The following is a 115,343-nucleotide window of genomic DNA, read 5'->3' on the forward strand; positions in this document are numbered from 1 at the left end:
CGCACTATCCGACCAGTCCCGAACCGCCTTGGCGTAGAACCGTGACATATCATAGTTCGCCATAAGCGCCTCGCTGGTCGCGACGATATCTCCGCCGTAGCCGAGCTTCTCACGGTGCGGACAGTCCGACTGAACGCTGAAGATGTTCGACAAAAACGTCCGTCGGCACATCGCCTGAACCTCATTCAGCATCGAATTTGAGCACTGAAACTCGCCGACACCTTCGACATCCGAGTTGAGCCTCATCGCGGTGACTGCACTTAACGGCAACGCACTGGGCAGTCCCGTAATCTCGACATAGCGGAAACCATGGAAGGTGAACTTTGGAGTGTACGTTTCCTTTCCGCCCTTGGCGATAAACGTATCCGCTTGCACCGCCACCTCTGGAGCACCGGGTCCACCGACGCTTTCCCCGGTTTCCTTGCGCTTGTACTTGATCTGCCCCGCGACGCTTGTCATGGGGTTCAGCATTCCGTCTTTGTAAAGCAGTTCTCCGTAGCGAAGAGTGACTCTCGTTCCCGCGTCAATCTCGGTTTTCAGCCGCACCCAGCCCGCAAAGTTGACACCCATGTCGTAAACATAGACTCCGGGTTTTGGATTGCTTACCTTAACTGCAGTCCAAGTCGAGGTGACCCGAATTGGAGGTTGAGATTGTGAGACTAACCGGCCGATTGGGTCAGCCGCAGGGCTGGCTGCACGCCAGTTGGCGTCATCAAAGTCCGCTTTGTTCCAGCCTGCTTGCTCTCTACGTGCATCATAAACTTCGCCAAGATAGACGTTGTTTCGAAGAATCGGCCCTTCTCCTACTCGCCAGCTTTCGTCGGTAGTCACGACTTGGCTGGAGCCATCTTTGAAATCAACGTTAAGCTGGGCTATCACCCTTGGTCGCCCAATCGTCAAGCTTTCTCGTAGGTTGAACCTGCCAAACAGTCGCAACGGAAGTGGGTTGTACCAGCCATCGCCAAGCATCACGCCGAGGCAGTTCTGACCCTTCACAAGTTGCTTTGTGACGTCGAAAACACTGTAAAGAACTCGATCCTCAACCCGCGTCCAGCCTGGGTCGAGCACGTGATCTCCGACCTTCTCGCCGTTCAACGATGCCTCGTAGTAGCCAAGCCCAGAAACCAGCAATCTTGCTCTCGCAACTTCTTTGGACAACCCAAACTCTTTCCTCAACAGCGGCGCGGGGCTATCCGCGTAGAAGTCAGCTTCTGTCGTCGGAGCAAGTTTCCCGTCGGAGATCCACTTGGCTTGCCACTCGTGCAGAGACATCATCCCCATTTCCCACCTCGATGGCTTGCTTGAGGCTATGGCTCCATCGGAACCCCAGATTTGCACTCTCCAAAAGCACTCTTGGCCCGTCCGAAGAGTCTTGCCCCGATAAGGGACATTGTTCTGCTGACTGCTCTCAACTCGCCGGCTATCCCAAAGGTCACCCTGACCGCGTTGCAACAGTTTTGGTGAGCTTGCTACCAGGATTTGGTAGGCGACTTGGTTGGCATTTCGGACCCCCGGTTTTGACTGCAAAACCCAACTTAGGCGAGGGGCCGAGCTGTCGATTCCAAGAGGATTGACTCGACCTTCACAACGCAACTCTACCGGCTCGATCGTCAGCACTTTTCTCATCGTCGTCCCCACTGCCGTTAAAGCGCATATCGAAGCCAACATTGCGCGAGTCTATCTGAACTTCGCTTTGCGGGGGCGTAGCTTTCCAAAACTTGCTTTGGTATAATATAAGTCCTGTCGAATCGCAGTGCTTTGCACAGCGAACAGTCGTGGGGGATTAGCTCAATGGGAGAGCACCTGCTTTGCAAGCAGGGGGTTAGGGGTTCGAGTCCCCTATCCTCCACCAAAACATGAGACCTTTCGCACGGTCTACATCCGCGTCTGATATCCGAAGATCAGGTTATTTGCGTCTAATTCTTAAGTGGCATCGAGGATCGTCTCAAACTGCACAACGAAGGTGTATCCAGGTCAACCTAGTGTGGCATCCCTTGGTTGCTTGTCCACACTGAATCCTTTGAATCCCGATCCGAGGCCAAGGGAAAAGAGAAACAAATCAAAAGCCGGAAATCCGCAGCAGCTATCCAAACCCTCATTGGAGAGGATCATGGCTGCGTCACCGCCGAGATTCCTCCCTTTTGGGCTTCACATGGCTCGGAATGTTTTCCGGATCGACCTCTTCCCACTCGACGTCAAACACCCCAACAAAGCCGAATAGAGTTCCCCAGTATCGGCTCTTCACCTCGACCTCGATCCGGTACCGACCGATCTCATCGTCGAACCAGACGTAAACAAACGCCTTTCCGGAAAAGAACATTGGGAACTTGAAGGCAATCGCGCCCTCGTAAAACCGCTGCTCATCTGACTCAATTCGGAGTCCGCCGTTTTCGGCAACGGTGAGTTTCAGATCAACCGCCAGGTGCTGGTGAGTTCCCATTCGGTCCACAACCGAATTCCGATCCGGATCGCGCACCATGTAAGCATCAAATCGCCGTCTGCGCCCAAGGTCGAACGTGCGTAGCTCCGTCACCGTTTCACGGCCCAACGAATCCACATAGGCCCAGTTCTCAATGGTGAACGGCACGTTTTCGCCCTGTTCCGGAAACATGATGTTGCGCCAGGTACCCACCATTAAGAACGGGATCGTGTAGAACCTGCCGTGCCAAACCCGGTCCATGACCCCACGTCCGATCGCCCGCTTTCGATCCGTGCTATCAAAGCCAAACCGCTCCTGAATCTTAGGATGTAGCTTTTCGAACTCATCACCCATGACGGTGGCGTAGATCGACTTTCCCATCAGACGGCTCCCTTTGGCAGCAACGAGGTTCTGCCTTCCCACTCGCCGTATTCGGCGATGGGGCGGAAGCGAAGGGTCGTAAACTCGTGATGAAAATCTCGTCGCTCGCGCTCTTTCATCGCGTCGATGTGCCTCGCCGGACTTTCGACTCCGCTATGTCCGCGAACCATATCCACCATTGCCTGTTGTGTGTTCCAGATCGAGAACGTCGAAATCGTATGGGGATGCCTGATGGCGGCTAGAGTCAAGGTCGTTTCCGGGTGATCCCGAACCAAAGTTTCCACCGGCCGTCCCCACTTCACAAAACGTGGAATCTCGGGCAAGCGCATCCGAGCCAGCGTAAACGCGGCTACTGGAGCCTCCGGATCAGATTCGCCAACGGAGTAGGGAAGAGAATCAAACTCTTTCACAGATCCCCACTTCCTTAAAAACTCCATTCGAACATGCCAGCCCGAGGCAATACTCTGCCCCAGCCTAGTTGAACCCAAAAATTCATCAATCGCATTCTCACTTTCCCACGCCGCAAACATCACAACTCTACGGAGCTGAATTCGCTCTAGAGACAATATCGGCGATCCGAGTAGCATCGGTGTCAAACACTCAGCATGAACAAGCCCCGGAGTCCGTGTCCGAGAAGGCGGTCCGTAGAGCGAAGCAAGAGTGAGCGGAGCCGCCATCTGTGCCAAGCCGAGTGTGAAGACCTTCATTCCAACTTTCAGAATACATTGAAATCTCCTGTCGTTGCGTGCTTGATTGATCTTTCCTGACCTGAAACTCTTTTAGGATGAAGCCATTCCAAAGTTGGATCTTACAAGCGCTGGGTTCTCGCCAGCACAGATGAGCGCAGCTTGTGCGACAACTATAGCCACGCCGTTTTTCCATGGGTAACATCAGCCAAATGCTCATCCTGGCCAGCCTTCTCGGCGCGTTCCTGATTCCTCAGAACACGGACCTGTCTGCAAACTTCAAAAATCCACCGGCCTCCGCACGGCCGCACACCTGGTGGCACTGGATGGGCGGAAACGTGACCAAAGAAGGCATCACTGCAGACCTAGAAGCTATGAAGCAAGCCGGAATCGGCGGAGCGCACATTTTCGATGCAGGGCAAGGTATTCCGAATGGCCCGATCAAATACAACTCCCCGGAATGGCGCGAACTGATGGCATTCGCGTTCCAAGAAGGCAAGCGGCTGGGGCTCGATATGACAATGCATAACAGCTCGGGCTGGTCTTCCAGCGGAGGTCCCTGGGTCACGAAGGAGGATGCGATGAAGAAAATCGTCATCTCGAAGGCAATTGTACAGGGTGGCAAGAAGGTCAAAATGCCGGCCCCGGTCATCAACCAAGGCTACTACCGCGACTTGCAAATCGTCGCCGTTCCGACGCCTGATGTTCCTAACCAATATCGCATGAACGAGCTTGCTGGGTTGGGAGCTAACCCCGGTCCTCGTCCTCACATCGCCTGGCCCAGAGTCGAGGTTTCCGACTGCGTCCAGATCCCGTTGACAGCCACCGAATACGAACTCCCTGAAGGAGATTGGACTATTCTCAGATTCGGCGTCACGCTGACGGGAGCACTCAACGTCGCAAGCCGTCCAACCGGCGAAGGGCTAGAAGTGGACAAGCTCAGTGCGGATTCTCTCGACCGTTTCTTTGCCGGGGGGCTAAATCCGCTATTCAAGACGGTGGGCAAAGACAGCTCCCTCCACACCGTGCTGATCGACAGCTACGAAACCGGTTACAACAATTGGACTCCAAAGCTCTTCGAAGAGTTCAAAAAGCGAAGAGGTTACGACCCTATGCCTTATCTCCCATGCCTTGCTGGATACTCCATCACCGGATCGGACACTACCTTTGGCTTCCTCTTCGACTGGCGCAAAACGCTCTCCGAACTCTGGGCGGAAAACTACAGCGGCCACTTTGCAAACAAGCTCAAGCAGCAAGGGCTTCAGCTCGCCATCGAACCCTACGGCAACGGAAACTTCGATCCGTTCACCTACGGGAAACCCGGCGGACTCATCATGGGCGAGTACTGGGTCGGCGAAGGACAAATTAACGCCGCCGTCAAAGTCGCCGCCTCGGTCGCCCACGTCTACGGCAAGAACGTTGTCGGTGCCGAAGCCCTCACCGCCAGCCCCGAGCAAGCCGGATGGCGCAACCAGCCCCGCCAATGGAAGGCCTTCGCTGACCGAGGCATGACCACAGGCGTCAACCGAATCATCTACCACCGCTTCGCCCACCAACCCTGGGTCAGCGGCGTCAATCCCGGAATGACTATGGGTCCCTGGGGCTCCCACGTGGACCGAACCAACACAATCTGGCCCTACATGGCAACCTGGGATCAGTACGTTTCCCGCTGCCAATACATGCTTCAAAGCGGCACTTTCGCCGCCGACATCCTCCTGTTCAGCGGTGAAGACACTCCCCAAAACTACGCCGGAGAAGGCCAAAACCTCCCCGAAATCCCCGCCGGCTACGATCACGACTACATCGGCCTCGATCCTCTGATGTCGCTGACCGTCAAGAACAAGAAACTAGTTCTTCCCAACGGAGCAAGCTACGCTGTTCTTGCGCTCCCTAGCTCAGACTTCATGACCGTTAAACTCGCCCGAAAGATCAAGCAATTGGTCCAAGACGGTGCAACCATAGTCGGCCCCCGCCCCATCCAAACCCCGAGTCTCCAGGAAGTCTTCAACAAAGGTCAGGTCGAACTTGGCGAGATTGCCGACGAATTGTGGGGAATATTTGGAGTCTCACCGTCAGTTGGCAAAAGCACCGGAAAAGGGCAAGTCATCTGGGGGAAAACTCTCGGCGAAGTGCTTGGTTTTTCAAACCTCCGTCAAGATTTCGTATCAGATGCCAAAGACATCAGCTTCATCCATCGCAAGATAGGCACTACTGACACCTACTTTGTCGCCTCACCGCAGCCTTACCCGCGAACCGTCACTTGCAACTTCCGAATCAGCTCCGCAAATACTAAAGTCCAACTTTGGCACCCGGAAACTGGCCGAATTGAAGACGCCCCCGTTTGGCAAAAAACCGCCCACGGAGTTTCCGTCCCCGTCAACCTAGATGCCGACGGCTCCGTCTTCGTCGTCTTCTCTCCGGCAACCGCACCGGCCAAACACATCACCGAAACCCGCGAAATCGTCGCCCCAGAAACCACCAAACCCGCCCCGACCCTAACAATTCTCAAAGCCATCTATGGCGACGCACCAACCGGACGAGTTAAAGACGTCACCAGCATCCTCGCCAGGGCCGTTACCGCCAACACTATCCGAATCGTCGCTTCCAACTCCGACCTCGGCGGCGACCCCGTGCCCCAAGTCGTCAAAACCCTCACCATCACCTACAAACTTGGCGAAGAAACAAAAAGCGTCACTCTCCCCGAAAACGCCATGTTCACCATCGGCGACTTCCCCAACGCCGGAACGCCGCCCATTTCCGAACTCCAAGGCAACACATTGAAAGTCTGGAAAAACGGCACCTTCTCCCAGACGTGGTCAACCGGCCAAAAAACTCAACACCAAGTCAAAGACCTTCCCCAACCAATCGAACTCACAGGCCCATGGCAAATCAAGTTCACCTCCACCTATGACCCGGAAAAAACAGTCACCTACGACAAGCTCAAATCCTGGACCGACGACGAGAACTTCGACAACAAATACTTCTCCGGCACAGGAACGTATTCCAAATCGATCCAAGTGAACAAGAGCCTCCTAGGAAAAGGCAAGCGCCTGTTCCTCGACCTCGGGGACGTCCGCGAACTCTGCCGGGTTCGCCTCAACGGCAAGCCCGTCGCCACTCTCTGGAAGTCTCCGTTCCGCGTCGACATCACCGACTTCGCCAAACCCGGCGCAAACACCCTCGAAGTTGACGTCACTAACCTCTGGACCAACCGCCTGATCGGCGACGAACAATTTCCAGACGACATGGGCTGGGACGGCGCGGTTCTCAAAGACTGGCCACAGTGGTTCCTCAACCATCAACCCCGCCCCGAGCCACGCCGAAAAACCTTCACCACCTGGCGACACAACTTCAAAGACACTCAGCTACTACCATCCGGGCTTCTCGGTCCGGTCATGCTCAGACCCGTAAAAGAGATTTCCCTCCCGCGGTAAACGCGAAGGAGGGAAATGCCAGCACCAGACCTTATTGACCCTGTCCGAGCGAGTATCCGGCGACACCGTCAAAAGTGCAAAGGTTTTCGTGCTTGATGACCTCAAACCCGGCCTCAACAACCCTTCCGAGAAGGGAAATAATCTCGGTTCCGGTTAATGTTTGTCCCGCCCGAGCCATGAACCGGCACCGGAAGTGATCAACCAGCGTCGTCTCGGCAAAGCCCTGAGGCCACACCTTGACGCCCCGGCAAGTGATCATCGCGAGCTCCAAGTCGCCCCCACAAGGCATCAATTTCTCGCCTAGCTCATCCGGAGTTCCGTTCCACTGGACGAACACGTCCGTCCCAACCGTCTCCTTCACCGAAGGAGTAACCGGGCGCACACCGAGCTTCATTGGCTTAGCATCGCCATACCGAACCACCTCAAGCTTAGTAGGCAACTGCCCGAGCCGAGCAACAACTGCCTCGCCGAACTCTTTAGTTCCGACCAACTGTGCGCTGATACCCTTCTGGTAGATGTCGCTCGTGTGGATTCCGTCCTCAATCGTCTTCAGCCAAGCGTTGTGAATGCGCTCGGCAACTTCCGGCTGACCGATGTGAACCAGCATCATTACCGCCGCCAACAGCAGACCCGAGGGGTTCGCCGCATTCAACCCGGACAGCAGAGGTGCGCTACCGTGGATCGCTTCGAACATGGCGCAATGCTGACCGATGTTAGCCGAACCAGCGAGGCCAACCGAGCCAGCGACCTCTGCCGCGATGTCACTGATGATGTCGCCGTAAAGGTTTAAGGTCACGATCACATCAAAGTTTTCCGGTTGAGTCGCGAGCCGAGCCATTCCGATGTCGATGATCCAGTGCTCCTTCTCCATCTCCGGGTACTCCGCTCCGATTTCATCAAAGATCCGGTGGAACAAGCCATCGGTCAGTTTCATGATGTTGTCCTTGCTCATGCAAGTGACTTTCTTGCGACCGTTAGCCCTGGCGTACTCGAACGCGTATCGAACAATTCGCTCGCAGCCCGACCGACTCACGAGCTTCAAGCACTGATAAACCTCCTCAGTTTGCCGATGCTCGATACCTGCGTACAGATCCTCTTCGTTCTCGCGGATGATCACGATGTTCATCCCAGGCCCCGACTTGCCCGCAAACGGAGCGTAGGTAACACAGGGTCGAACGTTTGAATACAAACCAAGCGTCTTACGAATGGTCACGTTCAGGCTCTTGTAGCCGCCGCCCTGCGGAGTCGTGATGGGTGCCTTCAAGAAAACCTTCGTGCTTCGCAATGAATCCCAAGCTTCGGGCTTGATGCCCGAAGTGAAGCCCGACTTATAAACGGCTTCACCAATCTCGATCACTTCCGGCTCAATCGCAGCACCAGCTTGCTCCAACACGTTGAGCGTCGCCGCCATGATTTCCGGCCCGATTCCGTCGCCGTAAGCGACTGTGATCGCGGTCTTCACTGAACCAGAAGAGGATGTCTGAGAAGTCATGGTAGAATCCTTAACGATTTGCATTACACGAATATAATTACACGAAAATGATGTCGCATAATCTTGATTCATTGAAATCCACGAATGGTTGGACATTTTTAACCAATCACACTCACGTCCTGGTGTGCCTCCTTCGCGACCCGGAGACGAGGCTGCGCGACGTGGCGACCCAAGTCGGCATCACTGAACGTGCCGTCCAACGCATCATCGCCGAGCTCGAAGAATCCAATGTGATCTCCCGCGAGAAAGACGGAAGGCGGAACCGCTACACCATCAACACCCAAACTCCGCTAAGGCATCCGCTGGAACAAGGAGTCACGTTGGCAGAAGTGCTCTCAAAAATCGTATAGCTTCCGCCACTGGGCTCGCAGAGGACACATCCTGACTCCGTCGGGGCGTACCGCCCTGTGTGGCGTTCCAAACCAAGTAATCTGCCACCAGATCTATGCTCTCCCTCATCGCAGCCTTAGCCATGAACCCAACCGTAACCCAGCTCATCGAACAGTACCAAGCCGACCTCGGCAGCCTCGAGCGATTCTACAAAGTCGAAATATCCGACGAACGCACCAGCCGCTTCAAAAAGTTCTACCAAGAAGCAGAGGCGAAGCTAGAACAACAAGACTTCGACAAGCTCGAGCAAGGCGGAAAGGTCGACTACATCCTGTTCAAGAACCACCTCGACCGCAACCTCGCCAAGCTCGACGCCTTCCAAAAGCAAATCGAAGAGACCAAGCCATTCCTTCCGTTTGCAACCGACCTGATCAAACTCGGCCAAGACCAGCGGCGAAGCAACCCCATCCAGCCTCAGCAAGCCGCCGCAACCCTCGCCAAAATCGAAACCGATCTGCCGAAGCTTCGCCAAAAACTAGAAAGCGCCAAGAATCTGGACAAGTTCGCCGCCTTCCGCAGCGCCCGCTTCAACGACCAGCTCCTCCGAAACCTCGCCGAGTGGTACCGGTTCTACAACACCTACGACCCCCAATTCGGCTGGTGGGTCACCGAGCCATACAACCGCACCACCAAAGCCCTCCAAGAGTTCAGCGCCTTCCTTAAAGAGCGAATCTGCGGCCTAAAACCCGGCGACAACAGCCCCATCGTCGGCGACCCAATCGGCCGCCAAGCCCTCCTCAACGAGCTCAAATACGAGATGATCCCCTACTCCCCCGAGGAGCTGATTGAGATCGCGAACAAGCAGTACGCCTGGTGCGAAACCGAGATGAAAAAAGCTGCCAAAGAGATGGGCTACGACGACTGGCACCAAGCCCTCGAAAAGGTCAAACAAGACTACGTCCAACCCGGCGACCAGCCCCAAATGATCCGCGACCTCGCCGAAGAAGCCATCAAATACGTCGAAGACAACGACCTCGTCACCGTCCCCCAACTCGCCAAAGAAACCTGGCGAATGACCATGATGCCCCGCGAACAGCAAAAGGTCAGCCCCTTCTTCCTCGGCGGCGAACAGATCATGGTCAGCTTCCCCACCGCCGAAATGGAGCACCAAGAAAAGCTCATGAGCCTGCGCGCCAACAACGTCCACTTCGCCCGCGCAACCGTTCACCACGAGCTCATCCCCGGCCACCACCTCCAGCAGTTTTACGAAGCCCGCTTCAACCCCCAGCGCCAGCTCTTCTACACCCCCTTCTGGGCCGAAGGCAACGCCCTCTACTACGAATTCCTCTTCTGGGAAATGGGCTTCCCCAAGACTCCTCAAAACAAAGTCGGAATGCTCTTCTGGCGCATGCACCGCTGCGCCCGAATCATCTTCTCCCTCAGCTTCCACCTCAAGAAGATGACCTCGGAAGAGTGCGTCAACATGCTGGTCGAAAAAGTCGGCCACGAACGCGCCTCCGCCGAAGGCGAAGTCCGCCGCTCATTCGGCGGCGCCTACTCGCCCCTCTACCAAATCAGCTACATGATCGGCGCCCTCCAACTCTGGTCCCTCCGGCAGGAGCTGGTCGATAGCGGAAAGATGAAGCAGAAGGAGTTCCACGACGCCGTCTTCCGAGAGAACAGCATCCCCATCGAAATGACCCGGGCGCTGCTGACGGATCAGCCGTTAACGAAGGACTTCAAGTCAAACTGGAGGTTCGCGCACTAAAAAGTCCCCTCTCCATCCATGGGGAGGAGGGTCCAAGTTGGGACACTGGTAAGCAGATTCTCAGAATCCCCAAGCGGTTCCCGAGCGGTCTTTCCAGCGCAGGGTACCGAGCTCTCGGGGTGCCTGTTTATCTCGCCCACGGCAGTTGCTAGCCGTTGCCATCAACCACCTGCCGTGAAGCGCCACCAACCCAGGCAAACCTTCGACCAAACAGCAAAATGAGTAAACCCTACAGGTCTAGCGTGTGCCGAAAATCGGTACTAATCACTACTGCGGGAGACACGCGACTGGTGGGAATCCTTCGCAATCCCTCTTAATCTGGGTTTGATGATTCGTTCGCTGCTAGAATTTGATCGAATCCCAGATCGCCAAAACTTCCGTAGTTTTGGCTGATGACCGGCCAAGAATGTAGGGATGAAGAGTTGCATATCTCACGAATGATGCCACATCTCGGCTTGCGACAATACAAGGCCCAAAATACTTCGAGATACACAACTTAGCATACTTTTTGAACTCAATATCAAAATCAGGACCCATGTACACTCCGCTCCGCCATTTTTCATCAGCATGACAATTTAATGAATAATTGGCTACCGGGATGTCAACCTTGGCTTCTAACTCCCTTCCAAGTAATTCCCATAGCGTAGGACTCTTAATGTCGAGACTAAGATTCCACAGGCTTTCTTGGGGATGCTTCTGCAAGAGAAACTCCAGGGTCAGATCTTTGCGCTCCGTCTTTACCGAGAACCCCTCTTCGGCCAGCACTTCTCTAAGTGCTACACTAGGTTTCATAATCGTGGCACCACGATGGTCATTCCTCCCCGCTTGGTGACTGGCTTCATAAGCTTCACAAGGGTGGGTATTCCCAGAACATCTTCAATCCATGTGTCCTTGCGGCGAGCCACTTGCGTGGGCGGCGAGCCACTTGCGTGGGCGGGGTAAGCAGAAGGGGATGGGGTGGCACTGTCAAGCGACCAAACGCCGAGGACTTTCAACCGCCCGCAAACAAGCTTGTCAGTGAACAGCCTTCCGCCCATGCTACCAACTCCTATCCACCTCAATCTCTCCTGCTTCATCGAGAAGAATCGACCTAGCAGATGACCACCGATACTCCATGATATCAGAGCAAAGCCCTTTCCGAACGGGATTGAAATGAATGTAGTTGATAGCATTCGCCCGAGCCTCCTCGGTAAAGATGTTTCGATCATGGCCGCCGCCCGGTTCCCATAGAACGTCTTGGATCAATCCAGCAATCAGCGCCCTGCGAGATACGCCCTGCTTGATGGACTTAAGAATGTCCGCGATCTTGTAAGTCTCGCGAGAGGGCCGAATCAGCAAATGGACATGGTCGGGCATAAACACATAAGCAAGCACAGTAAAGCCCTGCGTAGTCCCCGCCTTCGAAATCGCCCCTGCGAGCCACAGACAGATCTGTTCGTTCAACAGATGCGGACTCCTCTTCCGAGTGCTGAACGTCAGCATATGAGAATGCCCCGGGATGTCCCTCGCCTCCCGACGCTTATACTTTTTCTCCGGCTGCATGAGGCATTGGCGAGTTGACTAAGTCCTCGGTGATTCCAGCTTCGGACACTGGTAAGCAGATTCTCAGAATCTCGAAGTAGTCACTCAGCGGGCTTACCAGTGCCACCCCTGCCTACTTCTGCTTACCCCGCCCACGCTAGTGGCTCGCCGATACAGACTTTCTGGCTCTCATCACAAGTACCTTCCGCCAAGTATAACAAGCAAACCTACTTTTCGGAAGTGCCTACGCGCAAATTAACACAATTTTTTGCGCCAGCCAGAACTGCTGATAACAGAGCATGACAAAGCTAAGACCTTTTGGTACCCTTCACTCCTCGGCCGCCGCGCCGAAATCCGCTCCGAGCCAAACTCTCACCCCAAACAGCAAAAGCCGAAATCCGATAAGCGAAATTTCATGGTTGACAAAACTGCGTTTTCATCGCCTAGTAAGTGATGAAACAAATTCTGTGGCGTACGAGGTGCCAGTCGCGCTTTCGCTTCCGCATAGAATCAACTTCAAACCTAGCCAACCATCTGACCGCCGATCTATCCGCCCGCAAAGCATTGACGGCTAAAGGGGCCAAAACGGGATCCAAACTTGTCCCCACCCTTCCCCACTTACCGGCCAAATCGGAACACTCGTTGAACCTAAATTCCCCACTTCCCCACGTCACTTCTCTCTCCCCCAATTGGTACAGCATTCTCGAAAAGTGATCCGCGATCGTCCAGAAGCGCACCCCTACTCAACCGAGAACAGGAGGCTGAACTCGGGTGAGGCCGGAAAAGTTTCTGGATACAACTCCAAATACGGTCCAGAACCCTTCGCGAACCCACTCGCCGGCAGCCACTCTCCGTGGAACCAATCAATGGTCGACCGAATCGCTTCGAGATTTGGCACCTCGACCCGCGCATACTGGCCGCTCGGAACGTCCCATGCTTCCATTCCTTCGGGAGGATTCATAGAAGACTCGAAAGCAGCAATGTACGCAAAGTACCCTTCGGATAACCCCGGATAATCCCACCGAGCGACGCCAAAGCACTCCCCTTCAACATTGACTTCCGACATTCGGGGCACGAACATATCCCAGGCACTTGGACACAGATTGGGGTCCATACTAGAGATGACGACGCACCCGACGACTCGTTTGGCAGGCAATTCGACGATGACCGGAGCACTCATGATTGCGCGAGCATATCACAAGGGAATCAGATGAATCTCCTCGCCCACGCCGTCCTCTCGCCAAACGAGCCACTGATTCGTCTCGGAAACTTCGCCGCCGACTTCCTCTCTCGCCCCGAGGAGCAAGCCATGGTGGGCCCCCTGGCGGCGGGTGTTCGGCTACACCGGCATATCGACTCGTTCACCGACAAGCATCCCGTCGTCCAAAGAGCGATGCTACGCCTCACCGGATTCCAGCGATTCGCAAATCCGATTGTTGACGTGTATTTCGATCACTTTTTGGTCAACAATTGGCCCCTAGACGAGTCCGTGGAATCCTACGTCTGGACTCTTCACGCGGAAATCTTGGAACACATCCATGAGTTGCCCCCACAATCCCAATTAATCCTGCGCCGGATGATCCAAGACGAATGGCTCCTCAGCTACTTCGACTTCGCGGGTCTACGAACAACTTTTCGGCGAATGGAAAAACGAATCCTCCACAATTCCCAGCGCGCCGTTGACATGGTCGGAGCAGTTGCGTTACTCGAATCCCACTATTCCCAGTTCGAGCAAGATTTTCAAGAGTTCTGGCCCGAGCTTTGGCAATCCGCTCAGGAACAAATAGCCACTGGCTGATGAATTGGAATGGCGGACAGGGTGGGATTCGAACCCACGGTAAGTTGCCCTACTCCGCATTTCGAGTGCGGTGCACTAGACCACTATGCGACCTGTCCAACGGATATTATGACCCAAGAGGCCTGCTCTGCGCGAGGGGCTAGGGTCGCGCCAGATTCAATTTGGCTTGCTGGAGTGAAAGCGGGCCCTCGCGGCGGCCGGGTCGCACGATGTAGATTCCTCGATTGTCATCGATGGGAACAGTGAATTCAAGAGGAAACTCAGCGGGTACTACCTTCATGCTCCGTGGGAATTCCACTTTGCGATTTCGAGCTTGCGAAATAGTTTCGCAAACCACCCCTGAGGCCAAGACCGGAGACGCTTCCGCGACTGAGGGAATCATCGATGCAATCTGACTCGCCCGGGACCTGAGTTCACCGGCCAGTGTTTGATCTTGCAAGACGGACCCGAACTGGTGCATCACCCTCATCCCCATCGCAGTCGTTGACTCGTAACCTGGATCAAACAGTTCGGGCATGGAGCCGCTCACGCCGGGGATCGGGCTTTTGCCATCCAAGGTCAGCGTTAGCCAGTCGGAATGGCTCGTTCCGAAGAGCTTCAGAGTCGTGCGAAGCAGCGGCTGCGCCTCAGACAGAGCCGACCGGTCGCCGAGCACAAGGTACTTCTGAAGCAAGGCATCTGATACCGCCAGATAGCTGCCGAGCCAACCGTTCCCGGAAGTTGGGATTCCAGAAATCCTCTGGACACCCTCGCCCAGGTAGCACCTGTTGAGAGTTGGTTCGAGCCGTCTGAAAAGATCGAGTGCCTTCTGATCTCTAGTGAGATGATAAATCCTGAGCAAACGAGCGCACGCAAATCCCAAGACATAACTGCGATTTGCTTTGGTATGCTGCGCAGCCTGTGAAGAAGCTGGAACGAGCTTCCGCCGGATCTTGGCAAGCATCGGATCGGCGAGAAGCTCGATCTTGTTGAGTCGTCCGATGTAATCTTTCTGAACCGGCGTTGACAGCAAGTTAATCCTAACCCATTCCGCCTCAAATGGCGTCAGTCTGGAGTCGATTCGTGAGCCTGTGAGGCTAAAGAATGTGCTCAGACCAGACTCTTCGACGTCCGAGACTTTCCCTTCAAACAAGTTCGCGTCGGTCATAAATCCGTTTTCAACTGATTCTAGGATGTCATCCAAGATCAGCATCAGATTGGAGCGTCGTGTCAACGCGAACGTCTTTGCAACAGTCTCCGCAAAGGCAATGTTGGTGAGAACCGACTTCGAGGCAATCGTCCGATGCGGCTTCCCTAGCTCAATGCCATCAAAGATGCCGCCTCCGACAACATCGTAGCCGGCAGATCGGCAAAACAACTCAATGGATTGGGTGACGAGGTCCGCCCGACCGAGTTCGAGGAGTAGATCCAAGGTGGAGGGTCTCAACTCGCAATAGCCGTTTGAGTTGAATCCGCCGTACTTGATCACCTGGCTCCGTTGAATTCTTTCGACTAAATCCTGCGCACTACCGAAGGAACCCGGAACAAGCTCTGATAGCTTCTGACTCTCGGCGTTTGCAAACGCATCTAGTTCCAACACGGTCTCCGGACTTAGCTGCTGTTTATCGAGCAACTTTTTGATTCCCAAGAGCTGAAGTAACACGGCTGGAGTCGACAGCCGATCGTCCGCGCCTCGGGGTCGGATCATCCCAATCAGGCGACCGGCGGTCGTGGAAACCAAGACCGTCGCTCCAGGCCGAAGATAAGTCTGAAGTCGACCAAGTGGAAAGATCAGGCGCTCAGCTTCTGGATAATTTTCTGCATTCAGCTTAACAGGAACGAAGTAGCGGTTGATGAGGCGGACGACTTCTGGATCGCGCATCGCCTCCGTTTCCAAATCTCGTGCGTTCGTATCTCGGGGGTCGATGATGACCCACAGTAGTGCTTTCCGGAGTTTAGTAGCTTCTTCGACCGCTCTTGAAGGAATAGTCTGCCAACGAAGCTCAACCGCTGCGGCCGGTAGTGCCTTTCGACTGTCGACAGTCACGAGCTTTTCTGTCTCCGAGGGTGGCAAGTAGGGGTAGAGCAGAACCTTGCCGACGCAGATGATGGTCAGCACTGTCGCCGTAAATGCGGTCACGCCAAACTTAGGGTTCTGCATTGCCTGGCTTCATTATGAGCCTGTGCTAAAATCAATCTCTATGGCGATTTCGCTTGATGAAGTAAGGCATGTAGCAAAACTCGCTCGTTTGGATCTCGACGAGCCTGAAATGATGTCGCTTCAAACCGAGCTGAACGCGCTGATCGGACACTTTTCTGATATTCAAGCGGTTGATTTTGGCGGGATTAACCCTAAACTTCATGCTTCTAACCTCACTAATGTCTGGGCCGAAGATGTCCCGCGCACATCCTTCAAACGCGAACTCGCCCTCAAAAACGCCCCAATGAGCAAGGCAGGCCTGTTCCTCGTCCCCATGATCATTGAGGATTGATGTCGATAACATCGCTTACCGCCGTTGAGATCGCCGCAAAGTTGCGTTCAAAAGAAGTTTCTGCAGTGGACGTCGCCACTGCATTCTTAGATCGCATTGCTGCGGAGGATTCGAAATACGGAGCTTTCTTGGCGGTCGATCGAGATCGTGCGTTGGGCGAAGCCGCCGCTGCCCAAGGACGGATTGATTCGGGAGACGCTTCCCTACTTACCGGGATTCCGGTCGCCGTGAAGGACAACATGTCCTCCGAAGGAATTGAAACGACATGTGCGTCGAAGATTCTCAAGGGCTACGTTCCTCCCTTTGACGCTACTGTTATTGAAAAGCTGAAAGCCCAAGGTGCGGTGATTCTTGGCAAGACGAACTTGGATGAGTTCGCGATGGGTTCTTCCACCGAAACCTCTGCATACAAATTTGCCCACAATCCGTGGGATATCACTCGAACTCCGGGGGGGTCTTCTGGCGGTTCGGCGGCGGCAGTTGCCGCAGATTTGGCGCCTCTATCTTTAGGTTCGGATACGGGAGGTTCGATTCGGCTCCCAGCATCATTCACCGGAACGGTTGGCTACAAGCCAACCTACGGCAGATGTTCTCGGTACGGACTGGTCGCATTTGCATCTTCGCTCGACCAAATTGGGCCGATCACTAAGACGGTGGAAGACGCCGCGATCCTGGCTGAAGCCACCACTGGGCACGACGAGCGAGATGCAACTTCCAACCCCGCCCCGCCAGTTTCTGCGCGAGACCTCAAAAACGGTTCTCTAAAGGGTCTCAAACTGGCTTTCCCTCGGGAAATGTACGGCGAAGGCACCGATCCAGAGGTTCAGAAGGCGGTCGAGGCGTCACTGGAGGCACTGAGGCGAGAGGGGGCATCCGTCGACGAGATTTCGATACCTTCGATCCCTCTCGGGGTCACCACGTACTACATCATCGCTCCTGCGGAGGCTTCCTCAAACCTTGCTCGGTTCGACGGAGTCCGGTACGGTCCTCGATCGGAGGGTCAGGGGCACATTGACGTTGTCGCCAAAACTCGCGCTGAAGGCTTTGGGCACGAAGTCAAAGCCCGAATCATGATCGGCACTTACGCCTTGAGTGCTGGGTATTACGACGCCTTCTACCTGCGCGCTCAGCAGGTCCGGGCGATGATGACGCAGCAGTTCTTGGAGGCCTTCCAAAGCTACGACTTTATCGTCTCACCAACTGCGCCGGTCGTTGCCTTCAAGCTCGGCGACCTTAGCCAGGATCCGATGCAGATGAAGATGCTTGACTACTGCACCATCCCTGCCAACATGGGCGGCATGCCCGGAATCTCCATTCCGTGCGGCTTCGCCCACGGGCTTCCTGTCGGATTACAACTGATGGGTGCACCGATGGAAGATGAGCGGATGCTTCAGGCGGCCTATTGCGCCGAGCAACTGTTCGCAGTGAGCCCGAAGCGACCACCAGCTCTCTAAACAGTCCAAAATCGCGTACAATACTTTAGCTAACAAAGCCAAGGATGGGCGCGGTGGCAATGAGACAGGAAGTCATAAACGCAGATTTGCAGATTTATCGCGACGAGGCGAGAAACATTGGGTTCTCGCTCGTACGGCGGCTTTACCTCAAGAAGGCGCACCGAATCGCCTCACAGAATCCCCTCGAACCCCTTACTCCGGTTCTCATCGGACGCGAGCCCGACTTCGAAGACGCCTACCAAGCTGAGATGGAGCGACGGTTTATTGACCCATTTTTTGGTGGGTTGTGGTACGCCTGCCGTGAGCGATTCTGGGCGTTTGAGGAAGGCATTGCGAAGCTAAAATCGTCCGAAATCGCCGAGTTCAAAGAGCTTCCGCATACGGTTAGGGAGGTTGCGCTAGGCTTGTACGAAGCCCTCCGCTGGGCCGACATCATGCATGCGGATATTGCCGAAAGCGAGGCCAAGCCATGGCTTTCGCACGGCCTACCCGCCTTCCATCCCGGCGACCGCCAGGCTTCGGCCCTCTACGCCGTCGCCGAGAAGAACGTCCAAGAGTATGAGCGGAACTATCAGGAGCTGACGGGCGGCATCGAGCGAACAAAGGCACAGGCCAGCGTTTTCATAACGACTCTCGACGCGCTACGGCTGAAAATGCTCTCTTATCGCCACGTCGGCCGCGACCCATCGCTAGGCTCGCAGGACTTCTTGTCCGCTCTCGCCGAAGCTCGGGCCCAGTTGTCGGCAATCGATCGAGCCCTGGATGAGGTTGATCTGAGTCATTATCCGACGACGGTGGCCTACTTGGAATACAGTGGCGAGAAAGCTGTGGTCGAGTCGGCTTAGGTTAGGTCAGAGCGCGTCAAGGTCGATCGGTTTGGCGGCTGCGCCGAAAACTTCCTTGCGTTTCTCGTAGTTCTGTCTCTCATACCAAAGCATCGCTTCGAGGCTCGTTCTGAAGTCATATTCATCTCCCAGACCCATTTCTCGGTTCAGCACAAGGGCTTGTCGGAAAAAGTCATTGAACCTCTCTTGATTCAATGTTAACTCACCCTCAAGCTGCGCCAAAGATGCCTTCAAGAACCGTTGCCGGAACCCAGGGTGCTCCCGAAACTCTTGGTGAACCAATCGTTCCAATATTGCAAAGTCAGCTGCTGGTCTCGACTTGAGGGAGAGTTCCGTGACGAATAGGTTGAGCCTAGCCAAGCGGAGAAAACGGTCGTTGTAACCGCGACTCTCCAACTGTTTGTGCATTCGCCGGAGTCTGGCTAGATTCTCCTTGCCCGACCACGGACTAAATGTCGTTGTCAAAAGTAGGAGTCTCGCTTGATGTGGGCTGAGCGGATTCCTCGCTTCCATCAGCATTGCTTTATGGAACATCCACCGATTGAGAGAAGTCGCGGCCCGGTCAAACGTCCTTGGTTCGTCTCCTCGCACTCCATCGATGCACAAATACGACGCTCCGGCAAGCCATCGATCCTTCGGCATAAAGTTAAACGACTCACGTTGGAAGGCCGGTGGAAAGGGGCCCCTGTTTTCCTCGAATCGAGGCTCAGTCGCAATTGCCATGAGCGCTTGGATATCATGGCGGTGGCCTCGAAAAATGCTTTCAGCCTTTGTCCAAACTTCGCTTGCCGCAGTGTTCTCCCAATCAATTCTATAGTCCAGCCAATCGAGTTCATGCCCCTCGAGCGCTTTTGCAGCCGCAGATTCGTACGTGAGGCTAGTCTCAACGCTGACGTACTGATCCGACAATCGAAATCCCGATTGAGAGAACAACAGGAGGATGACTGCCCCCCAAGTACTGCGGTACATATCCAGAATTATAACACTGGCTTGAATCAGATAAGAATCTGGCTCCTGAGCACAGAATGTGGCATTGAATTTCGTCAAGCTGCTTTTCTTTCCCGGCCCGCCGGGTTAAACTCGGCGGGTCATGGCAGAAGTGCGATTTGGACTGATCGGGGTTGGTGGGTTTGCAAGGTATCGCGTGGCGAACCTGCTGAAGGTGAAGGGCGCAAGCGTGGTCGCGATGGCGGATACTTCGGCGGATAACATTGCAGCGATGAAAGCGGCGCATCCGCAGAGCGCGGGGGCGGCGGAATACTCGGACTATCAGGATTTGCTGAAAGATTCGAACGTGGATGCGGTCATGATCATGACTCCGCACACGCTCCATGCTCAACAGATCGTGGATTCATTGGAAGCTGGAAAGCATGCTTGCGTGGAGAAACCGATGGTTTGCACCGTCGCCGACGCGCATCGCGTCATCGCCGCACAAAGGGCGAGCGGCAAAGTCGGTATGGTTTCCTACCAACGGCACTTTGATTCGATCTATCGCAAGATCAAGGGCATGATCGACAGCGGCGAAGCTGGCGAAATTCAGTTCATTGCGGGCCTGAGCTGCCAAGAGTGGAAGGTTGCTTGCGCGGGGACTTGGCGACATGACCCGGCACTGAGCGGTGGCGGACAACTGAACGACACTGGTTCGCACTTTGTTGATATCATGCTTTGGGTCACCGGGTTACAGGCCGAGACGGTTTCGGCGGTTGGAGATAATCGTGGGCTTCAGGTCGACATTGATTCGGCACTTGCGATTAAGTTTAAGAACGGCGCGGTGGGCAACATCTCGATCATTGGTGATTCAACGAACTGGCACGAGGATATGACGATCATGGGTACCAAGCTTGGCTTCTTCGTACGCGGTGGAAAACTGACCGTGCGAAATCTCGCCAAGGATCGGATCGTTTACGAAGAGACCTACGGCGGCTCGACCCCGGACCAGCACTTCTTCGACTGCATCACCCAGGGAATCCCTTGTGAAAGTGGTTTCGAGTGTGGTCTCGAGGTCATTCGCCTCACCGAAGCTGCCTGGAAGTCGATGGAAGCGGGTGGGGCGATGGTCAAAGTCGCCGATTTGGGATAAGCGATGAACCACGTTGGTCCGTTAGTAAAGGAGTGGGCGACATTCTACTCGGTGTTGGCCGGGGCAACTGCCACTCTTCTCGGGCTGCTGTTCGTCGCGGTTTCGCTTCACGGCCGAGTTCTGCACGAAAAGCAGAACTCGGCCTTTTTTCGGCTCGCCAGGCTTACGCTGAGCAACTACTTGATGTTGCTTTCTTACTCCTTGCAGATGATCGTTCCCGTCGAACGGGAGATACAGTTCCGAATCATGTGGACTGTCGTCGGGCTCGTGGGTCTCTTCTGGACAATCAGGCTCTTCTTTGAGACAAAGAGATTAGGTGTCAAACCCGATCCATTCATCATGCGCTCCTACCGAGTTTCGGCAATGACGTATTGCTTCTGCGTCCTACTGGGACAGTTCTACTTCACCAACTTCAAAGAGACCCTCTTGTTCGCGATGATGCCAGCACTATCGCTGACATTCGGTTCAATCCGCAACTCTTGGGGATTGCTTACGATGGTGCAGTCAGATCAAGTCAGTTCATGACTGCGGTGTTGACTAATCTTTCGAAAGCCTTGTTGAGTTCAGCCTCACTCTTCACTTGGCTGATCCGTACGCTGAGGGCAAGGATGTCTTCCTTGGAGTTCTTCAGTATCACGTATTTTGAGGTCGGCTTTCCGTCTTTGCCGATCATTTCGAAGCTCATCGTCTCGTAGCCCTTCTTGTTCTTGCTGAGTTTGTAGGGAGTTGGTGTGGCTTTCTCGCGGCGCTGAATGAAGTACAAACTAGTGTTGTAAAGTCGATCCCAGTTCGAACCCTTGGCACTGCCTGTCATCGTGCCAATTTCGCCCTTCTCGGAGTGGAACTCTCGCTGACCAAAACTGGTTTCCTCGCCAACTTCCCATCCTTTGGGGACTTCGACGGTGTACTTTTTGGTCGCAACCTTTACAAAGCCATCCTTTAGGTCAGTAATCGTCGGCTCGATCATTGCGACCATGGCGGCGAGGTAGGACAAGTTCTGGAGTGTCATATCAGCTACTACGCGATGATGTATTTAAATGTCTTGCCAGTTGTGCAGGTTTTTTTGTGTCCCAAATATTCATTGCCGTTCAGCTAGACCGGCGATTCCAACCCAACCCAAGGCGTAGACTCTCGGGAAGATGGATCAGCACACGACACTTGAAGATGTAAATTCGACCTCTGCACATTGCCCGTTCCATGGCGGAACAGTGAGTCGGGGGGCAGGAGCCGGGCCAGGGAATCGGGACTGGTGGCCGAACCAACTTCGGCTGAACATCCTTCGCCAGAATTCCTCCCTCTCGAACCCCATGGAGGGTGATTTTGACTACGGATCTGCTTTCTCGGGTCTCGATCTAGCTGCAGTTAAGGCCGACATCTTTGCCCTGATGACCACCTCACAGGAGTGGTGGCCCGCGGACTACGGACACTACGGACCATTCTTCATCCGAATGGCGTGGCATAGTGCCGGAACGTATCGAATTCAGGATGGCCGTGGCGGAGCCGGATCAGGAACCCAGCGGTTTGCCCCGCTGAATAGCTGGCCGGATAACGCCAATCTCGATAAGGCTCGATTGCTTCTTTGGCCGATAAAGAAGAAGTACGGCAACTCGCTATCTTGGGCTGACTTGATGATCCTCGCCGGCAACTGCGCTCTCGAGTCGATGGGGTTCAAGACTTTCGGTTTCGGCGGCGGACGTGAGGACGTCTGGGAACCGGAAGAAGACATTTATTGGGGTGGCGAAGCAACCTGGCTGGGTGACGAGCGCTACTCGGGCGACCGAGACCTCGAGAATCCACTTGCAGCAGTCCAGATGGGTCTGATTTATGTGAACCCGGAGGGTCCCAACGGAAACCCAGATCCACTTCAGTCGGCGAGAGACATCCGTGAGACGTTTGGTCGAATGGCGATGAACGACGAAGAGACCGTTGCTCTCATTGCTGGAGGTCACACCTTTGGAAAGACGCACGGTGCGGCAGACCCTTCAGTTTACGTTGGCTTCGAACCAGCCGGGGCAGGGATTGAGCAGCAGTCGATGGGCTGGAAGAACAGCTTTGGTTCGGGTGCCGGGGAGCATACGATCACCAGCGGACTTGAGGGTGCCTGGACGACGACTCCGGCGCAGTGGAGCTACAACTATTTCGAGAATCTGTTTGGCTTCGAGTGGGAGCTGACCAAGAGTCCGGCGGGGGCACACCAGTGGACTCCGAAAGACGGCGGCGGAGCCGGGACGGTTCCCGATGCGCACAATGCATCCAAGAGCCATTCGCCGATGATGCTGACGACCGATCTGGCGCTTCGGGTTGACCCGGCTTATGAGAAGATTTCGCGGAGGTTCCACGAGAACCCGGAGGAGTTCGCCGATGCATTTGCGCGAGCTTGGTACAAGCTGACCCACCGAGACATGGGGCCGATTTCGCGATACCTCGGTCCAGAGGTTCCATCGGAAGTTCTGATCTGGCAAGATCCGGTTCCGGCGGTGGATCATGCGTTGGTCGGTGACGCTGAGATTGCTTCGCTGAAGTCGAAGATTTTGGCTTCAGGGTTATCAGTCTCGTCGCTAGTCCGAACGGCTTGGGCGTCGGCTTCGACATTCCGAGGTTCGGATAAGCGCGGCGGGGCGAACGGGGCTCGAATTCGATTAGCGCCTCAGAAGGATTGGGCGGTGAACAATCCAGCGGAACTTTCTTCCGTGCTTACGGTTCTTGAAGGAATCAAGGCTGAGTTTTCGGGACAGGTTTCCTTGGCGGATCTGATCGTGCTGGCAGGTTGCGCTGCGGTCGAGAAAGCTTCTGGTCTCTCGGTTCCGTTCACTCCGGGACGAACTGACGCGACTGCGGAGCAGACGGATGTTGATTCCTTCGGTGCGCTTGAGCCGTTGGCGGACGGTTTCCGAAATTACCGAAGCGGGCGAGTTTCGGCTTTGACCGAGGACTTGCTGGTTGATAAGGCTCAGCTTCTAACCCTGACCGCGCCGGAGATGACGGTTTTGGTTGGTGGGTTGAGGGTGCTGGGCACGAACTATGATGGTTCGTCTCACGGCGTTTTCACCTCATCTCCGGGGACTTTGAGCAATGACTTCTTTGTGAATCTGCTCGATTTCGGAGTCACTTGGTCGGCGACTTCGGATGCTCAGGAAGTGTTTGAGGCGAAGGATCGGAAGACTGGTCAGGTTCGCTGGACTGGAACTCGGGCTGACCTGATCTTTGGGTCGAACAGCGAGCTTCGGGCGATTGCTGAGGTTTATGCTCAGGACGATTCGGCGGCGAAGTTCAAGCGCGACTTTGTTACGGCTTGGAACAAGGTGATGAACCTTGATCGCTTCGACCTGAAGTAATCCGCTCCTTGGGGGTAATGTTTCGACATGCTAGCAGCGTCAATCATTGCCCCTTCTTTGTACGTCTCGGCCTGGATCGTCGGTTGGAACCCTGCCAGCATCAGCACGTTTGAGAAGCAGTCGGCGAAGCTGAGCGAAGTCATGCCAGAGCGGTATGAGATCACGCCTAGCGGTACGATTGCTCTGAAGTCGAGTTGGAAAGACGCAGATTGGAAGCGTGTTCAGGCAGCGGCGCGAAAGAACAAGGTCAAAGTGCTCGGCATGGTCCATAACTTCGTTCTGCCTGATGGCTTTAATGCAAAGGCGATGAGCCTGATGCTGAACGACCCGAAGAAGGTCAAGGCGGCGGTAGCTACCTTGGTCGGCTTCGTTAAGAAGGATTCTCTGGACGGGATTGATCTCGATTTTGAGTCTTTGGCAGTGACGGATCGGAAGGCGTATTCAGCGTTCGTCGCGGATTTGGCCAAAGCGCTCCATGCTCAGAAGAAGCTTTTGTCTGTCACGGTACATCCTAAGGAGTCGGAGCCGGGGAACTGGGATGGGCCGAAGGCGCAGGATTGGAAGGCGATTGGGGCGGTGGCGGATCGGGTGAAGATCATGTGTTATGACGTTCACTGGTCGACCTCGGAGCCGGGACCGATTGCTCCGACAGACTGGGTTGTTCGGGTGGCGAAGTTCGCTATCACCCAAATGCCTCTGTCGAAGGTAGATATCGGGGTTGCGTGGTACGGATATGACTGGCGGCAAAAGCCGGCTTTGTCTCTGACGTATGCGGACCTCTCTCGGCTGCCGTTTCGGATGGATGCCTCCAGCGGGGAGCTGACCCAGGGTCCTTCGGTTTTCTTTTCCGGTCGGGCGGCGTTTGAGCAGAAGGTTGCAGCAATTCGGTCCTTGGGGTTGAACAAGGTGAGCGCCTGGTATTGCGGCTCGGAAGAGCCGGACGTTTGGCGCTTGATTCCGGGTCGGTGAGCGTTCTTCAGTTTCGGAGAGAACTGCGACGCATTCTGGTGGGGACATTGGGTTCAAATAGGTGCTCGTTTTTCAATTTGGGTGGGGACAAGTGGGGACAGGCTTCTGAGGTGAGAGTTGGGAGGCTTGTACACCGCTTTGCACGGGCTTCGGCGGGGGCAGGTGAGATGCGTCTATTTCTTGGGGACGTACCGCCCTGACGCAGCCGGGATCTTCGACGCGCGAGTGTAAAGAATTTTTGATCATCACCTTGTAGGCGAAGTTTCGGGGGGTTTGTCAACCTTCTCGTTGGGAGTTGGGGTTGTTGAACTTCTATCCAAAGCTCTGACTGCTCCAAGTTGGTTCACTGGTAACCTGGCTCGGTGAGGGCGTCGAGTTGTTCTGGGCGCGGTTACCAGTGCCACCCCAGTTACTTTTGCTTACTCAGCCCACGCAAGTGTCTCGCCGGTGGTGACCCCGGACTGAGTGACTTCGACGGGCGGAAGTTGATGCTCCAGCATCGGCAAGGCGAGAAGCGCGGTCATCGTGTTTCCATCATACAGCAAGAGTGCTCAGCGCGGTGTTTGCGTGTGAGGTTATCGGAGTGTAGTACGTTTTTGTTATACTTGCTTTGTGCGAGAGTGGATCGGGGGGCTCAGCAAGCGTCAGCAACTAGCGTTGTTTGGGCTTTGTTACGCCGGTCTCCTTGGATGCTTGATGACACTCTACGGTCTGGCGGCGGGGAAATATCCTGGAGGAATGCTTCCTGGATTGGTAGCCGTTCCTTTCGGCTTTTATCTTCTTGGGAAACTCAACGAGAAGCGGGGACAGGCACCGCAACCAATCGAGATCCCCGAATTGGCAGAACTCCTCATCGAGTGCGGTGCGAGAAAGCCTCACCTTTCGATTTTGCGCGGGAAAGACAACCGGGAGTATCCGCGTCCGTTCATTTATGGCGAGGCAATCTCGATCTCGGAAGTTGCGCTTGAGAGTCTGAGTCGTCCAGCCCTGAACTGGTTTCTGCGAACCGAGTATCGGTCACAGAAGCGGGTTTTCGGCTTCTTCGGCAGGACGTTTCCAGGGCTAGCGTTGGTCACACTGCCATTGATGGGCCTGATAGAGAGATTTAAGGTTTCTGATTGGTGGATGCTCGGCATCCTGGCTATGTTGGTGATCTACTTTGCTTTGGGATTCAAAGTTGAGGCTTTGGAGCAATTACGTGCGGATCGCGAGACAACAATCTCTGACGAAGACTTTCTTGCGGCGAAAGAAGCGCTGAGTTACCCGTTCTTCGCACAAATTCACCGAAGACGCGGAAAGCGGTTCATGTTCAATCCTAAAGAATTGGAGAGACGAGCGAAAAATCTTGGGATTGAGTTAGAAGAGGGGTATCGGGTTCCGGGAGCAATGCCAATTCGTTTAGGAGAATCAGAGGTTGGGGTTGCGAGTCAGGCCTAAGGGTTGGTTGTTTTAGCCTAGGCAATGCGATTGCCTAGGCATCGATTTTGCTTTAATCCATGAACCACAAGATGAAAGGAGAGAGCTGGGTGCCCAGACTCGCGCACAGCAGCATGATTGCTTGGCGCTCGAACTTTTCATAAATTCTGCTACATATGCAACCCGCTGCCGAAAGGGCGATCAGGGCGAGCGATAGATTGTGATACACAGTTAAGTGTCGCACAACCAATATCAGAATGAATCCTCCTGGAACGCCGGCGAAAAGGCTCATGAGTGCGACACCGCAACCGATCCTATTCTTTGGCTTCAGTTCTCCGTCTTGCCGATTCGCGTCGACAGGGACTTTCATCTTGCTCATTGTACGCGCTCTATCTTGAAAGTAGTGCTGGGCTTATTCCGGAGGCGGAATCTGGTCGGTGTTCGGCCTCACCCCCTAAATCCCCCTCTCCATGAATGGAGAGGGGGACTTTCGGAGGATGTCTGTCACAATGGAGGGGTGTCTGAAACTCCGATTCGACCTGCGATTTTGAAGATGAGCCCTTATTCTCCGGGGAAACCGATTGGGGAGGTTCAGCGGGAGTTGGGGTTGGATCGGGTGATAAAGCTGGCTTCGAATGAGAACCCTTTGGGGCCGTCGCCTCGGGCGGTTGAGGCGGTGAAGGCGGCGGCGGAGACGCTGCATCTTTATCCGGATGCTTCGTGCTTCTCGCTGCGTGAGGCTTTGGCGGCGAAGTACGGCTTGCCAATGAACCAGATTGTCGTGGGGAACGGGAGCGATGAGATTATTCATCTGCTCGGGCAGATTTTCTTGGAGGACGAAGGGGATGAGATCATTGTTGGCGATCCTTCTTTCGTGCGGTATGACGCGGCGGCGGGGCTGGCGAACTGCGTTCTGACCAAGGTTCCTTTGACGACGGATATGCGGCTGGATATTCCGGCGATGGCGGCTCGGGCTTCGGATCGCACGCGGTTGATCTTTATTGCTAACCCGAATAACCCGACAGGCACGATTGTTTCTCAGGTGGAGATTGAGGGGCTCTTGCAGTCGGTTCCTTCTTCGGCGGTAGTTGTGCTGGACGAGGCTTACTTTGAGTTCGCGCAGGGCGCGCCGGGGATGCCGAATTCGCTGGATTTCTTGTCGCGGTTCCCGAACGTGGTGGGGATGCGGACGATGAGCAAGGCTTATGGGTTGGCCGGGCTGCGGGTTGGTTACGCGTTTGTTTCGCCGGAGATTTCGGATGCGATTGACCGGGCTCGGGAGCCGTTTAACGTGAATATCTTGGCTCAGGCGGCGGCGATTGGGGCTTTGTCGGACGACGAGTATGTGGCCAGGACAGTTGCGATGAACCAGGCGGGGCTTGATCGGCTGACGGCGTTGTTTAAGGAGACGGGCGGGACGCCCTATGAGAGTCACGCGAACTTTATCCTCGCGGATATTGGTCAGCCAGCGGAGCCAGTTTTCCAGGCGTTATTGCGGAAGGGCGTGATTACGCGGTCCGGCCACGTCTTGGGATTGCCAAATTGCTTACGCGTTAGTGTGGGAACTCCTGAAGAACTTGACGTTTTTGTTGAGAGTTATCGTGAGGTCTTGGCAGCAAAAAGCCCTGCTCACGTTTAAGCGTTAAGCAGGGCTTATTAAGTGATTGTTAAGCTGCGATGTTGGTGGTGATCCGGTTGAACGGGATGACGCCGCGTATGATGGTGTCGCGGACCTCCAGATCGGTTCCGAGATTGTCGGATACCGTTTGGATAGCTTGGCTGACGTGATCCATTTCGGCATCACGAAGTAGGTAAACGGCGATGTTTGCCTGCTCTTCGGTAACGTTTACACGTACGCCGAGAACTCCTTGTTCCCAGAGACCATCGAACGACTGCTCGATGACCGACTCAACCTCCTTTTTCGTGATTACACTCTTGGTGTTTTGCGATTGCATGGTTTCCTTATCCTCTACTTTTAAATGAACGTCTTTGATCGCGAAAGGTTCAGTAGTTCCCTCTCTAAATCGTCGGTAAACCGACCTCAGTTTCTCCATAGGTTCGCACAGAAATACATGTAGGAGTCCTAAAAAGGTTCCACTGTCATTCGTTATGAGGGCATTTCTGCCCAGTGAGTCGCGTTGCAACGTCGCAAGCGTATGAAGGGTAGATTCTAAAGGCACATGGATTCAAAGCGCGAGATTGAGACGCTGATTCGGTCGAAGTACCCGATCCTCTACGTAGTTTCCTACGAAGAACGACGGGTGGAGTTAGCACTTCAGGCGATCGCATCCACGCTTTCGCGGACTTTGCATACGTGGTCGTTGACGCAAGGCATGAAGCCGGTTTTGGGTTCCGGGGCGAAGAGTACATTGTCTCCGGAGCTAGAGGCGCTGGCGCAGGTTTATGAGGCTCCGGACGGCACGATAGTGATGCTGCGGGATTTCCATCACTACATGCGCGATCCTCGGGTTTTGCGCTTGCTGCGCGATATTGCGGGGCGTCTGCGAGAGAAGAAGACTTCATTGATCCTGACGGGATCGCCGATGGAGCTCCACCCGGATATCGAGAAGGATGTGTCGTTGTTGAATTTTCCCTTACCGGATGGGGATGAGATTGGGCGGCTTTTGGACACTGCCCACGCATCCTTGCCCGAAGAGATTCGGTCTCAGATCGCGCTGGAGCCAGTTGAGCGCGAGCGGATTGTGAAGAGTGCGCAAGGGCTGACGATCAACGAAGTTGAGGCGGTTTTGGCTCGGTCGATTGTTGAGTCGAAGAAGTTTGATCCGGCGGTAATCCAGAAGGAGAAGGAGCAGGTTGTTCGGAAATCGGGGGTTTTACAGTATTTCCAGCCGGACGCCTCGCTGGCGGATGTCGGCGGAATGAGCACATTGAAAGACTGGTTGAACCAGCGCACGGAGAACTTTACGGATGCGGCTCGGGAGTTCGGGATCCCGGCGCCGAAGGGGATTTTGATGCTCGGCGTTCAGGGGTGCGGAAAATCTCTGACGGCGAAGGCGATTGCTTCCTTGTGGAACTTGCCAATGCTTAGGTTGGACGTTGGCTCAATTTTTGGCCAGTACGTTGGGCAGAGCGAGATGCAGATGCGGAAGGCTCTTGCAACGGCGGAGGCGATTTCGCCTTGCATTTTGTGGGTCGATGAGCTAGAGAAGGCTTTTGCGGGAACCCGTAACTCGGGGGATAGTGGGGCTTCCTCGCGAGTTTTTGCGACGTTCTTGACTTGGATGCAGGAGAAGAAGTCGCCGGTGTTTATTGTTGCTACCGGGAACGATGTTTCAGCTTTGCCACCAGAGCTTTTGCGCAAGGGACGGTTTGATGAAATCTTCTTTATCGACCTTCCGGAGCAGAAGGAGCGGGAGGATATTTTCCGGATTCATATTGGAAAGCGCAAGCGTGATCCCAAGAAGTTCAAGCTCAAGGTTCTGGCGGAGGCGAGCGAGGGTTTTAACGGAGCGGAGATTGAGACTTGCGTTGTTGCGGCGTTGCAACGGGCTTTCTTTCAGAAGCGCGAGCTGACACAGGCGGATTTGGCGGCAGAGGTCGAGGCCTGTGTTCCGCTGAGCGTGATGATGGCAGAGGACATCTCGGCATTGCGAGATTGGGCTTCGATGCGGGCTCGGTCGGCGGGTTAGGCCGCCTTTTCGGATTGAGCATCTTGGAGACCGCCTTCAACGAGCTTCAGCTTTGGCTTCGGCTCGAGTTTGAGGTTCGGCTGGTAAGGCTTTTCCGCCTTGCGTGCACGGAGCCACTTGACGAGCTTGGGTTCTTCGTAGGCTGAATGATCCTCGTCGTAGACAAAGGCCATCGGGGCAAAGGATTCGTTTGAGCCGAGCTGATTGAACACGATGAGGTTGGTTCCGTGTTCGGTGTATTCTGAGCCTGGTAGGTTGGACAGGCTATCTGCTCTTTCCAGCTTTGTGGTGATTCATGGGATTTGTGCTGAGTGCGTTTGCGGATGAGATTGATGCGGATCTAGGAGTTCAGTTTGAGCACCTTTTAGCGGAGGGCATCACGTTGATCGATCTCCGGTCGGCGTTTGGGAAGAACGTCATGCAGCTTTCGGACGCCGAAGTTCTTGAAGTTCGGCGTCTGGCAGAAGATTCGGGGTTGGGTTTCAACTGCGTGGCTTCGCCGATTAACAAAGTTGCGGTGGCGGAAGGGTCTGCCGATGACGAGCTTGCGAAACTGGTACGAGCCTCAGAGATTGCGGGATTGTTAGGGATCAATCGAATTCGCATCTTCTCGCCGGATGGTGATGATTGGGCGGTCATTGAGCCTTGGATGGCGATGCAGGTCGGCTTTGCGGCGGAGAACGATCTTGTGCTGATGCATGAGAATGACGGCAAGTACTACGGGTCGATTCCGGGGAATGCTCAGCGGTTGTTTGAGACGTTTGGTTCTCCGAGTTTCATGGCGGCGTTTGACTTTGCCAACTCTGTGCAGCACGGATTTTTCGCCATGAAGGACTGGTTTCCTTGGCTGTTGCCGCATTTGGAGACGGTTCACATCAAGGATGCGCGAGAAGACGGAAAGGTGGTTCCGGCGGGTGAAGGGGTTGGGCAAGTTCGGGAGACTCTCGTCTGGTTAAAGCAACAGAGTTGGGAGGGGGTGCTCTCGATTGAGCCGCATTTGCAGTTCGCGGGAGATCGGGGTGGATTCTCAGGGACTGAATCGTTTGGGATCGCCTCGCGGGCGATAAAGGGCATACTGGAGGAGCTATGAGTGTGGTTCGGTTTGGGGTTTTGGGGTGCGGGAATATCTCGAAATCACACTGCGACGCGGTTGTCGCGGCGACAGGTGCCGAGCTCGTTGGAGTGTGCGACGAAGTTTCAGCGAAGCTCGCGGCTCGGGCAGCAGAATATTCGGTCCCTGGGTTTACCGACTTTGATGAGTTGCTGAAAGAGGTCGATGCGGTTTTGGTGTGTCTGCCCAGCGGGATGCACAGTGAATACACCGTTCGAGCGGCCCAAGCTGGCACGCATGTTTTGACTGAGAAGCCTTTAGATATCACGTTGGTCAATGGCCTGAGGATGGTCGAAGCCGCCGAGTCAGCCGGGGTCAGGTTGGGGTGCATCAGCCAGCACCGTTTTGCGCGGGATATTCGTCGGCTCCACGATGCGGCGCAGAGTGGCGAGCTAGGAACTTTGCTCCAAGGCGATTCGATCACGAAGTGGTACCGCAGCCAGTCGTACTACGACAGTGCCGGCTGGCGCGGAACTTGGGCGATGGACGGCGGCGGGGCTTTGATGAACCAAAGCGTTCATTACATCGACATGATCCAGTGGATTATGGGGGGAGTAAAAGCCGTTCAGGCCCGGACTCGGACGGGAATGCACAATATCGAGGTTGAAGACTCGGCGATGGCGATGGTGGAATACAACAGCGGAGCGATGGGGGTCATTCAGGGCTCGACTTCGTTCTATCCTGGATTGTCTGAGCGACTGGAGGTTCATGGCACCAAGGGCACAGTCGTTATTGAGGGAGACCGAGCAAAGGTTTGGGTGACCAAGGAAACAGCCGAGCATGAGCCATTTGGACCCGCTGTCCTCCTGGGCAAGGACCATCAGTTAGATGAGGACCCGACGGCACCATTCCATGTTCAGCACGGCTTGCAGATTCAAGACTTTACCAACGCGATCTTGGAGGATCGAGCTCCCTTTGTGACGGGTCGGGCGGCGTTGGAACCGCTGAAAGTCATATTGGCTATTTATGAGAGTTCCCGCCGGGGCGGGGAGCGAGTCGAACTCGCGGAGCTAGAGGGATAAAATGGGCAGCATGAGATGGGCAGCACAGTTCTATACATTACGTGAACACGTTAAGACCGCTTCGGGTCTCCGCACCGCACTTCAGAGAGTGCATGAGATGGGCTATGAGGGCGTTCAGATTTCGGCAGTGGAGGCTTTCGAGAAAGAAGTCTCGCCCGAGCAGCTTCGTGATTGGCTACAGGAGTACAACCTGGTCTGTTGCGCTACTCACCGACCCTGGGAAAACTTGCTCAACAAAACAGACGCAGAGATCAAGCTCCACAAGACGATTGGCTGTACACATATCGGTATTGGAATGGGCCCTAAGAAGTGCTTTGACGGCGGCGCCCCCGCATGGAGAGAGTGGCTGAAGGATGCCCAGCGGGTGATCGACGCATTTGGAGCTGAGGGCCTCAACTTCTGCTATCACAATCATGCGGTCGAGTTTGAGGATAAGGGTGGAAAGAAGGCCTACGATATCATGCTCACTGAGGCTGATGCGCGGCTCCAGTTCATTCTTGATACCTATTGGATCGTCCATGCGGGTGTGGACTGCGCGGATCAGATCAGCAAGATGAGGGGACGCGTGAACGTCGTGCACCTCAAAGACAAGGCGGTTGTAAAGGGCGAGATCCGGATGGCTCCAGTTGGGCGCGGAAACCTGGCTTGGCACAAGATTCTTCCCGCTCTGGATGCCGCAGGGACTCAGTGGGGGATCGTTGAGCAGGACGACTGCTATGGCGAAGATCCTTTCGACTGTCTGCGACAATCTCTGAACTACTTGCAACAAACAGAAAAGGTCTGATCCCACAGGGGCGTCAGACCTTACTTGGTTAACTCAGCCGTTTTTAGAGTCGGAACCCGAAAAGGTTGCTGAGCGAGTTAAAGATGAACAGCGTGTTGACAATCGCGTTGACCTGCTGGAAGTCAGGCGTGTTGGTTGCAGGAATGTATACGAGGTCTCCGGGAAGCAGCTTGACGTTCTGGACCGAATCTCCCTTCACAAGGAAGCTGACCAGGTCGGCGTTGATGCGAACGTACTCGCCCGGTCGTCCAGGGAGTTCTCGCATGACATACGCTTTTGAAGTTCTGGCTCGGTAAGGAACTTCGCCACCAGAGATCGTCAGTGCGTCCATGAGGCGCATCGTTTCGCGGTAGGGGAACAGCCCAGGGTTTCTGACTTGGCCGAGAACCATGATTCGGTTGCGCTGCTCTTCAGGAATATCAAGAATGTCGCCATCCTGAAGTTCGTAGTTCTGCGAGTTGTCTCCGAATACGGTGAGAGCATACAAGTCGATGGGAATCAGTTCTCGCGAACCTTTTCGGCGCAATGTGGAGCGTCGTGCGTCCGACCTGTCTGAAACGTACCCACCACCTGCCGAAAGCAGGTTCATGATGGTGTCGCCCGGACGGAAGATCACTTCTCCAGGGCGGTTTACCTGACCGTTAATACTGGCCTTCAGCCTCCGGTACTGAGTGATGGTGACCGAAACGATCGGATCGCGAAGGAGCAGTTTCTTCTTGTAGAGATCGAAGAGTGCCTTTTCAACTTCAGCGATCGTTTTGCCTTCGACGTAAAGGACTCCGACGAAGGGAGCAGCGATATTGCCATCTTCACCAACAGGAACGTCGGCGGCAATCTGTTGCTGGTTGAAAACTTGGATCCGAATAACATCTTCTGGCTTAAGAGTGTATGGCTTTGCCGAGGTTGAATTTTGGGCAAAGCATGCCGTGGTTAGAGCCAAAAAGACTCCCATGAACACCACCAATCTTCGCACCATTAAATTCATTGTATATCCAGAGTTCTCACTCGTCTTCAAGTTTAGCATGTTCAGCCTCCTGCTGAGTTCGGCGATGACCTTCGATTACAATGGTTATCTCGCCTTTGCCCGGCACTTCACCCTCAGAAGGAATAGTCGGAAGAGTGCTTCGGAATACTTGCTGATTTAGCTTAGAAATCTCCCTGCAGACCGCATATCGGCGAAAACCTAGTACTTCTGCGGATGCCTCCAAGAGTGTTCGGAAACGGTGAGGCGACTCAAACAGAACCAGAGTGTAGGGTGATTCCACAAACTGCGCCAGTTCCTTTCGCATGGCACCCTTTGTTCTGCCGAGGAAGCCGAGGAAGGCGAATCGCTGAGCGTAAAACCCTGATAGCATGATTGCCGTTATGGGAGCCGATGGCCCAGGGATAGCATCGACTTCGATTCCTCTGTTGTGAGCGAGGTCTGCCAGCCGCGATCCAGGGTCGCTGACGCCGGGGGCTCCACCATCGGTGAGAAGAGCGGCCGTTCGACCCTCTTCGATCTCATTCATAATCTGATTGAGTTTGTAGTCGTCGGTGTGGTCGTTTGCCACCCGCATGGACTTCTTCACTTCCAAGACATGCCCAAGCTTGGAACTGATCCGTGTATCTTCGACGATCCAGAAATCTGCCTCTGTCAACGCCGTACGGGTTCTGGGAGAGATATCTCCCAGATTCCCGATCGGCGTTGCGACGAGGGTGAGCTTTGGCTTTATTTTTTCGGAGCCGAGCTCGATGGAGGAGTTGTGGGCGCCTTGGGTTGTGCGGCCTTCTGCTTTGCTTCCTCTTCCTTCTGTTGCTTGGCTAGTTCGGCTTCGGTCTTGTCGTAGTCGGCCTTTGCTTTTTGCCATTCTTCTTGTCGTCCTCGGAATTCCTTTTCTTGCTCAGCCTTAACCAGCGTAGCTGCCTGGAGCTCCTTGAAGCTCGCGGCGACATCACTGTAGATTCGCTGACCGTTCGCGTCGTACTTGTTATTCTTGTCGAGAGCAATCAGCAGCTGGTTGTAAGCATCATCTCCCTTCTTCTGGTCTTTGAGGTCGGTGATGACCTCCTTTCGCAGATCCCAGTTATCCTTGAACTCAAGGAACTTGGTGAGAGAAGCGATTCGCTCTGCCTTCAGCTTCGCCTTATCGGCTCCCGGAGCGTCATAGATCTTTTGGAAGGCAGCGAGAGCGACGGTTGCAGCGAGTTCAGCGCCTGGCTCGTCTTTCGAGACGCCCTTAGCGAGATCATACGCCTTTTGAATCTCCGGGCTGATCTTGTCGGCAGCCTCCATCATGCCCTTTCCGAGGGCATAGGCGGCTTCATAAGCTTTGAGTTCGAACTTAGGGAGCGTTGACTTCTTGAGCTCGTCGATTTTCTTTTGGAACTGACCTTGAGCTTCCGAGGATGCCCATTGGGTCATGTATCGCGCCTTTTCCTTGTCGAAGTCGGGAGGAACGTTGGCCTTGATGGCGATGACTTTGAAGATCGAAAGTCCGTCCGGAGTCTTGACGGGTTCGGTGTATCCGTTTGGAGTCAACGAACCGATTGGCTTGAGGTCTTCGCTGCGCTGGATTGCGGTCATAGGAACCGGCATGATGCGATCGCTCTTCTTCTTTCCAGCTTCGGCGACTTCATCCGAATACTGATCCATCGCGGATTCAAAGGTCTTGCCAGCCTTGATCTCATCGTAAATCTTCTTCGCCTTAGCTTGGTCCGCACCTTTGATGAGGATTCGCTTGACGTCGAATTGCTTAAAGCTTTCCTTCACCGCGGCTTCATCTGGCTTGAGTGAGTTCTTAATCTGCTCGACTGCGGCAGCAGGGCCGAATTGAGCTTGAAGGAGCGGCTTCTCTGCCGGATCAGCGAGCTTCTTGGTGAACTCGTCCATCTGTTTCTTGTACAGATCAGCTACGGTTTGTCCTTGAGCGAGCTCCTTGACCTTAGTGTCAAGCTCGGCGTCGGTTGCGTTTGGCTTGAGCTGGGTTCCCAGCTGATCTCGGATCGACTTCTTGAACTTGTCGAGCGTGATCTCCTTCTTAATCGACTCTTCGTCGATCTTGATTCCGGATTGAAGCGCGGCTTCTAACATGTAGCCCTGCTCGATCACTTGGGTGACGGCCTGGGTTTGGAGGCTGACCGCGAATGTCGGGGGCAACTGATCCAATAGCTGAGCGTTTCCGCCGAGCTGTTGCTGAATGAGCTGCTCCTGAGCTTTATCAACCCATGCGACGGGGAGTTCGACTCCACCGACTGTAGCAAACGTTGCTAGCTTCTGACCTTTCGCATCAGTTGCGGCGAACTTGGCTGAGCGCCCACACGCGCTGTAGCCCATTGTGACGACCATTGCAATGGCGCTGAAAAGCAATACTGACTTTCCGCATCCACCTTCAAAAAACTTCTCTCTTACAGTGCTGATTGACAAGGGAAAACACCTACTCCTAATTGGGGAAGAACTGAATTATGACAGAAAATTGTTCCCGCCGCCTTGACAAGTAGACAAACAGGACGTATAATCCGTCTACCTAATAGGTAGAAGGCGCGCATGGCGAAAGGACTCACAAAGCGGCAACAAGAAATTCTGGACTTCGTTCTGGAGTACGTAGAAGGCGAAGGCTATCCTCCGTCGATTCGCGAAATTGGCACTCGATTCGAGATCGGCTCCTTGCGAGGCGTGACCGTTCACCTAGACGCTCTAGAGCGGAAGGGCTACATCTCCCGGTCGAACACTCCGCGCTCCATTAAACTGACGCATCCCAAATACACACCTGGGAATTCGAAGGTGGCGATGTTGCCATTGGTAGGTTCGATTGCCGCTGGTTCCCCCGTTTTGGCTGAGGAAGATAAGGAAGCGATGATCCCGGTTCCTTCGGAGATGGTACGCAACGTCGATGGCGCATTTTTGCTTCGAGTCAAAGGCGATTCGATGGTTGGAGACGGCATCATGCCGCGCGACCTGGTCGTGATCCGTCCTCAGAAGACGTTCCATCAATCCGACGTCATGGCAGTTCGAGTTGGCGAGGAAGCGACGATCAAGAGGATCAACAAGGCCGGAAGCAAAGTGACTCTGGTTTCATCGAACCCCGCTTACGAGCCGTTTGAGGTCGATCCCCGCGAAACTGAGGTCATCGGCAAGGTCGTCGGTTTGTTCCGCGACTACGAAGGCATGTCCTTCTGATTCGTTTGTTAGCAGGCACCCCATTCGGGCATCGGTAAACTGATTTTCCGATGCCCGAACTGCTTCACTCTGCCGTGTTTGGCCTCCCCGCTCCGCGAACCGGGAAGGTGCGGGATGTGTATGACCTTGGCGATTCGGTGCTAATTGTTGCGACGGACCGAATTTCGGCTTTCGATGCCGTGATGGCGAACGGCATTCCTGATAAAGGGTGCATTCTCACGCAGATGAGTTCGTTCTGGTTTTCGCTCCTTGCGGATGTATGCCCCAACCACGTTTTGTCAGCCGAATTTGATGTAATTCAATCCAAGTGCGAGAAGCCTCAACCGGAGCTGCGCGGTCGGTCGATGCTTTGCAAGAAAGCTCGAACAATTCCGGTGGAGTGTGTTGCTCGTGGGTACATCACTGGTTCACTGCTTAAGGAGTACAACCGCGAAGGCGGGGCCGTTCATGGTCTCGGCTTGCCGACTGGCTTGGTAGATTCAAGTGCTCTCCCCGAACCCATCTTCACTCCGGCAACAAAAGCGGAAGAAGGACATGATGAGAACATCTCGTTTGCAGAGGTCGTGAACCGAATCGGCCGGGAGACCGCAGAACTACTTCGAACTTGGACGCTTGAGCTCTACTCGCGGGCGTCTGCCCATGCGGCGAGTCGCGGAATCATTCTCGCAGATACGAAGTTTGAGTTCGGAGAGACCGAGGATGGGATCATCTTGATTGACGAGGTCCTCACACCAGACAGTTCGCGCTATTGGGATGCCCAACTATATGCGCCAGGCAAGAGCCAGGCAAGCTTCGACAAGCAGTTTGTGCGTGACTTCCTGGAGACCAGTGGATGGGATAAGAACCCGCCGGGGCCAGTCTTGCCCGCCGACATTGTCGAAAATACCCGCGCAAAATACATCGACGCATATTGTCGAATCGTCGGTCAAGAGCCTGACCTATGATGTACCTGATCTACAACTTCATCCTGGTCGGCCTGGCGCCGCTCTGGGTGCCGTGGATGTGGTTGCGCACTAAGAAGCGAGGCGAGCAGCCGAACTGGGCGGAACGGCAGGGGAACTACGAAAAATCGCTCCCGATCAAAAAGAAGGGCGACAAGCGGATCTGGGTTCACGCGGTCTCGGTAGGTGAGGTGATCGCGGCGAAACCGTTCTTGGAGGAGCTTCGCAAGGAGTGTCCGAAGACAGAGATTGTGCTGAGCGTGACGACCAGCAGCGGGCATCAGACAGCTCGTGAAAAGTTGGTTGGGCTGTTCGATTTCTTGGTCTATTTCCCAATTGATATTGCCCGATTCCAGCTTCGAGGGGTCCAGCGGATTCGCCCGGATGTTATCGCGGTCATGGAGACCGAGCTTTGGTACAACTTCCTCTGGGCGGCCGATGTTTTCGAGGTTCCGGCGTTTCTGGTGAATGCTCGGAGTAGTGACCGGGCTTTTCGGCGGTCGATGAAGTTTCGTTGGTTCTTTGCCGAGACCTTGGCATTAGTAAAGGAAGTTCTCGCTCAGAGCGAGCAGGATGCCGAAAGGTTCAGGGCTTTGGGCGCGCCAAAGGTTCGAGTTTTGGGGAATACGAAGTTTGATGAAGCGGCGGGGGCCTCGGCTTCCGATGCCTCGGTTTGGCGGGCTGAGCTCGGGTTAGATGAGCGTCCTGTCGTCGTTGTCGGTTCGACTCGGAGTGAGTTTGAAGTCAAGCTCGTCGTTGATGCGCTTGCGCCGTTTGCGGGTCAGATTCAGGTGATCCACGCCCCTCGGCACTTGGAGACGGCAAGCGATGTCCTCACTCTTGCTCGGAGCACTCCGTTTTCGGTTGGCCTACGTTCCTTGCGAGAGAAGGCGGATTACCTCGTGCTTGACACCTACGGCGAGCTCGGAGCGGTGTATTCAGTGGCAGATATCGTGGTCGTAGGCGGCGCGTTCGATACGCTCGGCGGGCAGAACATTATTCAGCCGTTGGCACTTGGAAAGCCGGTGTTGCACGGGCCGAACATGTTCAACTTCCGCGAGGTCGCAGCTCAAAGTTTGGAAGCGAGGTCTAGTCGGGTTTGCACGACCGCTGAGGAGCTTGAGGCTGCGGTACGGGAGTTGCTTAGTTCTGGCGATCTGAGGTCGGAGATGGGCTTCGCAGCGAGTTCGCTCGTTCAGCGAAATCTTGGGGCCAGTGCTCGATATGCTGCGGTAGTTGCTGATGCGCTTGTGCAATAGTGGTCAGCTGGTCGACTATGACAACAGCTCCCGGTTCGCTCCGCTTACCGACCCCCGGACGAGCGGGGGTTTTTAGTTCATAGCAAGCTAAACTAGAACCAATGAAAGTCGGCGTGATCATGGGGAGTAGTAGCGACTGGGAGACGATGCGGGCGGCTGTCTCTGTTCTGGAGGAGCTTGGAATCGAGTGCGAGCACGAAGTAGTCAGTGCACACAGGACTCCGGAGCGGATGTACGAGTATGCCAAGTCAGCCCGTGACCGTGGTCTGGCCGTAATTATTGCCGGAGCCGGGGGGGCGGCGCACCTGCCCGGAATGGTGGCGAGCCTGACCACACTTCCGGTCATCGGGGTTCCGGTACAGACCAAAGCACTTGGCGGAGTCGACTCCCTCTACTCGATTGTCCAGATGCCAGCCGGAATTCCGGTTGCGACGGTCGCAATCGGAAACGCCGCCAATGCGGGACTTCTGGCAGCGAGAATCCTTGGCGCGACCGATTCTGTTGTTGCTGCGAAACTCGAAGCCTATGCCGAGAGTCTTAAGGATAAGGTGGTTCAGATGAACCTGGAGATCAAATCGTGATAACTGGACTCGTATTCGCAGCGATGACCGCGCAGCGACCGCCGATTGCTCCGACCAAGTGGGAGACGGTTGGCCGCTTCCAGAAATCGACCCAGGGAGTGAGCTGCGAGTGGCCAGGTTCTGCAATTCGGGCGAGTATCGCGGCAACTACATTGAAGGTCGAGTTCACGACTTCGACGGCGAATGACCGTTGGCAGATCGAAATCGATGGTCGTCCGACCCAGGTCCTGAAGCTGATCAAAGGGAATGGGCGTTACGAAATCAATCTTCCGAACGCTCGTATGCACCAGATCTTGCTCGTCCGGCGTAGCGAGGCGTTCCAGGGAGCAACCGAGTTTCGAGGATTTTCTGGAACGGGTGTTCGCTACCAAAACCCATCCGACGACGAATCGATGTTCCGCAAAGACCGGCGCATAGAGATCATTGGCGACTCAATCAGTGCTGGGTTCGGTGTAGATGGGAAGACGAAGGAAGAGCCCTACAGTCCTGAAACGGCAAATGCATACATGACCTACGGTTGGGTGGCGGCTCGTCAGGTGAAGGCGCTCCCGACCATCGTCGCTTGGTCAGGGAAAAAAATGTGGCCTGACAATACGATCCCCGAAATCTACGACTACATTTTTCCGAGTTCGAAGACAGGCGCCTGGTCGCCAGATTCCGGGCCGAAGCCGCAAGCGGTTGTGATCAACCTCGCCACAAACGACTTTGGTAGAGGGATTCCCGACGAGAAGGGATGGAAAGGTGGATACACCTCGTTCCTCAAAAAGGTTCGTAAAAACTATCCGTCGGCGTACATCTACTTGGTAACCGGGTCGATGATGTCGGACTCGTGGCCTGTTGGTGCTAAGCACCTCTCGACCCTCAAATCTTGGCTAGACTCGATACAATCGGAAATGGGAGACCCTAAGATAAAGCGTCTTGACTTCCCAGTGCAGCAAGAGTCGGACGGAATCGGGTCCTCGTGGCACCCGAATGCGGTCACGCAGGCGAAGATGGGCAGGCTACTCGCAGTCGCACTGAAGGGCGATCTAGGCTGGAAATAGCTTAGGCACTCGCGCCGGGATGGAGGGTTCGCAGGAGGTCTTTGACCTCGTTGTGCAGGTCCTTATCGTAGTGCATTTGCTCGTTGATCTTCTGGTAGCCGTGCATGATCGACGTGTGATCTCGGTTTCCAAACTGCGATCCAATGTGCTTCCAAGAGTCGCCGGTGATTCTTCTTGTCAAGAAGATTGCAACGTGACGCGCGTGGACGATTGGCCCTTTCCGAGACTGCCCCTTCATTTCGTCGACAGAAATCTTGTACTGACGGGCAACTAGTTCGAGGATCTGGGCAGAGCCGGGTCGGCTAAAAACTCCTTGGTAGTACTTCTCAACCATTTCGCGAGCGAAATCAACAGTGATCTCGGCCTGTTCGATGCTAGCAAGGGTCGCGAGCTTTGTGATCGCGCCTTCTAAAGTCCGTACGTTGCCGGGCACGGTTTCAGCGAGGAACATCGCGGCGTCCTTCGAAAGTTCAATGTGCATCGCCTGTGCCTTGCTATTGATGATGGCGCATCGAGTTTCTGTGTCAGGAAGCTGGACGTCGGCCACGAGGCCACTTTCGAAGCGCGATCGGAGCCGCTCGTCCATCAAGAAGAGATCTTTGGGCGGGCGATCCGAGGTCAGGACGATCTGCTTTCCGAGCGAATAGAGGTAGTTAAACGTGTGGAAGATTTCTTCCTGCGTCTTGTCCTTATTGGCGATGAACTGAATGTCGTCTACTAGCCATACATGTACGTGGCGGTGCATTCGACGGAACTGCTCAACTCGGTTTGCTTGGAGAGCATTGATGAAATCTTCGGCGAACTGCTGTGCCGTGACGTAGGCAATGTTGACTTTTGAGTCGTTAGCTAGCAATTGCCCAGCAATTGCGTGCAGTAAATGAGTTTTGCCGAGTCCGCTGTTCCCGTAGATGAAAAGCGGGTTGAATTTGACCCCCGGCTCTCCTGCGACGGCAATCGAGCCGGCAAGAGCAAGACGGTTGGATTGTCCTTTGATGAACGTTTCGAACGTGTACTTCTCGTTCGGAGCAAAACGTTGCACTGGCGTCGTCAACGCAGGCTGGGAGATGGCTACGGAAGACTCCACGACTTCCTTCTTTTCACGCGGCGAGGCGATGATCTGGAGCTCAACGGATTGACCGAGTTCGTCGCTCAGGCAGCTTTGGAGCAGTCCGGAAAAGCGGTCTCGTACCCACTGCTGGATGAACTGACCTGGGGCTGCGAGGCGAACAACGTTTCCTTCGATGGAAACCGGCTCGAGGGGCCGAATAAAACGAACCATGATTGGCTCCTTGACTTCACCGGACATCCGTTGTAATACTCCCTGCCACGCTGCACTCAGTACGATGGCTGATTCGGAATCTTCAAAGGAGAACTGTCGTTTCATTGTCGGGCGGGCGAAGGTTTTGCTGGGGTGCCGTTCTTCGATCTAGGCGTCGGAGTATACAAGGGATTTACAAAGGAGTTGCAAAAGAAAGGAAAGTTTTTTGACACTTTCCGACATCCTGAAACGTCTTTGGCGACCTGAAGTCTTTTCTCTGACATATCATCGTATAGAAGGGCAATTTACTCGAGATATCGACTGTTATCGTGTTTTGATTGCACAGAGTTCTACTGATAAATTTTCCAGGTTGAATCTGCGTGTGTAGACTAATATATTCCGATGAGTATGCGTGTTTTGGTGGTACTCGGTGGAGACCAATTGGTTGCCGACCGAATGTCTCCGTGGGTTGATTCGGCCACGCATGTCATCGCAGTTGACGGAGGATTTCATCACCTCGAATCGGTTGGGAGGCTACCGCAGTGGGTTGCCGGAGATTTCGATTCCGCCGACCTGGGTGCCGTCCCAGACAGCGTGATTCGAGTCCACTTTCCCGATCAAGATCAAACGGACTTTGAGAAGGTTCTTCGCTGGTGCTTCGAGCAGGGATTTGATTCTGTCCACGTTGCATGTTCCGAAGGAGACCTTCCTGATCATCAGCTCCAAAACTTCTATACGGCGGCGGCAGCTCTCGTTGATGTTTGGTTCGTTTTCCGTCGAGGGATGGGCCGGATTGTGCGATCCGAAAACGGCGAGTTCAAGGTTCCGACCCCCGTTGGGGCCAGAGCGTCGTTGATTCCCCTCACTGCGTGCGATTCGGTGACCCTCCAAGGCGTTCAATGGCCCCTCGACCGAGCAACTCTGGTTCCGTTGGGTCTCTCAAGTATTTCCAACCGTGCTGTTGATTCTGTGATCTCCGTTGGTTTGGAGAGGGGACAAGCCCTGATTTTTTGGGAAACAAATGAGGTCATTTGGGAAGAATCCTGATAAACCCTAGTAGATTTCCGGGGTTTTAGCCCAATAATAGGAAGCAACTCTCATGAACGAAGAAGCCACTCTCGTCGAAGAAGCCACCGATGCTAGTCAAGCAGTCGTCGCTGAAACCACTGGTCAGCCTGTTGAGGAACTGTCGACCCCTGCCCTGACCGCCACGTTGGTGGTTAAGCGCAATGGAGCCGAGACTGATGAAGTTTTTCCGGTCAGTAGCCCTTGCGTCATCGGCCGATTCGACCCGGCAGTTGGACCAATCGACATCGATCTGGCTTCGCTACCAGAAGGTGTTTACGTTAGCCGCAAGCACGCAAAATTCGTCCAAGAGGACGGAGTTTGGAAGGTTGTCGACCTTGGCTCTTCCAACGGCACATTTGTGCTCGCAGACGACTTTGAAAAGGTCGACGAGAAAGAGCTCTCAGACGGAACCGAGATCGCCCTTGGCAATGCCCGGTTTGTCTTTCATCTAAGCTAACTGTACGTCAGTTGAACCGGCGAGAACTTCCCCGATCACGGCAGCGTTCTCGCCGTTGTCACGCATGTGGGTTAGGATCTGGTCGACATAAAACCGGTCGACGACCAGCACCATCCCGATCCCCATGTTGAACGTCCGGTACATCTCGGTCTCTCCGATATTGCCCATTTGCTGAATCAAATCAAAAACCGGCAAAGGTGTCCAGGATCGCTTCTCGATCATGACTCTAGTGTTTGGGCCGAGGACCCTTGGGATGTTATCGAAGAATCCGCCGCCGGTGAGGTGGGCCATCGCGTGCAGTGGACTGTTTTCGACCAGCCAAGGCTTGAGTGCGTTGTAGTAACAGCGGTGCGGAGCTAGGAGCGCGTCTGCAATGGTTTGCTCGGTCCCAGGAACCAGGTCTCGCACACTCAGACCCCCGACTTCGAAGAGCGCTCGCCGGGCAAGGCTGAAGCCGTTAGTGTGTAGCCCGTTGCTCGCCAAGCCGATGATCGCGTCTCCGGCAGAAACTTGGCGTGGGAACTTGAGAACGTCGTCTACAACTCCAACGATGGTGCCGACAATATCGACTTCCTCGTCATGATAGACACCGGGCATTTCGGCCGTTTCACCGCCGATCAAGGCACATCCGATGTCGCTGCAGCTTGCTGCCATTCCGTTGACAACGGCTTCAAACGTCTCTGCTGAGAGTTGGCTACAGCCGTAGTAATCCAGGAAGAATAGTGGATGAGCACCCTGACAAAGGATATCGTTAACGCAGTGATTAACTATGTCTCGGCCCAAGTTTGAGTAGTCGCCAGCCATCGCAGCAACTTTGGTTTTTGTACCGACGCCATCGATGGAGCTCACCAACAGGGGGCTGGACATTTCTGGGAAGAGTCCCTTGAACAGCGCTCCAAATCCACCAATCCCACCGACTACTCGCTCGCCCTGGGTAGCACGGATGTTACCAACGACCCCTCGTAAAGCGCGCTGAGCTTCGTCGATGTTGACGCCGGCGGATGCGTATGTCAGTTCCTCTGCCATCTAGCTAAGGCTACCCGTTGGGCGGGTATCATATTTCTTCGCCCGAATCTCTTGGGGGTCTGTAGCTCAGCGGTAGAGCAGTGGCCTTTTAAGCCATTGGTCGAGGGTTCGAATCCCTCCGGACCCACCACTTCTTGCTTGTGCAATCGGGAAATATCCAATCGGCCGCACCCTAGGGGGGTATTCGCATTTCGCAATTATTGAGCGAAAGGTATAAGATGTTTCAGTAACGCCCCGGTAATTCTCGGAGGACACAGGAATGAATCGAACTACACTAGCCATTTTCGGCGGAGTCGCCCTTGTTGCAGCGGGTGCAGCTTGGCAGATCAAAGTCGTCAACCTCAACAAACTCGCCATCAAGCGATTGGTTGATGAGTCAAACCCAGTCCCCATCCAAAGCCGGCTCAACACCCGGATTCTCGCGAACCAGAAATTCATTGCCGCGATGGATGGTGCCTTTATCGCTACGCCAGAGTTCAACAAGCCGATCGATATTGGCGACTTCGTGTTCGAGAGCACCGCGGCGGTCGTGATGCGTACAGAGCGGGTCAGGACAGGGAGTCAAGCAGGTGGGCTCAAAATCAACGCGGCACTCAAGACGCCCTATGCGGTTGTGAGTACGGGTCAACGCACCCAAGATCCGTGGGATCATAGCATGGAGTTCCGCGTGTTTCCCCTGAATGCCGACGCGAAACATGTAGGCGTCCCCATCCCTTTACCTGAGAACCCGGATAAGTTTCCAAAATTCCTTGCGGAAACTGGGACCGACAACCAGATCGTGCGAGCAAAGGACGGTTCATTGTTGGCCTTCCGAAACACAACTTACTGGGGACCACCCCCCGGGGTCAAACCTGATTGGTGGGATAAACACAATATCCAGGGACGTCCCAACGGAGCAAGGGTGGGAACCATGGTTTGGAAATCAACCGATGGAGCGAACTGGAAGCAGATTTCATTTATCGACCCAATGAGCGTGTCGAGCGGACGCTATGCGATCCCCCGTCCGGCGCCGCAAGAGTCGGGATGCCCCGACGGTTGCTTCGGCGGATTCGACCGAATGGAAGCGTACGCTTGCCCATTCACCGGAGCGATTTACGCCACGATGAATTCAACGGGCGGTTGGCGCTATGACTACAGCAAGAAGCCACCGACCTCTGCTGATTCAAAACCAGCCGCAACCCATTATCTTTTCAAGTCGATCGATGGCGGTTTGAGTTGGAAAATGGTTGCCGAATTCGGGGCCTGGACGCCCATCGTGATCACGTCAACGCCATCGGGACGAGTCTACATCTACTCCAACATTGACAAAGCACCCATGATGGCGTATTCCACAACCAACTCGACTTCAAGTTTCGCGCTCTCCGGTTGGTACAACGTCGGGATCAAAGACTTGCCTGTCGGGGCCGACGAGCTGTACGGCGACCGCGTGTACAAGGCCTGCAACACAATCACCCGGATTTCCGGCGACTCAAATTCCAATATGGTGCGGATTAGCTACCCAATCACAGACTCAAAAGGGCGTAGCGCGGTCGCAATTGCAAACGTTTCGACTCCACCGGGCGATGCCCAACCAACCGTCACTGCCCATGGAATCATCCAGGGTGGGGCTGATCGATCTGTCCTTTGTTCTGCCTTTGTGGATGGCGATCCCGTCGTCGGACCAGCCAATCAAGTCGCAGCATTCTTCTGGATTGAAGGTACCGGAACCAAGGGCAAGGCCGATGGAGAGGCCGTCGTCAAGTGCCGGGTTTACCGGGGAGAGAAGGAAGTATCAAACGATTTGACTTTGAGTGGCAAACACTCACCAAACATTTCGGTCGGTCACTATATGGGTGGCGGAGCATTTTCGGAGGCGGGCAAAGCTAAGTTCTTGGTTCAATGGCCCGAGCTCGAATCGCAGAAAGCCCAAGTCGTATCAGTTCCGATTAAATGAAATCCAAACAGATCGCGGTTCTTTAAGCCCGTATAATCGGCTTAAGTTGCGGATTTTAGTGATTGAAGATGACGAGGTCATTGGCGAGCGCTTGCGGAAGACGCTCGCGAAGGAAGGATACGTCGTCGATCTGGCTTCGGATGGCGAGGCTGGACTGCAGCAAGCCCAGCGCGAGTCGTACTCCCTCATCATCTGCGACGTCATGATGCCCAAATGTGATGGTTGGTCCGTCGTTAAGAGGCTCCGTGAGGATCGTTCCCGAACTCCGGTGTTGATGCTCACCGCCCGGGATGCAGTTGAGGATCGAGTGAAAGGGCTTGATCTTGGCGCGGATGACTATTTGGTGAAGCCGTTTGATTTCAACGAGTTGCTTGCTCGTGTTCGAGCACTGCTTCGGCGCGATAAGCCGACCAAGTCTTCGAAGATGACCTTTGATGATCTGGAAATCGACGCCGCGGGCAAGACCGTTCGGCGCGGAGGCGAAGTTATCAAACTGACTCCCCGCGAGTACTCGCTCCTGGAAGCATTGGTGCGCAACCGGGGCCGTGTTCTTTCTCGGGAGGTGATCATTGACCGCATTTGGAACGACGATGAGTCGATGTCGAACACCGTAAATTTCCACGTGACTTCCCTTCGCAAGAAGATTGACGCTGGTCGAGAGAAGAGCCTGATCGAAACCGTACATGGCTTTGGATACCGAATTGGAGACTGATGTCATTTCGCCTTCGACTGATACTGATCAACTCGCTTGCCGCTTTCCTTCTGCTCGGAGTCGGAATGGGATTCTTGGTGATCCGGACTCAACGGGTGTTCTTAGAATCGATAGACAGGGACTTAACAAACCGGGCGATGAAGATGGGACGAGGCGGCGGTCCCGGGCCAAACGGTCCTGGTCCGAACGGTTCGGGAGGCGGAGGTGGGCCGATGAGAAGCCCTCCAGGGGCAATGAATGACGTTGAACGGCCCGTCATGTTAGCTCCGGATGGCACGCCTCGAATGCAGAATGCGCGGGTATTGGACCCGCTTGGTGTGCAGCGAGCGAAGGGAGATCGGCCTTACGTCGGAGACGTTCGAGCTGATGGAGAACTCGTCCGAGTCCTGACCATGCAGTTTCGTCGCCCACCAGGGGCAGACGAGAACATCCCCGAAGTGAGCTACATTCAGATCGGCCACTCTTTGCGGGATTTCGATCGAATGAAGGAGACCCAGGCCGGAGTGGTTTTGATTCTGCTTCCGATCGGAGTTCTTTTGTCCGCGTTCATCGGCGCTTTTTTGGCTGAGCGGGCATTAGTGCCTCTGCGCCGGCTCAGTGGAGCAGCGGCCAAGATTTCCGGGGAGCAGATGGACGTCCGCCTGGATGTGACCTCATCGGACGAACTTGGTCAACTTTCCCGAACCTTCAACGCGATGCTCGACCGATTGCAGGGTTCGTTCCGTGAACGTGACGAGGCGAACAAACGGCTTGAAGCAAATCTGGAAGCACAGAAGCAGTTCGTTGCGGATGCATCACATGAGCTTCGGACGCCACTTGCGCGACTAAGGCTCACCACAAGCGGTGCGCTGCAACAGGATTCCGACGTCGGGGAGCTTAAAGAAGCATTGGAGATCGCGGACCGAGCGGGGGTTTCGATGACGCGCCTGGTGGAACAACTCCTCGCTTTAGCCAGGTTGGATCAAAAGGCCGAACTGAGCGAACAGAGTTGCTTTGTCAAAGAGTTTCTGGCGGAAGCGGAGGGCGTTCTCGCACCGTTGACACCAGGTCTGAGGGTCAACGCCACATCTAATGCAAGAGTTCGGGGTTCTTCTTCTGATTTGGCAAGAGCGGTGATCAATTTGGTCGATAACGCACGACGGCATTCCCCGCCAGAATCACCCATTGAGGTCATCACTTCTTTGGCTCAGGGTTCGATTGTCGTGTCGATTAAGGATCAAGGCGAGGGGATTGCTTTGGAGCACCTCGCACGACTAGGAGAACGGTTTTATCGCGCCGACGAACATCGGAATCGCAAGGACGGAGGTGCTGGGCTCGGGCTATCAATTGCAAAAGCAATCGTCGAACGCTCCGGGGGTGAACTCCGTATCTCGAGCGAGCTTGGAAGAGGCACAACTGTGCAGCTAGTGCTCCCGATTTTTTCAGAACTTGACCAATCAAATAAATCCCAAACATCTGTTTCGTAAAGTAACCAATGTAAAGGAAAACCTTTGGAGGAAACTCAAATGGAACGAACTCAACGAACAATCACTCGACTCTTCGCGATCACTGCACTGGTGGCAGCTTTCGCCACATCGTTCGCACAGGGCGGCTTCGGTGGTCCTCCACAGGGAGGCCCTCCTCAGGGTGGGCAGCAAGGCGGTCGTCAAGGTGGACCAGGACAACAGTTCCGCATCCCCAGAGGTCCCCAGCTCTTGCGGCATCCAGATGTTCAGAAGGAGCTCAAGCTAAGCGATGGTCAGATGAAAGCAATTGACCAGGCATTTCCTCAGCTCGGTGGGGGGCAAGGTGGTCGCCAAGGCGGACCTGGTGGACCCGGCGGAGAAGGTGGCCAGCGCGGTGGCGGACAGGGTGGCGGGGGCCAGCGTGGTGGCGGCCAAGGTGGACCCGGCGGTCAGGGCGGGCCTGGTGGCCCAGGTGGACAAGGAGGACAAGGAGGACCGAACCCCAAGAACGACGCAAAAATCAAGGAAATCCTGACTCCACAGCAGTACAGTCGCTTCAAGCAAATTGAGATTCAGGTGGTCGGACCCCAAGCGTTCATGATGCCGGAGGTCGCAGAGCGGCTCCAGATTAGCGAAGAACAGCACGAAGCAATTCGAGATGTCATGGAATCTGTGCGACCCCCTCAGGGCCAGCAAGGTGGACAGCGTCCGGATCCCGCAAAGTTCATGAAGGAAGTGATGGCTAAGGTGCTAGCGGTACTTTCTGATAAGCAGCGAACCGAGTACCGCGCAATGGTCGGGAAGGAGTTCTACTTGACCACGCCTCCAATGGGCGGACAGGGTGGACCGGGTAATCGCCAAGGCGGGCAAGGTGGTCCCGGAGGACCTCCTCCTCCAGATGGTAATTAAGAATTCGGTCAACTCTCTCTGACCGGTATCGAGCGGGTCGGGTCTTCGGACTCGGCCCGTCTTGATTTGGAATATCGAATAAACTAACATCGAATGAATCCCCGATTGGAATTTGCCCTCGAAGCTGTCCGCAAGGCGGGGGATTCGACGCTCGTCCACTTTCGCAACCGGGTGGGTTGGGAGCTTAAGGGTGATTCTTCGCCAGTGACCATCGCCGATCAAGAGGCGGAACAGATTTTGCGAGATGCGTTGGGCTTGTTGTTTCCCGGCGAGGCAATTTTAGGTGAAGAGCAGGGGTTAACCGGATCAGGAACTACCCGCTGGATCATCGATCCGATCGATGGAACAAAGTCATTTGTCTCCGGGGTTCCACTGTATGCAACCCTCCTCGCGTACGAAGTTGACGGCGTTCCTGAACTAGGCGTCTGCTACTTCCCGGCTCTTGGAGAGATCATCTACGCTGCTCGGGGCGAAGGTGCGTTTTTTAACGATTCACCCTGCCGAGTCTCGACTCGCACTTCAATTTCTGGGTCGATTCTGGCCTGTGGCGGCCCCCTTTCGATGATCAAACACGGTAAATGGGATGGGTTTGCCATGCTTTCGGAGTCTTCTCTGACCTCCCGAACTTGGAGCGATGCTTACGGCCACGCTCTGGTAGCAACCGGTCGTGTTGACGCTATGATTGATCCTGTGGTCAGCCGATGGGACCTCTCGGCGATTCGTGTGATTGTTGAAGAGGCGGGAGGAACTTTCTCGGACTTCAATGGAGGAGATCCTTTTGACCGGGGAGATTTCGGCCTCGAAGCGATTAGCTCGAACGGTTTGGTCCACCAGGCAGTTCTGGAGGCCTTCGCGTCTTGAGAGCACTCGGGGTGGATTTCGGTGGTAAACGAATTGGGATTGCCGTTGCCGAAGTTGAAGCGCGGGTTGCCTCACCAAGGTCGGCCATTGAGGCAAGCGGTGCATTGCGGCGGGATGCTGCAGCGATCAGCGAGCTCTGCAAGAAGGAGCAAGCGTCTCTGATTGTGGTTGGAGAGCCGCTAGGAGCTGACGGTGAGCCTACCAAAATGTCTAAGATTTGTCGCCGATTAGGGGATGAGATCTCCCTTCTGGGACATGAAGTGCGGTTTGTGGATGAATCCATGACCAGTGTTGCCGCGACCGCAGATTTGCGCAAGCAAGACTGGACAGCGGCTCAAAGACGGCGACACATCGATAGCGAAGCGGCGTGCCGGATTCTTGAGAGGTTCTTTGATGCTTAAGAAGGCAAAGCGCCGGGTCGCCCAATTCGTGGTCCTCGGGGGACTCGTCTTGAGTGGATTTACCTTTGCGACACTGATTGCTCCAATGCCGCTAGGACCTAAGCAACGATTCGTTATGGTGAAGTCTCGCAAGCTCAGCGAGCAGCTTGCCATTATGGCCGATAAGGGCGTGATTCGAAGCGCTTTCGCCACAAACTTGTACGGAATGGTAGTTGGTTTCCGGGGTAACCGGCTGATTGCTCCGGGAGTTTACGAAGTTCATCCTGGCCAATCGGTTGGCGAAGTCTTGAAGTCACTGGTCACGCCTCTGCGCCAACTCGTTCGGCTACGCGAGGGTCGCTGGGCGGCTAGAACGGCGGAAGCTCTGGAAGTAAAAGAGGTGTGCACCGCGAAGGAATACGTCGATCTGGTCAAGAAGCCAGAACTGTTCGAGACGCCGGGAGTGCCGCTGGTGGGAGATACGCTCGAAGGTTACTTGTATCCAGACACTTACAACTTCCCGCCTGCGCTCGGAGCGGAACTGGTCATCCGGCGTCAACTGTTGAACTTCGCGAAGAAAACCAAAGGGCTGGGTCTGACTCAGGCAAACGTTCATCGAGTTTTGACAATAGCTTCGATGCTAGAGCTGGAGTCAGCAGAGCTCGAGGAAAAGAAAATGATCGCCGGCGTCATTGAAAACCGCCTTCGGAAAAGCATGCGGCTTCAAATTGATGCGACAGTGAACTATGGGATGCAACTCTGGAGACCACTTTTTTACAAGGACTACACGTCCGTGAAGTCACCCTATAATACATATCTTACAAAGGGACTTCCGCCCGGTCCAATCTGTTCGCCGACGATTGACAGTATCAAGGCCGCCCTATCTCCCGCAAAACACGATGATCTGTTCTACATTTCCCTTCCCGATGGACGGACACTGTTCACGCCGACCTACGAGGCTCATTTGAAGAACATTGCCTTGCGCGACAAGATGAAGTCAGGAGCCAAAAAGTGAGCTTTCGAGCCGGAATGTTCGACCAAAATGCAGCAGGGGGACTGCGACGATTCTGCCCATCACAGGCAGTGCACCGCTTACAGGATGTTTCCCTCGAGGAGCTTTGGGAGGCCGGTAAGCGGCTGATCCTTCTCGATGTCGACCACACGATTGTAAAATGGGGCGAAGAGGAGTTTTCGCCAGAAGTAGTCGCCTGGATTGGCGAAGCTAAGGCAAAAGGCTTCCAGTTGCGTATCCTGAGCAACACACGACACCCTCAGCGCCTGGCAAGGCTTTCCGCAAAAATTGATATCCCAACCAAGAATGGTAAGTTCAAGCCCTCTCCCGAAATGTACATGGAGGCGCTTCAAGAGACGGGCATAGGTGCGGATCACGCGGTGATGATTGGAGACCAGATCATGACGGATATCCTAGGAGCCAATCGAAGCGGAATAGACAGCATCTGGCTTGAGAAAATGGAAGGGCCAGAGTTCTTTGGCACGAAATTCAATCGCGTCATAGAGCGAGTCATTATGTTATTCTTGTACCGAAGATCATTGGATCGGGGAACTGGAGCCAACTCATCATGAAAGCGATCCTAGAGAAACCCATTGCCCGGCAGTTCGCCAAGTTTTTGGTGGTTGGAGCAATCTCTTTCCTGATCGACACAACGATCCGCGTCATTTTGATGCGATTCGTGCATATCGACGGGAAACTGGCATCGGATGTCTGGGGAAGAGAGTTGATGGACTCCTATCCGACTCTGTTCAGATTTTCCAAAAAGGCTGACGAGGCATTTTTCCCCTTAGCCTGCGTCCTGGGCTCGTTTGTTGCAACGTTCAATTCCTATTTGATGAACCGCGCGCTGACGTTCAAGATAAAGGACAAAACTGATGCAGGCAAGCAGCTTTTTCGAGTCTTTATTGTCAACTACACAGGGCTAGCAATCAACGCGCTGATCTCGAGCATCTTTTATCGGATCATCCCGGGGCATCCAACCCAGTCGACTATCGTCGCCAGCATGGCTGGGGCGGCAGTTGCAGCAATTTGGAACTTTGCGGGTCAAAGATACTTTGCATTCAAGGTCCACGAGAGACCATGAGTGTGTTCGCTTGGCGGGACGCCCCGGCTGCCGACTACGCCGTAATCGGGTTCCCGGTCAGGCACTCCTTGTCTCCGATGATGCACATGGCGGCCTACAAGTCCCTAAGCATCGATGCTTCCTATGTCGCTGTCGAATTGAGCCCAGCAGAGCTTGAAGCCGGTCTGGAGCATCTTGTGCATCTCGGCTACAAAGGGGTCAATGTCACCATTCCACACAAGGAATCGGCTTTTCGTTGGGCGGCAACAACTTGCACAACGTCGGAAAAGCTACAAGTTTCGAACACCATCAGGTTTTCTGACCGGACTGCCGTGAATACGGATGTGCCGGGATTCCTAAGTTCCCTGCCAGGTCACGCACAGACGGCCCTTCTGTTAGGCGCTGGCGGCTCGGCGCGAGCAGTGGCTTATGCACTAGCCAGACAAGGAACCGAGGTTTCGATTTGGAACCGGACCCAAAGCCGCGCGGAGGAACTTGTTGAGCAAATCGGGATCGACTGCCGAGTCGTATCGACCCTAGAGGTAAAGGGCTACGGACTGATCGTCAACACCACCTCGACCGGGCTCTCTGGCGAAAGCCTGCCAATTGACTGGTCCGGAGCAGAACCGGACACTCAGCTTGCGTACGATCTGGCATACTCTGATTCCCTCACACCATTCCTTGCCGAGGCAAAAGCTTACGGAATCGCAGGAATGGATGGGCGAAGAATGCTGATGGAACAGGGTGCGTACGCTTTTGAATACTGGTTCGACCGCCCAGCCCCGCGTGAGGCGATGTGGGAGGCAATCCAGTGAGGCCCCTACGTCCGGTTGAGCCCAACTTGCGACGAGCCGCAAATGCGCTGCTCGCTGGCGACCTGGTGGTTCTTCCCACTGAGACAGTCTACGGTCTTGCCGCAGATGCCGCCAATCCGGAAGCTGTCGCAAAAATCTTTGAAGCGAAAGGGCGTCCGCCGGAAAACCCGCTCATCGTCCACGTCTCGCACATGGATGCAGTCGAACTCTGGTCAGATCATCTTCCCAAGGGAATGTTGAAGCTTGCTCGTGCGTTCTGGCCCGGGCCATTGACGGTTGTCTTGCCGAAGAATCCCCGCGTACCGGATATTGTGACCGCTGGACTCGATACCGTCGCGATTCGAATACCCTCCCATTCACTAGCGCTGGCCGTCCTCGAGATGACCGGGATGGGACTCGCTATGCCGAGTGCGAACCCATTTATGGGACTTTCACCGACCAGAGCAGATCGGATCGATCCGACCGTTGCGGCTCATGTCACGTGCATTATTGATGGCGGGCCGTGCCGAGTGGGGATTGAGTCAACCGTGTTGGATTTGAGCGATGGAACGCCGAAGATTTTGCGTCCGGGGATGATTACGGCGGAGGAAATCGAAGCGGTCATCGGGTCACTCGAGGTCCTCGGGGATTCGGATCGGAAGTCGCCGGGGATGTATCGTCGCCACTACTCTCCTCGGGTTCCGACGGTGCTTGTTCATAAAGCCGCAGAACAGGACGCTGGATTAGTCCTGGGCTATACGAACTCTCCTGACCAAATTCAGATGCCAAGCGACCCAGTGAACTATGCGAAGAAGCTTTACGTTGCGTTGTCGGATTTGGAAGCTCGGCAAGTCAACAGAATTGTGATTGAGGAGCCGCCGAAGGGTTCCGAGTGGGCGGGTGTTTGGGATCGAGTGAGCAAGGCGACGGCCTCGGAGTGAGCCTGCCACCTCTCCCATCAAAAAGTTAGGAGAAGGGTGAAAGTTCTCAGTCGACCAAGTAGGTCTCGATCAGTTCGCCGGTCTCCTCGCTCACGAGGTTCCAGACTTCAGGGTGGTCCGTCATTCCGAGTGCCTCACGAGGGGTGTAGCAGCAGAGATTTGCGGCGACTTCGACACCGAAGTCCTGGGTGAGGTTCGCAAACACATTGCGGAGGGTGACAGCCGACCCCGCGAGAGAGCCGCCCTCGGCGAGTCTGACCTCGCCGTCACCGACGACACAGTCCAGGTTCCACATCTTGAGCTTGGTGCCTGGTTCGAGTCCGGACGCCATTGTTGAATCGCTGACCGCGATGACATCGCCATCGACCAGCCGCGTTTGGATCAACACGAGAGCCGCCTCTGGTGAAACGTGAACTCGGTCGTAAATCAACTCTGCTCTGAACGGAGTGAGAGTCATAGCTGCTCCTACGGCGCCCGGTTCACGGTGATGGAACGGCCGCATGGCGTTGAACGTGTGTGTACTGTGCAAGAGGCCTGCATCATGTCCTGCCAAAGCCTCGGCGTAAGTCGCGTTGGTATGTCCCATTGAGCAGATAACCTTACGCTTGCTCAGCCTCTTGATGAGCTCAACTGCACCCGGTAGTTCGGGGGCAAGGGTGATCACCTTGAGGCGTTTGTCGTTGAAGATTTCATCCCACTCCGAGTCGCCCTCCGGTGGGTTCTGAATGAACTCCTTTGGCTGAGCTCCGGGAAACTCCGCTGAAATAAACGGTCCTTCGAGGTGAAATCCTCCGATGAGTCGATGTTCTGGTAGGTTAGAAATCGCTCGTTTTACATCCGATGCCGAGGCGGTAACCGTGGTCGGAAGGAAACGCTCATACCCATCTTGGGCAAGAGTATTGCAAAGCTCCTTCATTTCGGGCTGAGTGGCCGTCATGAAGTCGATTCCGAAGGCACCGTGGAAGTGAATATCAATCCATCCGGGAACGAGAACACCTTGGGGATCACCCTTTTTGATGTCATTCATCTCGCCAGATTTGGTATCGAAACGGACGAGGTCCAGGCCATCTTCGCCAGGGGTGAGGGCTACAATTTGACTCATAAGGCTTTTGAAAATCCACCGGGGTCGCGCAAGACGTTTCCATCCAGTTCGAGCAGGGTGAGTTCAGAGAGTACTTCACTGGTAGTCAATCCCGACAGTTCAACGATCTTTTCAACCGGTTTTGCTTGCGAATCGAGAACACTCAGTATTTGGGCCGCCGGGCCGGTGGCCGAAGGCTGATTTGTACTTTGGAAGTCGATTCCCAACTGCTCGAGGACCTGCATTGGATGATCGACCAGCGTCGCCCCGTCTCGAATGAGCGAGTGCGAGCCCTGAAATCCGAACTGATCGATCGGACCTGGAACGGCAAAAACTTCCCTCCCCATCTCGGCGGCGAACCCGGCGGTTCGGATTGCTCCTGACTTGAGCGGCGCTTGGATGACCACAACTGCGTGGCATAGCGCGGCAATCAGTTGATTGCGGAGGATGAACTTGTAGTCGGCAGGCTTGGTGCCGAGGGCGAACTGACTCACCAGACAACCGTTTGCTTTGATCTTGTCGAACAGCGCGGCATTCGCCGAAGGATAGACATGATCAACCCCATTGGCAAGAACCGCCACGGTTTTGCCACCAGCGTCTAGGGCCCCCTTATGAACTTCGGCGTCGATCCCAACCGCTCCGCCGCTAACCACCGTGACGCCATGTCGAGCAAACTCCTCGGCGAACTTCTTCGCACAGACTCTGCCGTAGCTGGTGGCTGAGCGCGTTCCAACGATGCCAATGCATGGAAGGTTCAAACAGAATGGGTCTCCTGAAACACCAATGAATGGAGGAGCGGATCCAGAGTGTGCGAGGGCTTCAGGAAAATCAATTTCCGCCAGGAAGCGGATTGAACCGAACGACTCTGGCCCTTGATATGCTCGAAGTCTTCGCTTCTCGCCTTCGGTCAGCAATGTTGAGTTCAGAAGCTGAGCAGCCCAATCAGAAGAAAGGTCGAGAGACTCTAAAACCTCTCGACCCTTCGATACCGACATTTCGGCTGCTAGAAACAGATTCCTGTTCTCTGCCTCGCAGGGCATCGCTAGCCGCCGCCGAGCCCTGCACCGCCACCACCGAATCCACCGGCACCTCCAGGCCCACCGAGACCGCCTGGACCACCAGGGCCATTCGGGTTAGCCGGCTTAACACGTGGGACGAGCGGAAGTGAGTTATCAACTTTGAGACTAACTGTATGGACGGTTTTGTTGCCCAGCCAGTCGGAAACTGTGACGACAATATCCTGTCGGCCGCTAGGAATGGTTGGATTCTTCTTCGCCTGCGACACTCGAATCGCTAGAACTCCTTCCTTTCCAAAATCAAAGGCATATGGCTTGCCGCCGATCGTCACACTGATCGATTTTCCGTCAACACCAGAGGTGTCATCATCGATCTGGAAGAGGAGCTCTTGACCAGTGGTTCCGGCAATAATCTCTCCGCTATTCGGCCAAATCGTCTTGACCACAGGCGACGTCAGATCAACGCCAAGTGTTTTATCGAACGCCAGCACACTACTGTCTCCAGCACTAACCAGCAACGTTGACCCCGCAAGCACAATTTGCGTAGCTATTGGGACAGTGACTACTGGAGCCGCACTCTGACTGGCGCCACCCGTTTGTCCGCCGCCAAGACCGGGACCGCTTTGTCCACCACCCAATCCTCCTGGTGACCCAGAACCGCCTGGAGGACCCCCGGCAGCACCCGAGTTCAGGGCGGCTTTTGCCGCTTCATTCATTGGTCGGACGTAGTACTGCCAGCTGACAGCTCCTGACTCAGCATCAATAATGGTGAACGACCCATTCGTCAACGCAAAAGCAATTTTTTTGCCCATGATTGTCGGCTTCGTCAGCGGAATAGAACCAAGCGCGATCGGTGCTTTTGACTTCAGCGCACCTCCGTCCGAGTAGACGTAAGCGTTACCAGATCTGGAGATGGCAACAATGGAGCCCGAACCCACTTCCGGCGAGAAAATCATCGGCTCTTTGACCGGCACCTGCCATTTGGGAGAACCCGAAGTCTCGTTGAGACAAACGAGAAAGTTCGCGGAGTAAGTGTAAACAAAGCCATTGCTGGCCTCGACCGTTCCATCGGTAGGGCGGATCGCAAATGGCACACTCCAGTTGGATCGGCGAGATGACACGTTGATAGAGTGAAGCTTGTTCCGGTTATCGAAGAACATCACCGAGTCGCGACCGTTGCCGGTGAGTGGCCCGGCGATTCCGTCGAGCGATCGATATGGGGTGTCGTAGATACTCAAGCCTGTGGAAGCATCGAGAGCAGTGAACGAACCACCCTCAAGCGGGAAAACGACATACTTCCCAAGACTGACCGGTTGACCGACGATGTTTGAAGGCGATTCATGGACCCACTTCATTTCACCGTTCGCGGGATTGACTCCATACACCTTTTTGTCTGTTCCTGCCGAGACAAGAACTCCACCGACAAGCACAGGTGAGCGTCGAAACGTTCCTTCAATCGCCTGAACGTTTGGGAACTTCCAGTTCGTGTTCCCGGATTCACGGTCGATTGAATAAACACGGTTCCCCAAGTTTAAGTAAATCGTGTTTCCGTCCACGAGCGGCGCACCAGTCGGTGCAGACGGCGATGGCTGCTGCCATCGCCAGGCCAGCGGGGCTGGCCCATCAAATTGAGCCATTGCTGCCGCAGAGACAAGCGTAAGCGTCGCGAGGACAAAACTTCGATTCCCAAGCATAGTAAGACGACTTCTCCTAGACCGCATTGCGACCTATGATGGACATTGTAGTCGTGTGAGGGCTACTTTGTCCAGCAAAAACCACAGCTATCGGTTGGACGTATCAAATAAACTTTGCGATACAAGCATTTTGAAAACCGTTATCCTGTGCTACCACAAGATTGGCACCGAGCCCGAGGAGGGTCGGTGGCTTAACTGTGCGCCCTCAACACTGACCTCCCACACTCAGTTCTTCAAGAGGTTTGGGTGGCCGGGCTTCCTACCTAGGGAGTTCGCGACCGGACGTCCACAAGGAGTCTGTTTCACGTTTGATGACGCGTATGCCTCGGCAGTGACTCATGCCCCAAGAATCCTCGAAGAGAGCGAGTTTCGAGGCGCATTCTACGCAGTCCCTTCCTTGGTGGGACAGACCTCCTCGTGGGATGGCGAAAAAGCAAGACCTTTGGCGACTTGGGGAGAGTTGCTGGACATCGCAGGTCGGGGACACGAGGTGGGGAACCACACGATGTGTCACCCCCGATTAGCGGATCTAGCTTTTGACGAGCAACTGCTCGAACTGAGGGAGGCTCAAGATTTGCTTCGAGAAAGGGGCATCGTTCCAGCATCGGCTTGCTACCCATACGGCTCTTTCAACACCGATACTCTCCGCGCGATGAAGTCCGTCGGACTATCGGTAGGGTTGCGACTCGCAAAGACTCCGGTTTACAACGAATCCACTTTGGAACTAAACAGAATCGTGGTTGCCTTCTCGGATTCACTTCCCAAGCTGCTCTACAAGATCTACATCCGTCCTTCGCTGCCCTAGACACCTTTGGCATTCTTAACGGCGTTTTTGACCCGTGAAATGAGCGCCGACTCATCGACACCGATTCGCTTCAAATAGACCGCAGCGCGTTCAACTTGGTCAAGTTGGGGGACTTTCCGGATCGTGCGTCCGGTTGTCTTGATATCGTTAAGCAGAAGCCAAAGGTTCAACCGGAAGCTCTGGGAGGCATAGGCCCTAAATCGCTTTTTGTCTTCGGGCTTGTCAGGTTCCCACTTCGCGATGTTCTCACTGGTTAGGAGGAAGGAGTACTGAAACTCAAAAGGCAACTTCCCGGACTTCTGTTCGGCCAGCTTTCTTGTGAGCATGAAAAGGGCATGCGCCGGGAGCTTAGCATCTTGGAGCAGGGTCAATACGAAGTAGTCGCCCCGGATCGTTTCCTTACTCGGTCCAGAATGGGTCAGCGAAGGGTCGAACATCCAACCGAGCCAGAACCAACTCAAACGAAGATCGCGCATCTGCTCGGAAGGGCTTGGGCCACCCGAATTCTCCGCGATGAGTTGCTCGCTCATTCCGAGGCTTTGGAAGTCCGCTTCGGCGTAAAGTCGACCAAAGTCGCCGACTTTCCACATCGGGTTGCCTTCGGGCATCCAGTGTTTCTTGAATTGTTGGTAGTAGCCGTAAGCAAGCAAGGAGCGATATTTGCTCTGCGCGAGGAGTTCAATTGGGGAGTTGGCGGGTCGGGCGGCGATCGCTCGATCATGATAGAAGTAGTCTTCCTCCGTGTTCAAGTTCACTGGCGAGCCGTCGGTCGCTGGCACGTCGGGAATCCAGTCGGCAATCGTGGCGTCCTTGAGGTTGTTAAATTTATCTCTGGATAGGAGATTGAGAACAAACGCGACTGGTTGATCGAACAGCGAGATCGCCAGAACACGTTTTTGGTAATCGAGGGCAGCTTCGATTGAATTGAGCTTGGTTCCGAGCACCCATTCGTCTCGAGTGATCATGCGAAGAAATTCGTTGTCATCGGCAGCAACTTCGTTGTCAAACTGGAATGGGATTGTAATGCCTTCGAAGGGAACAAAGGTGCGGAAACCCTTGTTTAAACGGTCAGCCTCATCATCCGCTAAGTGCCGTTTAGCCCTCCGCAACAATGATCCAGGACGTAGCACTCGAAGCTCGAATCCAGACGGCGAGTGACATGAAGCGCAATTGCGTCCTTCCGTATCACGAACAAACCACTCGGGCGGAAGAGCCTGAGTGGTTTGAATGGCGACAGCAGCGAGTATCGGGACGATCACTTTCCGACAGCGTACAACACAGCGTTGGCAATCGCGATGATCTTGCCGTCGGCAGCAACCGCAGTTGGGGTGTAGGCTTCACCGATTCCAGGGGTGAGCTGCAGTCGCTGACTGAACGTATTGTTTGGCAAGCTCCATCGGTAAAGAATGCCATCTTCTCCAGTAACAAGGATGCTTTGCTTTTGAACGTCAACCACCGCCGAGTTCACACACCACTCGCGAACTGCGTTCGGATACGTCTGGTTGTACTCCTCATCGGTGGTCGGGTTTAGGATCGATCTCACAACCTTCATGGTCATTTGCCCCGAGCGAGCGTCGATCTCCGCGTTCTGCGGGTCGATCACGGCCAGTCGGTTCAGACCCTGACCGCCTCCGACAGCGTAATTGTTGTACTTAACAAAGAGCAGGTAAGGGGAGCCACCGGTGTAATCAGGAATCATGAAGCTCGGCACAATCGAAGCCGTATCGTCCCAACCAAAAGCACCGGGAGTTTTCTTCACCGTAAGATCGCTGTTGAAGTGCAGCAACCATCCTCGGTAGCCATTGTGAGGGAAGGGATTCTCAAGAACGCCGACGTAGACGTCGCCGTCTGTTCCGATGGTAGGCGACGCCGTTCCGGAGCTGTCGATCGCGGCATCATTGCCAGTCTTGGGATCTTTAAGAGCCACTCGGCCCGTTACCGAATAGGTGTTCAAATCAGCTTTGACGAGCATTCCACGGCCGAAATTGGCCGTGTGTACGGTGATGTAGAACGAAGAGCCATCTGCCGTAATTGCAGGAGCGCAGTTGGTCTTGACCTGGGCCACTGCACTATCGCCCGAAAGAGCGGCTGCCGAAACCCAGGAGCCAACTCCATCGGAGCGGACCCGCGCCACTCCGCTTGAAAGGTTTGCAGCGTTGGTTCCCAGCACCACAAAGCCGAAGAGAACTGAACCGTCTGGACACGCCGTGAGGGGTGTGCAGATCTTGACATTGCTCCGCATATTGGAGGTGTTGGCGTCAAAGATCGCATCACCATAGAAGGCTCTTGTCGTTACCGTGGCACTTTTTGAGTGAGCAGATCGGAAGGACACTCGCCCACCTCCAGCCTGATAGGCAACGCCGGGATCAAAAATGTTGGCTCTCCGCGTCAGGAGAGTCGGAGACATGCTGGGAAGCCAACCCGACGGTGGAAGCGAATAATCTGTATCCGCTGTCCATACTGCTTCACCATTGAACGCATTGAACGCCCTGACTTTAAATCCATCGGTCAGATTCTGCTTTACCGGGGTGATGAGAATGTTGCCCCGAGTGACCACCGGAACGCCATAGTGAGTTAGCAAGCTATTGCCGGAGTATCGAGGGACAAGGTCCACTGGCGTCGACCAGTGTTTCTTCACGATGTCCTGGGACGCCATGAAGCTAATCCCGGAGTGCTGAGGGTCGCCACTGTGGCCAGCCCAGACGTTGTTACCTCGCAACTGCGCCGACAAACCCGATCCCGCTAGAACGGCCGTAAGAGCCAAAGAACCAAACATTGGACGCAGTTTAGTCCTTTATCTCCAGCATTGCAAGCGATGCGATTACTAGTCTTCGCCAAAAACTTGCCACTCGTGAATTCCGCTTGCGAAGCCGGGCTTCTGCGTGAGCGTTAGCCGAAGGGCAGTGGTGGTGACAGGCGCAAACTGCACATCGTTCCAAACATCCAGCGCAGTGCCATACCTCTCACCGGCATTAAGCTTAATTTCGATCCAAGTTCCTCCGATTAGTGCTTCGACCTTCCAGTCAGCCGGAATTCGGCATGCTCCTCGGCCCGTATCGTCGAACCAAAACACGCGCATGTTAGCGACCTTGGTCGGTTTCGCGAAGTCGTAGCGAACCCACTCTTTCCCTCCGAGATGGCTCCAGAAGTGTAGCTGCTTGGGAGAGTTCGGATTGCTGGTTGGGGGGATGTAGCCATCATTAACTCCTTCGGGCTGGGAGATCGAATTTGCGTAGCTGACAGAAACCTTTGCGCCTGTTTCCAACCCTCTCAAAGGGGTAGGGACGGGGTTTGGAGAGAGCCAGACACGCATATCTCCCGGCTTACGATTGTCCCAAAGGAAGTAGGGAATCGCCTTTAACTTCACCTTTTGTGGCAATCCCATCGACTGAAAGAGCCTTCCCGACCAAGAGCCTTCGCTCAAGAAGTAGCCGTCACCTTCAAGGACCGTCGTGGCGTTGAACAGTGTGGTGTCCACCACTGGAACGAACTCAGAATTCGCCGGGACGCCGACTCGGTCCATATCAAACGGATTGTCCACCCCTTCCAAGCAGTACACCAGCGGTCCGCGCTTGAGGGCAAACATTCCGGCGGTGTCTTTGACGGAAGGATGCGAGACGATCTTTCTCACAGGCATCGGGATTTCCAGCTCAACAACATCGCCCTCCTTCCAGGTTCGGCGGATGTTTGCGAATCCGTCTTTGAGGTTCGGCTTCATCGCCGCCTTGTTTACGGAAAGATTGGTGAAAGCCCCCCACCCAGGTTGGCGTAGAGCGAGGCCAAACGTGCGAGTAGAGCCCGGATGCACCGTCATCCGCACTTTGCCATCCCAAGGATAGTTGGTTTTGACATCGAGCTTCACGTCGCTACCGGCGACTTTTGCCGTGACGTTTCCGCCGACAAACAGCAGCACAAAGAGCTGATCTTCCTTCGTCCCGTAACTGAGCCCACCGATTTGCCCGACGAGGCGAGCGAGGTTGGGAGGACAACAGGCGCAACCAAACCAGTCTTGCCGATGATGCCCGCCCGTGCTTGCCAGAGGGTTAACGTAGTAATACTTGTCTCCGCTCATGCTGATACCGGCCAGCGCGCCGTTGTAGATTGCCTGCTCCATGACATCGGCGTACTTGCTCTGACCGTTTAAAAGCGCGAGGCGATAATTCCAAAGGGCGTTTGCGATGCTTGCACAGGACTCTTGGTATGCCGAATGGGTCGGCAAGTCGTAATCGACTGTGAAACCCTCGTTAGAACCGGATGGTCCAATGCCTCCGGTGATAAACATTCGCTTGAGAGCCGTTGACTTCCACACCCTTTCCAGCATGGCTTTGAGATCTTGGTCGTGAGTTTCGTGAGCGAGGTCAGTCACGCCGCTGAACAAGTAGGCGGCACGAACGGCGTGCCCGACGATGCTCGAATGCTCTCGGATCGGGACATTGTCACTCCAATAAGTTCCGTCGTAGTCCTTCTCAGGCGTCTTGTGTTCGGTAGCGAAGAAATGGGTTCCTCGCTTCTCAATAAAGAACTGAGCAAGGCGGAAGTAGCGCTGTTCTCCGGTAGCTCGCCAGAGTTTCATCAACGCCAGTTCGGCCTCGGGGTGGCCGGGATATCCCATCTTCTTGCCTTCGCCGAATCTTGCTTCGATATGATCAGCGAGCTTCGTAGCTATTTTCAAGAGATTCGTTTTGCCTGTCGCCTCGTAGTGAGCCGAGGCCGCCTCGAAGAGGTGTCCCGCGCAGTAGAGTTCATGATCGTCGCGCAGATTGGTCCATTTCTTGTCCGGCTTATCTAACTGATAGGCGGTATCGAGATAACCGTCAGGGAGCTGGGCTCGACCAATGAGATTGATCCACTGATCGACTTCTTGGTCGAGCCAGGCAACCCGATTCTTTCCTAAGACGTAGCTCGCCGCCTCCAGCACTTTGTAGACATCTGAGTCATTGAAGACATAACCAACGTAGCCGCCGGTTTGCCGAGCTGCCGCACGCTCAAAATTCTGCCTGTACTTCTTTGCGACCAACTGATCGAGCTGTTGGCGCATCGTGACGGCTCCGAGGGTCCTTTGTCGGGGCGCCCAGAACTGGTCGGTAATATTGACGTTTTTCCAACTGACTGGCTGAATCTGGCTCATGGCCGCAGTAGCAACCAAGCTGAGCAGGAAACTTGAACAAAGACGCATCTTATTCGCGATTATGCATCGTCGTCGCCGAGCATTGCGCCGTAGAACCAAATCGGGTCTATAGTTGATAGGACGATGTTGTTGTTTGCATGGATTGTTTTTGGCGCGAATCTCAAGGGTCCGGTGTCAACGCCGTACCGTAGCACCGAAAAACTAATGGCGCGCTCAATCGTGGGTGCAAAATCCTCGGCGGTTGCCTATGAGCCAATCGATTTCGACATCACCACGACGGCGACGTTTGAGAATCCGTTCGACTCCCAAGATGTCTCCGTCAAAGTCACTGTTGAACAGCCAGACGGAACCTCTTTCGAAGTTCCGGGCTATTTCTCTATGGACTGCGAACGCAAGCTAGAGGGCGATAAGGAAGTTGTTACGAAGACCGGAAAGTCGGTATGGAAAGCTCGAATCAGCTTTCTGAAGCCGGGCAAAAATGTGGTCGCGGCCATTGTGCGTGATCGAAGTGGCACCTCCCTGACCGACACATTCACCGTCGACGTATCGCCGGGTGACTTGGAGGGCTTTGTCAAAAAGTCCGAACGAGATCATCGCTTCTTTGAGACTTCAAACGGTGTCAGTTTCTTCCCGATTGGCTCAAATGTCTGCTGGGCAGGGCCGAAGGGCACATACGACTTCGACACCTGGATTCCGAAGTACGGCGAGCAGGGTGCGAACTTCATGCGGGTCTGGCTCGCTCCCGGATTTTTCACGTTTGGACTGGAACAGAAAGGTTCAAGTCGCGATGGAAAAGGTCTTGGCGTTTACTCACTCGAGGGGCTTTGGCGTCTGGACTACGTCGTTGCTCTCGCTCGGAAGAACGGTCTTCGCGTTAAGTTTTGTGTCGAGTCTTTTAACGTGCTCCGCGAAAAGGACGGCTACAACGCTTTTGAAGAAGGGCCCCATACAATTGCGAACGGTGGGATTTTGCACACACCCGCCGAGTTTTGGGATAACGCCGAAATGGATCGGATTTTCCTTAACAAGATGCGCTATCTGATCGCACGCTATTCCGCTGACCCCACGGTCTTCGCCTGGGAGTTGTGGAACGAAGTTGACCTCACAACCGGCTTTCCCGCAGATAAGGTGAAGGAGTGGCACCAACGAATCGCTCGCGAGATTCGCAAGATGGACCCGTACAAGCATCTCATCACGACCAGCTTCGCTGATTCGATGGGGACCAAGGAGATCGACATGCTGGATGAAATTGACTTCATACAGACTCACAACTATTCGTCTCCCGATGTAATCAGCCAGGTGGCAAACCAGCAGTCGCGCAAAGGAAGCTGGGGCAAACCCCACTACATTGGCGAGATTGGCGCGGATTGGGCGGGGCCCAGGGCCGAAGAAGACCCGCTTGGCTTGCAGATTCACGACCCACTTTGGATCAGCACTGCGATGGGTTCGTCGGGGGCTGCGATGCCGTGGTGGTGGGACAACTTGATCGAACCCAAAAACACTTACGGCCTGTTCGGAGCGGTCGCACGGTTCGTCAAAGGTGTCGATTGGGCTGGCGAAGACTTCCGACAAACTCAGCCAAAAATTGAGTGGCAAATCAAGCCGAACCCGCTGCCAAGGAGAGATTTGAGCGTGGCTGCGAACCCGCCGGAGTGGGCGGAGTCGGCGTATAACAAGCCCCGTTCGGTCAAAGTCTCTGAGACCGGAGCGTCCGGCCAAATTCCGATTGCAGGGATTGCCCATGGAAAAGTGAACCACCCAACTTGGCACAATCCGGTGTCGTTCACAACCCAATTTACACGTCCGACGACCCTTGAGGTGGTTGTCGATAGCGTATCAGGATATGGCGGCGCGAAGCTTGCCATTGAACTGAACGGAGCGCCCTATCTCACCCGCGACTTTCCGCAGATCGATCCCAAAAAGAACGACACGATTCACAAATACGACGGCGTCTACGCGGTGACGATTCCTGCCGGAAAGCACCAAGTTGTCGTGAAGAACATCGGGGCCGATTGGATGACGTATTCGATTCGGTTTAAGGATGCTCTGGTTCGCTCCAACCCACCCTTAGTGAGTTGGGCTACGGTGGGTAACACTGTGGCTCTGGCGTGGGCAAGGGTCGAAGATCGCGCGTGGCGTCGAGTCATCGTCTTGAAAGAGCCGATTCCTCCTGCACCTCCGACTCAGTTTTCACTGAGTGGTTTAGCAAGCGGAAATTGGAAAGTCGAGCTATGGGACACCTGGAAGGGTGAAGTTTTGCGAACGGAAACTGTTAAGGTTGGGATTGACGGAAACCTAAAATGTGGACTGCCTCAGATCGAGACAGATATTGCACTGAAGGCGGTCAAGCAGTGACGCTTCCGCTGGAGAAATTCGATTTCATCGTCATCGGTAGCGGTCTCGCGGGACTTAGTTTCGCAGCCTCGGTCGCCGCACAAGGTCGTGTTGCCGTTCTGACGAAAGCGGAAATCTCGGACTCCAACACGCAGTGGGCGCAGGGCGGAATCGCCGCCGCAGTCGGCGAAGCTGATAAGTGGGAGTTTCATGAGCGCGACACGATGGTTGCAGGCGGCGGAATAAACGATCCAGCTGCAGTCCGCTACCTTGTGCAACACGCGGCAGAATCGATTGATTGGCTGCTCTCTTTAGGAGCAAACTTCGACCGAGCTGACGGTGAACTCTCGCTCGGGATGGAAGGTGGGCATAGCCAGCACCGAATCGTCAAGCACGCCGATAGAACAGGCTGGGAAGTCGAACGGACGGTGGTGCAAGCCGTGCGATCAAATCCAGCGATCACCGTGTTTGAAAAATCGTTTGTGACGCAGCTACTCGTGGAAGGTGGTCGTTGTATCGGAGCAGTCGCCGAAGTCGATCTTTTGGGGACACGAGCTTTTGGAGCTAAAGCAGTATTGCTCGCTACAGGTGGATGTGGCCGAATGTACCAACACACCACGAACCCTCGGGTAGCAACCGGGGACGGAATTGGCTTAGCTCACGACGCCGGTGCCGTCATTTCGGAAATGGAATTCATGCAATTCCACCCAACCACGCTGTATCATAACCAGCTTCGGAGCTTCTTGATCACCGAGGCGGTTCGGGGAGCGGGCGGAACTCTTAGGAACCATAACGGACGTCGCTTCATGTACGACTACGACGAGCGGCTCGAACTCTCTCCACGCGATGTTGTAGCGCGCGCAATCGAGGCGGAGATGAAAAAGCTAGAGACTTGGTGCGTCTACCTCGATACTACTCATCTTTCGCCGACGCTACTGAGGCACGAGTTCCCGACAATATGGGAGAAGCTTGAGTCGATCGACATCCAGATGGATCGAGATTGGATTCCGGTAGTTCCGGCTCAGCACTATTCGTGTGGTGGAGTTCGAACCGGTATCGAGGGCCGGACATCGATTCCTGGACTTTTCGCGGCGGGTGAAGTTGCCCGGACAGGGGTACACGGGGCAAATCGGCTTGCTAGCAACTCACTCCTGGAGGCGATGGTCTTTGCCCGTTCCGCTTCTGTCGCGGCCCTGGGAGAAGAGCCGGAGCTGCCCGATCAGACAGAAATCCGGAAAACTAAGTGCGTGCCGGAAGCAGACGCCGTTCGGCTCCGCCGGTTGCTCCAACATCAGATGACCAAAGGAGCGGGAATCGTCAAAACTAATGTGGGTCTTGTCGAAACTCTCGACTTGATTTCAAAGCTTGAGCGCGAGTACGAGCGGCTCCCCGAAGCTCCTTTTTCTCCTTACTCGCTCGAGACGAGGAACTTGATGCTTGCCGCTCGATACGTTGTGCAGGGGGCGATCGATCGCCATACAAACGTGGGTTTGCACTATAATTCAGATTTGATTACTGCCTGATTTCGGTGTAACGCGGGGGCAGGGCCGTCAGAGGAACAGGATCGGCAAAGCTTGGGAGGGCCACTACGGCAGAGCACTGACCGGACGCTTGTGCCTCGTACCGCAAGCCCAGTGATCCAACTCCGGGGTTGATGAAGAGCCCTGCGATGTTTCGTTTAGAGCTGATTTGGATTTGGTAGGGCAAAGTCAAATTGATTTCCTCAATTTTCTTTTTCTCTCCTTCCCAACACAGCTCATATCCCGGATTCAGAGGATTGAGCCACACCGGAGCTTCGCTAAACACTCGGAGTTCCGAAAACCAATTTGCGACGATTGGGTCTACCCTTCCTTCCGTGGTGTGTGAAAAGAGTCCCTTTCGAATTGCCTGCAGCGGCTCAATGAATTGGGGCATCGCCCGAATCTGTCCCTGTCGTCGGAGCCAGATTTCCTTCCCTTTGTCCGCGCTCAGGGCTGCCTCCATAAGCGCCGCCTTCAAACGGAGTTCGGGATTTGTGGCAAAAGCACCTGCCACTCCCGCGATTGCCAATATGCGACGTTGATCATCGTGGTTGATCCCCAACGAGCCTGTGTAGGGGTCCTGGCGCCAACTGAGGCTGATGAATTGTGGGTCTTCTGCCGGACTCTCCGGCTCTCCAACGTTCGAGGACTGCGTGAGCAGGCTGTGGACGGCTGCGGCCAACATCCCATCACCTTTCTCGTTGTAGAAGACGTTCAGCTTTGTATTTGGCTCACTCACTGGCGAGCTTGCTTCGTAGTAGTCGGCTAACAGCTTTTTGACCAAAGGGCCCACGGATCGCGAGCGATTTGCTAGTGTATTTGCCAGGGCAACCGAAACGAGGTCCGTCGGATTCTTCCATGTTGGCTCGGGATTTTCGAACGGAAGCAACTCTCCTAAGCTCAGGCCTCGACCGTTGGGAATTCGCCGGATAGGAAAGCGCACTCGGAGTTGGGGTTCGGCAGAGACCAGTACAGGCTCTCCGTTGATCCGGGACGGATACACCGTGAATAGGCTTTGGATTCTGATCGGATAGCTTCCGAATTGGGCAAAGAACAACACGTTTGGAAGAATCGTCTTCTGCCTCGGGAGTTGCCACGTCACGTCGAGACCGAGCGAGTCCTCTTCTATTGTCGGTTCCGGCAAATCGGTCAGCGGTCCGTACCAGAGTAGCTCTTGCTGCACACATCTCTCGGAGAGTCTTCCTACGGCGCGTGCAGTTGTTGCCTGGTAGGGTTCGGTTCCGAAGGGCAACGAGACTCGGACCCAACCTTTGAACTTTGGGTCGGACTTGATTGTCCAAGAACCCAACTCGCCCGTGACTTTGAGGCCAGTCTTATCCTCAGGAAATCCAAAGACGAGGGCGGGTTGACGATCCTGGAAGGATAGTGCGACCCAGTCGGCATCTGGCGTAGGCACGCCATTTCCTGCAGATCCCTCTTTCCAGGTGAGAAAGGGTGATGCGCTGGAATTTACCTGCAATTCGATCCCTTGAGCGAAGTACATGCTGAAGCCGAAGTCAGCTAGGTCAAACCGAAGCTTTGACGGTTTACCTACGCCGCCCTCAGTAAGAGCCACGACTCGATTTGGATTGACCAAAACTCTGTTGAGAGTCTTTAGCGGCGTTGCGAAGCGAATTTGGTCGGAACCAGAGGATTTGGACCTGAATCCCTGGTCGCTGAACACGAAACCGGGGATCTCGGGATAGCGAGTGTAGCCAAATCTTCCGAACCCCTGTTGAGCTGACGCGCTACCGAAGACCGTTAAGCACAACAAAACCGATACGGTTAGTCTCTTTAGAGTATGCGAGACCGAAAAACGGCTTATCCTTGGCGATTCTGTATGCAAGTATGAGATTGTAGTCCACGAATGTGTCGGTTGAGAACTTGTTCATTCGATAATTGAAACTCGTCTTCCAAAGGTCTGCTAGCAGATAGTCTGCTTGGCCGTTCAGGAACAGATTGTCGACATCGAGCGTTTTTGTCGTGTTAAGGCTCAATGCGAGTTTGCCTTTTTCAAACCATAAGTAGTTGGAGAGTTGTTGTTGACCAACAGATTGGTCTGAACTTTGATTTCTTGAGAAGTTGTAAATCCAAGTAGAGCTGAATGCGTTCCCAAGCGACTTCCGATAGGAAAGTTCTCCGACGGTGTTCAGTGTGTTTCCACTTGAGCCTACGAACTGTTCGAGGGTGAAGCCCGCTGACAAAGATGTGCGAGTGTTCACCTGCAATTGATCTGTTGTAATACGCATTCTAGGCGCGAATCCAGATAGGACGCTTTTGCCCGTCTCACGCTCTGCTTCGCTGTAGAGAGCACTAAATCCAGGGTAGAGGCTGATTGGTGCGCCTTTTAGTCTCACGGGGTTGGTTTCGCCGATCAGCGAATAGTCTTGTTGATTATTCTTTACGCCTCTTAGCGAGCGGTTCTGAGTGGAGTTGAGGGTGAACTGGAACTCACGTTGCTGCTGACTCAACGACACGTTTCCCAAGAGACTGTTGAACTGAGGCGAACCAATGGTGAAGTTTGCTGATGTGTTGGGATTGAGCCTCAGAGTCTGGCGGAGGTCAACTTGATAGTCGTCACGGCCAACACCGCTAATTGTCATGCCTCCGACGGAGTTGTCACGGCGATTCCAGTTTGATTCGTAGTCGAAGAAGACACCGCGGTTGACGTTGATGCCACTTCCGTACGATTGCCCCGTTCTGAATCTGACCGCAGAGCTGCTTTGTCTTCCTAAGTTAAGGAAAAAGGGGTAGTTCACGCCGAATTGGTTGTCGGTGATCGTGAAATACTGCTGCATGGGGTACTGGCCCTGGAATCCCCCTGCTGAGAACGACATCAGCCCCTGTGACCATATTTTGTCCTCACCCTGGTAGACCTTAACGTCTTGGAACTGGAGCTCTCGTCGCATGACATAGCTGAATCGAGTTGCGGTCAGGTAGCCGGTTTGGAGGTCGTTGGGATCTTCTAGCTTGAGTTCTTCCTGGGTGGCGGCGATGTTAGATTTTCTCGTTTTCTTAAATGTAAAGGTCTCTGGAGGAATGGGAACCGTGATTGGCTTGACCCCGAGTGGCGTGATATCGACAACTGCGACTCGCTGCCTTGGCTTGAGCTTGCCAAAGTCTTCGCCTTCTCCGGCGCCCGAGAGACTGAACAAACCATGAGTGTAAGTGAGGGTCGCTTTCGGTGTGTACTCAATGACAGTAACGCCGTATCCCCTCCCCGACCTTGTGTCCATAAAGAATTCGGAGAAGGTGTACGTTTTCTTATTGACGCTGAGTGTCGCGTTTTTCGCTCGAAGCTCGCCAGAATCAAGTAAGTATTGGATATCGTCACATTTGAACGCCGTTTCCCGGAATACTCCGGTGACGTTCTGTTTCGATCCAGCCCCGGTTAACGTCCGGGTCTCCAAGTGGTATTCAAATCGGCTTGGTACATTGATGCTGATGTAATCACTTGCGGTAGCCAACTTGTCTTTGCTCGAAACAAAGAGGACTTCGAGCGTTGATGGGTTGCTCTGGTTGTTCAGCTCTGTTGCGGTGATTTTTGCAACGCCGGGGATGTTGCCGGCGGTTAGGATCGCCTGTCCTCTTCCTCCAGAGATGGTGACTACTTGTTCGCGGAAGGAGCCCAGGGTTGTGTTGAGGAGAATCTTCGTTCCGTCAGGAACTACGGAACCATCGTTGTTCCGAGCTTCGATAGAGATGTTGACCTGGGAACGCCCATCAGCGACGATCTCATAAGGATAGGACTGCAATCGGATGTTAATTGCTGCGCTCGAGCACGCGGCGGTGACCAGGAGAGCGAGAAGGGCAAGCGGCTTGCTTCTGGACATTCAGGTAATTGTAATAGAAAAGAGCCAAATCCGGACAGATTTGGCTCTTTTTGTTTTGCTTATTTTATCGGCTGATGACGATCGGAACGATCTTGCGAACTCGCTCGCCGTCTTGTCCTTCAGCGACGATCTCTGCCCGGTAGGTGCCAGGAGGCTGAGCTCGGTTTGCTTGGTCCATAAGGTTCCAAACTACCTCGTTCTGTCCGGCTTTGTCGGCACGCCCTCGGCTGATCGTCATGACCTCTGAACCGTTGGCTTTGAGGATTCTGACCGTCGTTGTCGCATCTGCAGCGAGGCTGTAGGTCAGTCGAATCGAGGCGTCTCCACCAGTGCTTCGACTGTTTCGAGTGACCACGACGTTTCCGATCACAGCTCGGCTAACGGCTCCTGTTTCCACTTGAATCTTGAATTCTCGTGTGCTGGCACTGGTTGCGTCGAATCGGTATCCGGAGACCTTTCGAAGGTCACGGGTTTCTCCGGTAGCGGTGTCTACCAGGCGCACTCGAATGTTCTTCGGAATGGTGCTCAGGTTCGGCCAGGTGACCGTTACCGGTCCTGCGTCCTTTGCGAACACCGAGACCTTGAACTCCTGTCGCCCTGCCTTGTCAGAGAGAGACTGTGCAAGCCGAGTAGCTTGTCCATTGACCTCTTTCTCGACAGCCATACTGATCGCCCCATCAATCGGTGCGATCGGCGGCTCTTCAATCACGTTGTTCTTCGCAACGGTCGCTGATCCGGCGAGACCGATGTAGTTGAAATCGTCCGCAGAAGCGTTGGTTCGAGCCGCGAGTTGCAGCCGCCATTGCTTATCAGACTGTGTCCAAGTTGGCTCGTTGCTCTTTCGTGCGAACGGTGTGAAGACGGCTGGGTAGCGAATCACAACATTTTGGGCCGAGTACACGTAGATCCAGTAGCCTCGCTGAGGCTCCATTGAGTCAGATGACTTCTGGATAAACTTGTAAGTAGCGGTGTCTTGATCCCAGTAAGCGAGTGAACCGGAAACAAGACCCTGCTGCACGAGTTCAGCGAACGTGAACGCTCCAGACGAGTTCGAAGCGGCGGATCCAACGATTTGGCCCAACTGAATCGATGTCTGATAAGGATTACCTACCAAGTTCCAACCTGGCTGCAGAGTGATCAGCGGAGCTCCACCAGAACCATCTGGACGAGGCGCTCCGTCGCTAGGCGCACTAGGCGAACCGCCAAGTGTAATCGCTTGCTCTTGATTGACGATCAGCCATTGACCCTTACCTCGATCCGGACCAGACGATATGATGTAACGCCGCTGAGCTGGTTCGTAGCTGAAAGCGCGGAAGTCTGCGTCTGGGGCTAGACCGAGAATAGTTTCCCAGGTCGGAGTGGAGAACGTCCACGGTGACGTCACCAGGTTCGCATTTTGCCTCAACTGCATCCTGGGCTGAGAAACGATTTTGATCTGACCAGTAATGGTTTTGACAGGGCCTGGCGTCGGTGTTACCCGCACCTGGTAAGTCAGGTCTCCTGCAGCAAAGTCATCAACTCGCACTTGGAAGTCGATTGGAACCATTCTTCGGGCGTCGATTCTAGCGATGGTTCTCGTCGAACCGCCAACTGCGGTCAAACCGGTAGGGAGAAGTAACTCGACTCGTACGTCTTGCAGTGGCAATTCCTTGTCGATTGTAGAGAATCCACGATTGTTATCCACCCAGACTCGAACGGGGAACGGGTTGTTTTCGAATGCGTTGGAGTTTGCAGGATCAAGGTTGACGACCTTCGGAGGGTCAACGACTACCGAGTACGGCTTGCCATACTGTGCATCACTCCAGGTGCTGCGGTAGAAGGCTACAACCTTTCTGGATCCACCGACCGCCAAGTTTTGCGGAGCCCATGTCTGGATGAACGCTGGGCTGTCAGACATCAACACGTCTGAAATTGGCTCTTGGAAGATGACATCAGGGAACGCATCTACACCGTCTGCGGCGGGAGTACCGAGAGTCGTACCGAGAAGGAAGAGTGGCTGTCCGAGTACAAAGCCATCGGTCGGCGTCTGGCTTGCGGATGGATCTGCTGAATCAGTGGTCGCATCTGAAGCTGCATTATCAACTCTCAAGCCATATGCTTGAGTGCGCGAGAATCCAAAATTGACTTCACTTGGATAACCCGATGGGTCTAACAATCGGTTCCATCGTCGTTCAGTTCTAGGAGGCTTGATTCCGGGAATCGTAATGTAATACTCCGGTGTAGGCACTGCTGGGGTGGGTGGCGCTGAGATCAATCCCAATACTTGTCCAAAACGCATACCAACGGTATGCGAGTTAGCAGCATCAACATTTGCTAGGGTCCAGTCAAGGCGAGCTGCGTCCCCGACGAGGTCAGCCCTCAGGTCTATTTGAACATTTCCGTTCGTCGTCCGCGCATAAAAATATGTATCTGATTCGCCTTCAAACGTCGTCGAAAATCCGTTTGCACCGAACCTCGAACTTACGCCATCTTGTTGTATGGTCGCGTAGCCCATTCGTCCGAAGACAGCACTTCCAAGATGCTGGAAGCCGAAGGTGATTGACATCAGGTTATCCAGAGCGGTTCGAACCGTTCCTTCTGGCCCGATACCGAAACCGATTCGACCCGCCAGGTTTCCGTTAACAGCATTAGCAAAGCAACCGCCGTCATCATCTGCCGCCCAGTTACTGTTGCCGGATATACCCATCGACACTTCAAACAATGGATTGTCGAGGTTTTGGCCACCCGCATCGTCGGAGTATCGATTGGTCATCGGAGGAGGCGGACAAACGTCCGTCCAGTCGGCATAAACCGAGGACACACCTGCTGTGCCTAGAAGAAAAGCTGAGAAAAAGCGACTGTTGCGAAACTTGCTCATGTTGGCCTAGTTCGTTTAGAAAACGTTCCTGGGGGGATTGTTCCCCCCAGGGAGAGGGATTTTTTAGTTAGTTGGAGGAGGTGGTGGCGCACCAGGTCTGGTCAGCTGATTAACAACACTGAAGATGTATCTCTTCTGGGTGAAGTCATCTGGCACCGGACCAGGATTGTCCAACACGTTCCTTGCGCCCATTCTCCAGTGGAGAGTTGTCGCTGTGAGGATGCTCGATGGAAGACTGGTGTCGTTCAGGTCAATTGCCTGAGTCGCCAGAGTTCCGGTATCTCTTCGCTGGAATACAGTGCGCTGCACATACGTGTTCGGAGCAAAGTTTGGCGTGCTTGAGATCTGGATCACATACTCAACAGTGATGTCGTAGAGCGGATTTGCGACGCTCAAGAACGTGAACTGCTGAGGATTCTGCAACGTCGCGTTCGACGCCGGAGCTACGAGGCCCGGACGATTGAGCGGAGTTGCATACCCGTTCGAGGTTGTTCTTGGTGACAAGAAGAAGCATGAACCATTTCCTCCACCTGTTGCACCACCAGTGGTTGCAGCTGTTGACGATGTCGTCGAACCAGTGGTACCCGTGGTACCTGTCGTCGCCGTGGTACCTGTCGTACCAGTTGTTCCAGTCGTTCCAGTTGTTGCTGTACCACCTGTCGTGACTCCACCAGCGGTCTGCCCGCCAGCAGTTTGACCGCCGCCACCTCCAGACGAACCGCCTGGCAGGTCGCTTTGAGCCATCGAGAACACAAGCGATACTGCGTACTGATATGGGCGACCTGGAATTACTCCCGATAGATTTGTCGCAGTGGTTGTCGAGTTACCTACGCAAGTGCTGAAGTCCGGAGGGCTTGTCAGCGTCGAGTAAGTTACTGTCGCAACTGGCGACGTGTTGTCGAGAGCTTGCGTGTTTCCGCCAATTGCAATTCGAACCGGAACGTCAAAGAAGTCGTTTCGGAAGATTTGCCAGAACTGTCGCATCTGATTGCCTTTCGCGAATGCGTTTGGCATCCAAGAGATCTTCACAGATGGACCATTGGTTGGATCCGAATAAGCTTCTGCAGTCACATCTTGGAGAACTTCTCCTCCACGACCACCTGAGCCACCTACAAGGAAAGCAACCAATCCGAGCACCAATAGAGTGGTTATCAGATTGCTGCTCACACCTTTTGATTTTGGCCGGGCGACTGACGGAGTTCCGTCAACGTTCCACTTCGGAGTGATGTCGGGGACTTGGAAGATGGCACGAACCTTATCTCCTGGCTGATGTCCCTTAAAGCTTCGCTTGATGCGAACATAAGACTTGTCTGCACTGAGGTCAAAGACAACACCGGTCGCCACTTGCTCTCGCCCCCGCGAGATGATGACTTCCTGGCCGTCCTTGAATCCAGTTCGCGAACCCTGATTCATCAAAGCGATGTCTGGACCAGTGTTCAAAATCGTTCCCGTTGGGAGCGATTGCTGATTGATCTTATCAACTGCGAGGCTGGCAGCCTGCGCAATCGCGTCATTGATCAATGATTCGTCACTTGCGTCCTGACCCCGAACGGTGGAGAACGCAGCGACTGCGGCACCGTTGACTGGCTCCTGAGCAGCGACATCATACGCCACAACCTTCATCGAAATGCGAGCTTGCTTACCAGCCGCGCTCTTGTCAACTCGATAGTCAACGAGCGTGCCGCTGACAATCGTTCCGACCTTGAGCTCTCGACCGACCGCCATCAAGTTAGTTCGATCTGCCAAAGGTTGGGTGAGACCAATTCCTTCAGCAACTCGAGCAACCGTTTCTTGCGGCTGAACATCGTACTTGCCAGTCTTACTCAAGCTGTTTGCAACCGCTTTGGCTGCTTCGGCACCGTAGACAGACTTTCCTTTCTTATCGACGAAGTCGGCGACGGCCCAGCTTGGAAGTTGCTTGATTTGAGCAACACTCCTCGTGGCTAGTCCGAGCGCGACGTACGGCACCATAAGTGCCGTGATTACGACGTGACTGAGCACCTTGCCGGGCAGAGATGCAATGAAACGCCTCATTTTGACGTGTCCTCCATAGTTGAACTGAACATGTGGTTTGATCGCATATTGGTTCCGTTGTCAGTATAAGCCGAAACTGCTTGGACTTGTAACATCTCCAACCGAATCAACCTTAATCCCTCTTTAAGTTTCCCGTTCGAGTCACGCGCACAATTGCCCATTCCTCGTACAGGTCGGTGGAGTATAGCACGATCACTCGCTCGAAACAACAAGAGGAAAGCCGTAACTTTTCACCTCTTTTTTCAATTGCTCAGCGGTCTCGGCAATTGAAAGGTCTGTGTTGAATACGCAGTCGGCAAATGCCAGCCTGGCTTCAGACTCAAATTGAACCTGAAACATCTGATTACTAGGTTCTTTAATACCTCGTTCGGCGAGCCTTGATAGCTTTGTTTCAGTGCTGCATTTTGCTACCCAAATCGCATCGAATTGCGACTGCAGGCAGGTCTCGATCAGCAGTGGAATCTCAATAAAAGTTGCGCTCTGCTGCAATACCAGAGCCATGATTTGCGGGTGGAGTAGCAAATTGACTTCTCGCCGCAAGGAATCATCAGAAGCGATCATAGACCTCAGTAACAGCGGTGACACTTCTCCTTCGATGCCCAGGAGAATCGAAAGGTCCTGCTGAACGGACGGATCAAAGAAGATGTCGCGGGCTGCAGCGTCTGCGCTCACGCACTCAAAGCCCATTCCTGCCAATAGTTTTAGAAGTGTGGACTTCCCTTCGGCAATTCCCCCGGTGACCGCTATTCGCATTGTTTTTGACTATAGCCCAAAACAAAACGGGGAGCTAATCGCTCCCCGTTTCTTAACTTCTGATGGCGAATTACTCGCCAGATTCTGCTGATTCCTCTCCGGACTTGAGAAGACCCTTGAGCATTCCCAGACGCTCACCGATGGTTGCACCGCCGGTCGCGATTCCTCGTCGGGAATCGTCGTCTCCGCCGCCGCGCCCGCCGCGCCCGCCGCCTCTTGGACCGCCAGGACCACCGCTGGTCCGTGGCTTTCGATACTCTTCGTCCATGCCTGCGCCAGGGCGAAGTTCGCCACCGCCGCCGAGGGCTCGCATTGAAAGAACCATTCGCCTCTCGTCAGCCCGAAGATCAATGACCTGAACTTCCACTTCTTGGTTGTCTTCAACAACGTCCTGTGGTCGCTTCAGACGCCGATAGCTCATCTCGCTAAGAGGAAGGAATGCCTCTGCACCCTCTTCGAGCTTGACAAAAGCGCCACTCGTGACAAGACGACCAACATTGACCTTTAAGGTCTGGCCGATCTTGTAGTTCTGCTTGATAAGCTGCCAAGGATCCGGAAGGACCTGTCGGTGCCCGAGAGAAATCTTGCCAACGCCCTGGTCAAGTCGAAGAACCATGACTTTAATGTCCTGCCCTTCCTTGAACATCTCTTTCGGGTGGCTAATGCGCGCCCAGCTCATTTCTGAGATGTGCAGCAGACCATCAACTCCGCCAAGATCGACAAACGCGCCGTAGTCAGCAAGTCGTCGAACGGTTCCGTCAAGGATGTCGCCAACCTTAATGTTCTTGAAGACTTCTTCCTTAGCAGCACCCTTGGTCTCTTCCTCAGCCAGTCGGTTCGAAAGAACAACTTTCTTTCGCTCTCGCTCGAGCTCGATGACCTTGAGCTTCATCGGCTGGCCGACATACTTGTCGATGTTTCGAAGCTTGCCGTTCCCAACGTGAGTTGCCGGAACGAAGCCTCGAACGCCAATATCGACCACTAGACCACCTTTGACTCGGTCAATAACCGGAGCCTCGATCGTGGTGCCTTCTTCGTGAGCCTGGATGATCTTGGCCCACTGCTCTTCAAACACAGCTCGCTTTCTCGAAACAGTTGGGTTTCCGTCCGAACCGGTTGGGTTCAGAACGACAACCAGGAGCTTGTCATCAACATTGACATGGCCGATTGCGGATGAAAGGCTCTGCTCAGCAAGCTCAGCGAGAGGAATCACACCCTCCGCTTTGGTGCCAAGGTTAACAAAAACTCGGTCGTTATCAACTTGGATAACGGTTGCTTCAATGAGATCCCCTTTACTTAGTCGCTTGTAGGTCGTATCGCCAGCAGCTTCCGACTCGCCCGAATCGAGCGCGTTCATGTATTGCTCGAACAGGTCAGCGTCGTTCTTTGTCGTCACACCTTCAGCAGCTGGAGCGGCTTCTGCGACAACGGCAGGAGCGGCGACAGGTGCAGGTACTTCAGCAACAGCTGCAGCTTCAACAACGGGCTCTGCAGGAGCAACTGCCTCAATGGCAGGCTCAACAACTTCGGCAACAGCTGGTTCAGCTTCGGTAGGGGCGACTTCGGCAGTCGCGGGCTCAGTCAGGGACGCTTCAACAACGGCATCCACCGGGGCAGTTGCCTCGGCTTCAGCGGCTGGCGTCAAATTCTCATCGACAGTCATGGGTTTCTCAGAAATGTGCGCAGGACGCACAGACTAAGAATATACCCCACAGGTTCCAGGGAAGTTAGCTATTTAGCCCCATTCCAAGGTTTGACTGCCGGGTAAAGTTCCCCGTATCGAGCAAAAGCAACCGAGTAATCTGTCCCGCTCGGCGAAATCTCTTCGTTGATCTTAATAATTTCTTTACATGATGTCTGCACGTCTGGCCAGACGCCAATCCCGACTCCGGCGAGAATTGCCGCTCCCATTGCAGGTCCCTCGTCCACGGCAAGTCGGACGCATGGCGCATCGAAGCAGTCGGCCAGCATTTGGACCCAAAAGTTACTTTTACTCCCTCCGCTGGTCACCCTGATTTCGGTTGCACTTGCGCCGAGCCCTTTCAGCAAATTGAACGCCCCCAAGAGGCCGAAGCTGAGGCCCTCGAAGACCGCCCGATCGAAGTCGGCACGGGTGCTTTCGAGCCCAAATCCCGCAAAATGAGCTCTGGCAGCTGGGTCGATGTGAGGACAACGCTCGCCCGTTAGATAAGGCAAAAAGGTCAGCCCCGAGCCAGGTCGTGAAGTCGACGCGCTTGCGGCGATTTCGTCGTAGCTCCGTCCTCCGCCAAGCGTGTCTCGATACCATCGCAAGGCTCCGCCACAGCTGAGCATCACACCCATTGCGTGCCAACCTCGGTTCGCATGGCAAAAAGTATGCGCAGCGCCGCTCTGGTCGTGATCGCTGGAAGGCAGGCTCGTGAAGACAACCCCGCTCGTCCCCAAGCTGACCGAAATGATTCCTGGTTCAACTGCGCCTGTCCCTACTGCCGCCGCTGCTTGATCTCCGCCACCGCCAACGACAGGAATTCCCGCATTCAGGCTAGCCAATTGAATTGTCTCACCCGTGACTTCGTCCGACTCATACACCTTTGGAAACAGGCCTAGATCGACTCCGAGAGCGTCGGCAACTGGCTGCGACCACTTACGGTTCTTGACATCGAAAATTCCCGTGCCGCTCGCATCACTCACCTCCGTGGCGTACGCTCCCGTTAGCTTGAACCGGATGTAGTCCTTGGGTAATAAAACTTGGTGGGTTTGCTGGTAGTTCTCCGGCTCGTGATTCCTCAGCCAGAGCAGTTTGGGAAGTTGGAACCCGGTCAGCGCAGGATTACAGGTGAGTTCCTTGAGATGCTCACTACCGACAGTTGCTTCGATTTGCTCACATTCGGCAACAGTTCGCTGGTCATTCCACAGTAGTGCCGGTCGGACTACTTTTCCATTTGCATCGAGGAATACAGAGCCGTGCATCTGTCCGGTGACTCCGATTGCGTCCGGTTGTTTCTCGTCAATCTCGGCTAAGCACTTTTCAACTCCGACCCACCAGTCATCTGGATTCTGTTCCGTCCAGCCTGGCTTGGGAACGCTGATCGGATATTCGGCGGAGGCTTGGTTGAGAATGTTTCCCTTTTCGTCAATGAGGAGCACTTTGCAACCTGATGTGCCGATATCGATTCCGAGGAGCTTTGCCATAGGGCAACGAGCATATACTTTTGGAAGTGCGACGCGCTGTCATTGATGTTGGTTCCAACTCGGTTTTGCTTCTGGTTTGCGAGTTCATCGATGGCTCCTGGAGTCCCGTTGTTGACGACACTGCCATCACGGCTCTTGGCGAAGGCACGAAGAAGACTGGCGTTTTGTCGGAGCGCGGCATGACCGAGACTCTTGGAGCCCTGGCTCGCTTTTGGACTACCGCACTCGAAGCTGGAGCGGAGAGTATTGTTGCGGGAGCGACGATGGCGGCGAGAATCGCTTCGAATTCTGCAGAATTTCTTGAGCGAGCCGCCGGACAAGGGACACCGGTCAAGATTTTGTCGGGCGAACAAGAGGCTCAACTGGGCTTTGAGGCGGTCGTGAACGACCCAGCTTTCACTGACTACCAAAGAATCTCGATCATCGATCCAGGCGGGCAGAGTACCGAAATGGTCACGGCATCTCGCACAGATGATGGCTGGACCGTCGATTTTCGCCGCAGCTACCCGATCGGGACGCTGGGGCTAAAGTCAACCAATTTTCCGGGCGAGCAAGTCGACGGTTTATCTTTGCTTCGAGCGTCGGGAGCAATCGATGACCTGATCGGAGTTTGCTACCGGCCCGGACAATGTGGAGAGGTAGTCGTTCTCGGCGCTGCAGGAACAAATCTGGTTTCGGTACGAGATCAACTGACGACTTGGCAGCCAGATGTGGTTCACGGTTCAACCTTGCAGTACGAAGAGATCAGCAAGGCCGTTGGATGGATGATGCCAATGAACGACTCGGATCGCCGAGCGATTCCTGGCCTGGAAAAGGGTCGAGAAAACACGATCCATGTAGGAGCCTTTATTTTGGAACGCTTCCTTTTCGCTCTGCGAGCCGAGGCTTGCCGCGTGAGCGTGCGGGGTTGGCGACATGCGCTACTAGCTAATTCAGATGCGTTCCCGCTATAAATAAGTCATGGAGAATCCGAACTGGCGACAAGTGCTCGCGAGCATTTTGGGCATCTCCGTTCTCGGCGTTATCGGCTACCTTGGCGGCGCGAGGGCGAAGACCACACCGAATCCCGCCCCTAATCAGAAGCTCCAAAGCTTTGTGGGCTCCGCACCGTCGACCCAGGCAACCCCTCAACCCGAGGCCAAGGGCGCCGAGCCGAAAGAAGCCAAAAAAATTGTTCTTGATATCGGCGGCGCGATCTCAAAGCCGGGAGTCTATTGGCTGTATGAAGGTGCACGGTTGGACGAACTAGTTGTCCTCGCGGGCGGTTTGTTGCCAACTGCGGATCGAGAGAGAATCAACCTGGCTCAGCCGCTCAAAGACGGTTCGAAGGTGTCGATCCCATTCAGGCAGCTCCCCTCCAGTCAGAACTCGACGGCCGCGCCGATGCCATCCGCTCCAGAGGGCCCAGATTCTTCGCCTAACGAACCCGAACTACCGGCTCAGCCAAGGGTTGTCAACATTAACCAAGCCACGGTGGCTGAGCTTGAGGCATTGCCGGCAATCGGGCACGAGCTCGCAGGCAGGATCGTGACTTATCGCGAGGGAATTGGCGGGTTCAAGTCCATCGAGGAAGTGAAGCAGGTCCGAGGCATTGGCGAAAAGTTGTTCGAGAAGATCAGGCCCTTTTTGACGCTATGAAAGTCCTCGCCGTCCCGAATTGGAGCTTTTTTGATCCTGAATTGTGCGACCGAGCACTTGGCCAGTTTTTACCAGAACTGACCGTTCACTACGTTCAAGGTGACGTTGATCACCAGCGGACAGTGACCGCATTCTCTGGCCCAGCCCCTGAAGTTTTTCGGCAGATGGACGAACTCTGCAGGCTATTTCTCGACTACATCGACCTCGGTAAAGGCGGCGTCCACCCCTTTTCTGGAGCACTCGACGTTGCTCCCTTCGTGCTTCTGGATGGATCTGAGTCAAAGCTGATTGGCGAAGTTAAGGAGTGGGCAAAGGAGTTCTCGGGCACTTGGTCGATTCCTGTCCACATGTACGAAAAGGCAGCTTTGCCAGGTGCAGAGTCGCGCTTGCCAGTACTGCGCGGCCAGTTGGGACCGGTTACGAAGCCTTTTGATTTTGGAACCGCTTCACACTCATGGTGGGGGTATTCGGTCATCGGAGCGCGCGAATTCTTGCTCGCCGTCAACTTTAACTTTGGAGCGCCTGACTTGACGAGGGTTCGAGAATTGGCGAAAGAGATTCGCCGAATTCGCGAAAGTGGCGAAGCAGAATGGGCTGGTGTCCGTGTTTTAGCATTCCACCTTCAAAAACAAGAGATTGCTCAGCTAAGCTTCAATCTCACCCAACCAAATCGTACAAGCATTGATTACATTCATTCGTGGGTGAGTGACCAAATCGCCTCAAACTTTGAAACCGAATTGATTGGAGTGATCCGGGATGTTGATCTACCGAATTCGACCTGCCTTGTCCCTGAACCAAGTCAGATTGTGCCAACCTTATAGGCGTCGTGGCGCAGTATCAGGTTGGAATCTTGGGTGGAGGGCAGCTCGCTCGGATGTCAATAATCGCCGCCCATCAGCTGGGGGTCAAAGCAGTCTCTCTTGATCCGGACTCAAATTCGCCTGCAGCTCAAGTAGGTCCGTTCATCGTCGGTTCAATCACCAATCCTGACGACATCGCCAAGGTGATGAGATGCTGCGAATTCGTGACTTTTGAGAACGAGTTCATTCCTGCGGAAGCAATGCGCCAGGCTTGCCGACAGGCAACCTTCTCACCAGAACGTGTGACTCCCAGTATCGAAACCCTGGAAGTCATCCAGGACAAACTCACTCAGCGAAGAACATTGTTGGCTCAGGGAGTTCCCTCCCCGAGAGCCCTCTCGGCGGCCGATGCCCGCGAGCTCGGGTTTCCTTGCGTTCTCAAGTCGCGTTTTGGTGGCTACGATGGAAAAGGAACTCGATACGCCCGAGACGAAGCAGAATACGAGTCGATTCTAGAGCAAATCGAAGTCGAACAGTGGCTCGCCGAAGAGTTTGTGCCTTTCAAACGTGAGCTGGCGGTCATGGTTTGTGCGGGTGATGAAATGAGCTGTTTTCCGACGATGGTCACTGAACAGAAGAACCATGTCTGTGATCTTGTCTACAACGTTGAAGATGAAATAACCCAAGAACGGGGGGCGCAGGTCGCGATGGCGGCGGTTGCCGCCCTAAATGCAAAGGGGTTGTACGGCGTTGAACTCTTCGAACTTGAAGACGGGACAATCAGCGTCAACGAAATTGCTCCACGCCCCCATAACTCAGGGCACTACACGCTGGATTGGGGCGCGATGTCTCAGTTTGAAGCGCATATTCTTTTGACCATGGGCGCTTTCGGAACTGCTCATTGGGGAGACAAGACGTGTATGGCAAACATCCTAGGACAGTCTAACTCCGGAGACTATCTGAAGGCCCTTAGCGAAATGACCATATCGCACCCCGAGGCGAGGATGCACTGGTATGGCAAAGCCGAAGCCAAACCAGGTCGCAAGATGGGACACATCAATGTGTGTGCTCCTGCTGTAAGCGTTGAGTGGGCTCGCCAAGCACGCGAGACATTCTATAGGTCCTGGGGGACTAAGTGAGAAGAGCTATTGTTCTGGTCCTGGATGGATGCGGGGCCGGCGAGGCTCCCGATGCCGCCTTGTTTAACGACCATGACCATCCGTCAACGCTTAAGCACGTGTGGGAACATTGCGGAGGGCTGACCGCTCCCTTCCTCGCGGGGGCTGGCTATTTTGCGGCGGGCGGTATCGAGACTTCCGTTGGCCTAGACGGCTTTCACGTAGAGTACGGGCGGCTCCAGGAGATGTCGATGGGAAAAGACTCCGTGACTGGACACTGGGAGATGATGGGCGTTCATACGAAGGTGGCCTTTCCGACCTATCCAAACGGGTTCCCTTCTGACCTCGTCACTGCCTTTGAAGAAAGGATTGGTCGTATGGTCATCGGTAACAAGGCGGCCAGTGGAACCGCGATCATTTCCGAGCTTGCCGAGGAACACATTCACACCGGCTCGCCAATCTTGTATACAAGCGCAGACAGTGTTTTTCAGATTGCCTGTCACGAAGACCACGTTCCGATCGAACAACTGTACGAGTTTTGCCGGATCGGCCGCGAGATTTGCTCCGAACCTCACAACGTTCAGCGGGTCATCGCTCGCCCGTTTATTGGGTCCAAAGAAGCAGGCTTTACTCGAACCGAACGAAGAAAAGATTTCCCACTCCCCGCACCCGCCAACTACATTGATGGGATCCTTGACGTGTTCGGGATCGGCGTTGTTCCGGAGCTGTTCGATGGCAGAGGTTTCCGGCAGGTAAGGCGCACTCAGAACAATGCCGAGCACGAAGGCATGCTCTGGGCAGCACTGGACTCCGATGCAAGATTCATCTTTGCGAACTTCGAGGACTTCGATATGCTGTATGGACATCGAAATGACCCAACAGGGTTTGGCAGAGCCTTTGAGGTCTTTGATGTTGTTTTACAGAAGCTCCTCGCTAAGCTCACGGCTGACGATCTGCTGATCCTGACAGCGGATCACGGGAACGACCCTACGACGCCTTCGACTGACCATTCTCGTGAATTCGTACCGTTTTCGGTGATTCATAGGGGATCAGGCGTAGCGGAACTAGGCGATCAACAAGGGCTGTGGCAAGTTGGCAGACGAGTGACAGATTGGCTCGGATGCTCAGCCTAGCAACTTTGCCGATTGCATACCAGTTTTCTTTGGGATAGGGAGAAAGGCACTCATTTTGTTCCGATACTTAGCCGCAGAGTAAACTAGATTTTTGGGCGCATCTCTGCGTCGCTGATCTGTTTGATGCTGGGACTAGAAGATGAAAAAATCTACTGAAATCGCGTTTCGTCTGTTTGCAGATAGTGTTTTGTTGCTGATTTCTTCCATTTTCGGAATGTTGGTTGGCTTTGCTTTTGGAGCGGAACCCGGGAAGACATTTGGTGCCTACGCTTCGCAAAACATTCTCGCGCCGACATCGCTTCTGGCTATCTGCTTACCAGTCTTCTACTTCTCGGGCTTTTACACAAAAGGTCGGGCATATTCGACAAGCTACAAGCCAATTTTCGTCCTGCAAGTTTCCGCTGTTGCTGTCATGGCGTGGGGCTTCTTATTGTTCATGCTTGGTCGTAACATTGAGTCGAGCCGAAGCTTGGTGATGAGCACAGGCGTGATGGCCGTCGTCCTTGCGATTGGTGCTCGAATTTGGAGCATGGTTTGGATCAAGGTCAACCACAAGGTTCTACCGCGCCATTCTGCAAGCGCCGCCTCATTCGATGAATACAGACCAAAGAGCGTGCTGGTTATCGGGGGAGCGGGCTACATCGGCTCAGGACTTCTGAAGAAGTTGATTGACAAAGGCTATCGAGTCAGACTGGTTGACGCCTTCATGTTTGGCGAAGAGCCAATTGCCGCAGTTGCAGGACACGAGAATCTCGAGATCGTTCGAGCCGACTTCCGGCAGATCGATAAAATAGTCGAGTCGATGCGCGGCATGGACGCGGTTGTTCACCTTGGTGCAATCGTTGGCGACCCTGCATGTGCTCTTGATGAAGACTTCACGATCGAAGTGAATCTGATGGCAACCCAGATGATCGCCGAGTGCGCGAAAGGATTTGGAATCAAGAAGTTTATCTTCGCTTCAACATGCTCCGTATATGGAGCTTCGGATGAGGTTCTGAACGAGAAGTCTCAACTCAACCCGGTTTCGCTTTACGCTCGATCCAAGATTGCGTGCGAACGAATTTTGCTTGAGATGCAGGACGATAAATTCAAACCGACAATCTTGCGGTTTGGAACCGTCTTCGGACTTAGTGGACGGACACGATTTGACCTCGTTGTCAACTTGTTGACGGCAAAGGCAATCGTTGACGGAAAGATCACCGTTTTCGGCGAAGACCAGTGGAGACCGTTCGTGCACGTGGATGACGCTTCCCTGGCCGTTGCTACCGCGCTTGAAGCTCCGCTTGAGGTCACTGGCGGCGAAACGTTCAATGTCGGCTCCGATGAAGGAAACTACACCTTGGGAGATGTCGGACGCCTGATCCAGAAGTTCGTACCGACCGCCGAACTGATTGCGAGCGGTAGCGATGGCGACCGACGCAACTACCGTGTCGACTTCTCGAAGATCAAAAACCAAATCGGATTTAAAGCTCAGTGGTCATTAGAAATGGGTGTCAAGCAGGTCATTGAAGCGTTCGAACAAGGGAAAGTCTCTGACTACAATGCACCACAATACTCGAACGTGAAGCTTCTGAGCGAAGAAGCGTCCTCACGCGGATTGATGACCGAGGCGCAACGGTTACGGAACATGGTTGAAGAAGCCGCCTACGACCAGGGCATCCTTCGGTCAAACTAAGCGGATGGCTCAGATACGCATCGGAATCGTTGGCGGTGGAATTGTGGGGCTTTCAGTAGCCTACAAAATCTCGCTCAGGTTTCCCCACGTAAAGATCGTCCTTTTCGAAAAGGAAGCAAAGCTAGCTGAACACCAAACCGGTAGAAACTCCGGAGTCATTCACTCCGGAATCTACTATAAGCCGGGATCGCTCAAGGCGACCACTTGCCGAGATGGCAAGGCTCAGCTCGAAGCGTTTTGCGATGAACATTCCGTGAAATGGGAGAAGTGCGGAAAGGTCATCGTCGCACTCAATGATGGAGAGTTGCCTGCCCTAGACCGCATCTACGAACGCGGTCAACAGAACGGCGTCGAATGCCGCTTCATCGACGGAGATGAACTACGCGAACGAGAACCCCATGTCGCGGGGATCAAAGCCATACACGTCCCAGAAACGGGGATTGTCGACTATGTCGGCTTCTGCGTCAAGCTGGGAGCACTTCTTGAAGAGAAAGGACACGAGATTCGGCTGAACTCGAAAATCATCAGCATCATCAAAACAACCGACGGAGTGACCATCGGAACGGAAGATAAGAATGGTGAACACCTCGATTTTTTGGTGAACTGCGCTGGCCTTTACTCCGACAAAGTTGCCCAGATGGCCGGGCACAAACCCTCGATCAAAATCATCCCATTCCGGGGCGAGTATTACGAACTCAAGGAAGACGTCCACCATCTGTGCCGACATCTCATCTATCCGGTCCCCGATCCGGCCTTCCCCTTCCTAGGGGTCCACTTTACGCGAATGGTCTTGGGTGGCGTGGAGTGCGGACCGAACGCGGTTCTTGCGTTTGCCCGTGAAGGGTACACAAACCGCCAGATCAACCCCGGCGAGCTGTTTGAATCTCTCACCTACGGCGGATTCATCAAGCTGGCAGGAAAGTTTTGGAAGACCGGAGCCGGCGAAATGCACCGCTCGTTCAGCAAAAAGGCTTTTGTAAAGGCGCTTTCACGCTTGATCCCCGAGATCAGCGAAGAGCACCTGGTTGCGGCTCTGGCTGGAGTCCGGGCGCAAGCCATCAGCCCCGAGGGTGCACCGGTGGATGACTTTGTGATTGAGCACGATGAGCGCGCAGTGCATGTCATCAATGCAGTCTCCCCAGCCGCCACCGCTTGCCTTGCGATTGCGGACCACATTGTTGCAGTCTTGGAACCAAAACTGGTGTCCTGATGCGAATAGGGGTGACGGGCGGTGGTGGATTCCTGGGCCGTTCGCTCGTCACTGAGCTCTCGGGTGAGGGTCACGATGTCATCGTTCTCGACGAACGAGAAGTGAACTGTTCGCAACAGGTGTATGGCCGGGCATTCGATAGCGATTTAAAGGCTATTTTTGCGGACTGCGAGAAGATCTTTCACCTTGAGTGGAGTGGCTCTTTTCGTCAGGCAAAGGACGATCCGGTCGGCACTCGGCAACGCAATTTGAGCGCTGTCCAGAAGGTGCTGGATTGCGGTGTTCCCGTCATTTTTGCAAGCACAAGCCTGGTCTACGGCGGCAATCTTGCCCATCCAAGCAAAGAAGACGAGGACGTCGCTCCGCGCGCGCCGTACGGTGAGCAGAAACTCGAAGCCGAGGAACTCATCCGCGCCGCAGGCGGGTGTGCAGTGCGAGTTTTTAATCTCTATGGCCCCAATTCGACCGATCCCGCACAGATCATTCCTCGACTGGTCGCCGCAGGGCAGGGCGATGGTCGAGTCTCACTGAATGGTGACGGATTGCAGAAGCGAGATTTCGTTCACCGTATTGATGCGGCAATAGCGCTAAGCCAACTCGTTTCGCAATCCGTCTCTGGGGGGGTCCTCAACCTCAGTTCGGGCATCGGCACGACGATGTTGGAACTCGTCGAACTAGTCTTCCGGGAGGCTAGACGAAAGCCGGATATCACTTGGAATCCCACTGTTTCGGGGGAAGCTCGAATGATCTGCGGAGACCCCACCGCACTCAAGACTTTAACCCGTTGGGAGCCAACTATTCAACTCAACGAGGGAATCAGAGACTTGCTCGCAAATCCGTCGTAAACTAAGAATCTCAGTGAATCTTGTCAGAGAAATCGAGCATCTGGGAGTCAAGGGACGGCCAGTCCTGATCCACACGGCGCTTCGCGCGGTCGGAGATATCGACGCCAAGAACTACATCAACGACTGGCGAGAGGCGGTCTCGGAGCAGGGACTCGCGATGTTCCCTACTTTCACGGGTCAACCGACCGACTTGCCGGAGAGTCCTCCTGCCTTCGACGTCGCCAAGAGTGTCCCAGTGAGAATTGGAGTGGTTCCGGTCGAAGCCGCGAAGCTGGAAGGCGGGTTTCGCTCAGTCCATGCAACTCACTCCGTTAAAGGGTTTGGAGTGGCCGCTGAGAGCTTTTTGAACGACCACTTTGACAGCTATTCGCCTTGCGACGAACACAGCCCTTTTCGCAAGTTAGCACAGGCCGAGGGGTTGATTGCGTTAGTCGGGTGCACTCATACGTCGAACACCACGATTCATGCAGCAGAGGAGCAAGCTGAGGTTCCTTACCATCTGATTCCCGGCGAAGGAACGTGCATCGTCACGGATCGAGACGGTAATCGCTTAGAGCAACGAACTAGATTCCACTCCTGGGCGACCGAGCGAGACTTTATGCGCATTGACAAGGATCTCGGCGCGCTCGGTATTCAAACCTACCACTCGATCGGCGATGCCATTGTGCGGCTTGTTGATGCACGGCAAATGATGGAATGGCTTGTTCAAAGGCTTAGGGCGTACCCTTATCTGCTGTGTAAACCGAAGTGACGGGGTAGGTCTAGTTGGTCGGGGCGACACGATTCGAACGTGCGACCTTTTCCACCCCATGGAAACGCGCTACCAAACTGCGCCACGCCCCGAAAGGAATCAAGAGGATACCCCGATCTGATTGACCGGGGTACCGGTTGCGGCAGTTTAGCCTCGGGCCGGAGTCGAGATCACTGGGGTTCGCCCGGTGGTGTTGAAGTACTTGAAGACGTTATCGACGGTAGGTGTCGATCGGCCTTTCAAGTTGCGTGCGTCGAGTCCCTCTGCGCGGAGCATTGCGTTTGTTCGGCTCTTGAGCAAAGCTGGGCGAAGCGATTCGATGGCACTCTTCTGCTTTCGATAAGCATCATTGCCCGGATCCTTAGTCAGGCCGTTAACGACGGCGGTGTAGGCCTTTGCAAGCTCCCCATCTTTTGCGGCCAGGGCCGCGGCTGAGGCATAGAATGCCGCAGCATAATTCGGACTGGCTTTTGTTGCCGCTTCGGTGAACTTGACCGCGTCATCGAATTTCTTCTGATAGAGCGAAGCGATACCAATTCCAGCGAGAGCCTGGCCAGAGCTGGGACGGCATTCAAGTGCCGTGGAGTACATCGCCTTTGCAAACTCAAACTGATAGTCTTTGTCGGCGGCCGTCAAGTTCGGGGTCAGTGCTAACGAGATCGCCTCATTGCCCTGCTCAACGTACATATCGTGATCGGCGGCGTCTGCCCGAATTGCCTTCTCAAAGTTCGCGCGGCCTTTATTGATCTGGGTGAGACGGTTCGCGAGCGCGGCCGCGAAATAGTACGCCTCGCTCCTTACTTCGCCGTCGCGCAGTAGTGCCGAAGCAGCATCCGCCAAAGCCTTTGCACGGTCACGCTTGATGGCGATGTACGCTTGGGCGGTTTTGACACCTAAGGAATCTGGGGAATTCAGAATTGCTTCTTTGATCGCTTCATCTGAACCGTTATCATCGCCAAGTTCAGCTTGATTCACGGCGAGAAGGGCGAAGGAGTACGCATCGTACTCGCCAAACTTCTTGAGATTCTTGAGAAGTCCGTCCGCTTGGTTGACCCGGCTGAGCATCAGATAGCTGAATACCAATCGATTGACCAAATCCGTTCGTTTGTATTGGTTCGGAATCTCCTTCTCAAGCGAGTCGACGACAAGCGCATAGCGTCGAGCTTTTATGGCGGCATCAAGGAACTCTATCGACGTCCCATCTCTTTTCATGCCGTCCAAGTCCTCGTCGCGAATTGCCGTCCGCATTTTCGCCGCGTTCATGAGTGACTTCTTGATGGCATCGACGGTCTCGCGGCGGTCGGTCGTCGCCTTCGAAGTCGCACTGAACGCCTTTTGAACATTCAACGAGATAATTAGCTCGCGAGCATCTCGGTTCTTCTTGTCGACTTCCAAAACGTCTTCAGCATTCTTTTGAGCCTTATCGTATGCGCCCTTCGCAAAGTTTGCGCGTCCCAAAAGAAGTCGAGCCGCAACGGAGTCTTTATCGGCTTTGAGGGCGATTCGGCCCTCGGTTAGTGCTTCGTCGAACTTGCTCTCGGCCAGGTAGGCGTTTCCTTTTGCGACGTGAGCGTCTGCGCCCAACGACACGCCGTTGTCGACATTGAGGGTCACGAGTTTTTCGGCGTTCTCGCCTTCCGAGGTGAATCCCTTAAACCGCAACTTAATCGGACCATCCTCTTCGGAAAGACTGTCCAGTTTGAACTCGTAGGGAGTTGATCCGTCGGTTTCCCGGAGATCGTCGCCGACGTACATCTCAATGGCTTGGATTGGGTTCGTCGTTATCGGTTTGATCACAAACGTGACCTCACCAGTCAACGACTCTCCGCCCTTGACGGCAACCGGCGACTTGCCTTGCATCAAGTACACGTCGATGGAAAACTTTGGCTTGGCTCCTCCGCCTTGGAGAGCCAAAAATGCAGTGAGAAGTGGAAGTACGCTCATTCGTCCGACCTACAGACGGTAAGTATGACGAATCACGAAGCGATTCGTATTCGTTTCAAGGCGAATCTCGCAGGTGTTTAGTCCTCTAGCCACCGGCGAAACGGCAAGTCGAACGACAGATCGTTGAGGATGCGATGCCGATACCAATGCATGATCACTCTTGGGACCCACCCAAATGGGTTAAAAATGTCTCGAAAAAGATCGACCGAAGCTGCTGTAACCTCAGTCACTTTTCTTCGGCACATAAGCGAGGCAAGGTCGTAAACCAGATAGAGTAGCGCGAACGCATTCCAGAGAATTGCCTGCCAGCTCTGAAGGCTCGTCAGGGCTTCTTCGATCATGATGAAGGCGATGATTGTACTGCTCGCAATCAGGGCTAGGACGTAGCCACCAACGAAGCTAAAATCGCGTCCGCAAAAAATTGCGTAGACCGCAAAGCAACCAATCCCCGCCAGCACGGACCAGGCGGGAAAGGAGAACGCCGTCGCGCTACGAGCCGCTAGCGCAGTCGTTCCGATGCAAACGAGCGCTTGAATTGGAGCGGATTTCACTTCCCAAGTCGTTCCTCTGCCGAAGGTTCTTAGCAGACTGATGAGCGCAAGCGACAGGAGCCAGAGCCACCCAAAGCGTGGTTCGCGTCCAAATTCCGTCGGAATTGCCCAAGCCAGTAGAGCAATCACCAATACCCACAGGCAGAACCTGTAAAAGGTCTCACGGATAAACAGGAGCCGCTTCGAGTAGCGTTCTTGCGTCACGTTCCCTGGCATTGCCTCGGGCTCAGGAACGTAATTGGGAACGTACATCTAGAACACCCAGTTGATCGACCATGTCGCGAGGTTCCCTCGCACGAGTCCGGCTTGGAGATATGCCTTCTTGCCGACAATCTCGATTTCCGTCGCAGCTCCAAAGTTCCAATTGAACGTGTCGTACTCGCCGAAGGCTCGCCAGTTGTCGTTGATTGGCAGGGTGTAGGATCCAAAGAACCCTTTCCAGCGCGTCCCACCTAATCCAAGAGTGAAATACTGCTCGCGACTGCACTCTTTGGTGCCCACGATGAAGAAGGAACGGCTGAGCTTGGAGTCCTCGACGGGGTCATCATCGCCGTTTGCCGCGGGTCGATCCGTAACGTTGTGACAGCCAATCGAAAACGCCCAGTCGCCAGTTTTCTCTTGATTTAGCGGTAGCTGATACTGAAGATGCTGGACGCTGTCACCAGTTCCACTGACGATCATATGCGTGATCGCGATTCGAGACCCGAGCGAGTCCAAGGAGAACATCCCTTGCAGCGTGCCATCACTTCCTACGCCTCCAGTGCTGGTTGTGTTGAACCATCGCAGATTCCTGTCAGTGCTCCGGGAGCACAAACCAAGGACAATCTTCTTCGTACCCAACACATAGCCGAGCGGGGTCGATAGAGACATCGCCCCGTTCATACCGATGCTGCCATCTCGAAGAACCGGAAAGCCGTTTCCACTTAGTCCCGCCATGTCTCGGAATTGCGGGTAAGTACGCGGTCCGCCAATCGTCTGAGCATGCCCAGCCCCGCATACCAAGAAGGGAAAAACTGCTAAAGCGAATCGCATAGAGACTATTATCTCGTAAAATCCTGTTCTGCGATTGCTAATGTCAAACTCCCTTCACCGTCTTGCGAGCAAAGCATGAGTCTTGACAAGAAGTACATTCTGGCCGACCGGGATGGCACCTTGATCGTCGAGAAGAACTACTTGTCAGATCCCGCTGAAGTGGAACTAATCCCGGGAGTAGCGGAGGCGATTGCGACCTTCAACGAGGCAGGTTGGGAAGTGATATGTGTTTCCAACCAATCGGGGATCGGACGCGGATACTTCACCTCGGCCGCGGTAGTTCGTGTGAACCAACGTGTTCAGGAGCTGCTTGCTCCTTGCGGAGCGAGGATTCTGGAGTTCTACTTCTGTCCGGACACTTCTGAAGTGGAATCCACGCATCGTAAGCCAGCACCCGGGATGGCCTTGGACGCCGCAAAAGCGTACGGATTTGATCTCCGATCCGCCATCGTCGTTGGCGATAAGCTCTGCGACATTCAACTGGGGGAGAACATACGCGCCACGTCGGTTCTTGTCCGAACGGGCTACGGGTCTGCCACCGAGCAGGAACAGGGACTCCGACCAGATTTGGTAATCGACAGCTTCGCTGACCTGCCTGCCATACTATTGGAACCGGGAGAGAATCATGCGAAATTGGGAACAGGTCGCTAAAGAGCATCTTATCGAGAGCATCCGCGTGAAGCAAGCGGTGACCGAAAGCTGTATTCCCTCTCTGTTAGCGGCGGCAGACTTGCTCTCCGAAGCATTCCAGCGAGGCAACAAGCTTCTCATTTGCGGAAATGGAGGAAGTGCTGCCGATGCACAGCACCTGGCGGCGGAATTCATTTCCACCCTCTCAACATCTTTCCCACGAAAGGCACTGCCTGCAATTGCCCTGACAACAGACTCTTCGACGCTGACGTCACGCGCAAATGACTACGGTTTCGATGAAGTATTTTCGAGGCAGGTCGAGGCGTTCGGCCAGCCGGGGGACGTGCTTTTGTCCATTTCCACCAGTGGCGGCTCAAAGAACTGTGTCGCGGCCATGCAAGCGGCGCAGGTTGCGGGTGTGAAAAAAGTGGCACTCGTGGGCGGAAGCGGGGGCGTGATGGCTAAGCTCGCCGATGTCGCGATCATCGTCCCGAGCTCTCAGACGATGCATGTCCAAGAGTCACATCTGGCTCTGTATCACATTCTTTGCCACATCGTTGAACGGAAACTGAACCCTGAAATGGCGGCAGCAGAGGAACTCGCAAAGGTATGAAACGAGGCATTGATCTGGTGGGAGCGTTGATCGCACTCGCTATTTTTGGAATCCCGATGTTGATAGTGGCTCTTCTGATCAAGGTTGTCGACCCGGGCCCAGTCTTTTTCCGCCAAGCCCGCCTCGGCCTCAACGGCAAGCCTTTCCGCATCTTCAAGTTCCGCTCGATGAAGGTCAACGCTCCGACGATAAGAAACCCTGACGGATCGGCGTACACCAATGCTGACGATCCTAGGGTCACCAAATTCGGTAGCTTTCTCCGGACGACAAGTTTGGATGAGTTACCCCAATTCTTGAACGTCGTTGCAGGAGACATGAGCCTAGTCGGTCCCCGCCCCGACGAAGTTTCTCAACTCGAGTTTTACACGGAAGCAGAAAAAGCAAAACTGCTGGTCAAGCCTGGGATCACTGGTCCTTGTCAGATCAGTGGAAGAAACCTAAACTCTTGGGAGGAGCGCAAGAGGATCGACTCCGAGTACGCCTTGCACCCTTCGTTAGTCACCGACCTCCGGATACTCCTACTCACGATTCCTCATGTCCTCCTTCGCAGAGGGGTTAACTCTACTGAGAAGGGCGTAGAGAATCAGCCGAATCGTTGACGACCGCCATCGGAGCTAACTCGATGCGATCAAGCTTTTCAAGTTTCAGACTATAGACGTAGCCCCTGTGTTCAAACGTGAGAGGATAGCGGTCTGGGTCCGACGCTCTCAAAAGATCAAAAATCTCCTCTAGCGACTTCGTTACTGAGACGCGGCTGTCTGCAGATGTCCGGCGGGGATAGTAGGATGACTCCACGGAATCATCTTGACGAACCGGGTCTAAGCTGTCGAAGTTCTGCACAGCAAAATTCATGAGTTCGATCTCCGCTAAAAACAGTTTCTCGAAGATCTCCTCAAACGTCTCGTGACCTTCATTGAAGATGGTTTTCTGGTGGTAGATGTCGCCGGAATCAACCTTCGCCGCCGCGTCCATCATGGTTACCACAATTTCTGATTGCCCTTCGAGTATCTGCCAGTTCAAAGGAGCAAATCCCCGCCCCTTCGGAACGTCGGAAGCATGGATCACAAGCGTGTGAACATACATCGACTTCGTTGCCTCTCGAATCATCTCCTGGCAGCTGATCAAAAATAGCAAGTCTCCGCCACTCAACTCATTCTTGCTCGCCACGATTTCCACTTCGTGTTCGTTCAACTCCTCAGACCAAAGCTTTAGGTGCGGCATCACCGGATGACCAGGATCAGAACACAACACAGATATTTTCAACACACCCTCCGAAAGCCCAAGATCAAAACTTGAACGCTCAGTTTATTCAACATTCTCGGCCAACTATCCGGCGAGATACAAATCAGGTATCCAGACGAGGTCGACTGGCATAGAAAATGCGACCTATCTCCTGAAGGGAACTCGCTCCAGATGGTCCCCGATAAACCACATCCCTGGCACAAACACTGTTGAAAAACTGATCTTGTATGCCAAGATCGTTAAGTAGATGTCTGCAAATCCGTTTGTTATCCGAGACGAGTTCATTCCTTTTTCTCCGCCTATGATTGAGGCGGATGACATCGCCGGAGTGGTCGACACTCTCAGTACAGATTGGATTACAACCGGTCCAAAGACTCGACGCTTTCAGGAAGTCTTCTGCGAGACCTACGGCTCACGTGCTGCACTCGCCGTCAACTCGTGCACAGCAGGACTTCACGTTGCCCTCGTCGTGCTCGGAGTAGGCCCCGGGGACGAAGTCATCACAGTCTCGCACACGTTCTGTGCGACGGCAAATGTGATCGAGCACGTTGGAGCAAAACCGGTATTGGTGGACATCGAACCGGAGACGATGAACATGGACCCGGTCGCCTTCGAGGCGGCGATCACGCCGCGAACTAAGGCCGTCATCCCCGTCCACTATGCCGGACATGCTGCCGAAATGGATGAAATCAACGCAATCGCTAAGAAACATGGAATCCACGTGATTGAAGATGCCGCTCACCCAATTTCGGGCAAGTACAAGGGCTCCTTTGTCGGGTCGTCCGAAAATCCAACGTCGTTCAGCTTTTACGCCACAAAGAATCTCACCACCGCCGAAGGCGGAATGCTAACCGGAACCCCGGAATTCATCGAAAAGGCGCGGGTGGTCCACCTTCATGGAATGAGCAAGGACGCTCTCAAGCGGTACGAGAAGGGCGGATCTTGGAAGTACGAAGTTGTTCTTCCTGGTTTCAAATACAACATGACCGATCTTCAAGCGGCACTGGGGCTGACCCAGCTTGCCAAGCTTGACCGATTCCAAGCTCGTCGCCGAGAAGTGGTCGCCCAATATACAAAGGCTCTGGGCGATCATCCGGCATTCACCGTGCCTGTCGAGAAGCCACATGTCGAATCATCCTGGCACCTCTACGTTCTTAGGTTGAACCTGGATCAGCTCACCATTGACCGGGATCAGTTCATTGACGAATTGAAGGAACGAAATGTGGGAACCTCGGTCCACTACATCTCAGTTCACCTTCACCCATTCTATGCTCAGAAGTACGGATTCGCGCCAGAATCGCTACCGGTCACCTGGGATACCTACAACCGAATCATCAGCCTTCCGCTCAATGTGAGAATCACGGACGAGGAAGTTGCCTACGTGATCGAAGCGCTAAAGGATATTGCGGCAAAGTACACTCGATAGGTGAGCAAACCAAGAGTTGTTCTTGTCGTTGGAACTCGACCGGACGCGATCAAAACGCTTCCGGTCGTTTTGGCGTTAAGGCAGGAGTCGTCGCTCGAAACTGTTTTGGTTTCGACTGGCCAGCACCGCGAGATGCTGCAGCAAGTTTTCGATACGTTTGGCGTCCAGCCAGACCGAGACTTGGGGCTGATGAAGCACGGCCAATCGCTTGGCGAACTAACCGGACGTATGTCGCTCGCTCTTGACGAGCTTTTCAAGGAGCTCAAGCCACAGTTTGTGATCGCTCAGGGGGACACGACGACCACGTTTGTCGCGGGCCTTTCGGCCTTCTATAACCAAATTCCGTTTGGGCACGTTGAGGCGGGCCTCCGCACTCACAACGTTTTCGATCCATTCCCGGAAGAGTTTAATCGTCAGGCGGTTGGGCTGTTTGCGACTCATCACTACGCGCCGACCGAACTCTCGGCGTCCAACCTTCGTCGGGAACATGTCTCGGATGACAAGATCTTTGTGACTGGCAATACTGGCATCGACGCGGTTCTCATGGTTGCCGAGCGGGAGCCACAGACATGGTTCCCTGATCACGCAGGTCGAGTCATTCTGATGACGATGCATCGCCGCGAGAACTGGGGCGATCCGATGGCGGCATGCGCGAAGGCCGCACGACAGTTAGTCGACCAACACCCCGACACTCTCCTTGCCGTGCCTATGCACCGCAACCCGATTGTTCGCGAGGTCTTGGAACGCGAACTTGGTGGACACGACCGAATTCATCTCATTGAGCCACCTGAATACGCGCGGTTCACCAAACTGATTCAGCGAGCAAATTTGATCCTGACGGATTCTGGTGGTGTCCAGGAGGAAGCACCGAGCTTTGGCATTCCCATTCTCGTGCTCCGCAACACCACCGAGCGTCCTGAAGGAGTTGATGCAGGCTGCGCCAAGCTCATCGGCACCGACCCTGAAGCTCTGCTGGCTCAGGGGACCCAGTTACTGAACGACTCGAAAAGCTATCAAAGCATGAGTCAGGTCAAGAGTCCATACGGCGAAGGAAGAGCGTCAGAACAAATTGTTGAGGCGGTGAAGACATATCTTCACCGCGGTTCATAGTCGATCGGACTTGAGATTTCGATAGTTTGTGACACGTCTTTGGGGGTGCGCCGCCGAAAAGATGTGTCATTTCCTGGTTCAAACGTGGCTTTCTGATCGAAATCGTGTGTCATTTCGGTGGTGAATTTTTCCTTGGCGGTGAGGTTTGGATACGAAAGGTGGGCTCTGGGCTGCGGGCTTTTCGTATCTATTTGAACCTGAAACGTTGTTTTGAGCCCGATAGGTCGTGTCTTTCGGTGGGGAATTCTTCCGTTGGGCTTCGCATGTGGTCGTCTATTAGCTGAACAGTTCGGTGTGTGGAAAGCTGCTAAAGCCCTGATTGCATCGGAGGCACTCCAAAACTTGTTCATCACCTACTAGGCGATGAAATCGGGGCTTTGTCAACCTTATCAATTGATTCTCGTTGGATAATCCTCGCGACTAGGCATTTTGTATAATGACTTTCGGGAGGTGTTGTGACGGAGTTCAAACGAATCGGGAGCTTGGTTTGGCGTGGGCTGTTTGTCGCACTGAACGTCTACTTCTTTGTCACTCGATTTGCTGATTTGGTAGCTCCTGATAATCGAGCCTCGTGGTCTTCCTTCAGTGTCAGTCGTTCCGTGCCCTATTGGCAAATTCTCAGCAGTCAGGCACTGACAGTTTTGCTGACTGGAATACTATTCTATTGCTGCGTTGAGCGCTATCGGTACGAGAAGATGCACGACCGGATCGAATTCATCGGAGTCCAATTTGCTTCGTTCAATTTGACGCACTGGATGTATGCCTACAAATCCCGAGTCGAAACCGGTGTTCCTGTCGCACGGATTGCTGAGAAGATGAACACGCAGTTCGGACTCAGTCTGTTCATGTTGGCCTTCTGCATCATTTTGGCCGTCGGCATTGAAGTCATTTTTCGCGAGAAGTCGGAGAGGCGGACGACTTGAATCTAACACATGAGCTCATTCCGAATGTTGAAGAGTTTCGAACTCGGAACCAGCCTCGGGCAGAGCATGCGGCAAGGCTGCTTATTGGCGGACTCGCCCTCAACCATTTTTCGATCTTCTGCTACTCGTTTTGGCTCATACGGAGTAAGGGGAAACCAGCTGGGGACCTTGCAGACGGTTACACTTGGATTGTGGGATTCTGGGCCGTCGGATTGCTCGCGCTGATCGTGTGGGCTTGTTTCCGCAAAAGTGGTCGCTGGCACGTCAATCGCGTCGTCTGGCTGTGCCTGACGTCCTGTCTCTCTATCAATGCCTTCGTCTCTTGGCTCAAAGAGCACGGTATCGAGCGAGCATTTCCCCAGTGGCAGCGCTACTCAATCGTCACTACACTGCTACTACTGACCGTCGTCGCAATCCCCCTTGAACTCACTTTCTTGGACGCGGCGAAACGGAAGATGGAGGAGACAGATTGATCGACCCTCAAGCCGAACTAACTCCTGGACTTAGGGGATGGTATGACCATCGTCGGGCAGTGCTGGGGGAGATTGGGGTTTGGTTGCCGCTTGGGGTCTATGGAGCGGCGTGGGTTTACGCAGCACCGAGGATGGTGGCGGAAACTTCGTTTCGGCAGGTCTTGGCGAATGCAGACCAGGCTGGTGTGATGCGCTTGCTACCGATTAGCGGGACGGTGCTCCACTTGGTCGGTATTGCTCTGGCTTTCGTCGCAGTGAGCTGGCGTAGCTTTCCTCGAATGGAACGGTTCCAGCAGACGGTGCGGGGCATCCTAATCTCGATCGCTGGATCGTTCTGCTACATCGAGTTCTCGGGTTCGAAGTTCGAAGGCACTTCAGGGGGGCTGTTCATGACCAAGGTCTACTTCGTGATGGGATTCGTCTTTTTGGGGCTCTGGATTTGGAAGTTCATCGATCTGAGGATGGAGCAGAAAGCGTGATCGACTGGAATAGGGAGCTGACCCCGGGATTGCGTGAGTGGTTTCGTTTGCGGGGTCCTCATATCCGCACGGCTGCGACCTTGCTACTTTGGACGGTTCAGCTAATCATGCCCACACTGATCCTCGCAAACTTTTCGCAGGTTGGCTGGGGTGGGCTAGAGCGTGGCGCTGAGCATTCCCAAATCGAGGTTTGGGTTCCCGTCATCAGTGGATTGATCGGCTTAGGCGGAGTCGTTCTGCTGACGACCTTTCTGCTTCAACAGCGAAGACGACTTCCCAGCCTAGCGCTCCTGATGACCATTTTCTTCATGATGGGAAATGAGAATTGTTTTAAGGTTCTTCACGAAGTCATATCCAAACAAGAGCCACCCATTCTTCCGTCTCAACCCTTCCACCTCTACGTTTGTTTAGTGTTAGGCATTTGTTCGGTCGGATTTTGCACTTGGGTCTGCTTGAACAAAGACTTTCGTGCAGACTTGGAACTTCAACTCGCTCGCAAGGACGCCAAAGAGGAGCCGCCAACTTCTCAATCAAAACTCTAGCTGCCTTGGGCTGCCATCGCGGATATTCCGCGTCTGCTTCGCTTCGCTCCCAACGATCTTCTTGATCCATTTTGGAACCACGGCTCGCTAGCCAACTTGCTATCTTGAGGAGCTGTGACTCCGCTTGCTGACGAGTCAGGTTCTTTTCGTGCGCTTTTGGCGAAAAGGTGATGAGCGACATCCGAGTTATTGAGTCTATTCTAAGCTCGTGTGCCAGAATTGGCTCATGCAGTTCATGGTCATCGAGCGGTTCGTCAACTCTGACCCGAGGCCAATTTATGCTCGTCTGATCGAGAAGGGCCGAATGATGCCGGAGGGGCTTCTCTACATCAATAGCTGGATCAGCGAGGATTTCTCGACTTGCTGGCAAGTGATGGAGGCCGATGATCCGGCAAAGTTCGACGAGTGGACTCGAAACTGGGACGACCTGGTGGACTTTGAGATCGTGCCCGTGATGACCTCGGCCGAAGCAAAGTCTAGATCCGAAGCTGCTGGTTGACGGTGCGCTCCGAAACAACTTCCCCGGTGTGTTTGGTGGCCGCAGGCTCAAATAGCATCAGATGACACTCTTCGTTCGCAACTGGGCAGTGCTCGACTCCTCGCGGAACGATGATAAACTCGCCCGCTCTTACTGGAGTGTTCCGGTCCCGAAACTGCATTGTCATCTCCCCACGTACGACGAGGAACATCTCATCTTCATTCTCGTGAGAGTGCCAAACGAACTCACCGTGTAGTTTGACGAGCTTGACTATCTGTCCATTAAGTTCACCCACGATTCTAGGTGACCAGAAGTCATCAAACATTCCGAGCTTTTCAGCCAAGTTGACCGGTTGCACCCAACAATCCTACCTTCTGAACCTCAAAACTGATCAGTCATGAAGAACTGGGGTTGGCCGGGGACGTTGCGGCCCATGAGGTACATGGGGACGTTGACAGCGCCAAGCGGGACTTCGAGTTGGTCGGTCATGTAGGACGTCCCCATCCACTCGGTTCCGCGCGGAACCGGCCACTTTTTGAGGTTCGATGTATTCAGAACCTCCCGCACCGTCTCGTTTTCCAAGCTCAGGTAGCCGTCGCCGAAGGCCATCGAGTCGCGGTAGTTCCACTGCCAGTATCGCCAGCGGCGTTCGTCGCGGCGGAGGCGGTCCGGGTGTTCGGCGGCCCAGGCGTCGTAGCGTTGGCGGATGTCCGAGAAATCGTACGTTGGCAGATCGACTTCTAATGGGAGCGACGTGATCGGGCCTCGGACGACTCTATCAAGTCCTTCGAACCCAAGTTGCTCGTAGAGGCGTAGGTCGGTGGCGAACAGCATCGCGGCGCCTTCACCGGCGCGTTCCGAGTCGCGCAAGACGCGCTCGATGAGACGCCGGCCGTAGCCCTCGTTGCGGCGATCAGGATGGGTGGCAACTCCGGCGATTCCGATGGCTTTACCCCAGCCGAATTCAAGTGGGGTTGTGGTGAGTACGGAGACGATCTCCTGGCCTTCGATGATCGCCCATTTGCGATTGATGTCGAACATCGGTTCGGTAAAGAAGATATCGAGGGCAAGCTCGAAATCGAGCTCGAAGACCTTGCAGAGCAGGCTGAGAAACGCCTCGCCTTCGGATTCACGAATCGGTCGAATCTCAGTCATCGGGCAGGAATCACCAGAGGCTTTAGCTTAACGCGGACGCGCACAAGAAACGGGGCGAGAACCGCCTCTTCGCGGTAGTGGACGTCTTTATTCGAGCTGGATATCATCACTTTGGGCACGTTCTTTCCACTAAGGTCTACGGGCTTGGCGTCCAGTTCCGTCCCAGCAGCTGATGTTACTTCTTCGCTTAAATCGACATTGACCGCCACCGAAGCAGTCTTTTGCAGAGCATCCGAGGTTCCGGCAACATAGATTGATCGCGGAAAGGTGTCAATTGATTCTACGGAGACTCCGGGTGCCGCGAGTCGCCCAATTCGGTTGACGGTGATCGGAACTTCCTTAATCACCACCGGCTCGACCTTGATTCGGGCCGTAACGGTTGGGTTGACCAATAGATCGCGGACATTTGGCGGATAGACCACGACGGGATAGCTGCTGGTGCCTGGCCTCGCCTGCGACAGATCGACGTAGCCGGACACGTCGGAACCGAGCACGGTTCGGATTTGGGCGGTTGAACCGGCTACGGTTACGGAAACGTTTTCGGGCGAATCGGAGACCAAGAACTTTGTGTCGTCCAGGCTGACGGTCATGATCTTCACCGAAAGCGCCTGGGTGCGGGCGCGTACGGAGCGGGTGTTGAAGATATTAAGCCAAAGCAGCACACTGATGAGCAACGACATCAAGGCAAGTGGCACGTTCACCTTCTTCATGCCGTTTCCTCCTCCTTTCTCTCTCGGTCGCGACGGCGTCGGCGCGGTTGAGCCTCGGGTTCCTCTTGCTCGACCGTGTTCTTGATTAAGAACTCGCGTAGCTCGGTGGTGGTCGCAAGGGTCGTAATTCTGCCTTCTTGGGCGACCGAGATCGTCCCGCGCTCTTCGCTGACCACAATGGAGATCACGTCGCTGCTCTCGGTGACCCCAACGGCGGCGCGGTGGCGCATGTGCATTCGGCGGTCGATCCGTTGGTTCTCGCTCAAAGGTAGGCGGCAGGCGGCAGCTAAAACGAGGTCTCCGCGAATGATGACAGCGCCGTCGTGCAACGGATTCTGGCCAAAGAAAATCGAGCCGAGGATTGAGTTCGTGATCTTGGCGTTTAAGGTGACTCCGGTTGCCGCAATCTCGTCGAGCCGACTGCCGGTCTCAACCACCACGATTGCGCCCACCTTGTCTTTTGCCATCTCGGCAATCGCACCCACGATTTCTTCTACGGAGGCACGGTCAAGATTTTGTTCGTGCCCAACGTCCTTGACCGCATCGGCGAGAAAGCCGAAGCGGGTGAGCCCCTCCAGAGCCTGACGAAGCTCGGGCAAAAACAAGATGACAAGCGCGACAGGGCCCAAGAGTGTGGCTTTCTCAAGGATCCAATGAAGGGTTGTCAGACGGAGGGTGTCGCTGACCAGCAACACGACAGTGAAGACTAAGACGCCAAGGAGGATTCTCCAGCCGCGGGTGCCCCTTACGAGCATGAGAATGCGGTAGATCAGGAATGCCACAATCAGCACGTCAACCACTGCGACCGCCAAGTCCCGCGTTGACATCTCCTTGAGGCTCTGAATTAATTCCACCGTCGACTGCCAATGATTCTATCTGGAAAAGCCGGTTGAGGTTGCGGCTTTCCCTCGGACATTTCTATAATGTTAGGTTCATGGCGCATCTTCCGCACGGCGATAACTCTGATCCGCGACCTTTGGATCAAATCCGCGCGGATATCGACGCGGTTGATGCCGAGTTGGTGCGGTTACTTTCGCGGCGTACGGAGCTTGCGACCGAGGTCGGGGCGATCAAGCGGATTGATGGGAAGCCGTTCTTCACTCCTGAGCGCGAGCGGGCGGTTTATGAGAAGCTCTCGGCGATCAATCCGGGGCCATTGTTGCCGAAGCAGTTGAAGGCGATCTATCGTGAGATTATCTCGGCGGCGATCGCGGCGGAGAAGCCGATGTCGATCGCGTACTGGGGCCCTCCGGGGACGTTTACAAACATGGCTGCTTTGCAGACGTTCGGTTCGAGTGCGGCGATGGTGGCGCAGGATTCGATCTCGGATGTGTTTCTTGCCGTCGAGAATGGGAAAGCCGATTATGGTGTGGTACCGGTTGAGAACTCTGTAGCTGGTGTCGTGCCCGAGACTCTGGATATGTTTCCGCAGACGAACGTGAAAATTTGTGCAGAGACATACGTGCCGATCCACCATATCCTGGTTTCGACCGCTTCTTCTTTAGATCAGATTGAGCGGGTTTTTGCTGGTCCCCAGCCTGCAACGCAGTGCAAACGGTGGCTCAAGATGAACCTGCCTTCGGCGGAGATTATCGAAGTCGTTCCGACCGCAAAGGCTGCTCAACGGGCTCTAGAAGACCCTCGTTCGGCGGCAATTTCGAACGCACTCGGGGCCGAGACGGTCGGTATTCCGATCCTCGAAGAGCACATTGCCGACAACCCGACCAACCGAACTCGGTTTTTGGTCATCGGCTACAACGAGCCGATGAAGACGGGACGTGACAAGACGAGTGTGATGTTCAACCTTCGCAACCGTCCAGGTGAGCTGTATCGCGCGTTGGAGACGTTTTATGAGCAGGGCGTCAACCTCATGATGATCGAGTCACGTCCGGCGCCCCGGGCGTCATTTGAGTACATCTTCTACGCCGACTGCGCCGGTCACCGGACGGACGAGCACTTTGTGGCTGCGATTCATCGGCTGAGGAGTTTGGCGCTGGAGACGACTGTGCTAGGCAGCTATCCGTTGGCGGATAGTCAGTGAGGGCGTATGGTTTCAACACGCCCGGAATTGATCGAAGCCATCAAGGCAGCATTTCGAGGAGTCAGCCGTGAAGGCGGCGTTTCCTGGAGTGAAACCGACGTCATTGATGATTACGGAACCGAAGAGATGCGAGCGATTGCCCGGGCAAGTGATACTGACTCCGAATGGGAAGAGTTGATTCTCTCAGGAACATTTCTTGACGATGCGGCGCCAGGTAGTTTTTGCTTTCTTGATGCAATCGGGTTTAGATACTATCTTCCGGCAGCAATGTGTCAGGCGCTTATGCCGGAACTCGACACTCAAGGTCGTTTCTTTGGTTGGCATGGCTCGCTAATCTATCATTTGATCGAAGCTGACAGATCAATTTTTCGCGAAGGCTTCTTGTTACTCAGCAAAGAGCAAAAGAGGGTGATCGCAAACTTTATTACTTATAACGAGGCAGAAATGCTCTTCAATTTGGGAGTTAAGGAGCCAAGAGATTTTGACGAGCTCTTCCCCGAGGGAAGACAGCATTACATCTCTCAGGCAGTGATTGCGAATCGAGAAGGACCCTTCAGCTGCTGGTTTCCGAAAACAGAAGCGCAAATCTAAGCAAATTTTTCACCGACACTTCGCTGAGAGATTCGATTCGCCGAGTGTCCGATCTATCTAAGCGCAACCAACGCCTGAGCGATATCCGCTTGCAGATCCTCCGGATCCTCTAAGCCGCAGAAGAGGCGGATGAACCAGCGGGGCTTGTCGTAGTCGCAGGGCTTGACGTGCGACGCGACCACCAAACTCTCAAAACCGCCCCACGAAATTCCGCGACCGAACAGCTGGAGGCGGTTGCAGAAGTCCATGACCTTCGCCTTGTCGTCCTGAACCGTCTCGAATGAGAACAGGCCGGACGTGCCTTTCAAATTAGAGTTCACTAGATCGCGCTGTGGATAAGAATCAAGGCCCAAGTGGTGAACAACCTTGATCTCTGATTGCTGCTCCAGCCAACCCGCAACCTGATTCGCCGCAATCTCGTGCTGCTTCAGCCGAACCTTGAGGGTTCGCGTTCCTTGGGTGAACAGCCACGATTGAAATGGTCCCAAGAGTGAACCCATCAGCACAATTTCGTTCACAAGGAGCTTGTCGATATAGGCCGCTGAGCCGATGATCGCCCCGCCAGTTGCGTTGCTGTGGCCGCCGTAATACTTCGTCAACGAATGAACAACAACGTCGATTCCGAGGTCCAGCGGGCGCATGTGGAGCGGTGTATTGTAGGTGCTATCGATGATTGTCGTGATTCCGCGCGACCGTGCGAATGTCGCAACAGCTCCGACGTCTTGAAGGCGAAATGTTAAGGAGGTCGGACTCTCTAGGTAGATGAGGGACGTATTTTCGCGGCAGGCATCGATAATGGCCTGGGTGTCTCGTCCGTCGACCATCGTGCACTCAACTCCGAATTTAGCGAGATAGTTCGTCAGCAGACCCTTGGCGGGGCCGTAAATGCCATCCACGGTGACGACGTGAGAACCTTGCTGCACTGCGCTCATGATCGCAATTGCCACCGCAGTCATGCCGGCCGAAAACACTTTGCACTTTTCTCCTCCCTCAAAGTGCGCGAGCTTGGTTTCCAGGAGTTCCAGGGTCGGATTGCTCACTCGGCTGTAGTGGTGTGGCGGGCCACCGGGGTTGTTGTACATGTTGTCCAGCAACTCCTCCATGGTTGGAAACACAAAGAGCGAGTTTTGATAGATCGGCGGAATCACGGCACCGATGTGCTTTTCATCCTCGCCGAAATGGGCTAGATCAGTTCCGAAACCGTACGATCCTGCGGGGGACATGCACAAGATTATGAAGGATCAGGGAGACAAACCGACCCAATGAACCCGATTTCAAATGTTGGAAAGGCTAGCGTGGAAGACCGGGAAACATTTCGGAGGAGATTCCGCCTGGAACAACTTTCCATTTACCGCCTTCCTTCTCCATAGGTAGCTCATATTTTTCGTCGTAAGAACTGCCGCTTGCGAGGTTGCGCTGAACTTGGAGGGTCACCGAAGCCGAATCTTCGCTCGACTTCCTAGATCCGCTAATTCGCCATCCAAACGTATAGTACTTGCCCGCCGTGTTGACGCAGAAATCCCAGTCCTTGCTAAGCTTTTCGCGAGACGATTCAATCTCGGCTGGCTCAGTCTTGCCAATGTAGCTCAGCTCGGTCAGTTTCTTTGCATCGTGCTTGGCAAGTGCCGACATGAACTGAGCTGCCACAGACCCAGGTTCTTCTTTTGCTAGCGCAAAAGCCCCTACGACTAGAACCAGCATCAAGATTAGCCCCAGCACCAAAAAATTGACCGCACCACGAATTCGCATTTCCTTCATTAAACCTAATTCACAAAGTTCGCTTGAATGGTTTTCGACGCATTCAACTTCCATTCACGCGCTCCTACGGGCTTTTCGACCACGTAAACAATTGGATATCTCACACCATCGGCATGGGAATAGACCACCACAACTCTGACTTCTCTCGGAAATCGGTCCGTTTTGGCGAGGCTGTAGCGCGCAGTGTTCCGGAACTCCTCGTAGAGGCCACTGATGACTCGCATCGAATTCTGATTGCCTGTCGTGTCTCTGGGAGACGCGCCGGGGTCTTCGATCATCAGTCCACGAATCTCAGCCCAACGCCAGTTTTGGATTCCTTTTCCCTCGAGCTGCTCGTCGTACATCGACTTCAGGGAGGTGTGGAGTGATCGGACCGTACTCTCCGGGCCGTAATTGCGGAGAGTCGCAAAAGGCACTGCAACCACGCCTGCCAGTAGCAATGCGGGGAAGAGTGAGGCTTTTGGCACGGTGAACTGCATCGCGACGAACTCAGATTACCAATCTTTGAACTTTTACATTTCAACGTCGTTTGTTGGCTCAAGGATTCCAAAAACATCCTAAAATAGAACAAGGTTGTAAACAAGATGAGCGATTTTCTAAGCCGAAGAGATTTGATCAAGCATGGCGGCATGATTGCCGTCGGACTAGCCGCTCCGCGATGGCTCTCCACAATTGCCGAAGCTGACGTTGCTCGGGTGGCACAGGGCGGAAAGATCTCAGCCGATACAGTGCTCGTGGTCTGCCAGCTTTCGGGCGGGAACGACGGCCTTAATACGGTTGTTCCTTACGCAGATTCGCTGTACTACAAGGCTCGACCAACTTTGGCGCACAAGGAAGATGCCGTTCTCAAGATCAACGAGCAGCTTGGCTTCCACCCCAACATGAAGGGAGTTCATGGTTTGTACAAACAGGGCAAAGTTGCGGTTATCCAAAACGTTGGATATCCGAAGCCAAATCGTTCCCACTTCAAGTCAATGGACATCTGGCAGTCGGCATCGCCGGACGATAAGCTGAAGTACGGCTGGCTTGGGCGACACGTTGACAGCAAGCTCCGTAACGGCGCGGTGAACCCGGTCATGACCCTCGGTCTTTCGACTGAAAAGCCTTTGGCACTTGCTGGTGAAAAGGCTTCGATTCCATGCTTTGCATCGCTCGCCGATGTTTCCAACATGCTGGGTGACAAGGACTCCGAGCGAATGCTTCGAGAAATTCAAGGTGCGGACGCCATGATGGATTCACCAACCCGAGTCGTTCAACAGGCCAACAAGTCTGCGCTCGATGCGATGTCAGTGTTGTCGAAGCAGCTTTCAACGTTCACACCGAAGCAGACCTATGGAGACGACGCCTTCGGCAAGGGCTTTAAGCAGATTTCTCAGCTCATCGGAGCATCGCCGGCGACACGAGTGGTCTACTTCTCAGCGGGCGGATTCGATACCCACGCTCGTCAGGCAGACGCACACGGCAAGCTGATGGAAAACTTCAGCAACGCAGTCACCGCATTCCAAACCGAGATGGAAGCAATCGGAAAAGCTGACAAAGTCATCGTCCTCGTCTTCTCCGAGTTCGGACGACGAGTTACCGAGAACGCTTCGCAAGGTACCGACCACGGCGCGGCATCTTCGATGTTCGTTATCGGCTCAAAGGTTAAGGGCGGCGTGTACGGCGGCTCTCCAAACTTGACGGATTTGCAGGACGGCGATATCAAATTCAAAATCGACTTCCGCGAAGTCTACGCAGCGGCACTGGATAACTGGATGGGCGGCGACAGCGAGCTCGTCCTCGGCCAGAAGTTCACCCCGCTTGGAGTGATAAAGTAACCTCCGAAGCCCCTCTCCTGGGAAGGGGAGGGGCTAAGGTGACGGAGGCAAAGCCAGCAGTTACTTAAGCTTAATCAGCCAGAGTTTTCGAAATTCGACTTCCGATCCTTCCGCCTGAATCGCAATTTGCCCGCTTCGAGCGGTGCAGTCCGTTCCCTCGTTCACTACGACATCGTTCACCCAAACTTTGACTGAAGAACCTCGGCATTCGATTGACATCGAGTTCCACTCTCCGAGTGGGTTTTCGGTACCGTCGGTCAGGTTCTTGATCCGTCGCTCTTTGCCCTCGGTGACCCCCCAGTTGGCCTTCGGTCCTCGGCGGGCTTCCATGTCAGGCACAGTGACTTCCTCGCCGATGCACCAAAAATCTCCGGCATCACCGCTTTGCATCTGCACCTCAAGAGATTGAGGGAACATCCCGTAGAGCATGCGTGGTTTGGAGGCGTGGACCAGCACACCGCAGTTCCCTGGCTTATTGGCGAATCTGTACTCAACTTCCAGTCGGTAATTCTCGTACTTCCGGTCGGTGATCAAGTGTCCACCGGGAGAGCCAAGGCTCACGAGCATCCCATTTCGTACAATAAATGGCATCCTCGCCATTTTGTCTTTGTCCATTTCTGGAACATCTGCGTGCCAGCCTCTTAGATCCTTTCCGTTGAAAAGAGAAACTGGCTTGCTATGTTGACCGGTGAGCAGAATCGCGGCGAGCATTGTCGTCATGCGAGAATTGTAGCCGAGAATTCCGTGTCCGACAGAAGGAGGACTAGGCCGAGATGCGGAAGAAGTCGAAATCCGCGTGGCCGCCGGACTGAATCGTGGCCATGTTGAACAATCCAAATCGGCAACCCATGAAATGGCTGAGTTCGTAGCGCAGCTTAATCGGTTCGCCGAGCATGATCCAATTCCTCCCGTCTCGAGAAAAAGAGAACGAGCAAAGATCGGCTTGGTTTCGGAAGTCGCATGCCATTCTCAGATACGCAACCTTTTCGGACAGTGGCACGGTCGCAACAAGTTTCGGTTTGCCCGAGGTCCCAGAGACGACGACGACCTCGCGAATGTCTCCGTTACGCCTGATCCCGATGTATCCATACTTGCCCATAAGCGCGACTATGCCGGCAGCGTCGCCGTCTTTGAGATTGGATGAATCCAATCGGACTGTGCCAGTGCACGTCGGTCCAAACGTTCGTTGAGTCAACGTGTTCCGGGCCTGGGTGACTATTGGATCAACCCGGCAAGTTCGAATACGCAGCCACCCCGGCCTTTCGCTTACCGACCAATTGCTGGGGTCCGGATTGTGGTTCCACTGCCATTCAATTGCCAACTTCTTGCTTCGAAACTCGTCGGAACGAACGATGCCTTTGAGGTCAGCCTGGCCGGGTAATAGGTCGGCGGAATGCGGAATCAGTTCGCCCGATCCAATGACGGGCCAGCCATCTTCCCAATGCATTGGCAGCATGTACGGAATGCGACCAACTGCCCCACGATCACCGAACATATTTGTATACCAGCGGCCATCGGGTGTGTCGACGATGCCGCCTTGAGCGATGCCTTGATCGGCAAGAAAGACTCGCCCTTCGTATGGACCTAGCAAGGAATCGGAACGATGGACGACCTGGGTCCGCATTCCACCTCTGGGCCAGACGATGTTGAATAGGTAGTATTTGCTGTTGACTTTGAAGAGCTGCGATCCTTCGCCCATCAGGCCGGTTTTTGCACCAGTCGGCGCCGCAGCGTCTTCGATAATGACCTGGTCGATCCCACCCGGTTTGAGGCCACTCAGGTCGTCCTTCAACTCCTGAATCCTGATCTTCCCGACCCCGTGAATCAGGTACGCCTTGCCTTCGTCGAACACAAGCGAGTGATCGTGGATCGCGGGTGAGAATTCGATCTTCTTCCATGGTCCCTTGTCAGGCGTTTTGGTCGAGAAGATGTAGGTCTTTCCGGTGGTGTTGCTGAAGGTGGAGCAATAGAACGTTCCATTGTGAAACCTCAGTGAGCTGGCCCAGGTCCCCTTCCCGTACTCGTTCTTTCCGTCTAAGAGGTCCTGCCGAGGGCTACTTCCGAGGTCATCGTAGCAGTAGCTCACGATCCGCCAATTCACCAGATCGCTCGACTTCATGATCGGCACACCGGGATTCATGTGCATCGTCGTGCTGCTCATGTAGTAGTCCCTCCCCGCCCGAACCACCGAGATATCCGGCACGTCCGCCCAAATTGTCGGGGTGGGAACAACGGGATTCTGGCTCATGGTCGCGTAGGCGAGAAGGGTAAGCATTCTCAAGTGCGAGTTTACATAGAAACGTATCTCATTCGCCCTTGAGATAGTGCTTCTCCAACAATCCCTCAATCCGGGCCGTTAGCCAGCACATTCAAAGGTTTATGGCAGGAGTTAACTGCACATTGGATCCGTTCGGCAAACGAACCTGCAAGAAAAGCACAAGACCTATCGCGGAGGATTTATAGCTCGATTTTTGAAGAATGTTGTCAATCCGCTTGGGTTCGACTCCATTAACTTCAAGATTGAACTTTAGGCTTTCGCGAAATCTGTTGATTTCACTCTCCGTCGGGGCGGTTCGTTGCTCGAGGGGAAACCGAAATTTGTCTAGCTTATAAAGTATTTGATCCAACTCTTTCGACTTCTCCCTGAGTTCCGTTCGTATGAGCTCTTTTGCTTCCGCCACTGTTTCCGACAGAATGCGCGAAGTGAGATTCATATCATTTATGCCAACATTTAAAGAGTTCAGTTGTAGTTGGTAGCCTCGGTACCTACTGAAACTTCCGCCCAGCAATAGGCTGTCGGGCTGCGCTACTTGAGCGCAGGGTGTCGAGGCTGAGCTTGACTTTTGGCCAGGGCTGTCTCGATTGAATTGCTTACTCACTTTTTCGAGGCGAGACTCCAGGAACTCCTTTCTGTCGGACTCACTCAAAGAAGCGAGATCGGGAGATGCGATGATTGTGAAGTCACCAAATTCTTTGCTCGTGAGAGTTACAAACTTTCGCGGCAGAACCTCCAGATGTCCGTTCTGGATCATGCTGACTCCGTCAATATCCACATCCATTTCTCTCGCAATAATCTCTTGAAGATAGGTCTGAGCATTGGGTGCTAACATGGCTACCCGAACCGGGGCGCTCATGTCACTTTGCACGATCTGGGAAAGTAGATCGTAAGTCACGATAAGTTCCTGAAGCTCGGGTATCGACCTTCGAACCACATAGAGCACGTTGCCAACTCTTCGTGCATATGCTTGTTCGCCCAGCTTGTGAAGGGTAGGTTTATCTGGGTAGCTCCTGATGAGTTTCGATTCCTCAGGCGAAAACCGAAACCGCTCATTTTGTGCTGTTGCCGCAACTATTTCAGGTTTTTGAACTGAAAGACTGGCTGTTGAAACAATCAGCTGAGCGATCAAAGTCCCCAACATGATTACTTCTCAAAACTCCAGAAAATGATCTCCAAGTCCCTACGATGGACGGAGAAATCCGAGTTACGAAACCAAGACTCATATCCGGACCAGGATTCGTGGGAATACCATTGTTGTCTAGGTCCGACAAAAGTTTCTACTTCGTATGTTGCATCGAACGGACACTGCACGCCAGAAAGCGGCCAGATGTTCGTCCACCAAGGGTTAAAGGGCTCAGACCAAGAACATGGCTCATTTGAGCCGGTGATCGTGTAGTGATTTACCTTCTTGATTGTCTGCCCACTCGGGACCGTGAGAAATGCTTCGTGGTAATTGTATGTCTCGTATGGACGACTTTGGATCAGCCGGTAAGGGTCTTCGGAGACGGGTGAAACCACTGAGCAGATGAACAGGGGGGGAACAACGAATCCCAGCATAACAAGAAGACTGTATCTTAAAAGAAGTTCATCAATTGTTAAAGTACTGTAATTAACATCAATGCGCTTTATCGAGAAGGAGACGTCCGTGAAGGGTTAGGTCGTCGCCAAAAGTCACTCAGCCCAAATAGCATCGCTCCGAAGTTCGGTAGACCTTGGAGCGATGTTTTCGAGACGGAATCGGATTACTGACCGACGCCGACGAGTTTGAACGACTTGACCGTCGTTCCCTTGGCTTCTTGGGCCAAGAACTGGGCGACAGTCATGCCAGCGTCCTTGTAGAAAGGCTGCTCCAGAAGAACGGCTTCCTTGATGAACTCCTTGTTGACTCGGCCCTTCGCCATGTTCTCGGCGATGTTGGCGGGCTTGCCTTCGTTGAGGGCTCGCTGGTACTGAGTTTGGTACTCGGAATCCAGGAGCTCCTGCGAAAGGTCGTCCTTCGAGACCACCTGAGGCTTGATCGCGGCAATGTGCACGGCGAGCTGGCGAATCGCTTCGCTGCCTGCGTTGTCACCGGTCGAAACCACATAGGCTCCGATGGTGCCGTCGTGGTGTCGGTAGTAGGCGATCGGAGCGTCGGACGATACCTTTTCGGCCAACTTGACTTCGCAGTTCTCGCGGAACATGGCGATCACGTCCACGCCGAACTCCTTCATAGCTTCTTCGCTCAAGGTTCCTTCGGCAAGAGCCTTGGCGGCCAGTTCGGCAACCTTGGCTTGGAAGTTCTCGTTGTTCGAAACGAAGTCGGTTTCGGATTCGATCACGGCTACGCCGAGAGACTTTCCGTCTTCCGATGCCGCGAATGCGACTGCGCCAGCGTTGGTCGCCCGTCCGGCCTTCTTTCCAGCCGAAGCCTTGCCCTTCTCTCGAAGGACCTGCTTCGCCTTGTCCATATCTCCGCCCGCTTCATCCAGAGCGGCTTTGCACTCCATCATCGGAGCGTCAGTCTCTTCGCGGAGCTTCTTAACGTCTTGTGCTGTATATGCCATTGTTCTTTATACGCCTTCCTTGTCTGCACCGAACGCCTTCAGGAGCTCATCGTCCACCTGGATCGGAGCTTCACCCATTTCGGCCAGCTCTTCGTCGGTGACGTCTTCGGAGAGGAATCCTTCGGTGACGGCATCGCTAAGAGGTCGAGCCTCGAGAATCGCTTCGCTCATCTTCTGGGTCACGAGTCGGATCGCGCGGATCGCGTCGTCGTTGCCCGGGATGATGACGTCGGCCATCTCTGGGTCGCAGTTGGTGTCAACAATAGCTACCACAGGAATGTTAAGCTTTCGTGCTTCGGCGACTGCAATTGCTTCCTTGTTGAGGTCGACAACGAACATAACAGCCGGCATTCCGGTCATGTTGCGGATTCCGCCAAGGAATCGCTGGAGTTCGTCGCGCTCGGTTCGTCGCTGAAGGGCTTCCTTCTTCGGAAGTCGCTCGAAGTAGCCGTCGGCTTCCATTCGGTCGAGCTCCTTGAGTCGCTGGATTCGGAGGGAGATCGTCTTCCAGTTGGTCAGGGTTCCGCCGAGCCATCGCTCGGAGACGAAGTACTGTCCGCTTCGCTCTGCAGCTTCCTTAACCGCCGCTTGTGCTTGCTTCTTGGTACCTACGAAGAGGACGGTTCCGCCGTCTTCGACGATCTTCTTCACGAAGTTGAGGGCGTCCTCAAACATCTTGATGGTTTGGTGAAGATCTAGGATGTAAATGCCGTTTCGGGCACCGTAGATGTATCGCTTCATCTTGGGGTTCCAGCGGCGGGTTTGGTGCCCAAAATGCACGCCGGATTCCAAGAGCTCTT

The 115,343-nt window shown here is 54.3% G+C and carries 108 protein-coding genes and 4 tRNA genes (2 of these 112 only partly in view); 62 read left to right on the forward strand and 50 right to left on the reverse strand.

Going from position 1 to position 115,343, the window contains the following annotated elements; genetic code table 11:
• Window positions 1-1,668 carry the 5' portion of a family 78 glycoside hydrolase catalytic domain gene (locus WCK51_00750; GenBank protein MEI7575395.1) on the reverse strand. The gene continues 1,077 nt to the left of window position 1, outside the view, so 1,668 of the gene's 2,745 nt are visible here — the first part of the coding sequence; the start codon lies at window positions 1,666-1,668; its stop codon lies off the left edge, out of view.
• Window positions 1,669-1,777: 109 nt separating this feature from the next.
• On the opposite strand from WCK51_00750, the gene WCK51_00755 reads away from it, so the two are divergent.
• Window positions 1,778-1,852: transfer RNA gene (locus WCK51_00755), tRNA-Ala, on the forward strand.
• A gap of 267 nt (window positions 1,853-2,119) precedes the next feature.
• On the opposite strand, the gene WCK51_00760 is transcribed toward WCK51_00755, so the two are convergent.
• On the reverse strand, window positions 2,120-2,800 hold the full coding sequence (locus WCK51_00760; protein ID MEI7575396.1) for a DUF4166 domain-containing protein: 681 nt from the start codon (window positions 2,798-2,800) through the stop codon (window positions 2,120-2,122).
• Window positions 2,800-3,507 (reverse strand): hypothetical protein, encoded by a 708-nt coding sequence (locus tag WCK51_00765; protein MEI7575397.1) that lies wholly within the window; start codon window positions 3,505-3,507, stop codon window positions 2,800-2,802. The genes WCK51_00760 and WCK51_00765 overlap by 1 nt, the downstream gene beginning before the upstream one ends.
• Before the next feature lie 191 nt (window positions 3,508-3,698).
• On the opposite strand from WCK51_00765, the gene WCK51_00770 reads away from it, so the two are divergent.
• Window positions 3,699-6,920 (forward strand): glycosyl hydrolase, encoded by a 3,222-nt coding sequence (locus tag WCK51_00770; GenBank protein ID MEI7575398.1) that lies wholly within the window; start codon window positions 3,699-3,701, stop codon window positions 6,918-6,920.
• 31 nt (window positions 6,921-6,951) lie between these two features.
• Here WCK51_00770 and WCK51_00775 read toward each other — a convergent pair whose 3' ends face one another.
• A complete protein-coding gene (locus WCK51_00775; GenBank protein ID MEI7575399.1) occupies window positions 6,952-8,436 on the reverse strand; it encodes an NADP-dependent isocitrate dehydrogenase in 1,485 nt (494 codons plus the stop codon).
• A gap of 26 nt (window positions 8,437-8,462) precedes the next feature.
• Here WCK51_00775 and WCK51_00780 point away from each other — a divergent pair, with 26 nt between their 5' ends.
• Together WCK51_00780 and WCK51_00785 are read left to right on the forward strand one after the other, a co-directional pair.
• Window positions 8,463-8,762 carry a winged helix-turn-helix domain-containing protein gene (locus WCK51_00780; protein MEI7575400.1) on the forward strand — a complete coding sequence of 100 codons (300 nt, stop codon included), beginning with the start codon at window positions 8,463-8,465 and terminating at the stop codon, window positions 8,760-8,762.
• 95 nt (window positions 8,763-8,857) lie between these two features.
• The gene (locus WCK51_00785; GenBank protein MEI7575401.1) at window positions 8,858-10,510 is read left to right on the forward strand and encodes a DUF885 family protein; all 1,653 of its coding nucleotides are present in this window, start codon (window positions 8,858-8,860) and stop codon (window positions 10,508-10,510) included.
• A gap of 342 nt (window positions 10,511-10,852) precedes the next feature.
• Here the strand turns inward: WCK51_00785 and WCK51_00790 are convergent, their stop codons facing one another.
• The 4 genes from WCK51_00790 to WCK51_00805 form a co-directional block, all read right to left on the reverse strand.
• On the reverse strand, window positions 10,853-11,302 hold the full coding sequence (locus WCK51_00790; protein ID MEI7575402.1) for a hypothetical protein: 450 nt from the start codon (window positions 11,300-11,302) through the stop codon (window positions 10,853-10,855).
• On the reverse strand, window positions 11,299-11,547 hold the full coding sequence (locus WCK51_00795; protein ID MEI7575403.1) for a hypothetical protein: 249 nt from the start codon (window positions 11,545-11,547) through the stop codon (window positions 11,299-11,301). Before WCK51_00795 ends, WCK51_00790 begins: the two co-directional genes overlap by 4 nt.
• A gap of 1 nt (window position 11,548) precedes the next feature.
• The gene (locus WCK51_00800; GenBank protein MEI7575404.1) at window positions 11,549-12,052 is read right to left on the reverse strand and encodes a transposase; all 504 of its coding nucleotides are present in this window, start codon (window positions 12,050-12,052) and stop codon (window positions 11,549-11,551) included.
• Between the two features lie 718 nt (window positions 12,053-12,770).
• A complete protein-coding gene (locus tag WCK51_00805) occupies window positions 12,771-13,211 on the reverse strand; it encodes a GyrI-like domain-containing protein (protein ID MEI7575405.1) in 441 nt (146 codons plus the stop codon).
• 30 nt (window positions 13,212-13,241) lie between these two features.
• Here WCK51_00805 and WCK51_00810 point away from each other — a divergent pair, with 30 nt between their 5' ends.
• A complete protein-coding gene (locus WCK51_00810; protein MEI7575406.1) occupies window positions 13,242-13,829 on the forward strand; it encodes an ACP phosphodiesterase in 588 nt (195 codons plus the stop codon).
• Between the two features lie 10 nt (window positions 13,830-13,839).
• Here WCK51_00810 and WCK51_00815 read toward each other — a convergent pair.
• Together WCK51_00815 and WCK51_00820 are read right to left on the reverse strand one after the other, a co-directional pair.
• A tRNA-Ser gene (locus tag WCK51_00815) sits at window positions 13,840-13,927 on the reverse strand.
• A gap of 41 nt (window positions 13,928-13,968) precedes the next feature.
• Window positions 13,969-15,969 carry a hypothetical protein gene (locus WCK51_00820; GenBank protein MEI7575407.1) on the reverse strand — a complete coding sequence of 667 codons (2,001 nt, stop codon included), beginning with the start codon at window positions 15,967-15,969 and terminating at the stop codon, window positions 13,969-13,971.
• 40 nt (window positions 15,970-16,009) lie between these two features.
• Here WCK51_00820 and gatC point away from each other — a divergent pair, with 40 nt between their 5' ends.
• From gatC to WCK51_00835, 3 genes are read left to right on the forward strand one after another with little or no spacing between them, the layout of a single operon-like run.
• Window positions 16,010-16,300 (forward strand): Asp-tRNA(Asn)/Glu-tRNA(Gln) amidotransferase subunit GatC, encoded by a 291-nt coding sequence (gatC, locus tag WCK51_00825; GenBank protein ID MEI7575408.1) that lies wholly within the window; start codon window positions 16,010-16,012, stop codon window positions 16,298-16,300.
• The gene (gene gatA / locus WCK51_00830; GenBank protein MEI7575409.1) at window positions 16,300-17,754 is read left to right on the forward strand and encodes an Asp-tRNA(Asn)/Glu-tRNA(Gln) amidotransferase subunit GatA; all 1,455 of its coding nucleotides are present in this window, start codon (window positions 16,300-16,302) and stop codon (window positions 17,752-17,754) included. The genes gatC and gatA overlap by 1 nt, the downstream gene beginning before the upstream one ends.
• Window positions 17,755-17,813: 59 nt before the next feature.
• On the forward strand, window positions 17,814-18,599 hold the full coding sequence (locus WCK51_00835) for a hypothetical protein (protein ID MEI7575410.1): 786 nt from the start codon (window positions 17,814-17,816) through the stop codon (window positions 18,597-18,599).
• Between the two features lie 6 nt (window positions 18,600-18,605).
• Here the strand turns inward: WCK51_00835 and WCK51_00840 are convergent, their stop codons facing one another.
• On the reverse strand, window positions 18,606-19,568 hold the full coding sequence (locus WCK51_00840) for a hypothetical protein (GenBank protein MEI7575411.1): 963 nt from the start codon (window positions 19,566-19,568) through the stop codon (window positions 18,606-18,608).
• 121 nt (window positions 19,569-19,689) lie between these two features.
• Here WCK51_00840 and WCK51_00845 point away from each other — a divergent pair, with 121 nt between their 5' ends.
• Window positions 19,690-20,679 carry a Gfo/Idh/MocA family oxidoreductase gene (locus WCK51_00845; GenBank protein MEI7575412.1) on the forward strand — a complete coding sequence of 330 codons (990 nt, stop codon included), beginning with the start codon at window positions 19,690-19,692 and terminating at the stop codon, window positions 20,677-20,679.
• A gap of 3 nt (window positions 20,680-20,682) precedes the next feature.
• The gene (locus WCK51_00850) at window positions 20,683-21,204 is read left to right on the forward strand and encodes a hypothetical protein (GenBank protein ID MEI7575413.1); all 522 of its coding nucleotides are present in this window, start codon (window positions 20,683-20,685) and stop codon (window positions 21,202-21,204) included.
• On the opposite strand, the gene WCK51_00855 is transcribed toward WCK51_00850, so the two are convergent.
• On the reverse strand, window positions 21,194-21,688 hold the full coding sequence (locus WCK51_00855; GenBank protein MEI7575414.1) for a hypothetical protein: 495 nt from the start codon (window positions 21,686-21,688) through the stop codon (window positions 21,194-21,196). The two genes, WCK51_00850 and WCK51_00855, sit on opposite strands and share 11 nt — an antisense overlap.
• Before the next feature lie 130 nt (window positions 21,689-21,818).
• Here WCK51_00855 and katG point away from each other — a divergent pair, with 130 nt between their 5' ends.
• From katG to WCK51_00870, 3 genes are all read left to right on the forward strand, one after another.
• Window positions 21,819-24,014 carry a catalase/peroxidase HPI gene (gene katG, locus WCK51_00860; GenBank protein ID MEI7575415.1) on the forward strand — a complete coding sequence of 732 codons (2,196 nt, stop codon included), beginning with the start codon at window positions 21,819-21,821 and terminating at the stop codon, window positions 24,012-24,014.
• A gap of 27 nt (window positions 24,015-24,041) precedes the next feature.
• Window positions 24,042-24,983: a glycosyl hydrolase family 18 protein gene (locus tag WCK51_00865; GenBank protein MEI7575416.1), complete on the forward strand. Its 942-nt coding sequence runs from the start codon at window positions 24,042-24,044 to the stop codon at window positions 24,981-24,983.
• 612 nt (window positions 24,984-25,595) lie between these two features.
• Complete coding sequence (locus WCK51_00870; GenBank protein ID MEI7575417.1) at window positions 25,596-26,420, forward strand: hypothetical protein; 825 nt, start codon at window positions 25,596-25,598, stop codon at window positions 26,418-26,420.
• Window positions 26,421-26,472: 52 nt separating this feature from the next.
• Here the strand turns inward: WCK51_00870 and WCK51_00875 are convergent, their stop codons facing one another.
• Window positions 26,473-26,769 carry a hypothetical protein gene (locus WCK51_00875; GenBank protein ID MEI7575418.1) on the reverse strand — a complete coding sequence of 99 codons (297 nt, stop codon included), beginning with the start codon at window positions 26,767-26,769 and terminating at the stop codon, window positions 26,473-26,475.
• Window positions 26,770-26,916: 147 nt separating this feature from the next.
• Between WCK51_00875 and hisC the strand changes: the two genes are divergently transcribed.
• Window positions 26,917-28,038 (forward strand): histidinol-phosphate transaminase, encoded by a 1,122-nt coding sequence (gene hisC, locus WCK51_00880; protein ID MEI7575419.1) that lies wholly within the window; start codon window positions 26,917-26,919, stop codon window positions 28,036-28,038.
• Window positions 28,039-28,066: 28 nt separating this feature from the next.
• Here the strand turns inward: hisC and WCK51_00885 are convergent, their stop codons facing one another.
• Window positions 28,067-28,354, reverse strand: a complete 288-nt coding sequence (locus WCK51_00885; GenBank protein ID MEI7575420.1) for a hypothetical protein — start codon at window positions 28,352-28,354, stop codon at window positions 28,067-28,069.
• 225 nt (window positions 28,355-28,579) lie between these two features.
• Here WCK51_00885 and WCK51_00890 point away from each other — a divergent pair, with 225 nt between their 5' ends.
• Window positions 28,580-30,049: an AAA family ATPase gene (locus WCK51_00890; protein ID MEI7575421.1), complete on the forward strand. Its 1,470-nt coding sequence runs from the start codon at window positions 28,580-28,582 to the stop codon at window positions 30,047-30,049.
• Here the strand turns inward: WCK51_00890 and WCK51_00895 are convergent.
• Window positions 30,046-30,261 (reverse strand): hypothetical protein, encoded by a 216-nt coding sequence (locus WCK51_00895; protein ID MEI7575422.1) that lies wholly within the window; start codon window positions 30,259-30,261, stop codon window positions 30,046-30,048. The genes WCK51_00890 and WCK51_00895 overlap by 4 nt on opposite strands.
• Window positions 30,262-30,344: 83 nt before the next feature.
• Here WCK51_00895 and WCK51_00900 point away from each other — a divergent pair, with 83 nt between their 5' ends.
• Genes WCK51_00900 through WCK51_00910 form a run of 3 tightly spaced genes read left to right on the forward strand, consistent with a single transcriptional unit; the run spans window position 30,345 to window position 32,966 of the window.
• Window positions 30,345-31,139, forward strand: coding sequence for a TIM barrel protein (locus WCK51_00900; protein MEI7575423.1), 795 nt, complete (start codon window positions 30,345-30,347; stop codon window positions 31,137-31,139).
• The gene (locus tag WCK51_00905; GenBank protein MEI7575424.1) at window positions 31,136-32,182 is read left to right on the forward strand and encodes a Gfo/Idh/MocA family oxidoreductase; all 1,047 of its coding nucleotides are present in this window, start codon (window positions 31,136-31,138) and stop codon (window positions 32,180-32,182) included. Before WCK51_00900 ends, WCK51_00905 begins: the two co-directional genes overlap by 4 nt.
• Before the next feature lie 10 nt (window positions 32,183-32,192).
• Window positions 32,193-32,966: a sugar phosphate isomerase/epimerase gene (locus tag WCK51_00910; protein ID MEI7575425.1), complete on the forward strand. Its 774-nt coding sequence runs from the start codon at window positions 32,193-32,195 to the stop codon at window positions 32,964-32,966.
• Between the two features lie 43 nt (window positions 32,967-33,009).
• On the opposite strand, the gene WCK51_00915 is transcribed toward WCK51_00910, so the two are convergent.
• From WCK51_00915 to WCK51_00925, 3 genes are read right to left on the reverse strand one after another with little or no spacing between them, the layout of a single operon-like run.
• Window positions 33,010-33,942: a polysaccharide biosynthesis/export family protein gene (locus WCK51_00915; GenBank protein ID MEI7575426.1), complete on the reverse strand. Its 933-nt coding sequence runs from the start codon at window positions 33,940-33,942 to the stop codon at window positions 33,010-33,012.
• 25 nt (window positions 33,943-33,967) lie between these two features.
• Window positions 33,968-34,702, reverse strand: a complete 735-nt coding sequence (gene rsmI, locus WCK51_00920) for a 16S rRNA (cytidine(1402)-2'-O)-methyltransferase (GenBank protein MEI7575427.1) — start codon at window positions 34,700-34,702, stop codon at window positions 33,968-33,970.
• The gene (locus tag WCK51_00925) at window positions 34,678-36,372 is read right to left on the reverse strand and encodes a peptidyl-prolyl cis-trans isomerase (protein ID MEI7575428.1); all 1,695 of its coding nucleotides are present in this window, start codon (window positions 36,370-36,372) and stop codon (window positions 34,678-34,680) included. The genes rsmI and WCK51_00925 overlap by 25 nt, the downstream gene beginning before the upstream one ends.
• A gap of 120 nt (window positions 36,373-36,492) precedes the next feature.
• Between WCK51_00925 and lexA the strand changes: the two genes are divergently transcribed.
• From lexA to WCK51_00950, 5 genes are all read left to right on the forward strand, one after another.
• Window positions 36,493-37,125, forward strand: coding sequence for a transcriptional repressor LexA (gene lexA, locus WCK51_00930; protein ID MEI7575429.1), 633 nt, complete (start codon window positions 36,493-36,495; stop codon window positions 37,123-37,125).
• A 50-nt stretch (window positions 37,126-37,175) separates the two neighbouring features.
• Window positions 37,176-38,069, forward strand: coding sequence for a phosphoribosylaminoimidazolesuccinocarboxamide synthase (locus WCK51_00935; GenBank protein ID MEI7575430.1), 894 nt, complete (start codon window positions 37,176-37,178; stop codon window positions 38,067-38,069).
• Complete coding sequence (locus WCK51_00940; GenBank protein MEI7575431.1) at window positions 38,066-39,325, forward strand: glycosyltransferase N-terminal domain-containing protein; 1,260 nt, start codon at window positions 38,066-38,068, stop codon at window positions 39,323-39,325. Before WCK51_00935 ends, WCK51_00940 begins: the two co-directional genes overlap by 4 nt.
• Before the next feature lie 101 nt (window positions 39,326-39,426).
• Entirely contained in the window at window positions 39,427-39,906 is a 480-nt protein-coding gene (gene purE / locus WCK51_00945; GenBank protein ID MEI7575432.1) for a 5-(carboxyamino)imidazole ribonucleotide mutase, read from the forward strand.
• Window positions 39,903-40,949: a GDSL-type esterase/lipase family protein gene (locus WCK51_00950; GenBank protein ID MEI7575433.1), complete on the forward strand. Its 1,047-nt coding sequence runs from the start codon at window positions 39,903-39,905 to the stop codon at window positions 40,947-40,949. The genes purE and WCK51_00950 overlap by 4 nt, the downstream gene beginning before the upstream one ends.
• 1 nt (window position 40,950) lies before the next feature.
• Here WCK51_00950 and dnaA read toward each other — a convergent pair whose 3' ends face one another.
• Complete coding sequence (gene dnaA / locus WCK51_00955; GenBank protein MEI7575434.1) at window positions 40,951-42,333, reverse strand: chromosomal replication initiator protein DnaA; 1,383 nt, start codon at window positions 42,331-42,333, stop codon at window positions 40,951-40,953.
• A gap of 276 nt (window positions 42,334-42,609) precedes the next feature.
• On the opposite strand from dnaA, the gene WCK51_00960 reads away from it, so the two are divergent.
• On the forward strand, window positions 42,610-43,254 hold the full coding sequence (locus WCK51_00960) for a thiamine diphosphokinase (GenBank protein ID MEI7575435.1): 645 nt from the start codon (window positions 42,610-42,612) through the stop codon (window positions 43,252-43,254).
• A 52-nt stretch (window positions 43,255-43,306) separates the two neighbouring features.
• Window positions 43,307-43,732: an FHA domain-containing protein gene (locus WCK51_00965; protein ID MEI7575436.1), complete on the forward strand. Its 426-nt coding sequence runs from the start codon at window positions 43,307-43,309 to the stop codon at window positions 43,730-43,732.
• On the opposite strand, the gene purM is transcribed toward WCK51_00965, so the two are convergent.
• Window positions 43,724-44,758 (reverse strand): phosphoribosylformylglycinamidine cyclo-ligase, encoded by a 1,035-nt coding sequence (gene purM / locus WCK51_00970; GenBank protein MEI7575437.1) that lies wholly within the window; start codon window positions 44,756-44,758, stop codon window positions 43,724-43,726. The two genes, WCK51_00965 and purM, sit on opposite strands and share 9 nt — an antisense overlap.
• 55 nt (window positions 44,759-44,813) lie before the next feature.
• On the opposite strand from purM, the gene WCK51_00975 reads away from it, so the two are divergent.
• The 12 genes from WCK51_00975 (at window position 44,814) to WCK51_01030 (ending at window position 54,808) form a co-directional block, all read left to right on the forward strand.
• Window positions 44,814-44,888, forward strand: a tRNA-Lys gene (locus tag WCK51_00975).
• A 129-nt stretch (window positions 44,889-45,017) separates the two neighbouring features.
• Window positions 45,018-46,691: a hypothetical protein gene (locus WCK51_00980; GenBank protein MEI7575438.1), complete on the forward strand. Its 1,674-nt coding sequence runs from the start codon at window positions 45,018-45,020 to the stop codon at window positions 46,689-46,691.
• Window positions 46,692-46,737: 46 nt separating this feature from the next.
• Window positions 46,738-47,403: a response regulator transcription factor gene (locus WCK51_00985; protein ID MEI7575439.1), complete on the forward strand. Its 666-nt coding sequence runs from the start codon at window positions 46,738-46,740 to the stop codon at window positions 47,401-47,403.
• A complete protein-coding gene (locus WCK51_00990) occupies window positions 47,403-48,869 on the forward strand; it encodes an ATP-binding protein (GenBank protein ID MEI7575440.1) in 1,467 nt (488 codons plus the stop codon). Before WCK51_00985 ends, WCK51_00990 begins: the two co-directional genes overlap by 1 nt.
• 39 nt (window positions 48,870-48,908) lie before the next feature.
• A complete protein-coding gene (locus WCK51_00995; protein MEI7575441.1) occupies window positions 48,909-49,757 on the forward strand; it encodes a hypothetical protein in 849 nt (282 codons plus the stop codon).
• Window positions 49,758-49,850: 93 nt separating this feature from the next.
• Window positions 49,851-50,618, forward strand: a complete 768-nt coding sequence (locus WCK51_01000) for an inositol monophosphatase family protein (protein MEI7575442.1) — start codon at window positions 49,851-49,853, stop codon at window positions 50,616-50,618.
• Complete coding sequence (gene ruvX / locus WCK51_01005) at window positions 50,615-51,019, forward strand: Holliday junction resolvase RuvX (protein ID MEI7575443.1); 405 nt, start codon at window positions 50,615-50,617, stop codon at window positions 51,017-51,019. The genes WCK51_01000 and ruvX overlap by 4 nt, the downstream gene beginning before the upstream one ends.
• On the forward strand, window positions 51,012-52,013 hold the full coding sequence (gene mltG / locus WCK51_01010; protein MEI7575444.1) for an endolytic transglycosylase MltG: 1,002 nt from the start codon (window positions 51,012-51,014) through the stop codon (window positions 52,011-52,013). Before ruvX ends, mltG begins: the two co-directional genes overlap by 8 nt.
• Window positions 52,010-52,582: a YqeG family HAD IIIA-type phosphatase gene (locus WCK51_01015; GenBank protein ID MEI7575445.1), complete on the forward strand. Its 573-nt coding sequence runs from the start codon at window positions 52,010-52,012 to the stop codon at window positions 52,580-52,582. Before mltG ends, WCK51_01015 begins: the two co-directional genes overlap by 4 nt.
• Window positions 52,579-53,094 (forward strand): GtrA family protein, encoded by a 516-nt coding sequence (locus WCK51_01020; protein ID MEI7575446.1) that lies wholly within the window; start codon window positions 52,579-52,581, stop codon window positions 53,092-53,094. The genes WCK51_01015 and WCK51_01020 overlap by 4 nt, the downstream gene beginning before the upstream one ends.
• A complete protein-coding gene (gene aroE / locus WCK51_01025; GenBank protein ID MEI7575447.1) occupies window positions 53,091-53,888 on the forward strand; it encodes a shikimate dehydrogenase in 798 nt (265 codons plus the stop codon). Before WCK51_01020 ends, aroE begins: the two co-directional genes overlap by 4 nt.
• Window positions 53,885-54,808, forward strand: a complete 924-nt coding sequence (locus WCK51_01030) for an L-threonylcarbamoyladenylate synthase (protein ID MEI7575448.1) — start codon at window positions 53,885-53,887, stop codon at window positions 54,806-54,808. The genes aroE and WCK51_01030 overlap by 4 nt, the downstream gene beginning before the upstream one ends.
• A gap of 46 nt (window positions 54,809-54,854) precedes the next feature.
• Here WCK51_01030 and WCK51_01035 read toward each other — a convergent pair whose 3' ends face one another.
• The 3 genes from WCK51_01035 to WCK51_01045 are packed head-to-tail and all read right to left on the reverse strand — an operon-like array spanning window position 54,855 to window position 58,599.
• Entirely contained in the window at window positions 54,855-55,910 is a 1,056-nt protein-coding gene (locus tag WCK51_01035) for an amidohydrolase family protein (GenBank protein MEI7575449.1), read from the reverse strand.
• Entirely contained in the window at window positions 55,907-56,884 is a 978-nt protein-coding gene (dprA, locus tag WCK51_01040; protein ID MEI7575450.1) for a DNA-processing protein DprA, read from the reverse strand. Before dprA ends, WCK51_01035 begins: the two co-directional genes overlap by 4 nt.
• Window positions 56,885-56,931: 47 nt before the next feature.
• Window positions 56,932-58,599 (reverse strand): PQQ-binding-like beta-propeller repeat protein, encoded by a 1,668-nt coding sequence (locus WCK51_01045; GenBank protein MEI7575451.1) that lies wholly within the window; start codon window positions 58,597-58,599, stop codon window positions 56,932-56,934.
• A gap of 130 nt (window positions 58,600-58,729) precedes the next feature.
• Between WCK51_01045 and WCK51_01050 the strand changes: the two genes are divergently transcribed.
• On the forward strand, window positions 58,730-59,404 hold the full coding sequence (locus tag WCK51_01050; GenBank protein ID MEI7575452.1) for a polysaccharide deacetylase family protein: 675 nt from the start codon (window positions 58,730-58,732) through the stop codon (window positions 59,402-59,404).
• Here WCK51_01050 and WCK51_01055 read toward each other — a convergent pair.
• Genes WCK51_01055 through WCK51_01065 form a run of 3 tightly spaced genes read right to left on the reverse strand, consistent with a single transcriptional unit; the run spans window position 59,401 to window position 64,580 of the window.
• Window positions 59,401-60,663, reverse strand: a complete 1,263-nt coding sequence (locus WCK51_01055; GenBank protein MEI7575453.1) for a hypothetical protein — start codon at window positions 60,661-60,663, stop codon at window positions 59,401-59,403. The genes WCK51_01050 and WCK51_01055 overlap by 4 nt on opposite strands.
• On the reverse strand, window positions 60,660-62,180 hold the full coding sequence (locus tag WCK51_01060) for a hypothetical protein (protein ID MEI7575454.1): 1,521 nt from the start codon (window positions 62,178-62,180) through the stop codon (window positions 60,660-60,662). Before WCK51_01060 ends, WCK51_01055 begins: the two co-directional genes overlap by 4 nt.
• 48 nt (window positions 62,181-62,228) lie before the next feature.
• Window positions 62,229-64,580, reverse strand: a complete 2,352-nt coding sequence (locus WCK51_01065) for a beta-L-arabinofuranosidase domain-containing protein (GenBank protein ID MEI7575455.1) — start codon at window positions 64,578-64,580, stop codon at window positions 62,229-62,231.
• A gap of 156 nt (window positions 64,581-64,736) precedes the next feature.
• Here WCK51_01065 and WCK51_01070 point away from each other — a divergent pair, with 156 nt between their 5' ends.
• Window positions 64,737-66,887 (forward strand): cellulase family glycosylhydrolase, encoded by a 2,151-nt coding sequence (locus WCK51_01070; GenBank protein MEI7575456.1) that lies wholly within the window; start codon window positions 64,737-64,739, stop codon window positions 66,885-66,887.
• Entirely contained in the window at window positions 66,833-68,389 is a 1,557-nt protein-coding gene (gene nadB / locus WCK51_01075) for an L-aspartate oxidase (GenBank protein ID MEI7575457.1), read from the forward strand. The genes WCK51_01070 and nadB overlap by 55 nt, the downstream gene beginning before the upstream one ends.
• Here nadB and WCK51_01080 read toward each other — a convergent pair.
• The 7 genes from WCK51_01080 to xylB form a co-directional block, all read right to left on the reverse strand.
• Window positions 68,379-69,962, reverse strand: a complete 1,584-nt coding sequence (locus WCK51_01080) for a hypothetical protein (GenBank protein MEI7575458.1) — start codon at window positions 69,960-69,962, stop codon at window positions 68,379-68,381. The genes nadB and WCK51_01080 overlap by 11 nt on opposite strands.
• Before the next feature lie 172 nt (window positions 69,963-70,134).
• Window positions 70,135-72,219 (reverse strand): hypothetical protein, encoded by a 2,085-nt coding sequence (locus tag WCK51_01085; protein ID MEI7575459.1) that lies wholly within the window; start codon window positions 72,217-72,219, stop codon window positions 70,135-70,137.
• 64 nt (window positions 72,220-72,283) lie between these two features.
• On the reverse strand, window positions 72,284-75,076 hold the full coding sequence (locus WCK51_01090) for a FlgD immunoglobulin-like domain containing protein (GenBank protein MEI7575460.1): 2,793 nt from the start codon (window positions 75,074-75,076) through the stop codon (window positions 72,284-72,286).
• Window positions 75,077-75,139: 63 nt separating this feature from the next.
• Window positions 75,140-77,110, reverse strand: coding sequence for a hypothetical protein (locus WCK51_01095; protein MEI7575461.1), 1,971 nt, complete (start codon window positions 77,108-77,110; stop codon window positions 75,140-75,142).
• A gap of 192 nt (window positions 77,111-77,302) precedes the next feature.
• The gene (gene coaE / locus WCK51_01100; GenBank protein MEI7575462.1) at window positions 77,303-77,863 is read right to left on the reverse strand and encodes a dephospho-CoA kinase; all 561 of its coding nucleotides are present in this window, start codon (window positions 77,861-77,863) and stop codon (window positions 77,303-77,305) included.
• Between the two features lie 70 nt (window positions 77,864-77,933).
• Window positions 77,934-79,556, reverse strand: a complete 1,623-nt coding sequence (locus WCK51_01105) for a S1 RNA-binding domain-containing protein (protein MEI7575463.1) — start codon at window positions 79,554-79,556, stop codon at window positions 77,934-77,936.
• Window positions 79,557-79,594: 38 nt separating this feature from the next.
• On the reverse strand, window positions 79,595-81,034 hold the full coding sequence (gene xylB, locus WCK51_01110) for a xylulokinase (protein MEI7575464.1): 1,440 nt from the start codon (window positions 81,032-81,034) through the stop codon (window positions 79,595-79,597).
• A gap of 26 nt (window positions 81,035-81,060) precedes the next feature.
• Between xylB and WCK51_01115 the strand changes: the two genes are divergently transcribed.
• The 9 genes from WCK51_01115 to WCK51_01155 all read left to right on the forward strand — a co-directional run bounded on the left by WCK51_01115 (window position 81,061) and on the right by WCK51_01155 (window position 90,204).
• A complete protein-coding gene (locus WCK51_01115) occupies window positions 81,061-81,987 on the forward strand; it encodes a hypothetical protein (protein ID MEI7575465.1) in 927 nt (308 codons plus the stop codon).
• 7 nt (window positions 81,988-81,994) lie between these two features.
• A complete protein-coding gene (locus WCK51_01120; protein ID MEI7575466.1) occupies window positions 81,995-82,672 on the forward strand; it encodes a ComEA family DNA-binding protein in 678 nt (225 codons plus the stop codon).
• Window positions 82,669-83,493 (forward strand): hypothetical protein, encoded by an 825-nt coding sequence (locus tag WCK51_01125; GenBank protein ID MEI7575467.1) that lies wholly within the window; start codon window positions 82,669-82,671, stop codon window positions 83,491-83,493. The genes WCK51_01120 and WCK51_01125 overlap by 4 nt, the downstream gene beginning before the upstream one ends.
• 5 nt (window positions 83,494-83,498) lie before the next feature.
• Window positions 83,499-84,611: an ATP-grasp domain-containing protein gene (locus tag WCK51_01130; protein ID MEI7575468.1), complete on the forward strand. Its 1,113-nt coding sequence runs from the start codon at window positions 83,499-83,501 to the stop codon at window positions 84,609-84,611.
• The gene (locus WCK51_01135) at window positions 84,608-85,723 is read left to right on the forward strand and encodes a phosphopentomutase (GenBank protein MEI7575469.1); all 1,116 of its coding nucleotides are present in this window, start codon (window positions 84,608-84,610) and stop codon (window positions 85,721-85,723) included. The genes WCK51_01130 and WCK51_01135 overlap by 4 nt, the downstream gene beginning before the upstream one ends.
• A 139-nt stretch (window positions 85,724-85,862) precedes the next feature.
• Window positions 85,863-87,398, forward strand: coding sequence for an NAD(P)-dependent oxidoreductase (locus WCK51_01140; protein ID MEI7575470.1), 1,536 nt, complete (start codon window positions 85,863-85,865; stop codon window positions 87,396-87,398).
• Between the two features lie 4 nt (window positions 87,399-87,402).
• The gene (gene lhgO / locus WCK51_01145; GenBank protein ID MEI7575471.1) at window positions 87,403-88,608 is read left to right on the forward strand and encodes an L-2-hydroxyglutarate oxidase; all 1,206 of its coding nucleotides are present in this window, start codon (window positions 87,403-87,405) and stop codon (window positions 88,606-88,608) included.
• On the forward strand, window positions 88,608-89,453 hold the full coding sequence (locus WCK51_01150; protein ID MEI7575472.1) for an NAD-dependent epimerase/dehydratase family protein: 846 nt from the start codon (window positions 88,608-88,610) through the stop codon (window positions 89,451-89,453). Before lhgO ends, WCK51_01150 begins: the two co-directional genes overlap by 1 nt.
• Before the next feature lie 13 nt (window positions 89,454-89,466).
• Complete coding sequence (locus WCK51_01155; protein MEI7575473.1) at window positions 89,467-90,204, forward strand: AAC(3) family N-acetyltransferase; 738 nt, start codon at window positions 89,467-89,469, stop codon at window positions 90,202-90,204.
• Between the two features lie 15 nt (window positions 90,205-90,219).
• Here WCK51_01155 and WCK51_01160 read toward each other — a convergent pair.
• The 4 genes from WCK51_01160 to WCK51_01175 all read right to left on the reverse strand — a co-directional run bounded on the left by WCK51_01160 (window position 90,220) and on the right by WCK51_01175 (window position 93,731).
• Window positions 90,220-90,296, reverse strand: a tRNA-Pro gene (locus WCK51_01160).
• A gap of 55 nt (window positions 90,297-90,351) precedes the next feature.
• Window positions 90,352-92,148: a hypothetical protein gene (locus WCK51_01165; GenBank protein ID MEI7575474.1), complete on the reverse strand. Its 1,797-nt coding sequence runs from the start codon at window positions 92,146-92,148 to the stop codon at window positions 90,352-90,354.
• A gap of 77 nt (window positions 92,149-92,225) precedes the next feature.
• Entirely contained in the window at window positions 92,226-92,951 is a 726-nt protein-coding gene (locus tag WCK51_01170) for a hypothetical protein (protein ID MEI7575475.1), read from the reverse strand.
• Window positions 92,952-93,731 (reverse strand): hypothetical protein, encoded by a 780-nt coding sequence (locus WCK51_01175; GenBank protein MEI7575476.1) that lies wholly within the window; start codon window positions 93,729-93,731, stop codon window positions 92,952-92,954.
• Between the two features lie 75 nt (window positions 93,732-93,806).
• Here WCK51_01175 and WCK51_01180 point away from each other — a divergent pair, with 75 nt between their 5' ends.
• The 3 genes from WCK51_01180 to WCK51_01190 are packed head-to-tail and all read left to right on the forward strand — an operon-like array spanning window position 93,807 to window position 95,573.
• Complete coding sequence (locus WCK51_01180; protein ID MEI7575477.1) at window positions 93,807-94,382, forward strand: HAD family hydrolase; 576 nt, start codon at window positions 93,807-93,809, stop codon at window positions 94,380-94,382.
• Window positions 94,357-94,974 carry an SIS domain-containing protein gene (locus WCK51_01185; protein ID MEI7575478.1) on the forward strand — a complete coding sequence of 206 codons (618 nt, stop codon included), beginning with the start codon at window positions 94,357-94,359 and terminating at the stop codon, window positions 94,972-94,974. The genes WCK51_01180 and WCK51_01185 overlap by 26 nt, the downstream gene beginning before the upstream one ends.
• Window positions 94,971-95,573 (forward strand): sugar transferase, encoded by a 603-nt coding sequence (locus WCK51_01190; protein MEI7575479.1) that lies wholly within the window; start codon window positions 94,971-94,973, stop codon window positions 95,571-95,573. The genes WCK51_01185 and WCK51_01190 overlap by 4 nt, the downstream gene beginning before the upstream one ends.
• On the opposite strand, the gene WCK51_01195 is transcribed toward WCK51_01190, so the two are convergent.
• Complete coding sequence (locus tag WCK51_01195) at window positions 95,536-96,225, reverse strand: formyltransferase family protein (protein ID MEI7575480.1); 690 nt, start codon at window positions 96,223-96,225, stop codon at window positions 95,536-95,538. The genes WCK51_01190 and WCK51_01195 overlap by 38 nt on opposite strands.
• 238 nt (window positions 96,226-96,463) lie before the next feature.
• On the opposite strand from WCK51_01195, the gene WCK51_01200 reads away from it, so the two are divergent.
• From WCK51_01200 to WCK51_01230, 7 genes are all read left to right on the forward strand, one after another.
• Window positions 96,464-97,642, forward strand: coding sequence for a DegT/DnrJ/EryC1/StrS family aminotransferase (locus tag WCK51_01200; protein MEI7575481.1), 1,179 nt, complete (start codon window positions 96,464-96,466; stop codon window positions 97,640-97,642).
• Window positions 97,643-98,752, forward strand: coding sequence for a UDP-N-acetylglucosamine 2-epimerase (non-hydrolyzing) (wecB, locus tag WCK51_01205; GenBank protein ID MEI7575482.1), 1,110 nt, complete (start codon window positions 97,643-97,645; stop codon window positions 98,750-98,752).
• A 455-nt stretch (window positions 98,753-99,207) separates the two neighbouring features.
• Window positions 99,208-99,675 carry a hypothetical protein gene (locus WCK51_01210; GenBank protein ID MEI7575483.1) on the forward strand — a complete coding sequence of 156 codons (468 nt, stop codon included), beginning with the start codon at window positions 99,208-99,210 and terminating at the stop codon, window positions 99,673-99,675.
• Window positions 99,672-100,148 carry a hypothetical protein gene (locus tag WCK51_01215; GenBank protein MEI7575484.1) on the forward strand — a complete coding sequence of 159 codons (477 nt, stop codon included), beginning with the start codon at window positions 99,672-99,674 and terminating at the stop codon, window positions 100,146-100,148. Before WCK51_01210 ends, WCK51_01215 begins: the two co-directional genes overlap by 4 nt.
• Complete coding sequence (locus WCK51_01220) at window positions 100,145-100,627, forward strand: hypothetical protein (protein ID MEI7575485.1); 483 nt, start codon at window positions 100,145-100,147, stop codon at window positions 100,625-100,627. Before WCK51_01215 ends, WCK51_01220 begins: the two co-directional genes overlap by 4 nt.
• Window positions 100,624-101,169 carry a hypothetical protein gene (locus WCK51_01225; protein MEI7575486.1) on the forward strand — a complete coding sequence of 182 codons (546 nt, stop codon included), beginning with the start codon at window positions 100,624-100,626 and terminating at the stop codon, window positions 101,167-101,169. Before WCK51_01220 ends, WCK51_01225 begins: the two co-directional genes overlap by 4 nt.
• Before the next feature lie 226 nt (window positions 101,170-101,395).
• Window positions 101,396-101,668: a DUF3303 family protein gene (locus tag WCK51_01230; protein ID MEI7575487.1), complete on the forward strand. Its 273-nt coding sequence runs from the start codon at window positions 101,396-101,398 to the stop codon at window positions 101,666-101,668.
• Here WCK51_01230 and WCK51_01235 read toward each other — a convergent pair.
• Genes WCK51_01235 through cdaA form a run of 4 tightly spaced genes read right to left on the reverse strand, consistent with a single transcriptional unit; the run spans window position 101,646 to window position 104,339 of the window.
• The gene (locus tag WCK51_01235) at window positions 101,646-102,005 is read right to left on the reverse strand and encodes a cupin domain-containing protein (GenBank protein ID MEI7575488.1); all 360 of its coding nucleotides are present in this window, start codon (window positions 102,003-102,005) and stop codon (window positions 101,646-101,648) included. The genes WCK51_01230 and WCK51_01235 overlap by 23 nt on opposite strands.
• Before the next feature lie 23 nt (window positions 102,006-102,028).
• Entirely contained in the window at window positions 102,029-102,802 is a 774-nt protein-coding gene (locus tag WCK51_01240; protein ID MEI7575489.1) for a GNAT family N-acetyltransferase, read from the reverse strand.
• Window positions 102,799-103,512 carry a hypothetical protein gene (locus tag WCK51_01245; protein MEI7575490.1) on the reverse strand — a complete coding sequence of 238 codons (714 nt, stop codon included), beginning with the start codon at window positions 103,510-103,512 and terminating at the stop codon, window positions 102,799-102,801. The genes WCK51_01240 and WCK51_01245 overlap by 4 nt, the downstream gene beginning before the upstream one ends.
• Complete coding sequence (cdaA, locus tag WCK51_01250) at window positions 103,509-104,339, reverse strand: diadenylate cyclase CdaA (protein MEI7575491.1); 831 nt, start codon at window positions 104,337-104,339, stop codon at window positions 103,509-103,511. Before cdaA ends, WCK51_01245 begins: the two co-directional genes overlap by 4 nt.
• Window positions 104,340-104,446: 107 nt before the next feature.
• On the opposite strand from cdaA, the gene pheA reads away from it, so the two are divergent.
• Together pheA and WCK51_01260 are read left to right on the forward strand one after the other, a co-directional pair.
• A complete protein-coding gene (pheA, locus tag WCK51_01255) occupies window positions 104,447-105,553 on the forward strand; it encodes a prephenate dehydratase (protein ID MEI7575492.1) in 1,107 nt (368 codons plus the stop codon).
• A 6-nt stretch (window positions 105,554-105,559) separates the two neighbouring features.
• The gene (locus WCK51_01260; GenBank protein ID MEI7575493.1) at window positions 105,560-106,144 is read left to right on the forward strand and encodes a DUF6714 family protein; all 585 of its coding nucleotides are present in this window, start codon (window positions 105,560-105,562) and stop codon (window positions 106,142-106,144) included.
• Window positions 106,145-106,197: 53 nt separating this feature from the next.
• On the opposite strand, the gene WCK51_01265 is transcribed toward WCK51_01260, so the two are convergent.
• From WCK51_01265 to WCK51_01275, 3 genes are all read right to left on the reverse strand, one after another.
• Window positions 106,198-107,367: a PLP-dependent aspartate aminotransferase family protein gene (locus WCK51_01265; GenBank protein MEI7575494.1), complete on the reverse strand. Its 1,170-nt coding sequence runs from the start codon at window positions 107,365-107,367 to the stop codon at window positions 106,198-106,200.
• Window positions 107,368-107,434: 67 nt separating this feature from the next.
• A complete protein-coding gene (locus tag WCK51_01270) occupies window positions 107,435-107,893 on the reverse strand; it encodes a hypothetical protein (protein ID MEI7575495.1) in 459 nt (152 codons plus the stop codon).
• Window positions 107,894-107,907: 14 nt separating this feature from the next.
• Window positions 107,908-108,381, reverse strand: a complete 474-nt coding sequence (locus tag WCK51_01275) for a hypothetical protein (protein ID MEI7575496.1) — start codon at window positions 108,379-108,381, stop codon at window positions 107,908-107,910.
• Between the two features lie 105 nt (window positions 108,382-108,486).
• Between WCK51_01275 and WCK51_01280 the strand changes: the two genes are divergently transcribed.
• Complete coding sequence (locus tag WCK51_01280; GenBank protein MEI7575497.1) at window positions 108,487-109,719, forward strand: DUF1501 domain-containing protein; 1,233 nt, start codon at window positions 108,487-108,489, stop codon at window positions 109,717-109,719.
• A 60-nt stretch (window positions 109,720-109,779) separates the two neighbouring features.
• Here the strand turns inward: WCK51_01280 and WCK51_01285 are convergent, their stop codons facing one another.
• From WCK51_01285 to rpsB, 5 genes are all read right to left on the reverse strand, one after another.
• Window positions 109,780-110,439 carry a DUF1080 domain-containing protein gene (locus tag WCK51_01285; protein MEI7575498.1) on the reverse strand — a complete coding sequence of 220 codons (660 nt, stop codon included), beginning with the start codon at window positions 110,437-110,439 and terminating at the stop codon, window positions 109,780-109,782.
• Window positions 110,440-110,482: 43 nt separating this feature from the next.
• A complete protein-coding gene (locus WCK51_01290; protein ID MEI7575499.1) occupies window positions 110,483-111,994 on the reverse strand; it encodes a glycoside hydrolase 43 family protein in 1,512 nt (503 codons plus the stop codon).
• Between the two features lie 94 nt (window positions 111,995-112,088).
• Entirely contained in the window at window positions 112,089-112,940 is an 852-nt protein-coding gene (locus WCK51_01295) for a hypothetical protein (GenBank protein ID MEI7575500.1), read from the reverse strand.
• A 799-nt stretch (window positions 112,941-113,739) separates the two neighbouring features.
• Window positions 113,740-114,543 (reverse strand): translation elongation factor Ts, encoded by an 804-nt coding sequence (tsf, locus tag WCK51_01300; GenBank protein ID MEI7575501.1) that lies wholly within the window; start codon window positions 114,541-114,543, stop codon window positions 113,740-113,742.
• A 6-nt stretch (window positions 114,544-114,549) separates the two neighbouring features.
• Window positions 114,550-115,343, reverse strand: partial view of a 30S ribosomal protein S2 gene (gene rpsB / locus WCK51_01305; protein ID MEI7575502.1) — the 3' portion only. It continues 22 nt past the right edge of the window; 794 of the gene's 816 nt are visible here — the last part of the coding sequence; its start codon lies off the right edge, out of view; the stop codon is at window positions 114,550-114,552.

It is taken from the genome of Armatimonadota bacterium, from assembly GCA_037138755.1.
GTDB lineage: Bacteria > Armatimonadota > Fimbriimonadia > Fimbriimonadales > Fimbriimonadaceae > Fimbriimonas.

Bases quoted from the DNA above. Each gene is read 5' to 3' on its own strand.
- WCK51_01285 (MEI7575498.1), bottom strand. From the start codon at position 110,439: ATGACGACAATGCTCGCCGCGATTCTGCTCACCGGTCAACATAGCAAG.
- coaE (MEI7575462.1), bottom strand. From the start codon at position 77,863: ATGCGAATAGCGGTCACCGGGGGAATTGCCGAAGGGAAGTCCACACTT.
- WCK51_01265 (MEI7575494.1), bottom strand. From the start codon at position 107,367: ATGTCCCCCGCAGGATCGTACGGTTTCGGAACTGATCTAGCCCATTTC.
- WCK51_00785 (MEI7575401.1), top strand. From the start codon at position 8,858: ATGCTCTCCCTCATCGCAGCCTTAGCCATGAACCCAACCGTAACCCAG.
- xylB (MEI7575464.1), bottom strand. From the start codon at position 81,034: ATGGCAAAGCTCCTCGGAATCGATATCGGCACATCAGGTTGCAAAGTG.
- WCK51_00850 (MEI7575413.1), top strand. From the start codon at position 20,683: ATGAACCACGTTGGTCCGTTAGTAAAGGAGTGGGCGACATTCTACTCG.
- WCK51_01070 (MEI7575456.1), top strand. From the start codon at position 64,737: ATGGCGCGCTCAATCGTGGGTGCAAAATCCTCGGCGGTTGCCTATGAG.
- WCK51_01190 (MEI7575479.1), top strand. From the start codon at position 94,971: ATGAAACGAGGCATTGATCTGGTGGGAGCGTTGATCGCACTCGCTATT.
- WCK51_00915 (MEI7575426.1), bottom strand. From the start codon at position 33,942: ATGGTGCGAAGATTGGTGGTGTTCATGGGAGTCTTTTTGGCTCTAACC.
- WCK51_01035 (MEI7575449.1), bottom strand. From the start codon at position 55,910: ATGAGTCAAATTGTAGCCCTCACCCCTGGCGAAGATGGCCTGGACCTC.
- WCK51_01185 (MEI7575478.1), top strand. From the start codon at position 94,357: ATGCGAAATTGGGAACAGGTCGCTAAAGAGCATCTTATCGAGAGCATC.
- WCK51_01000 (MEI7575442.1), top strand. From the start codon at position 49,851: ATGAATCCCCGATTGGAATTTGCCCTCGAAGCTGTCCGCAAGGCGGGG.
- WCK51_00765 (MEI7575397.1), bottom strand. From the start codon at position 3,507: ATGAAGGTCTTCACACTCGGCTTGGCACAGATGGCGGCTCCGCTCACT.
- WCK51_01180 (MEI7575477.1), top strand. From the start codon at position 93,807: ATGAGTCTTGACAAGAAGTACATTCTGGCCGACCGGGATGGCACCTTG.
- WCK51_01170 (MEI7575475.1), bottom strand. From the start codon at position 92,951: ATGTACGTTCCCAATTACGTTCCTGAGCCCGAGGCAATGCCAGGGAAC.
- WCK51_00885 (MEI7575420.1), bottom strand. From the start codon at position 28,354: ATGCAATCGCAAAACACCAAGAGTGTAATCACGAAAAAGGAGGTTGAG.
- WCK51_00905 (MEI7575424.1), top strand. From the start codon at position 31,136: ATGAGTGTGGTTCGGTTTGGGGTTTTGGGGTGCGGGAATATCTCGAAA.
- WCK51_00770 (MEI7575398.1), top strand. From the start codon at position 3,699: ATGCTCATCCTGGCCAGCCTTCTCGGCGCGTTCCTGATTCCTCAGAAC.
- nadB (MEI7575457.1), top strand. From the start codon at position 66,833: ATGTGGACTGCCTCAGATCGAGACAGATATTGCACTGAAGGCGGTCAA.
- WCK51_01060 (MEI7575454.1), bottom strand. From the start codon at position 62,180: ATGTTTGGTTCTTTGGCTCTTACGGCCGTTCTAGCGGGATCGGGTTTG.
- WCK51_00845 (MEI7575412.1), top strand. From the start codon at position 19,690: ATGGCAGAAGTGCGATTTGGACTGATCGGGGTTGGTGGGTTTGCAAGG.
- WCK51_00940 (MEI7575431.1), top strand. From the start codon at position 38,066: ATGATGTACCTGATCTACAACTTCATCCTGGTCGGCCTGGCGCCGCTC.
- WCK51_00935 (MEI7575430.1), top strand. From the start codon at position 37,176: ATGCCCGAACTGCTTCACTCTGCCGTGTTTGGCCTCCCCGCTCCGCGA.
- WCK51_01200 (MEI7575481.1), top strand. From the start codon at position 96,464: ATGTCTGCAAATCCGTTTGTTATCCGAGACGAGTTCATTCCTTTTTCT.
- gatC (MEI7575408.1), top strand. From the start codon at position 16,010: ATGGCGATTTCGCTTGATGAAGTAAGGCATGTAGCAAAACTCGCTCGT.
- WCK51_01045 (MEI7575451.1), bottom strand. From the start codon at position 58,599: ATGCTTGGGAATCGAAGTTTTGTCCTCGCGACGCTTACGCTTGTCTCT.
- WCK51_01245 (MEI7575490.1), bottom strand. From the start codon at position 103,512: ATGAAGAAGGTGAACGTGCCACTTGCCTTGATGTCGTTGCTCATCAGT.
- WCK51_01165 (MEI7575474.1), bottom strand. From the start codon at position 92,148: ATGAGCGTACTTCCACTTCTCACTGCATTTTTGGCTCTCCAAGGCGGA.
- WCK51_00795 (MEI7575403.1), bottom strand. From the start codon at position 11,547: ATGGGCGGAAGGCTGTTCACTGACAAGCTTGTTTGCGGGCGGTTGAAA.
- WCK51_01290 (MEI7575499.1), bottom strand. From the start codon at position 111,994: ATGCTTACCCTTCTCGCCTACGCGACCATGAGCCAGAATCCCGTTGTT.
- WCK51_01270 (MEI7575495.1), bottom strand. From the start codon at position 107,893: ATGCGAATTCGTGGTGCGGTCAATTTTTTGGTGCTGGGGCTAATCTTG.
- WCK51_00820 (MEI7575407.1), bottom strand. From the start codon at position 15,969: ATGCAGAACCCTAAGTTTGGCGTGACCGCATTTACGGCGACAGTGCTG.
- lexA (MEI7575429.1), top strand. From the start codon at position 36,493: ATGGCGAAAGGACTCACAAAGCGGCAACAAGAAATTCTGGACTTCGTT.
- WCK51_00995 (MEI7575441.1), top strand. From the start codon at position 48,909: ATGGAACGAACTCAACGAACAATCACTCGACTCTTCGCGATCACTGCA.
- WCK51_01065 (MEI7575455.1), bottom strand. From the start codon at position 64,580: ATGCGTCTTTGTTCAAGTTTCCTGCTCAGCTTGGTTGCTACTGCGGCC.
- WCK51_01140 (MEI7575470.1), top strand. From the start codon at position 85,863: ATGAAAAAATCTACTGAAATCGCGTTTCGTCTGTTTGCAGATAGTGTT.
- WCK51_00990 (MEI7575440.1), top strand. From the start codon at position 47,403: ATGTCATTTCGCCTTCGACTGATACTGATCAACTCGCTTGCCGCTTTC.
- dprA (MEI7575450.1), bottom strand. From the start codon at position 56,884: ATGTCGGTATCGAAGGGTCGAGAGGTTTTAGAGTCTCTCGACCTTTCT.
- mltG (MEI7575444.1), top strand. From the start codon at position 51,012: ATGCTTAAGAAGGCAAAGCGCCGGGTCGCCCAATTCGTGGTCCTCGGG.
- gatA (MEI7575409.1), top strand. From the start codon at position 16,300: ATGTCGATAACATCGCTTACCGCCGTTGAGATCGCCGCAAAGTTGCGT.
- WCK51_00780 (MEI7575400.1), top strand. From the start codon at position 8,463: ATGTCGCATAATCTTGATTCATTGAAATCCACGAATGGTTGGACATTT.
- WCK51_00790 (MEI7575402.1), bottom strand. From the start codon at position 11,302: ATGAAACCTAGTGTAGCACTTAGAGAAGTGCTGGCCGAAGAGGGGTTC.
- WCK51_00960 (MEI7575435.1), top strand. From the start codon at position 42,610: ATGAGTATGCGTGTTTTGGTGGTACTCGGTGGAGACCAATTGGTTGCC.
- WCK51_00760 (MEI7575396.1), bottom strand. From the start codon at position 2,800: ATGGGAAAGTCGATCTACGCCACCGTCATGGGTGATGAGTTCGAAAAG.
- pheA (MEI7575492.1), top strand. From the start codon at position 104,447: ATGGCGCATCTTCCGCACGGCGATAACTCTGATCCGCGACCTTTGGAT.
- WCK51_00900 (MEI7575423.1), top strand. From the start codon at position 30,345: ATGGGATTTGTGCTGAGTGCGTTTGCGGATGAGATTGATGCGGATCTA.
- WCK51_01125 (MEI7575467.1), top strand. From the start codon at position 82,669: ATGAAAGTCCTCGCCGTCCCGAATTGGAGCTTTTTTGATCCTGAATTG.
- WCK51_01090 (MEI7575460.1), bottom strand. From the start codon at position 75,076: ATGAGCAAGTTTCGCAACAGTCGCTTTTTCTCAGCTTTTCTTCTAGGC.
- WCK51_01275 (MEI7575496.1), bottom strand. From the start codon at position 108,381: ATGCAGTTCACCGTGCCAAAAGCCTCACTCTTCCCCGCATTGCTACTG.
- aroE (MEI7575447.1), top strand. From the start codon at position 53,091: ATGAGTGTGTTCGCTTGGCGGGACGCCCCGGCTGCCGACTACGCCGTA.
- WCK51_00980 (MEI7575438.1), top strand. From the start codon at position 45,018: ATGAATCGAACTACACTAGCCATTTTCGGCGGAGTCGCCCTTGTTGCA.
- tsf (MEI7575501.1), bottom strand. From the start codon at position 114,543: ATGGCATATACAGCACAAGACGTTAAGAAGCTCCGCGAAGAGACTGAC.
- WCK51_00855 (MEI7575414.1), bottom strand. From the start codon at position 21,688: ATGACACTCCAGAACTTGTCCTACCTCGCCGCCATGGTCGCAATGATC.
- WCK51_01240 (MEI7575489.1), bottom strand. From the start codon at position 102,802: ATGACTGAGATTCGACCGATTCGTGAATCCGAAGGCGAGGCGTTTCTC.
- WCK51_01095 (MEI7575461.1), bottom strand. From the start codon at position 77,110: ATGAGGCGTTTCATTGCATCTCTGCCCGGCAAGGTGCTCAGTCACGTC.
- WCK51_00890 (MEI7575421.1), top strand. From the start codon at position 28,580: ATGGATTCAAAGCGCGAGATTGAGACGCTGATTCGGTCGAAGTACCCG.
- purM (MEI7575437.1), bottom strand. From the start codon at position 44,758: ATGGCAGAGGAACTGACATACGCATCCGCCGGCGTCAACATCGACGAA.
- WCK51_00835 (MEI7575410.1), top strand. From the start codon at position 17,814: ATGAGACAGGAAGTCATAAACGCAGATTTGCAGATTTATCGCGACGAG.
- WCK51_01120 (MEI7575466.1), top strand. From the start codon at position 81,995: ATGGAGAATCCGAACTGGCGACAAGTGCTCGCGAGCATTTTGGGCATC.
- WCK51_00775 (MEI7575399.1), bottom strand. From the start codon at position 8,436: ATGCAAATCGTTAAGGATTCTACCATGACTTCTCAGACATCCTCTTCT.
- WCK51_01150 (MEI7575472.1), top strand. From the start codon at position 88,608: ATGCGAATAGGGGTGACGGGCGGTGGTGGATTCCTGGGCCGTTCGCTC.
- WCK51_01175 (MEI7575476.1), bottom strand. From the start codon at position 93,731: ATGCGATTCGCTTTAGCAGTTTTTCCCTTCTTGGTATGCGGGGCTGGG.
- dnaA (MEI7575434.1), bottom strand. From the start codon at position 42,333: ATGAAACGACAGTTCTCCTTTGAAGATTCCGAATCAGCCATCGTACTG.
- WCK51_01260 (MEI7575493.1), top strand. From the start codon at position 105,560: ATGGTTTCAACACGCCCGGAATTGATCGAAGCCATCAAGGCAGCATTT.
- lhgO (MEI7575471.1), top strand. From the start codon at position 87,403: ATGGCTCAGATACGCATCGGAATCGTTGGCGGTGGAATTGTGGGGCTT.
- WCK51_00865 (MEI7575416.1), top strand. From the start codon at position 24,042: ATGCTAGCAGCGTCAATCATTGCCCCTTCTTTGTACGTCTCGGCCTGG.
- WCK51_00805 (MEI7575405.1), bottom strand. From the start codon at position 13,211: ATGAGTGCTCCGGTCATCGTCGAATTGCCTGCCAAACGAGTCGTCGGG.
- WCK51_00910 (MEI7575425.1), top strand. From the start codon at position 32,193: ATGAGATGGGCAGCACAGTTCTATACATTACGTGAACACGTTAAGACC.
- WCK51_01085 (MEI7575459.1), bottom strand. From the start codon at position 72,219: ATGTCCAGAAGCAAGCCGCTTGCCCTTCTCGCTCTCCTGGTCACCGCC.
- cdaA (MEI7575491.1), bottom strand. From the start codon at position 104,339: ATGTCAACGCGGGACTTGGCGGTCGCAGTGGTTGACGTGCTGATTGTG.
- WCK51_00875 (MEI7575418.1), bottom strand. From the start codon at position 26,769: ATGAAAGTCCCTGTCGACGCGAATCGGCAAGACGGAGAACTGAAGCCA.
- WCK51_01230 (MEI7575487.1), top strand. From the start codon at position 101,396: ATGCAGTTCATGGTCATCGAGCGGTTCGTCAACTCTGACCCGAGGCCA.
- katG (MEI7575415.1), top strand. From the start codon at position 21,819: ATGGATCAGCACACGACACTTGAAGATGTAAATTCGACCTCTGCACAT.
- WCK51_01280 (MEI7575497.1), top strand. From the start codon at position 108,487: ATGAGCGATTTTCTAAGCCGAAGAGATTTGATCAAGCATGGCGGCATG.
- WCK51_00800 (MEI7575404.1), bottom strand. From the start codon at position 12,052: ATGCAGCCGGAGAAAAAGTATAAGCGTCGGGAGGCGAGGGACATCCCG.
- WCK51_00840 (MEI7575411.1), bottom strand. From the start codon at position 19,568: ATGTACCGCAGTACTTGGGGGGCAGTCATCCTCCTGTTGTTCTCTCAA.
- purE (MEI7575432.1), top strand. From the start codon at position 39,427: ATGAAAGTCGGCGTGATCATGGGGAGTAGTAGCGACTGGGAGACGATG.
- WCK51_00965 (MEI7575436.1), top strand. From the start codon at position 43,307: ATGAACGAAGAAGCCACTCTCGTCGAAGAAGCCACCGATGCTAGTCAA.
- WCK51_00810 (MEI7575406.1), top strand. From the start codon at position 13,242: ATGAATCTCCTCGCCCACGCCGTCCTCTCGCCAAACGAGCCACTGATT.
- WCK51_01020 (MEI7575446.1), top strand. From the start codon at position 52,579: ATGAAAGCGATCCTAGAGAAACCCATTGCCCGGCAGTTCGCCAAGTTT.